The 114039-nt window shown below is 63.6% G+C and carries 99 protein-coding genes, 1 tRNA gene and 1 pseudogene (2 of these 101 running past the window's edge); 40 read left to right on the top strand and 61 right to left on the bottom strand.

What is annotated here, in order from left to right:
* The 5 genes from AC04SF_RS14250 to AC04SF_RS14230 all read right to left on the bottom strand — a co-directional run.
* A protein-coding gene (locus AC04SF_RS14250; RefSeq protein ID WP_488478318.1) for an aldehyde dehydrogenase family protein crosses the window boundary here: on the bottom strand, positions 1-1487 show its 5' portion. 886 nt of this gene lie to the left of the window's left edge; 1487 of the gene's 2373 nt are visible here — the first part of the coding sequence; the start codon lies at positions 1485-1487; the stop codon falls past the left edge of the window.
* A gap of 68 nt (positions 1488-1555) precedes the next feature.
* The gene (deoC, locus tag AC04SF_RS14245; RefSeq protein ID WP_488478317.1) at positions 1556-2611 is read right to left on the bottom strand and encodes a deoxyribose-phosphate aldolase; all 1056 of its coding nucleotides are present in this window, start codon (positions 2609-2611) and stop codon (positions 1556-1558) included.
* A gap of 98 nt (positions 2612-2709) precedes the next feature.
* Entirely contained in the window at positions 2710-5868 is a 3159-nt protein-coding gene (locus tag AC04SF_RS14240; protein ID WP_488478316.1) for an efflux RND transporter permease subunit, read from the bottom strand.
* Positions 5868-7016: an efflux RND transporter periplasmic adaptor subunit gene (locus AC04SF_RS14235; protein WP_488478315.1), complete on the bottom strand. Its 1149-nt coding sequence runs from the start codon at positions 7014-7016 to the stop codon at positions 5868-5870. Before AC04SF_RS14235 ends, AC04SF_RS14240 begins: the two co-directional genes overlap by 1 nt.
* 501 nt (positions 7017-7517) lie before the next feature.
* Entirely contained in the window at positions 7518-8345 is an 828-nt protein-coding gene (locus tag AC04SF_RS14230; RefSeq protein ID WP_488478314.1) for a ferredoxin--NADP reductase, read from the bottom strand.
* Between the two features lie 220 nt (positions 8346-8565).
* Between AC04SF_RS14230 and AC04SF_RS14225 the strand changes: the two genes are divergently transcribed.
* From AC04SF_RS14225 to AC04SF_RS14210, 4 genes are all read left to right on the top strand, one after another.
* The gene (locus AC04SF_RS14225; RefSeq protein WP_488478313.1) at positions 8566-10650 is read left to right on the top strand and encodes a hydantoinase/oxoprolinase family protein; all 2085 of its coding nucleotides are present in this window, start codon (positions 8566-8568) and stop codon (positions 10648-10650) included.
* Between the two features lie 16 nt (positions 10651-10666).
* On the top strand, positions 10667-12409 hold the full coding sequence (locus tag AC04SF_RS14220) for a hydantoinase B/oxoprolinase family protein (RefSeq protein ID WP_488478608.1): 1743 nt from the start codon (positions 10667-10669) through the stop codon (positions 12407-12409).
* Between the two features lie 124 nt (positions 12410-12533).
* The gene (locus AC04SF_RS14215; RefSeq protein WP_488478312.1) at positions 12534-13307 is read left to right on the top strand and encodes an ABC transporter substrate-binding protein; all 774 of its coding nucleotides are present in this window, start codon (positions 12534-12536) and stop codon (positions 13305-13307) included.
* 64 nt (positions 13308-13371) lie between these two features.
* Complete coding sequence (locus AC04SF_RS14210; protein ID WP_488478311.1) at positions 13372-14487, top strand: aminomethyl transferase family protein; 1116 nt, start codon at positions 13372-13374, stop codon at positions 14485-14487.
* A gap of 273 nt (positions 14488-14760) precedes the next feature.
* On the opposite strand, the gene AC04SF_RS14205 is transcribed toward AC04SF_RS14210, so the two are convergent.
* The 5 genes from AC04SF_RS14205 to AC04SF_RS14185 all read right to left on the bottom strand — a co-directional run bounded on the left by AC04SF_RS14205 (position 14761) and on the right by AC04SF_RS14185 (position 20697).
* On the bottom strand, positions 14761-15417 hold the full coding sequence (locus tag AC04SF_RS14205) for a methionine ABC transporter permease (protein ID WP_488478310.1): 657 nt from the start codon (positions 15415-15417) through the stop codon (positions 14761-14763).
* On the bottom strand, positions 15398-16486 hold the full coding sequence (locus tag AC04SF_RS14200) for a methionine ABC transporter ATP-binding protein (protein ID WP_488478309.1): 1089 nt from the start codon (positions 16484-16486) through the stop codon (positions 15398-15400). Before AC04SF_RS14200 ends, AC04SF_RS14205 begins: the two co-directional genes overlap by 20 nt.
* Before the next feature lie 86 nt (positions 16487-16572).
* Positions 16573-17427: a MetQ/NlpA family lipoprotein gene (locus AC04SF_RS14195; protein WP_488478308.1), complete on the bottom strand. Its 855-nt coding sequence runs from the start codon at positions 17425-17427 to the stop codon at positions 16573-16575.
* Between the two features lie 255 nt (positions 17428-17682).
* Complete coding sequence (locus tag AC04SF_RS14190) at positions 17683-19170, bottom strand: aldehyde dehydrogenase (protein WP_488478307.1); 1488 nt, start codon at positions 19168-19170, stop codon at positions 17683-17685.
* A 78-nt stretch (positions 19171-19248) separates the two neighbouring features.
* Complete coding sequence (locus AC04SF_RS14185) at positions 19249-20697, bottom strand: APC family permease (protein WP_488478306.1); 1449 nt, start codon at positions 20695-20697, stop codon at positions 19249-19251.
* Between the two features lie 176 nt (positions 20698-20873).
* On the opposite strand from AC04SF_RS14185, the gene AC04SF_RS14180 reads away from it, so the two are divergent.
* The 6 genes from AC04SF_RS14180 to AC04SF_RS14155 are packed head-to-tail and all read left to right on the top strand — an operon-like array spanning position 20874 to position 27324.
* Entirely contained in the window at positions 20874-21644 is a 771-nt protein-coding gene (locus AC04SF_RS14180) for an IclR family transcriptional regulator (RefSeq protein WP_488478305.1), read from the top strand.
* Positions 21644-22930, top strand: a complete 1287-nt coding sequence (locus AC04SF_RS14175) for a Tm-1-like ATP-binding domain-containing protein (RefSeq protein ID WP_488478304.1) — start codon at positions 21644-21646, stop codon at positions 22928-22930. Before AC04SF_RS14180 ends, AC04SF_RS14175 begins: the two co-directional genes overlap by 1 nt.
* Positions 22927-23592 (top strand): HAD-IA family hydrolase, encoded by a 666-nt coding sequence (locus AC04SF_RS14170; protein ID WP_488478303.1) that lies wholly within the window; start codon positions 22927-22929, stop codon positions 23590-23592. Before AC04SF_RS14175 ends, AC04SF_RS14170 begins: the two co-directional genes overlap by 4 nt.
* 21 nt (positions 23593-23613) lie before the next feature.
* Positions 23614-24963, top strand: a complete 1350-nt coding sequence (locus AC04SF_RS14165; protein WP_488478302.1) for an aminotransferase class III-fold pyridoxal phosphate-dependent enzyme — start codon at positions 23614-23616, stop codon at positions 24961-24963.
* Positions 24964-25000: 37 nt separating this feature from the next.
* Positions 25001-26308, top strand: coding sequence for an aminotransferase class III-fold pyridoxal phosphate-dependent enzyme (locus AC04SF_RS14160; RefSeq protein WP_488478301.1), 1308 nt, complete (start codon positions 25001-25003; stop codon positions 26306-26308).
* A complete protein-coding gene (locus tag AC04SF_RS14155) occupies positions 26305-27324 on the top strand; it encodes a phosphotransferase enzyme family protein (protein WP_488478300.1) in 1020 nt (339 codons plus the stop codon). The genes AC04SF_RS14160 and AC04SF_RS14155 overlap by 4 nt, the downstream gene beginning before the upstream one ends.
* Positions 27325-27336: 12 nt before the next feature.
* Here AC04SF_RS14155 and hpaH read toward each other — a convergent pair whose 3' ends face one another.
* The 5 genes from hpaH to AC04SF_RS14130 are packed head-to-tail and all read right to left on the bottom strand — an operon-like array spanning position 27337 to position 31927.
* On the bottom strand, positions 27337-28143 hold the full coding sequence (gene hpaH / locus AC04SF_RS14150; RefSeq protein ID WP_488478299.1) for a 2-oxo-hept-4-ene-1,7-dioate hydratase: 807 nt from the start codon (positions 28141-28143) through the stop codon (positions 27337-27339).
* Positions 28140-28973, bottom strand: coding sequence for a fumarylacetoacetate hydrolase family protein (locus AC04SF_RS14145; RefSeq protein WP_488478607.1), 834 nt, complete (start codon positions 28971-28973; stop codon positions 28140-28142). The genes hpaH and AC04SF_RS14145 overlap by 4 nt, the downstream gene beginning before the upstream one ends.
* Before the next feature lie 41 nt (positions 28974-29014).
* Positions 29015-29995: a 3,4-dihydroxyphenylacetate 2,3-dioxygenase gene (gene hpaD / locus AC04SF_RS14140; RefSeq protein ID WP_488478298.1), complete on the bottom strand. Its 981-nt coding sequence runs from the start codon at positions 29993-29995 to the stop codon at positions 29015-29017.
* A 15-nt stretch (positions 29996-30010) separates the two neighbouring features.
* Complete coding sequence (hpaE, locus tag AC04SF_RS14135) at positions 30011-31528, bottom strand: 5-carboxymethyl-2-hydroxymuconate semialdehyde dehydrogenase (RefSeq protein WP_488478297.1); 1518 nt, start codon at positions 31526-31528, stop codon at positions 30011-30013.
* A 12-nt stretch (positions 31529-31540) separates the two neighbouring features.
* On the bottom strand, positions 31541-31927 hold the full coding sequence (locus tag AC04SF_RS14130) for a 5-carboxymethyl-2-hydroxymuconate isomerase (protein WP_488478296.1): 387 nt from the start codon (positions 31925-31927) through the stop codon (positions 31541-31543).
* Positions 31928-32113: 186 nt separating this feature from the next.
* Here AC04SF_RS14130 and hpaR point away from each other — a divergent pair, with 186 nt between their 5' ends.
* Entirely contained in the window at positions 32114-32542 is a 429-nt protein-coding gene (gene hpaR / locus AC04SF_RS14125) for a homoprotocatechuate degradation operon regulator HpaR (RefSeq protein WP_488478295.1), read from the top strand.
* A gap of 3 nt (positions 32543-32545) precedes the next feature.
* Here the strand turns inward: hpaR and AC04SF_RS14120 are convergent, their stop codons facing one another.
* Positions 32546-33055: a flavin reductase gene (locus AC04SF_RS14120; RefSeq protein WP_027040919.1), complete on the bottom strand. Its 510-nt coding sequence runs from the start codon at positions 33053-33055 to the stop codon at positions 32546-32548.
* 6 nt (positions 33056-33061) lie between these two features.
* A complete protein-coding gene (locus tag AC04SF_RS14115; protein ID WP_488478294.1) occupies positions 33062-34606 on the bottom strand; it encodes a 4-hydroxyphenylacetate 3-hydroxylase N-terminal domain-containing protein in 1545 nt (514 codons plus the stop codon).
* A 93-nt stretch (positions 34607-34699) separates the two neighbouring features.
* Between AC04SF_RS14115 and AC04SF_RS14110 the strand changes: the two genes are divergently transcribed.
* Positions 34700-35569 carry a helix-turn-helix domain-containing protein gene (locus AC04SF_RS14110; protein ID WP_488478293.1) on the top strand — a complete coding sequence of 290 codons (870 nt, stop codon included), beginning with the start codon at positions 34700-34702 and terminating at the stop codon, positions 35567-35569.
* Between the two features lie 47 nt (positions 35570-35616).
* On the opposite strand, the gene AC04SF_RS14105 is transcribed toward AC04SF_RS14110, so the two are convergent.
* On the bottom strand, positions 35617-37020 hold the full coding sequence (locus tag AC04SF_RS14105; RefSeq protein WP_488478292.1) for an RtcB family protein: 1404 nt from the start codon (positions 37018-37020) through the stop codon (positions 35617-35619).
* Positions 37021-38228: 1208 nt separating this feature from the next.
* Positions 38229-39788 (bottom strand): vWA domain-containing protein, encoded by a 1560-nt coding sequence (locus AC04SF_RS14100; RefSeq protein WP_488478291.1) that lies wholly within the window; start codon positions 39786-39788, stop codon positions 38229-38231.
* A gap of 206 nt (positions 39789-39994) precedes the next feature.
* On the opposite strand from AC04SF_RS14100, the gene rtcR reads away from it, so the two are divergent.
* The 8 genes from rtcR (at position 39995) to AC04SF_RS14060 (ending at position 49699) form a co-directional block, all read left to right on the top strand.
* Positions 39995-41593 (top strand): RNA repair transcriptional activator RtcR, encoded by a 1599-nt coding sequence (rtcR, locus tag AC04SF_RS14095; RefSeq protein WP_488478290.1) that lies wholly within the window; start codon positions 39995-39997, stop codon positions 41591-41593.
* A gap of 172 nt (positions 41594-41765) precedes the next feature.
* Positions 41766-42860 (top strand): transporter substrate-binding protein, encoded by a 1095-nt coding sequence (locus AC04SF_RS14090; RefSeq protein ID WP_488478289.1) that lies wholly within the window; start codon positions 41766-41768, stop codon positions 42858-42860.
* A complete protein-coding gene (locus AC04SF_RS14085) occupies positions 42857-43468 on the top strand; it encodes an ANTAR domain-containing response regulator (protein WP_488478288.1) in 612 nt (203 codons plus the stop codon). The genes AC04SF_RS14090 and AC04SF_RS14085 overlap by 4 nt, the downstream gene beginning before the upstream one ends.
* Entirely contained in the window at positions 43446-44354 is a 909-nt protein-coding gene (locus AC04SF_RS14080) for an ABC transporter permease (protein WP_488478287.1), read from the top strand. The genes AC04SF_RS14085 and AC04SF_RS14080 overlap by 23 nt, the downstream gene beginning before the upstream one ends.
* On the top strand, positions 44351-45271 hold the full coding sequence (locus AC04SF_RS14075; protein WP_488478286.1) for an ABC transporter permease: 921 nt from the start codon (positions 44351-44353) through the stop codon (positions 45269-45271). Before AC04SF_RS14080 ends, AC04SF_RS14075 begins: the two co-directional genes overlap by 4 nt.
* 51 nt (positions 45272-45322) lie before the next feature.
* Positions 45323-46966, top strand: a complete 1644-nt coding sequence (locus AC04SF_RS14070; protein WP_488478285.1) for an ABC transporter substrate-binding protein — start codon at positions 45323-45325, stop codon at positions 46964-46966.
* Complete coding sequence (locus AC04SF_RS14065) at positions 46956-47900, top strand: acetamidase/formamidase family protein (RefSeq protein ID WP_488478284.1); 945 nt, start codon at positions 46956-46958, stop codon at positions 47898-47900. Before AC04SF_RS14070 ends, AC04SF_RS14065 begins: the two co-directional genes overlap by 11 nt.
* Positions 47897-49699, top strand: a complete 1803-nt coding sequence (locus AC04SF_RS14060; RefSeq protein ID WP_488478283.1) for an ABC transporter ATP-binding protein — start codon at positions 47897-47899, stop codon at positions 49697-49699. The genes AC04SF_RS14065 and AC04SF_RS14060 overlap by 4 nt, the downstream gene beginning before the upstream one ends.
* A 20-nt stretch (positions 49700-49719) precedes the next feature.
* Here the strand turns inward: AC04SF_RS14060 and AC04SF_RS14055 are convergent, their stop codons facing one another.
* From AC04SF_RS14055 to AC04SF_RS13995, 13 genes are all read right to left on the bottom strand, one after another.
* Entirely contained in the window at positions 49720-53268 is a 3549-nt protein-coding gene (locus AC04SF_RS14055; RefSeq protein ID WP_488478282.1) for a glycoside hydrolase family 99-like domain-containing protein, read from the bottom strand.
* A complete protein-coding gene (locus AC04SF_RS14050) occupies positions 53261-54589 on the bottom strand; it encodes a rhamnan synthesis F family protein (protein WP_488478281.1) in 1329 nt (442 codons plus the stop codon). Before AC04SF_RS14050 ends, AC04SF_RS14055 begins: the two co-directional genes overlap by 8 nt.
* Positions 54579-55454 carry a glycosyltransferase family 2 protein gene (locus AC04SF_RS14045; protein ID WP_096452348.1) on the bottom strand — a complete coding sequence of 292 codons (876 nt, stop codon included), beginning with the start codon at positions 55452-55454 and terminating at the stop codon, positions 54579-54581. The genes AC04SF_RS14050 and AC04SF_RS14045 overlap by 11 nt, the downstream gene beginning before the upstream one ends.
* Positions 55455-55657: 203 nt before the next feature.
* Entirely contained in the window at positions 55658-56038 is a 381-nt protein-coding gene (gene speD / locus AC04SF_RS14040; RefSeq protein ID WP_488478280.1) for an adenosylmethionine decarboxylase, read from the bottom strand.
* Complete coding sequence (locus AC04SF_RS14035; RefSeq protein ID WP_488478279.1) at positions 56038-57162, bottom strand: hypothetical protein; 1125 nt, start codon at positions 57160-57162, stop codon at positions 56038-56040. Before AC04SF_RS14035 ends, speD begins: the two co-directional genes overlap by 1 nt.
* On the bottom strand, positions 57162-58814 hold the full coding sequence (locus tag AC04SF_RS14030) for an FAD-dependent oxidoreductase (protein ID WP_488478278.1): 1653 nt from the start codon (positions 58812-58814) through the stop codon (positions 57162-57164). The genes AC04SF_RS14035 and AC04SF_RS14030 overlap by 1 nt, the downstream gene beginning before the upstream one ends.
* A gap of 27 nt (positions 58815-58841) precedes the next feature.
* Positions 58842-60353 carry a polyamine aminopropyltransferase gene (locus tag AC04SF_RS14025; protein ID WP_488478277.1) on the bottom strand — a complete coding sequence of 504 codons (1512 nt, stop codon included), beginning with the start codon at positions 60351-60353 and terminating at the stop codon, positions 58842-58844.
* A gap of 37 nt (positions 60354-60390) precedes the next feature.
* Complete coding sequence (locus AC04SF_RS14020; RefSeq protein ID WP_488478276.1) at positions 60391-60618, bottom strand: DUF350 domain-containing protein; 228 nt, start codon at positions 60616-60618, stop codon at positions 60391-60393.
* Positions 60619-60628: 10 nt separating this feature from the next.
* Entirely contained in the window at positions 60629-60766 is a 138-nt protein-coding gene (locus AC04SF_RS14015; RefSeq protein WP_202351983.1) for a hypothetical protein, read from the bottom strand.
* Between the two features lie 16 nt (positions 60767-60782).
* Positions 60783-62078, bottom strand: coding sequence for a DUF4178 domain-containing protein (locus AC04SF_RS14010; RefSeq protein WP_488478275.1), 1296 nt, complete (start codon positions 62076-62078; stop codon positions 60783-60785).
* Positions 62078-62752: a DUF4178 domain-containing protein gene (locus AC04SF_RS14005; protein WP_488478274.1), complete on the bottom strand. Its 675-nt coding sequence runs from the start codon at positions 62750-62752 to the stop codon at positions 62078-62080. The genes AC04SF_RS14010 and AC04SF_RS14005 overlap by 1 nt, the downstream gene beginning before the upstream one ends.
* A gap of 77 nt (positions 62753-62829) precedes the next feature.
* Complete coding sequence (locus AC04SF_RS14000; protein WP_488478273.1) at positions 62830-63843, bottom strand: SPFH domain-containing protein; 1014 nt, start codon at positions 63841-63843, stop codon at positions 62830-62832.
* A gap of 261 nt (positions 63844-64104) precedes the next feature.
* Entirely contained in the window at positions 64105-64497 is a 393-nt protein-coding gene (locus tag AC04SF_RS13995; protein ID WP_488478272.1) for a lysozyme inhibitor LprI family protein, read from the bottom strand.
* Positions 64498-64793: 296 nt separating this feature from the next.
* On the opposite strand from AC04SF_RS13995, the gene AC04SF_RS13990 reads away from it, so the two are divergent.
* The 3 genes from AC04SF_RS13990 (at position 64794) to AC04SF_RS13980 (ending at position 71588) form a co-directional block, all read left to right on the top strand.
* A complete protein-coding gene (locus tag AC04SF_RS13990) occupies positions 64794-66737 on the top strand; it encodes a putative bifunctional diguanylate cyclase/phosphodiesterase (protein WP_488478271.1) in 1944 nt (647 codons plus the stop codon).
* Positions 66738-67281: 544 nt separating this feature from the next.
* Entirely contained in the window at positions 67282-68388 is a 1107-nt protein-coding gene (locus AC04SF_RS13985) for an efflux RND transporter periplasmic adaptor subunit (RefSeq protein WP_202353631.1), read from the top strand.
* On the top strand, positions 68385-71588 hold the full coding sequence (locus tag AC04SF_RS13980; RefSeq protein WP_488478270.1) for an efflux RND transporter permease subunit: 3204 nt from the start codon (positions 68385-68387) through the stop codon (positions 71586-71588). The genes AC04SF_RS13985 and AC04SF_RS13980 overlap by 4 nt, the downstream gene beginning before the upstream one ends.
* Positions 71589-71775: 187 nt before the next feature.
* Here AC04SF_RS13980 and AC04SF_RS13975 read toward each other — a convergent pair whose 3' ends face one another.
* The 7 genes from AC04SF_RS13975 to AC04SF_RS13945 form a co-directional block, all read right to left on the bottom strand.
* Entirely contained in the window at positions 71776-72756 is a 981-nt protein-coding gene (locus AC04SF_RS13975) for a 2-dehydropantoate 2-reductase (RefSeq protein WP_488478269.1), read from the bottom strand.
* Positions 72757-72758: 2 nt separating this feature from the next.
* Positions 72759-74285, bottom strand: a complete 1527-nt coding sequence (locus AC04SF_RS13970) for an acyl--CoA ligase (protein WP_488478268.1) — start codon at positions 74283-74285, stop codon at positions 72759-72761.
* Positions 74286-74558: 273 nt separating this feature from the next.
* Positions 74559-76145, bottom strand: coding sequence for a gamma-glutamyltransferase (gene ggt, locus AC04SF_RS13965; RefSeq protein ID WP_488478267.1), 1587 nt, complete (start codon positions 76143-76145; stop codon positions 74559-74561).
* A 48-nt stretch (positions 76146-76193) separates the two neighbouring features.
* A complete protein-coding gene (locus AC04SF_RS13960) occupies positions 76194-76994 on the bottom strand; it encodes an ABC transporter permease (RefSeq protein WP_488478266.1) in 801 nt (266 codons plus the stop codon).
* Entirely contained in the window at positions 76991-77917 is a 927-nt protein-coding gene (locus AC04SF_RS13955; RefSeq protein ID WP_488478265.1) for an ABC transporter permease, read from the bottom strand. Before AC04SF_RS13955 ends, AC04SF_RS13960 begins: the two co-directional genes overlap by 4 nt.
* Entirely contained in the window at positions 77914-78999 is a 1086-nt protein-coding gene (locus AC04SF_RS13950; RefSeq protein WP_488478264.1) for an ABC transporter ATP-binding protein, read from the bottom strand. The genes AC04SF_RS13955 and AC04SF_RS13950 overlap by 4 nt, the downstream gene beginning before the upstream one ends.
* 182 nt (positions 79000-79181) lie before the next feature.
* Positions 79182-80222, bottom strand: coding sequence for an ABC transporter substrate-binding protein (locus AC04SF_RS13945; RefSeq protein WP_488478263.1), 1041 nt, complete (start codon positions 80220-80222; stop codon positions 79182-79184).
* Between the two features lie 216 nt (positions 80223-80438).
* On the opposite strand from AC04SF_RS13945, the gene AC04SF_RS13940 reads away from it, so the two are divergent.
* A complete protein-coding gene (locus AC04SF_RS13940) occupies positions 80439-81140 on the top strand; it encodes a GntR family transcriptional regulator (protein WP_488478262.1) in 702 nt (233 codons plus the stop codon).
* 199 nt (positions 81141-81339) lie between these two features.
* Here AC04SF_RS13940 and AC04SF_RS13935 read toward each other — a convergent pair whose 3' ends face one another.
* The 5 genes from AC04SF_RS13935 to AC04SF_RS13915 form a co-directional block, all read right to left on the bottom strand.
* Complete coding sequence (locus AC04SF_RS13935; protein ID WP_488478261.1) at positions 81340-81546, bottom strand: hypothetical protein; 207 nt, start codon at positions 81544-81546, stop codon at positions 81340-81342.
* A 98-nt stretch (positions 81547-81644) separates the two neighbouring features.
* Positions 81645-82403, bottom strand: a complete 759-nt coding sequence (locus AC04SF_RS13930; protein ID WP_488478260.1) for an SDR family oxidoreductase — start codon at positions 82401-82403, stop codon at positions 81645-81647.
* Positions 82404-82612: 209 nt separating this feature from the next.
* Positions 82613-83143 carry a dihydrofolate reductase family protein gene (locus AC04SF_RS13925; protein ID WP_488478259.1) on the bottom strand — a complete coding sequence of 177 codons (531 nt, stop codon included), beginning with the start codon at positions 83141-83143 and terminating at the stop codon, positions 82613-82615.
* Between the two features lie 244 nt (positions 83144-83387).
* Positions 83388-83464 (bottom strand) — tRNA-Arg (locus AC04SF_RS13920).
* Positions 83465-83739: 275 nt separating this feature from the next.
* Positions 83740-85227: an ATP-binding protein gene (locus tag AC04SF_RS13915; RefSeq protein WP_488478258.1), complete on the bottom strand. Its 1488-nt coding sequence runs from the start codon at positions 85225-85227 to the stop codon at positions 83740-83742.
* Between the two features lie 280 nt (positions 85228-85507).
* Between AC04SF_RS13915 and rpmH the strand changes: the two genes are divergently transcribed.
* From rpmH to AC04SF_RS13895, 4 genes are all read left to right on the top strand, one after another.
* Positions 85508-85642, top strand: coding sequence for a 50S ribosomal protein L34 (gene rpmH / locus AC04SF_RS13910; RefSeq protein ID WP_008833937.1), 135 nt, complete (start codon positions 85508-85510; stop codon positions 85640-85642).
* A 14-nt stretch (positions 85643-85656) separates the two neighbouring features.
* Positions 85657-86010 (top strand): ribonuclease P protein component, encoded by a 354-nt coding sequence (gene rnpA, locus AC04SF_RS13905; protein WP_027040889.1) that lies wholly within the window; start codon positions 85657-85659, stop codon positions 86008-86010.
* Positions 86011-86024: 14 nt separating this feature from the next.
* Positions 86025-87836 (top strand): membrane protein insertase YidC, encoded by a 1812-nt coding sequence (gene yidC, locus AC04SF_RS13900; protein WP_488478257.1) that lies wholly within the window; start codon positions 86025-86027, stop codon positions 87834-87836.
* Between the two features lie 166 nt (positions 87837-88002).
* The gene (locus AC04SF_RS13895) at positions 88003-88563 is read left to right on the top strand and encodes a fasciclin domain-containing protein (RefSeq protein ID WP_096452396.1); all 561 of its coding nucleotides are present in this window, start codon (positions 88003-88005) and stop codon (positions 88561-88563) included.
* A 202-nt stretch (positions 88564-88765) separates the two neighbouring features.
* Here AC04SF_RS13895 and AC04SF_RS13890 read toward each other — a convergent pair whose 3' ends face one another.
* The 3 genes from AC04SF_RS13890 to AC04SF_RS13880 are packed head-to-tail and all read right to left on the bottom strand — an operon-like array spanning position 88766 to position 91906.
* Positions 88766-90313 (bottom strand): DHA2 family efflux MFS transporter permease subunit, encoded by a 1548-nt coding sequence (locus AC04SF_RS13890; RefSeq protein ID WP_488478256.1) that lies wholly within the window; start codon positions 90311-90313, stop codon positions 88766-88768.
* Entirely contained in the window at positions 90310-91590 is a 1281-nt protein-coding gene (locus AC04SF_RS13885; protein ID WP_488478255.1) for an HlyD family secretion protein, read from the bottom strand. The genes AC04SF_RS13890 and AC04SF_RS13885 overlap by 4 nt, the downstream gene beginning before the upstream one ends.
* On the bottom strand, positions 91583-91906 hold the full coding sequence (locus AC04SF_RS13880) for a hypothetical protein (protein ID WP_488478254.1): 324 nt from the start codon (positions 91904-91906) through the stop codon (positions 91583-91585). The genes AC04SF_RS13885 and AC04SF_RS13880 overlap by 8 nt, the downstream gene beginning before the upstream one ends.
* Positions 91907-92084: 178 nt before the next feature.
* Here AC04SF_RS13880 and AC04SF_RS13875 point away from each other — a divergent pair, with 178 nt between their 5' ends.
* From AC04SF_RS13875 to yihA, 3 genes are all read left to right on the top strand, one after another.
* Complete coding sequence (locus AC04SF_RS13875; protein ID WP_488478253.1) at positions 92085-92399, top strand: hypothetical protein; 315 nt, start codon at positions 92085-92087, stop codon at positions 92397-92399.
* A 119-nt stretch (positions 92400-92518) separates the two neighbouring features.
* A complete protein-coding gene (locus tag AC04SF_RS13870; protein WP_488478252.1) occupies positions 92519-93157 on the top strand; it encodes a CatB-related O-acetyltransferase in 639 nt (212 codons plus the stop codon).
* The gene (gene yihA, locus AC04SF_RS13865; RefSeq protein ID WP_488478251.1) at positions 93154-93813 is read left to right on the top strand and encodes a ribosome biogenesis GTP-binding protein YihA/YsxC; all 660 of its coding nucleotides are present in this window, start codon (positions 93154-93156) and stop codon (positions 93811-93813) included. The genes AC04SF_RS13870 and yihA overlap by 4 nt, the downstream gene beginning before the upstream one ends.
* Here the strand turns inward: yihA and AC04SF_RS13860 are convergent.
* Positions 93810-94544: a TetR/AcrR family transcriptional regulator gene (locus AC04SF_RS13860; protein ID WP_202351974.1), complete on the bottom strand. Its 735-nt coding sequence runs from the start codon at positions 94542-94544 to the stop codon at positions 93810-93812. The genes yihA and AC04SF_RS13860 overlap by 4 nt on opposite strands.
* Positions 94545-94672: 128 nt before the next feature.
* On the opposite strand from AC04SF_RS13860, the gene AC04SF_RS13855 reads away from it, so the two are divergent.
* Together AC04SF_RS13855 and AC04SF_RS13850 are read left to right on the top strand one after the other, a co-directional pair.
* Entirely contained in the window at positions 94673-95860 is a 1188-nt protein-coding gene (locus AC04SF_RS13855; RefSeq protein ID WP_488478250.1) for an HlyD family secretion protein, read from the top strand.
* 74 nt (positions 95861-95934) lie between these two features.
* Positions 95935-97533 carry a DHA2 family efflux MFS transporter permease subunit gene (locus tag AC04SF_RS13850; RefSeq protein ID WP_488478249.1) on the top strand — a complete coding sequence of 533 codons (1599 nt, stop codon included), beginning with the start codon at positions 95935-95937 and terminating at the stop codon, positions 97531-97533.
* A gap of 123 nt (positions 97534-97656) precedes the next feature.
* On the opposite strand, the gene msrB is transcribed toward AC04SF_RS13850, so the two are convergent.
* The 4 genes from msrB to AC04SF_RS13830 all read right to left on the bottom strand — a co-directional run bounded on the left by msrB (position 97657) and on the right by AC04SF_RS13830 (position 100427).
* Positions 97657-98160 carry a peptide-methionine (R)-S-oxide reductase MsrB gene (msrB, locus tag AC04SF_RS13845; protein WP_096452414.1) on the bottom strand — a complete coding sequence of 168 codons (504 nt, stop codon included), beginning with the start codon at positions 98158-98160 and terminating at the stop codon, positions 97657-97659.
* A 225-nt stretch (positions 98161-98385) separates the two neighbouring features.
* Entirely contained in the window at positions 98386-98943 is a 558-nt protein-coding gene (locus tag AC04SF_RS13840; RefSeq protein ID WP_488478248.1) for a fasciclin domain-containing protein, read from the bottom strand.
* A gap of 225 nt (positions 98944-99168) precedes the next feature.
* Entirely contained in the window at positions 99169-99891 is a 723-nt protein-coding gene (locus AC04SF_RS13835) for an anti-sigma factor (protein WP_488478606.1), read from the bottom strand.
* Entirely contained in the window at positions 99888-100427 is a 540-nt protein-coding gene (locus AC04SF_RS13830; RefSeq protein WP_095203779.1) for a sigma-70 family RNA polymerase sigma factor, read from the bottom strand. Before AC04SF_RS13830 ends, AC04SF_RS13835 begins: the two co-directional genes overlap by 4 nt.
* Before the next feature lie 139 nt (positions 100428-100566).
* Here AC04SF_RS13830 and AC04SF_RS13825 point away from each other — a divergent pair, with 139 nt between their 5' ends.
* Both AC04SF_RS13825 and argB read left to right on the top strand, forming a co-directional pair.
* The gene (locus tag AC04SF_RS13825) at positions 100567-102066 is read left to right on the top strand and encodes an amidase (RefSeq protein WP_488478247.1); all 1500 of its coding nucleotides are present in this window, start codon (positions 100567-100569) and stop codon (positions 102064-102066) included.
* 159 nt (positions 102067-102225) lie between these two features.
* Positions 102226-103119 carry an acetylglutamate kinase gene (argB, locus tag AC04SF_RS13820; RefSeq protein WP_095203777.1) on the top strand — a complete coding sequence of 298 codons (894 nt, stop codon included), beginning with the start codon at positions 102226-102228 and terminating at the stop codon, positions 103117-103119.
* 31 nt (positions 103120-103150) lie between these two features.
* On the opposite strand, the gene AC04SF_RS13815 is transcribed toward argB, so the two are convergent.
* From AC04SF_RS13815 to AC04SF_RS13805, 3 genes are all read right to left on the bottom strand, one after another.
* A complete protein-coding gene (locus AC04SF_RS13815; RefSeq protein WP_488478246.1) occupies positions 103151-103549 on the bottom strand; it encodes a RidA family protein in 399 nt (132 codons plus the stop codon).
* Between the two features lie 165 nt (positions 103550-103714).
* Positions 103715-105262 carry a magnesium-protoporphyrin IX monomethyl ester anaerobic oxidative cyclase gene (gene bchE, locus AC04SF_RS13810; RefSeq protein ID WP_488478245.1) on the bottom strand — a complete coding sequence of 516 codons (1548 nt, stop codon included), beginning with the start codon at positions 105260-105262 and terminating at the stop codon, positions 103715-103717.
* Between the two features lie 113 nt (positions 105263-105375).
* Positions 105376-105852: an Lrp/AsnC family transcriptional regulator gene (locus AC04SF_RS13805; protein ID WP_488478244.1), complete on the bottom strand. Its 477-nt coding sequence runs from the start codon at positions 105850-105852 to the stop codon at positions 105376-105378.
* A 139-nt stretch (positions 105853-105991) separates the two neighbouring features.
* Between AC04SF_RS13805 and phhA the strand changes: the two are divergent.
* Positions 105992-106774: pseudogene (phhA, locus tag AC04SF_RS13800) on the top strand (phenylalanine 4-monooxygenase); the annotation flags it as partial.
* Positions 106775-106827: 53 nt separating this feature from the next.
* Here phhA and AC04SF_RS13795 read toward each other — a convergent pair.
* Positions 106828-107232, bottom strand: a complete 405-nt coding sequence (locus tag AC04SF_RS13795; protein WP_038651191.1) for a VOC family protein — start codon at positions 107230-107232, stop codon at positions 106828-106830.
* Between the two features lie 102 nt (positions 107233-107334).
* Between AC04SF_RS13795 and AC04SF_RS13790 the strand changes: the two genes are divergently transcribed.
* Positions 107335-107967, top strand: coding sequence for a TetR/AcrR family transcriptional regulator (locus tag AC04SF_RS13790; protein ID WP_488478243.1), 633 nt, complete (start codon positions 107335-107337; stop codon positions 107965-107967).
* A 52-nt stretch (positions 107968-108019) separates the two neighbouring features.
* Here AC04SF_RS13790 and AC04SF_RS13785 read toward each other — a convergent pair whose 3' ends face one another.
* The gene (locus AC04SF_RS13785) at positions 108020-108517 is read right to left on the bottom strand and encodes a MarR family winged helix-turn-helix transcriptional regulator (protein ID WP_488478242.1); all 498 of its coding nucleotides are present in this window, start codon (positions 108515-108517) and stop codon (positions 108020-108022) included.
* A 94-nt stretch (positions 108518-108611) separates the two neighbouring features.
* On the opposite strand from AC04SF_RS13785, the gene AC04SF_RS13780 reads away from it, so the two are divergent.
* Both AC04SF_RS13780 and AC04SF_RS13775 read left to right on the top strand, forming a co-directional pair.
* The gene (locus AC04SF_RS13780) at positions 108612-108779 is read left to right on the top strand and encodes a hypothetical protein (protein WP_488478241.1); all 168 of its coding nucleotides are present in this window, start codon (positions 108612-108614) and stop codon (positions 108777-108779) included.
* Positions 108780-108781: 2 nt separating this feature from the next.
* A complete protein-coding gene (locus AC04SF_RS13775) occupies positions 108782-109993 on the top strand; it encodes an FAD-dependent oxidoreductase (RefSeq protein WP_488478240.1) in 1212 nt (403 codons plus the stop codon).
* Between the two features lie 36 nt (positions 109994-110029).
* On the opposite strand, the gene AC04SF_RS13770 is transcribed toward AC04SF_RS13775, so the two are convergent.
* From AC04SF_RS13770 to AC04SF_RS13760, 3 genes are all read right to left on the bottom strand, one after another.
* Complete coding sequence (locus AC04SF_RS13770) at positions 110030-111469, bottom strand: GMC oxidoreductase (protein ID WP_488478239.1); 1440 nt, start codon at positions 111467-111469, stop codon at positions 110030-110032.
* Complete coding sequence (locus tag AC04SF_RS13765; RefSeq protein ID WP_488478238.1) at positions 111466-111681, bottom strand: hypothetical protein; 216 nt, start codon at positions 111679-111681, stop codon at positions 111466-111468. Before AC04SF_RS13765 ends, AC04SF_RS13770 begins: the two co-directional genes overlap by 4 nt.
* Before the next feature lie 185 nt (positions 111682-111866).
* A complete protein-coding gene (locus AC04SF_RS13760) occupies positions 111867-112628 on the bottom strand; it encodes a GGDEF domain-containing protein (RefSeq protein WP_095203769.1) in 762 nt (253 codons plus the stop codon).
* 162 nt (positions 112629-112790) lie between these two features.
* Between AC04SF_RS13760 and AC04SF_RS13755 the strand changes: the two genes are divergently transcribed.
* Entirely contained in the window at positions 112791-113510 is a 720-nt protein-coding gene (locus tag AC04SF_RS13755; RefSeq protein WP_488478237.1) for a pyrimidine 5'-nucleotidase, read from the top strand.
* A gap of 68 nt (positions 113511-113578) precedes the next feature.
* Here AC04SF_RS13755 and AC04SF_RS13750 read toward each other — a convergent pair whose 3' ends face one another.
* Positions 113579-114039: the 3' portion of an LOG family protein gene (locus tag AC04SF_RS13750; protein ID WP_488478236.1), read on the bottom strand. 385 nt of this gene lie beyond the right edge of the window; 461 of the gene's 846 nt are visible here — the last part of the coding sequence; the start codon falls outside the window, past its right edge — the gene reads right to left on this strand; its stop codon occupies positions 113579-113581.

Below are 114039 nucleotides of genomic sequence, written 5' to 3'. Positions count from 1 at the left end.
GGCTTGATGATTGGGCCGAGCGGCAGCTTTGCCGAGAGATACTCGAACATGCCTTCGCGCCCGCCCTCGCGGCCGAAGCCGCTCTCGCGATAACCGCCAAAACCGCAGGCGGCATCGAACATGTTGGTGCCGTTGACCCAGACGACGCCGGCCTTCAATTGCGGCGCGACATGCAGAGCGAGGTTGATATTCTCGCTCCACACGCTCGCCGCAAGGCCGTAGCGCGTGTTGTTTGCAAGCTCGATCGCTTCTTCGGTGTTGCGGAAGGTCATGGTCGCCAGAACCGGTCCGAACACCTCTTCCTGCGCCAGGATATTAGCCGGCGAAACGCCGGTGGCGAGCGTCGGCAGATGGTAGTAGCCGGAGGATGGCAGCGCCGCATCCGGCTGCCAGCAGACGGCGCCCTGTTTCGCACCTTCGGCGACCAGGCCCTTGACCCGGTCTAGCTGGGTCAGATCGACCAGCGGGCCGATGTCGGTGTTCTTGTCGAGCGGACTGCCAATGCGCAACCGGCTCATCCGCGTCTTGACCTTGGCGATCAGGGCTTCGGCAATGCCTTCCTGCACCAAGAGCCGCGAGCCGGCGCAGCAGACCTGGCCCTGGTTGAACCAGATGCCGTCGACCAGACCTTCGACGGCGCTGTCGAGATCGGCGTCCTCGAAGACGATGAAGGCCGACTTGCCGCCGAGCTCCAGCGACAGTTTCTTGCCCGATCCTGCGGTGGCTTTCCGGATGATCTTCCCGACTTCCGAAGAACCGGTGAAGGCGATCTTCTGGATGCCGGGATGGTTGACGATGGCCGCACCCGCTTCCGGGCCACCTTGGACGATGTTGACGACACCCTTCGGCACGCCGGCGCGCTCGCAGATTTCGGCAAAGAGGATAGCGGTCAGCGGCGTGAACTCGGCCGGCTTCAGCACCACCGTGCAGCCGGCGGCCAGCGCCGGCGCGATCTTCCAGGCCAGCATCAGCAGCGGGAAATTCCACGGGATGATCTGGCCGACGACGCCGACACCCTTGTGCCCGGGAAAATCCTTGTCCAGCGCCTGCGCCCAGCCGGCATGATGGATAAAATGCCGGATCGCCAGCGGCACGTCGATGTCGCGGCTTTCGCGGATCGGCTTGCCGTTGTCGATCGATTCCAGCACCGCGAACAGGCGCTGGTGGCGCTGCATGGCGCGGCCGATCGCGTAGAGCACTTTGGCGCGTTGGTAGCCCGAGGACGCCGCCCACTTCGGCAGCGCCTTGGTGGCGGCCGCAACCGCCGCGTCGATGTCGGCGGCACTGGCGTCCGAGACCTTGGCCAGCAGCATGCCCGAAGACGGTTCGCTGGTCTCGAAAGTCTTGCCACCGGTCGCGGCTTTCCAGCTGCCGTCGATGAACAGCGCCTTGCCGAAATCGCGCGCGGCAAGCCACGCATCGGCCTCGTTGCGGGCTTCCGGCGCCGGGCCGTATTCCATGGCGTGATAGCGGTCGAGAATATTCATAGGGGTGCCTCCTTCACCCTCTCCCTTCGCGGGGAGGGTCGATCGGCCAGGCCGATCCGGTTGGGTGCTCAAGCCAATGCGTGGCGGTGGTTGGCCGAATAGTGCCCGGTCAGATGGTGCTCGAGCTGCCGCTCGATGTCGGTCAGCAGGCTCGACGCGCCGAAGCGGAACAGCTCTGGCTCCAGCCACGGCCGGCCGAGCTCTTCCTTCATCAGCACCAGCCAGTCGAGCGAGGCTTTGGCCGTGGAGATGCCGCCGGCCGGCTTGAAGCCGATGAGATAGCCGGTTTCCTCGAAATAGGCCCTGATGGCGCGCACCATGGCCAGCCCAACGGGCAGCGTCGCATTGACGCTTTCCTTGCCGGTCGAGGTCTTGATGAAGTCGGCGCCTGCCATCATCGCCACCATCGAGGCCAGCATGACGTTGCGCAAAGTGGCGAGGTCGCCGGTGCCGAGAATGACCTTCAGATGCGCGTCGCCGCAGGCGGCGCGCATCGAGACGATCTCGTTGTAGAGCTCCCGCCATTTGGCGCCGAATACCAGGCCGCGCGGAATGACGACGTCGATCTCGTCGGCGCCGTCGCGCACCGAAGCCTCGATCTCCTGCAGGCGGGTCGACAGGGGCGCCAGGCCATGCGGAAAGGCGGTGGAGACGGCGGCGACATGGATGCCGGTGCCGCGCACGGCGTCCACGGCGGTGGCGACGAAGGGATGATAGACGCAGACCGCGGCGGGCCGGATGGTTTCGCCTGCAATGCCGAGGCCCTCGACAATGTCGCGGCGGAACGGATTGATCGCCTTGGCGCAGAGCCGGCGCACGCGCTCCTCGGTGTCGTTGGAATTCAGCGTCGTCAAATCCATGCAGGCGACGGCGCGCAGCAGCCAGGCCGCCTGGTTGTCGGCCTTGATCGAGCGCCGCTTGGTCAGGCTGGCAACGCGCCTTTCCAGCGCCGAACGGTTGACGCTGCGCACCGATTCCATGAAGCCGAGATCGAGCTTCATGCCGGGATTGCGGGCAATGCGATGGTCCTGCTGCACCGGAGTGTTGGCGGCGGCGCGGGCCGGCAGCGGCGTCACCTTGGACGCGCTGGTGCCAGGCTCGGCTTCGCGGATCGTGTTGCTCATTTCCTGCCCTTTCTCGTTTAGGGCGATACTTACACGATCGTTTCGGTCGAGGCCACAAGCCTGTCCTGTCTGATGCCGGCCTCAAGCGTTGAGGCAGCCTATTCGGCCGCCAACTTGCGCCCGGGCGGGCCGATTTCAGCCTCCATAAGTTCGGGTTCACTGTCACCCTGCTCACGCTTGCGCAATGAGGTGAGCCAATGGGAAAGGTCGTCGAGGTAGAGATAGATCACCGGCGTGGTGAAAAGCGTCAGCGCCTGGCTGATGAGCAGTCCGCCGAACATGGTGTAGCCGAGCGGCTGACGGATCTCCGCGCCTGTGCCGTTCTCCAGCATCAGCGGCAGCGCGCCGAGCATCGAGACCATGGTGGTCATCATGATCGGCCGGAAGCGCAGCAGGCAGGCCTGGCGGATCGAGTCCAGGGAACTGAGGTTCTGGTCCCTTTCCGCCGCGATGGCGAAGTCGACCATCATGATACCGTTCTTCTTGACGATGCCGATGAGCAGGATGACGCCGATCAGGCCGATCAGGTTGAACTCCATATGGAAGACGAGCAGCGTGCCCAGCGCGCCAAGCCCGGCGGAGGGTAGGGTGGAGAGAATGGTCAGCGGGTGGACGTAGCTTTCATAGAGAATGCCGAGGATCAGATAGACCACGACCAGGGCGCCGAGGATGAGCACCGGCACCGAAGACAGCGACTGCTGGAAGGCCTGCGCCGTCCCCGTGTAATTGGTCTGGATGGTCGCCGGCAGCCGCATCTCGGCGGCGGCCCTGTCGATCGCGGCGGTGGCCTGTCCGAGCGCCACGTTAGGCGCCAGGTTGAAGCTGATCGTCACCGACGGGAACTGGCCTTCGTGGTTGATGACCAGCGGCTGCACCGGCTTCGTCGTCCATTTGGCGATGGCCGAGAGCGGCACTTGCGAACCGTTCGATGTCGTCAGATAGATCTGGTCGAGCGCCTTGAGGTCGCCGCGCTGCGACGGCAGCACCTCCAGGATCACGTCATAGGTCGAAAGCTGCGTGAAATATTGCGCGATCTGGCGCTGCCCGAAGGCATCGTTGAGCGTGTTGTCGACATCGTTCGCCGTTAGCCCATAGCGGGCGGCCTGGTCGCGATCGACCTGCAGCGTCAGCGTCGTGCCGGAGCTCATCTGGTCGGTCGAGACGTCCCGCAATTCGGGCAGACGCTGCAAGGCCGTCAACAGCTTGGGCGCCCAGTCGTCGAGCGTATCGAGGTCGCTGCTCTCCAGCACGTACTGATATTGCGACGCCGACAGCCTGGCGCCGACACGCACGTCCTGCGAGGCCTGCATGAACAGGCGCGCGCCCTGGACGGCCGAGAGCTTCGGCTGCAATCGCCGGATGATCTGGTCGGCCGAAACGTCGCGCTCGTCACGAGGCTTCAATTGGATGAACATGCGGCCGGTGTTCTGCGTGTTGCCATTGCCGCCCGTCGATGCCGCGAAATGCGCCACCGCCGGATCCTTGGAGACGATCCCGGCAAATTGCGCCATGTAGGACTGCATCTGGTTGGTGGAGACATCCTGACCGGCGATCATCTGGCCGAAAATCAGGCCGGTGTCCTGCTGCGGGAAGAAGCCGCTTGGAACGAGCGTGAAGAAATAGCCGGTCAGCCCCACGCAGGTCAGGAACACCAGCAGCGTGATGAAACGATGTCCAAGCGCCCGGTCGAGGCCACGCTCATAGGCGCGCAGCATGCCGTCGAAGACGCTTTCGCTCCACCGGTAGAGCCTGCCGTGATGTTCCTCGTTGGCGGGCTTGATGAAACGCGACGCCAGCATCGGGGTCAGCGTCAGCGAAACGCACGCCGAAACCAGAATGGTCATGGCCAGCGTCACCGCGAACTCCTTGAACAGGCGGCCGATAATGCCGCTCATCAGGAGCAGCGGGATCAGAACCGCCACCAGCGAAATCGAGATCGACATGATGGTGAAGCCGATCTCGCTGGCGCCGCGGATCGCGGCATCCATCGGTTTCTCGCCGTGCTCGATGTAGCGGACGATGTTTTCCAGCATGACGATGGCGTCGTCGACGACAAAGCCGATGGAGATCGTCAACGCCATCAGCGACAGATTGTCGATGCTGTAGCCGGCGGACCACATCAGGGCGCAGGCGCCAAGCAGCGCCAGCGGCACGGTGAAGGCCGGGATTGCGGTTGCCCAGACATTGCGCAGGAACAGGAAGATCACCATCACCACCATCCCGATGGTGAGCATCAGCGTGAACTGCACGTCCGCCACCGAGGCGCGGATGGTCTGGGTCCGGTCGGAAAGCACCTGCAGCTTCAGCGAAGCCGGCATCGAGGCGGTCAGCATGGGCAGCTCGGCCTTGATCTTGTCGACCGTGTCGATGATGTTGGCGCCGGGCTCCTTGAAGATGACGAGGACGACGCCGCGCGTCGTGTCGGTCCAGCCGGCCTGGGTGTAGTCCTGCGCGTCGAGGACGGCCCGGCCGACATCCTTGACCCGCACCGGCGCGCCGTCGCGATAGGCGATGATGGCGTTGTTCCAGTCATCGGCCGCGGTCATCTGGTCGTTGGAGAAGATGGTGAAGGAGCGCACTTGGCCCTGGATGTTGCCCTTGGGCAGGTCCACGGTGCCGATCGAGAGCGGGGTGCGCACCGCTTCCAGCGACAGGCCCCTTGCCGCGAGCTTGGCCGGATCGAGCTGGACCCGGATCGACGGCGTCTGCTGGCCGCCGACCAGCACCTGGCCGACGCCGTCGACATGGCTGATCACCTGCGCCAGCTTGGTGTACACGTCGTCGCTCAACGTCGTCAGGGGCAAGTCGGTCGAGCTCGCGCCAATCAGCATGATCGGCGAATCCGTCGGGTTGACCTCCCTGTAGGTGGGCGGATTGGGAAGGTTCTTCGGCAACTGTCCGCCGGCGGCATTGATGGCCGACTGCACCAGCCCGGCGGCCGATGCGATGTCGACATCGAGGGCGAATTGCAAGGTGATCTGGCTGGAACCGGACAGGCTGCTCGACGTCATTTCGGCAATGCCGGGGATCTGCGCGAACTGCGTCTCGAGCGGCTGTGTCACCGACGATGCGATGGTGATCGGGTCGGCGCCCGGCAGGCTGGTCGATACCTGGATCGTCGGGAAGTCGACGTTTGGCATCGCCGCGACCGGCAGGTTGAGGTAGGCGACCACGCCGACGAACAGCACGCCGATCATCAGCAGCGACGTGGCGACGGGATAGCGGATGAAAGGCGTGGAAACACCGATGGCTGCCATCAGCTTGCACCTCCGGCAGCGCCGTTCTGCGCCTGTCCGGCGCCGGGAGCCGTCGTGGCGTCGACGCTTGCGCCGTCAACCACCCGGTATTGGCCGGCAACCACGACACGCTGTCCCGCACCGAGGCCGTCGGTGACGACCGTTTCGCCGCCGTCCGAAGGACCGGTCTTGACGGTCTGACGACGGACCTTGCCGTCATCGCCGACGACATAGGCGAAGAGCCCGTCAGGGCCATGCTGGACAGCCTCGTCCGGCACCACGATCGCGCCTGCCATGGTGCCGACATGTATGCGTGTGTTGACGGACAAGCCCGGCCATAGCGCATTGTCCTGGTTGGCGAACGTCGCCTTGAGCGAAATCGTGCCGGAAGCCTGGTCGACCGCGTTCTGGATCGCCTCCAGCCTGCCGCTCGCCAGCACGGTTTTCATATCCGCGCCCAGCGTATCGATCGCAACCGGGCCAGAAGCGAAAACCTTGTTGATGGTCGAAACCTCGTCCTGCGGTTGCGTGAACGACACATAGATGGGCTGCAGCTGTACGACCGTGAAAAGCCCGGGGCTCTGACCGGCCTGCACGATGTTGCCCGGATCGATGGTGCGGAAGCTCGTCTTGCCGGTCAGCGGCGCCGTGATCTTGGTGAAATCGAGGTAGAGCTGCGCCGCCTCGATGGCGGCCTTGTCGCCCTCGATCGTGGCGGCGGCAGTCGTGACCACCGCTTGCTGGTTGTCGACATCCTGCTGGGTTTCGAAGGTCTTTTTCAGGAGCGTGGACAGGCGATCGAGAACGACCTGCGCATTCTTCAGCGTCGCTTCGTCCTCGGCCTGCTTGGCTTTCGCCTGGTCGAGCACCGCCTGATACGGGCGAGGGTCGATCTCGGCGAGCAGGTCACCCTGCTTGACCATCTGTCCCTGCTCGACAGGAACCTGGTTGACGACACCGGCGACGCGGCTGGAGATGCTGACGCTGTTCAGCGGCGTCACCGTGCCGAGCCCGTAGAGGTAAAGCGGGAAATCGGTCTTTTGCACGGTGGCCACGGTGACCGGGACCTTGGGCGCGGATTGGGTCGATTGGGTGGCTGCGCTTGCCACGCCGCCGGCGTGGTTGCGCCAAATCCCGTAGCCGCCGCTCAGGAGGAGGATTGTGGTCAATAGGACGATACGCCGAGAACGCATGGGTCGGTTTCGCCTGACTTGCTGTGGTGTGGAAATGGTCATGATGCCGTCCACCTGCGGGCAAGAATATCAAGCCTTTTCAGGATGGTTGGGGGTTAGGACCGACCGTGTCGATCACCGGAAGAGTAGTCCCGATGACCCAGCCCTGTCAGGTTACAAGTCGGTCATGTTGCGCCGCAGCATTCAAGGATGCGTGAGGCCGCCTTGAATGCACCATCGCAATAAAGTGACTTCTATGGTCCCTCTGAGCGAGGGTTCGACCGGCCATGGCTATGCCGGCCCGGTCGACGCGGCAGACGTCGTCGGTGCCGTTCCGGGGCAAATCTTGCCTGGCCCGAAATCAGATATGGCTGGTACGCGACGGGAGGCGCGCGCTTGCCGCATTTGCGGTTGGGATGGAGTGGCCCGAGCTATTGCAGCAGCCTATCCAGACTTGAGTATTCGCCTGGAAAGGCAGCTTGTTCTGGGCAGCAGGCCTCAGCCGACGAAAGCGCGCTCGACGACGAAAGTCGCGGGATGGCTGAGCGAGCCTTCCTGGAAGCCGAGACTTTCGGCGAGTTCCTTGACATCCTTGAGCATATGCATCGAGCCGCAGATCATGATGCGGTCGGTCTCGGGATTGAGCTTCTCGATGCCGAGGTCGGAATAGAATTTGCCGGAGCCAATCAGCGCGGTGATGCGGCCCATGCGGGCCGACTCTTCGCGGGTGGTCGAATTGTAGAGCGTGACGCGCCCGGCAGTCAGCTCGCCGATCAGCGGGTCGCTTTCAAGTGCTGCCACCAATTCCTGGCCATAGGTCAGCTCGGCATTGTCGCGGCAGGTATGGGTCAGGATCAGCTGGTCGAATTTCTCATAGGTGTCGGGGTCGCGCAGCAGGCTGGCGAAGGGCGCGATGCCGGTGCCGGTCGAGATCATGAACAGCCGCTTGGCCGGCGTCAGCGCGTCGACCACCAGCGTGCCGGTCGACTTCTGGCGCATGATGACGGTGTCGCCGACCTGGATCTTCTGCAGTTCCGAGGTCAGCGGGCCGTCCGGTACCTTGATCGAGAAGAATTCCAGCTCTTCGTCCCAGGCCGGGCTCGCCACCGAATAGGCGCGGAACACCGGCTTCTCGGCATTGGGCAGGCCGATCATGACGAACTCGCCGGAGCGGAAGCGCAGCGACTGCGGACGGGTGATGCGGAACGAGAACAGCCGGTCGGTGTAGTGCTTCACCGAGACGACGGTCTCGGCATAGACATTCGCCGGAATTGGAAACTGCAGCGGGCGGGCGCCGGCGGTGTTGAGAGCGGATGTGGTGTTCATCAAATCCAACTTTCTGGCCCAACAAGGGACGCGGGCGCCAAACTTTCACCTGCGCGCCCGGACCGTTCAGATCCCGGCGTGCCGTTCGCACACTCCAAAGCGGTAAGCTCTTGTGTCCGGAATTTATTAGTATACAAACGATATTTGCGTCAAGATGCTACCTTAAAACAGCTTTCCAAACTGACGCATATCCGTAGTCCCAGCATTTCGGGTTTCGACGATGAAAGAGAATTTTCCGGCGCAAGCGCGCGATTCCCGGGGAAATGTCGTTGCCGGCATCGATGTCGGCGGAACCTTCACCGACCTGCTTCTGATCGACGGCAAGGACGGCGGCAAGGTGCATATCGCCAAGACGCCGACGACGGTCGACAACCAGGCCTTCGGCGTGGTTTCAGCGCTTGGCGCCACCGGATTTGCCATCGACGGCATCGACCTCATCGTGCATGGCACGACCACCACCACCAATGCGGTGTTGGAGCGCCGGCTGGCCAGGACCGGCATGATCACCACGCGCGGTTTTCGCGACGTGATCGAGCTCGGCCGGCGCACACGGCCGCAACCCTATGGCATGACCGGCAGTTTCGTCCCGATCATCCCGCGCAATCTCAGGCTCGAAGTGTCGGAGCGCGTCGAGGCCTCCGGCGCGGTGCGCACGCCGCTCGATGAGGCCGGGATGCGCGAGGCGGTGAAGGCGCTGATCGCGGCCGGCTGCGAATCCCTCGTCATCCATTTCCTGCATTCCTACGCCAACCCCTTGCATGAGCGGCGCGCCGCCGAAATCGCCGCCGAGCTCTGGCCGAACGGCTACATCACCACAGGACACGCTTTGCTGTCGGAAGCGCGCGAATTCGAGCGCGGCGTCACCGCCTCCGTGAACGCTTCGGTGCAGCCGATCCTCGAACGCTATGTCGAGCGGCTTCGCAAGGAGCTGGCGGCCAAAGGTTATGCCCGCGACTTCCTGATCATGAACGGCAATGGCGGCATGATCTCGGCCCGCTTCGTCACACGTGAATCGGCCAAGACCGTCATGTCCGGCCCTGCCTCGGGCGTCATCGCCGCCGCCTATACCGGCAAGCGCGCCGGCTTCGAAAACCTCGTCACCTACGACATGGGCGGCACCTCGACCGACGTCGCATTGATCCGCAACGCCGAACCGGCGGTCTCCAACGAGATCGAGATCGAATATGCCATGCCGATCCATGTGCCGATGGTGGCGGTGCACACGGTCGGCGCCGGCGGCGGCTCGATCGCGCGCGTCGATGCCGCCGGCCTGATCCAGATCGGCCCGGAAAGTGCCGGCGCAAATCCCGGCCCGATCTGCTATGGCCGCGGCGGCCTGGAGCCGACCATCACCGACGCCAATCTGGTGCTTGGCCGGCTCGCGCCGAAGAAGCTGCTGGCCGTCGACAACCCGGTCACATCGGAGCGCGTCACCGGCATTTTCGAGGACAGGATAGGCAAGGCGACCGGCCTGTCCGGCGTCGAGGCGGCGGGCGCGGTTTTGCGGCTCGGCAACATGAAGATGGCCGGCGCCATCCGCATGGTTTCGGTGTCGCGCGGCCATGATCCGCGCGATTTCGCGCTGTTCGCCTTCGGCGGCGCCGGGCCGCTGCATGCCACTGCGCTGGCGCGCGAACTCGGCCTGCCGCGGGTGCTGGTGCCGGCGCGGCCCGGCATCACCAACGCGCTCGGCTGTGTCGTCGCCGACCTGCGCCATGACTTCGTCAACACCATCAACCAGCCTGTGGCTGTGCTCGATGAAACTCAGCTCCATGCGGTATTGGAACGGCACCGAAACGAAGGCGAGGAGCTGATCGGCAAGGAAGCGGTCAAGCCGGAGACGATCCGCGTCACCCACTCCGCCGACATGCAATTCCTCGGCCAAACCCATATCATCAACGTGCCGCTGCCGTCCTCGACGGTGGGTCGCAACGAACTGCAAGCGCTGTTCGAAAAGGCCTATTTCGCCCGCTTCAAGGTCGAGTTGCCGGAGATCCGCGCCAACCTCGTCAACCTCAACACTTCTGTCACCGGCGTGCGCCCCGCGATCGACCTGTCGCGGCTGATCGACCCGGCCGGGCGCGCCAAGACGCTCGAAGAAGCACGGCGCGAGGTCAGGCCGGTCTGGTATGCGGGCCAGTGGCACGACACGCCGGTCTACGCACGCGAAAAACTGCCGCTCGACGCGGTCATCGAAGGCCCGGCGATTCTCGAACAGATGGACGCCACCACCGTCCTCGAACCCGGCGACCGCGCAAGATCGGATGCCGACGGCAACATCATCATCGACATTGGCGAGGCCTGAGATGCCTGACATTGATATGGCAAAGCTCGACGCCATCACGCTTTCGGTCCTCCAGGCGGCGCTGCAGCAGGTCTGCGACGAGATGGACTTGACCTTTTCCCGCGCTGCCTTCTCGCCTGTCATTGCGGAAGCCAATGACCGCTCCGACGGGATCTACTCGGCCGCCGACGGCTCGCTGATTGCGCAAGGCAGCCAGGGCCTGCCGGTGTTCGTCGGCGTCATGCAATATTCCACCAGGACGGTGATCGAGATGATCGCCGACGGCCGTTGCCTGCCGCCGGAGCCGGGCGACATCTACATCGTCAACGATCCCTATCTCGGCGGCACGCATCTGATGGATGTGCGCTTTGCCATGCCGGTCTACAGGGGCGGCAAGATTTTCTGCTGGCTGTCCAACACCGGCCACTGGCCCGATATTGGCGGTTCGGTGCCGGGTGGCTTTTCCGCCTCCGCCACCGCCGTCGAACAGGAAGGCCTGCGGCTGCCGCCGGTTAAACTGTTCAAGAAGGGCGTGCTCGATCCGGAGATCTATGCCATCATCTGTTCCAACATCCGCGTCGCTGACCAGCGCATCGGCGACATCAGGGCGCAGGCCGCCGCACTGCTGATCGGCCAGGACCGGCTCAACGGAATCCTGGATCGTTACGGTGACGAAACTGTCGTCAAGGCAATCGCCGAGCTGCGCCGCCGCGCCGCCGAACAGATGCGCGCCAACATCGGGGCCATTCCCGACGGCACGTACCGCTCCAAGGCCTTTGTCGATTCCGACGGGGTGGTCAACGAGCCGCTGACCATCGCGCTCGCCGTCGAGAAAAAGGGCGATACGCTGACCTTCGACTTTACCGGCTCGTCCAAACCTTGCGCCGGGCCGATGAACAGCGTGCTGGCGACGACCCTGTCCTCGGTCTATCTCGCCATGCGCCACATCTTTCCGGACGTGCCGATAAGCGCCGGCGCTTTCGAGCCGTTGATCGTCAAGCGGCCGGAAGGCACCTTCCTCGACGCGAAGTACCCACGGCCCGTGTCCGGCTGTGCGGCCGAAGTCTCGCAGCGCATTGCCGAGGCGGTGTTCGCGGCCATGGTGCAGGCATTGCCGGACAAGGTGACGGCCGCGCCCGCCGGCTCCAGCGGCAATTTCGCGCTTGGCGGCAACGACCCAGCACGCGGCCGCGACTACGTCATGTACCAGATCTCCGGCGGCGGCTATGGCGGCAATTCGGGCCATGACGGCCTGACCAATGGCTGCTCGACCATCGGCATTTCCAAATCGCCACCGGTCGAGATCATGGAGCAGGCCTTTCCCGTGCTCTACCGCCACTACGCCTTGCGCGAAGGCTCCGGCGGCGCCGGCAAGCATCGCGGCGGCTTCGGCCTCGCCTACGAGGTCGAGATCCTGCGCGGTGACGCGCGGGCCTCCTTCGTCATGGATCACGGCCGTTTCGGCCCGCAAGGCGCGCTTGGCGGCAGCGATGGCGCGGTCAACACCGTCACCGTGTTCCGCAATGGCGAGGAACATGTGCCGCCGCATCTCTCCAAGGAGCAGGACATCCCGTTGAAGGCCGGCGACCGCGTGCGCGTCGGCACGCCGGGTGGCGGCGGCTATGGCGATCCGCGCGAGCGCGACGCCGATCAGGTGCAGCGTGATGTGGCGCTGGGGTACTACACCTCAGAGGAAGCCAGCGAGAAATTCGGTGTGATCTTGTCGGCGGACGGTCTCACAATTGACCGCAAGGCAACGGACAGGCAGCGCGCCGGCTAAACACCGCCATTCGCCACGGCGCGGATCGTTCACCGCGCCGTGATCGCCGCAGCACATGTCGTTTCCGTCTCTGCCGCACGCATGGAAGCCCATAGACTTCTCGTCCTCAACGGGGATCTGGAACATGCGTCTTTTCGGTCGTTTCGTGCTTGCCGCTTCCGTCGCTCTCACGCTTGCCACCGGTGCCGCCAGCGCCCAGGACAAGCTCAGGATCGGCACCGAGGGCGCCTATCCCCCCTTCAACTACGCCAGTGCCGACGGCACGCTGGGCGGCTTCGACATCGATCTCGGCAAGGCGCTGTGTGCTGAGATGAAGGCCGAATGCGAATTCATCGTGCAGGATTTCGACGGCTCGATCCCGGCACTCCAGGCCGGCAAGTTCGATGCCATCATCAACATCACCATCACGCCGGAGCGGGCCGAGAAGGTCGAGTTCACCCACAAATACTACCAGACGCCGCCGGCCATCGCCGTGCCGAAGGATTCGAACATTGTGGGCACCTCGCCGGACGATTTGAAAGGCAAGGCGCTGGGCGTGCAGACCGCCACCATCCACCAGAAATTCGCCGAGCAGAAATATGCGGGCTCGACCGTCAAGGCCTATCCGACCGGCGATGACGCCCGCACCGACATGGCCAATGGCCGCCTCGATGCGATGATGGATGGCTCGATCATCCTGACCGAATGGCTGAAGAAGCCCGACGGCGCCTGCTGCAAGCTGCTCGGCACGCTGACCGCCGATCCGGCCATTCACGGCCCCGGCGTCGGCATCGCCCTGCAGAAGGGCAACAAGGAACTGGCGGACAAGTTCAATGCCGCCATCGACGCCTTGCGCGCCAGCGGAAAATACAAGGAAATCAACGACAAATATTTTGCCTTCGACGTCTACGGCAACTGAGGACAACAAACGCCTTCGGCGGTGTCGGTCGGCGCCGCCGTTTTTCGTGATCATGGAGACCTTCTTGGCTGAGCGGCGTTCCCCTTTTTACAGCAGCATTGTCGGGCTCGGCGCGACCATGGGTCGGGTCGGCGGCGATTTCATCTCGGCCAAATACTATTCCGGCATTGCCGACGAGCACCTGAACACCCGCAAGAATATCGGCGTGCAGGATCTCAGCACCATGGGCAAGATGGACATTAAGGGGCCGGAAGCGGAAGCGCTGGTCAACCATGTCATCGTCAATGATGCCGTAGCGATGAAACCGGGCCAGGTCCGCTATTCCACGGTCTGCCGCGAGGATGGCGGCATCATGGACGACCTCACCGTTTTCCGCCTGGCGCCTGAGCATTTCATGCTGGTGACCGGCTCGGTCAACCGCCTGAAGATGCTGCCCTGGCTGCAGCACCATGCCCAGGGGCGCAAGGCCTATGTCACCGATATCACCGCGGCGATTGCCTTCCCGACCATCCAGGGCCCGCGCTCGCGCGAACTGCTGAAGGCGATGATCGGCGATGCCGATCTCGACGGGTTGAAGCGCTGGGCGTTCACCTCCGGGCGCGTCGGCGAGACAAAGGTGCTGATCTCCCGCACCGGCGTGACAGGTGAACTCGGCTTCGAATTGTTTGTCCCCGCAGACGAGGCGGCCTCGGTCTGGGATGTCCTGATGCGGACTGGCCGGGGCTTCGGCCTGAAACCCTATGGCGTGCTGGCGATGTTCACGCTCGGCCTGGAAAAGGCCTATCCGGCGCATGGCATCGACATGGACGAGAGCCGCACGCCATTCCATGTCGGCCTCGACCGCTGGATCAAATTCGACAAGGGCGATTTCGTCGGCCGAGAAGCGCTGCTCAAAATCCGCGACAAGGGTCTCGACGAGCGCTGGACCGGCCTGATCCTCGACGGCGACAGGCCGGCCGCAACCGATGCAAGGGTACTGGCCGAACGCGAGGACGCCGGCGTCGTCACCTACAGCGACCACGGCTATTCGCTCGGCAAGGTGCTGGCGACCGCGCATCTGCGGCTGCCGTTCACCCGTGTTGGCACCGAACTCAGCATCGACATCGATGGCAAGTCGACGCGCGCCGTGGTGGCGCCGATGCCGTTCTTCGATCCGGAGGGGGTAAGGTTGCGGGCTTAGCCTGTGCCGCGAGTCCCACAGCGTTATAGCGACCAGCCGTTCGCGCCGCCCCTCACCTGCCTGCCGGCATCCTCTCCACGTATAGTGACGGGGAGAGGGGCGCTCCGTCGCCGACTTCGCCAATCGTCAGCGTTGCAAGGATGCCGGCGTCGCGGCCAGCCTCTCTCTCCCCGTTCTACGGGGAGAGATGTCCGGCAGGACAGTGAGGGGCGGCGCCAATGGTAAGATCGTTCAGTGAGAAGGTTCGGTCGATCCGAATATTCAGCCGGCTCATCACCCCCGCCGATCCAACTTCGCCACCAGTCGGTCCCCCACCCACTGGATGCCGCACACCAGAACAATCAGCACAATCACCACGGCGATCATCACCGACGTCTCGAACCGCTGATAGCCGTACCGTATGGCGAGATCGCCCAAACCGCCGGCGCCGATGGCGCCGGCCATGGCCGAGGCGCCGATCAGCGTCACCAGCGTCACCGTGAAGCCGGCGACGATACCGGGCAGGGCCTCGGGCACCAGCACTTCGCGGATGATCGTCCAGCGGTTGCCGCCCATGGCGCGGGCCGCCTCGATCAGGCCGTGGTCGACCTCGCGCAGCGACACTTCGGCGATGCGCGCATAATAGGGCGTGGCGGCGATCGACAGCGGCACGATGGCCGCCCAGGTGCCGATCGAAGTGCCGACGATCAGCCGCGTCAGCGGGATCAGCGCCACCAGCAGGATGATGAACGGCACCGAGCGGAAGCCGTTGATGATTGCGCCGAGCACGCGGTTGACCCACAGGTTCTCGGCAATGCCGCCGCGCTCGGTAGCGATCAGAGCGAGCCCGAGCGGCAGGCCGAAGACCAGCGAGATCAGGCCGGAGGCGGTCGTCATCAGCACCGTCTCCCAGATCGACCGCAGCAGAAGCTCAAACAGGATTGGCGACATGGCCAAGCACCTCCACCCGCGCCTGGCGGGCCTTCAGGAATGTAATCACTTCGGCGAGATGGCTTGCATCGCTGCCGGGAACGGACAGAAACAGCGTGCCGACAGGCTGCTGCTGGATATGGTCGATGCCGCCATGGACGAGGCGGAAGGCGGCCGGAACAAAAGTGGCAAGGTCGGACAGCAGCGGGCCGCTTGCCGCTTCACCCGCCACGTCCACGCGCAGGATCGTCTCGGCGCCGGAAGCCGGCAGCAAGCGCGCCGCCAGTTCGGCCGGGAGCTGCGGCCGGATGGCGCCGAGCAGGCTTTTGGTGATGTCCGATTGCGGATCGGCAAACACCGACCAGACCGGCCCTTGCTCGACGATGCGCCCGGCATCGATCACCGCCACGCGGTCGGCGATCGAGCGGATCACCTCCATCTCATGCGTGATTAAAAGGATGGTCAGGCCAAGCTGCCGGTTGATGTCTTTCAGCAGCGCCAGAATCGAGCGCGTCGTCTCAGGATCGAGCGCCGAGGTCGCTTCGTCCGACAGAAGCAGCGCCGGCCGTGCGGCGAGCGCCCGGGCGATGCCGACGCGCTGCTTCTGGCCGCCGGACAGCGATGCCGGATAGGCCTTGGCTTTCTCCGACAGGCCGACCAGCTCGAGCAGCTCTGCCGCCCGCGCCAGACGCTCGGCCTTCGGGCGGCCCTCGATCTTCAGCGGCAGCGCCACATTGTCCTCGACCGTCTTGGCCGACAGCAGGTTGAAATGCTGGAAGATCATGCCGATGCGCCGCCGCAGCGGCTGCAGGTCGCGCTCGCCGAGCCGGCTGATCTCACGGCCCTCGATGAACACTTCGCCGGAATCCGGCCGCTCCAGCCCATTCAGGCAGCGGATCAGCGTCGATTTGCCGGCACCACTGCGGCCAATAATGCCGAGGATCTCGCCCTTGCGCACCGTCAACGAAATGCCGTCGATGGCCGGAGTGGCGCCAAAGCGGCGCTTCAGGTCGACGAGGCGCACCACGTCCTGTGGTGATGCGCCGGCCTTGTCGGCGGCCTCGGCGGTTACGGTGAAATGCTGGTTCATACGCGGATCCCTAAATACGATTGCGGCCCGCGCATTGCGCGGACCGCCTTCCCGATCAAAGCAGGCATATCAATGCCCGGATGGTCTCAATAAGCGCTGAGCCCGGTGCCCTTGTAGACCTTGTCGAACTCGGCCTTCACCGCGTCGTTCTGGTACGAAGCCACCAGCGTCTTCACCCAGGCTTCGTTCTCATTGCCGACTTTCACCGCGATGAAGTTGCGGTAAGGATTGTCTGCGATCGGCTCCTGCGCGATGCGGTTGTCCGGCGTCAGGCCGCTTTTCAGCGCCCAGTCGGTGTTGACCACCGCGGCGTCGAGATCCTCGACCGAGCGGCCGACGATGCCGGCGTCGAGTTCCTTGATCTCGACCTTTTTCGGATTTTCCGCAATGTCGGCGGTGGTGGCGAGAATGCCGGTGCCGTCCTTCAGCTTGATCACGCCTTCGTTCTGCAGCACGCGCAGCGCCCGGCCTTCATTGGAAGGGTCGTTCGGTACGCCGATCACCGCACCTTCCGGCAGGTCGGCGACCTTCGTGTACTTCTTGGAGTAGAGGCCGATCGGCCAGACGCCGGTATAGCCGACACGCACGATATGATAGCCTTGAGTCTTGATCTGGTTGTCGAGATAGGGCTGGTGCTGGAAGGCGTTGGCGTCGATCTCGCCGCGCTCGAGCGCCTCGTTGGGCTGGGTGTAGTCGTTGAACACCACGGTCTCGATGGTCAGGCCCTTTTCGACAGCCTGGGAGACCACGACGCGCCAGACATCCTCGTCCTCGCCGCTGATGATGCCGACTTTGATCGCCTTCTTGTCCTCGGCGAAGGACGCATGCGGCGCCATCAGGCTGCCGACCGCGACCGCCGATGCGAACAGCAGAGCAAGGCCGCTGCGCCGGTTGATGGTTGACCAAAGGGAAGAGGGCAAAGTGTTGTTGACGTCGGACATGTCTGAATCTCTGCGGTTGTGAAGTCATGGCAGCAAGGCGGATTGCCTAGGCTTGGACACATCGTCAGAAATTCTATCGATTTTATCAAAGAACGTGTTTCGCCTTTGTCCTCGATGCCGGGAATATTCTCTCAAAAATTCCAAGACATGGAGCACAAGACCGCACCGGACCGACCGCAGCGGCGCCGCGCTGCGATCCGGTACGCCTTGGACGGGAAGATCAGATTCGGCTGGAGCCCGACACTGCTGCCGGTCTCAAAGCGCGATCCAGGCGGTCTTCAATTCGAGATATTTCTCCAGCGCGTGCAGCGACTTGTCGCGGCCGAAGCCGGACTGCTTGACGCCGCCGAGCGGCACGGTGATGTCGGCGCCGCCATAGGTGTTGACGTGGACGACGCCGGCATGGATGGCGCGCACCATGCGGTGCGCCGTGGACAGGTTTGATGTCCACACCGCCGAGGCCAGACCGTAGACGGTCGAATTGGCAAGCCGCACGGCCTCTTCCTCGGTGTCGAAGCGCATGACGCCAAGCACCGGCCCGAACACCTCCTCGCGCGCAAGCTGCATATCCTGCGTCACATTCTCGAAGATCGTCGGCGCCATGTAGCTGCCGCCGGTCTCGGCCAGGATCCGCTCGCCGCCGGTGACCAGCCTTGCGCCTTCTTCCCTTGCTTTGGTGACGAAGCCAAGATTCTTGTCGAGCTGCTCGGCGCTCGACACCGCGCCGATATCGCTTGAGAGATCGAGCGGATCGCCAACCCTGAGCCGCGTCGTTGCCGAAAGCAGTTCCTCCATGAAGCGGTCATAGACCGGCGATTGCACAAGCAGGCGCGAGCCGGCGACGCAGACCTGGCCGGAATTGCGGAAAATGCCATTGGCCGAGACGACCGCGGCCTGCTTCAAATCAGGCGCATCGGCAAAGACGATGTTGGGCGACTTGCCGCCGAGTTCGAGGAAGACGCGCTTCGAATTGGAACGGGCGGAATAGTCGAGCAGCCGCCGGCCGACCGGCCCCGAACCGGTGAAGGCAATGGCGTCGACATCCATATGCAGGCCAAGCGCTTCGCCAGTGACCGCGCCACGGCCGGTCACGACATTGAGCACGCCGGCGGGCAGGCCGGCCTCGGCAGCCATCTCCGCCAGCCGCAGCAGCGTCAGCGAGGCGATCTCCGGCGGCTTGACCACCACACAATTGCCGGCGGCAAGGGCGGGCGCGATCTTCCAGGCGCCGATCATCAGCGGGAAATTCCACGGCACGATGACGCCGACGACGCCAAGCGGCTCCTTGTGGATCAGCCCCAGCACGTTCTCGGCCGTCGGCGCGATCTCGCCATAGACCTTGTCGATCGCCTCGGCGTAGTAGCGGATGGTGCCGGCGGCCGACAGCGGCTCGGCCTTATAGGCCATGCCGATCTCGGTGCCGTTGTCGCGGACGCCAAGCACCGCCAACTCGTCGACATGCTTCTCGATCAGCTCGGCGAGCTTTGTCAGCACCTTCTTGCGGAAGGCAGGGGCGGCGCGCGACCACGAACCCTTCTCGAATGCTCTGCGCGCCGATTTCACCGCGCGCTCGATATCGGCGGCATTGCCGTCGGGGATGCTGGCGAAGACGCGGCCATCGATCGGCGAAATGACAGGCAATGTCGCGCCGCTCGTTCCCTGGGATTGTGCGCCATCGATGAACTGGCCGCGCGCCCCGATTTCTATGTTGCGCAGGGTGTTGATGGCATTCTGGCTGATCATAATTGTCTCGCTTGAGGTAAATGGATTGCAGGGCAGCGTGTTGCGCCGCCCTGCATCGGTCTCGATACGATGTTTCGCTCAATCCTTCAGCGGCAGGCCGAGGCTCTCGAAGGCGACCGGGTCGCGGCCCCGCAAGGCGCCGGCCAGCAGCAGGCCGACTACCGCGGCGATCAGCACCAGCCCCGGCAGGAAAACACCGAGGAAGCCGCCGGCTCCCGACAGGCTGCCGAAATTGATGACGATCAGATAGATGATGACGACGAAGGCGACGAAGGTCAGCCCAGGCAGGATGGTGGTCTTCACCGCATTTTCCTGCGCCGACGGGTTGGCGCGGAAATACATCACCACGGCGAGCGAGGCGACGGCCATCATGACGATGACGCCGAGCGTCGCGACATTGGTCAGCCAGGAAAACAGCGCCAGCACCGGATCGAGGCCGAGCACGGCGAACAGCCCGACGACGACAGCCGCCAGCACGCTCTGGATCACCGAGGCGACATGCGGGCTTTGATGCGCCGAATGCGTCACGCCGATCGACTGCGGCAACAGCTTCTCGCGGCCCGACACATAGATGTAGCGGGCAACCGCATTGTGGAAGGCCAGCACGCCGGCAAACAGGCTCGACACGAACAGGATGCTCATGGCGTGGGTCAGCAGCGTTCCGGCGTAGCGGTCGGAGAGGCCGAACAGGAAGGTCGTCGGATCCTGCAGGCCCTGCAGCGCCGGCAGCAATTTGTCGACGCCGGCGCCGACCGCCATCAGCCAGGCGGTGACCATGTAGAAGACGCCGATCAAAAGCACGGAGAAATAGGTGGCGCGCGGAATTGTGACTTTGGGGTCGCGGGCTTCCTCGGCATAGATCGTCGTCGCCTCGAAGCCGATGAAGGCGGCAAAGCAGAACAGGATGGCGATGGCCGGCGCACCTGATGTGATCTGGCTCCAACTGAACGGCGCGGCCGACAGGCCGCTGTCGCCGCCGGTCCGAAGGATCGTCAGATCGAGGATCAGCACCACGGCATATTCGCAGAGAACCAGCACCGTCAGGATCTTGGCCGACAGGTCGACCTGGCGGTAGCCGAGCACGGCGACAATGGCGATGGCGATGAAGCTCCACACCCACCAGGGCAGGTTGATGCCCCAGCCGGCGAACAGCCCCGATGTGGCCGCACCCAGCAGACCCATGACGCCGATCTGCATGGCATTGTAGGACAGGATGGCGATCAGCGCCGTGGCGCCGCCCGCGAGACCGCCGAGGCCGCGCGCGGCGTAGGCATAGAAGGCGCCGGCATTGCCGACATGGCGCGACATGGCGACATAGCCGACCGCGAACAAAAGCAGCAGCACCGTCACGATCAGATATGTGCCGGCAAAGCCGGCGCCATTGCCCATCAGCATGCCGAGCGGCGTGCCGCCTGCGACCGCCGTAAGGGGTGCCGCCGCCGAGATCACCATGAAGGTGATGGCGCCGACACCTAGACTGTTCTTGCGCAGCCTGTTGGCCGGCGCCTGTTCCGAAACTGCTGACATTGGTCCCTCCTGTTTGCAAACCGGGAGTCGGTCCGCCGGCCGCTTGGCCTGTCCCATACGCTCTGGATGTCGGTTCATTATTTGAACCCTTATTTTGAATATAGACTTGCAAACAAGGCGGCTTCCTGTCAAGTTAATTCACACGTTAATTGATTGGCCCGTGCTTGGAGGCAAATGTGGGTACGGTCGGCAAGGCGATTTCACTTCTGGAGCTTTTCACCGTGGCTGAGCCCGAACTCGGGCTGACCGATCTGGCGCGCCGGTCGGGCTTCGACAAGGCGACGACGCGGCGGCTGCTGGTGGCCCTGACCGGCCATGGCTTCGTCGAGCAGGACGCCGGCACGCGGCATTATCGGCTTGGCGCCGGCCTATCGCGGCTGGCGCGCATCCGCGAGGCCCGCTTCCCCTTCCTGCAGACCGCGGTGCCGCTGGTGCGGGATCTGGCTGGCGCAACGGCCGAGACCGTGCATCTGTCGGAATTCGGCACCGACAGGCTGGTCACCGTCCATGTCGAGCATCCCAGCTGGGCAAACCGGGTCAACATCGACATCGGCCAACTTCTGCCCCTGCATTCGACTGCGTCGGGCATCGCCTATCTGGCTTTCGCCCGGGATGAGGCCGTCAAGACATGCCTGGCGGGGCCGCTCGAAGCCTTCACGGCGCATACGCTGATCGATCCCGCCGCCATCTCGCGCTCCATGGCCGAGGCGCGCGAGCGCGGCTATTCGGTCTGCGATCAGGGCCTGGAAGAGGGCGTCATCTCCGTCGCGGCGGCAATCCTGGCGGCAGACGGTTTCGCGCTCGGCACCATCGCGGTGGCGGCGCCGAAGGCGAGAACGACGACGGCCGACATCGCGCAACGAGGGCTTGCGGTCATGCAAGCGGCACGGGAGATTTCGATGCGCCTCAATGGCGACAACCTGCAAACCCTGAGGAGGCAGGCCTGATGTCTGCACAGACCGCGACGGCGCCCCGCATCCTGGTCATCGGTACCGGTGATACCAAGGCCGACGAGCTGCTGTTCATGAAAGCCTGCATCGAGGCGTCGGGCGGCAGCGCCGTGATGATGGATGTCAGCGTTCTCGGCAATCCGCCCTACAGCCCCGATCACGACAAGCATGCCGTCGCGCGGGCCGTCGACGTGACCATCGAGGAGATTGTCGCCAGCGGCGACGAGAACACCGCCATGACATTGATGGCCGGCGGCGCCGTGCAACTCGTGCGCCAGCTGCATCAAAACGGCGAGATCGACGCCTTCATCGCCATAGGCGGCTCGATGGGCACCGATCTGGCGCTCGACGTGGCGCTTTCCCTGCCGCTCGGCGTGCCGAAATTCGTCGTCTCTACCATCGCCTATTCGCACCTGATCCCGCCCGAGCGCGTCGCGCCGGATTTGATGATGATCCTCTGGGCCGGCGGGCTCTACGGCCTCAACTCGATCTGCAAGCTGGTCCTGTCGCAGGCTTGCGGCGCCGTGGTCGGCGCCGCGAAAATCGTGCTCGAGAGCCGCGCCTCTGCCCTGGCAATCGGCCCGACCATCGGCATGACCTCGCTCGGCAGCTCCTGCCTGCGCTACATGAAGACGCTGAAGCCGGCGCTGGAACGGCGCGGCTATGATGTCGCCGTCTTCCACACCACCGGGATGGGCGGCCGCGCCTTCGAATCGATCGCCGGCCAGAACCATTTCTGCGCGGTCTTCGACTTCAGCCTGCAGGAAATCACCAATCATCTGGCCGGTTCCGTCGTCTCCTCCGGCAACGACCGGCTGGAAAATGCCGGCGCCTGCGGCATTCCGCAGATCGCCGCCCCCGGCGCGGTCGACATGGTCGACCTGCCGACCTGGCAGGATTTGCCGGCTAAATTCTTAGAGCGCCCATTTCATGCCCATAACAGGCTGATCGCCTCGATCACCGTCGATGCCGATGATCGCCGCGAGGTCGCCAGGACCATCGCCGCCAAGCTCGGCGCCTCGAAAGGCCGCTCCGCCTTCATCCTGCCTTCCCAGGGCATCCAGGAATGGGACACGGAGGGTGAGCCGCTCTACGAGCCTGAAGCGCTCGCCGCCTTTGTCGATGAGATGCGCAAGGCTATTCCCGCCGGAGTCGAGTTCCACGAGATCGATGCCCACATCAACAGCGACGGTTTCGTCGCCAAGGCGCTGGAAATCTTCGACCGCTGGGTCGAGGAGGGCATCGTTCCGCGCGGCCTGCCGGCCAAGGGAGTGGCAGCGTGAGCGCTGTTCGTGCCCAGGCGCTTGTCCTCGATTTCGGTGGTGTCGTCACCCGCACCCTATTCGAGACCCATGCCTTGACCGAACAGGCGCTCGGCTTGAAGCCCGGAACGCTGCAATGGCGGGGACCGTTCGATCCGGACAGCGACCCGCTGTGGCGCGCCATGCAGGCCGACGAGATCAGCGAGCGCGACTATTGGCGCACCCGCACCAGCGAGGTCGGCCGGCTCGTCGGCGAGGATTGGCAGGCGATGGAAACCTTTGTCCAGCGCGCGCGCGGCGCCGAGCCGGAAAAGGTAGTGCGGCCTGAGGCCGACCATGCCATCCGCGCCGTCCATGCCGCCGGGTTTCGCCTGGCGATCCTGTCCAACGAACTCGACCTGTTCTACGGCGCGGATTTCCGCCGGCGGCTGCCGCTGCTCGTGTTCGAAACCATCATCGACGCCACCTACACCGGCATCCTCAAGCCCGACCCGCGCGCTTATGGCTTCGTCACCGAGGCGCTCGGCCTGCCCGCCGAAGCTTGCGTCTTCGTCGACGACCAGCAGCGTAATGTCGATGGCGGCCGTGCCGCCGGCATGCGCACGGTGCATTTCGACGTTGCGCGGCCAGCACTCTCCTATGCCGAAGCCCTTGCCCATTTCGACCTCGTCCCAGCTACCTGAGACCATTTGCGGAGCCTTGTGATGCGCGACATCAATTTCCTCACCGAGACCAATGCCAAGCCGATCTGGCACCCGATGGCGCATCCGGCCGAGATGCGGGCCAATCCGCCCAAGGTGATCATGAAGGGCGAGGGCGTCACCGTCACCGACATCGACGGCAAGAGCGTGCTCGACGCCGTCGGCGGCCTGTGGAACGTCAATCTCGGCTACAGCTGCGACCCGATCAAGAAGGCGATTGCCGACCAGCTCGGCGCTCTCCCATACTATTCCGGCTTTCGCGGCACCTCGACCGGACCGTCGATCGAGCTCGCCTACGAGCTTTCCGAATGGTTTGCGCCGGAAGGCATGGTGCGAACCTTCTTCACCTCGGGCGGCTCGGACTCGGTCGAAACAGCGCTTCGGCTGGCGAGACAATATTGGAAGATCCGCGGCCAGGGCGACCGGACAAAGTTCCTGGCGCTGAAGAAGGGCTATCACGGCACGCATTTCGGCGGTGCGTCGGTCAATGGCAATGCCAATTTCCGCCGCAACTACGAGCCGCTATTGCCCGGCGTCTTCCACATTCCGGCGCCCTGGACCTTCCGCAACCCCTTCGACGAGACCGATCCGGCGCGGCTGGCCAAGCTCTGCGCCAAGGCGCTGGAGGACGAGATCGCCTTCCAGGGCGGCGACACCATCGCCGCCTTCATCATGGAGCCGGTGCTCGGCGCCGGCGGCGTCATCGTTCCGCACGAAAGCTTCATGCCGCTGGTGCGCGAAATCTGCGACCGCCACGAGATCCTGCTGATCGCCGACGAGGTGGTGACAGGCTTCGGCCGCACCGGCGCCTGGTCGGGCTCGCGGCTGACAGGTGTGAAACCGGATTTCATGACCATCGCCAAGGCTATCACCTCGGGCTATTTCCCGCTCGGCGCGACACTGATCGGCGCCAAGGTCGCCGACGTGTTCGAGACCGACAAGACAAGTTTTGGCGCGATCGGCCATGGCTACACCTATTCCGGCCATCCGGTCGGCTGCGCTGCGGGACTGGCGGCCCTTGCCGAAACCAAACGGCTTCGCCTGAACGAGAACGCCGCGGCACGTGGCGTCGAACTGGCGGCCGTGCTGGAGGGGCTCAAGGCCAAGCACGCCATCGTTGGCGATGTCCGGTACAAGGGCCTGATGGCCGCGCTGGAGCTGGTCTCGGATCGCGCGACTAAAAAACCTGCCGACAAGAAGACCATGGCCCTGGTTTCGGAGGCGGCCTTCGAAGCCGGCGTCATGCTGCGTGTGTCCGGCAACAACATCATCCTGTCACCACCGCTGATCATCAGCGCCGCTGATGTCGCCAAGATCGGTGAGGCGATCGGCGCAGGCCTGTCGAAGGTCTGATGAGCCGGCAGATACAACGAGGTTCAGGTACCTACAGATGACACAATCGCAGAAGAAAATGACCGAGGAGACGCTCGTTAGCCGGCGCGGTCGCCTGCTCGGTGCGAAATCGCAATTGTTCTATGACGAGCCTGTGCATCTGGTGCGCGGCGAAGGTGTCTGGCTCTACGATGCCGATGGCCGCAAATATCTCGACGCCTACAACAATGTCGCCCATGTCGGCCATTGCCATCCGCATGTGGTCGAGGCGCTGTGCCGGCAGGCAAGCCTGCTCAACACCCACACGCGCTATCTGCACACCGCCATCCTCGACTATGTCGAGCGGCTGACGGCGAGTTTCGACGCCAGTCTCTCCACCGCCATCCTCACCTGCACCGGCAGCGAGGCCAATGACATCGCGCTGCGCATGGCGCAGGCGACGTCAGGCCGGATGGGCATCATTGCCACCGACGCCACCTATCACGGCAACACATCCGCGGTTTCGCAGCTCAGCACGCGCATGCCTCCGGTCGGTGGCCGCGCTCCCCATGTCAGGCTGGTGCGGGCGCCCGACAGTTTTCGCCACCCCGACACGATGGCCAACGGCAAGGCGTTCGGCGACGCCGTACGCGAGGCGATCGCGTCGCTGGCAAAGGACGGCATCGGCCTGTCCGGCATGATCCTGTGCCCGCTGCTCGCCAATGAGGGCTTTCCGACGCTGCCCAGCGGCTTTTTTGACGACGCCGTGGCGGCGGTGCGCGACGCCGGCGGTCTGGTCATCGCCGATGAGGTGCAACCCGGCTTCGGCCGCACTGGCAGCCGCTTCTGGGGTCATCAGCGCGCCGGCTTCGTTCCCGACATCGTGACCATGGGCAAGCCGATGGGCAATGGCCACCCGGTCGCCGCCGTGGTGACCACGAAGGCGGTTTTGGCCACTTTTCGCAACGCCTTCCGCTACTTCAACACCTTTGGCGGCAATCCGGTCTCCTGCGCCGTGGCCAACGCCGTCCTCGATGTTTTGGAACAGGAGAAGCTTGTCGCCAACGCACGCGATGTCGGCGCCTATGCGCTCGATTTGCTGCAGCCGCTGGCAGATCGGCATGACTGCATCGGCGAAGTCAGGGGCGCTGGCCTGTTCTTCGGCGCCGAACTGGTCCGCGACCGCCAGACGCGCGAGCCCGCGCCCGACATAGCCGGGCGCGTCATCAACGCCATGCGTGACCGTGGCGTGCTGATGGGCAAGACCGGCATCCACGGCAATGTGCTCAAGATCCGCCCGCCCATGCCGTTTTCCCGCGCCAATGCCGACCTTTTGATCGGCACGCTCGACGAAGTGCTCGGTGAAGTCGGTGGAGTGGCGGCGTGAACGCGGTTTCCGCGCGATCCGAGCCTGAGACGGCGGCTGATGTCACAGCGCTTGCCAGGCACGCGCTCGCCCATTGGGGTGTCCACGGCGGCGAGCCGGAGCTGCTGAAATACCGCGAGAATGCGGTTTTTCGCGTGCGCCTGGCCGACGGCCGGCCGGCCGCCTTGCGCATTCATCGGCTTGGCTACCACTCCGACGCCGCGCTGCGCTCGGAACTGCAATGGATGGCCTTCCTGCAATCCGCCGGTGTCGCCACGCCATCCCCGGTGCCGACGTTAGCCGGCGACCTGTTCGTGCCGGTCGGCCTCGGCACTTCCACGCCGCGCCAGGTCGATTGCCTGAGCTGGCTTGAGGGCTGCGCCGTTGGCGCGCGCGGCGTGCCGCTCGGCTACACACCGCTACGCGCGCGAGACGTCTTCACCGCCATAGGGCGAACAATCGCGCGCATGCACAATGCCGCCGCCGGCTGGGCGCCGCCGCCCGGCTTTGCCCGCCATGCCTGGGATTTCGACGGTTTCTTCGGCGCAAACCCGACCTGGGGCCGCTTCGAGACCTGCCCGTTTCTCGACGATGCCAATCGCGAACTGGTCCACCGTGCACACCACAAGGCTGTCGAGGCACTCTCGCGGCATGAGCGCAGCGCGCGCAATTTCGGCCTGATCCATGCCGACCTGGTGCGCGAGAACGTGCTGCTCGACGGCGACAGCATCCAGATTATCGACTTCGACGATTGCGGCCATGGCTGGCACGCCTACGATCTTGCTGTCGCGCTCTACCAGAACCGCGAGGAGGCGCTCTATCCGCTGATCGAGGCTTCGCTGCTCGACGGCTACCGGCAGGAGCGCGACCTGACGCGAGAGGACGTCGCGGCCTTGCCGCTGTTTTCAGCGCTTCGGGCCTTTGCCTTCCTTGGCTGGGTGCAGAGCCGCGTCGAAGGCGACATTACCAGGGAAGCCGGCATGCGCATCTCGACCATCGCCGCCGGCGTCGTGGCGGCCTATCTGCACGGCGCGTGAGCTGCCGAACGGTCAGCTCTTGGCGAAATGGATGCTGACCGTGCCGGAAGTGCCGAAATCGGCAACGATCGTGTCACCGGGTCGCGCCTCGACCGGGCGCACGAACGATCCCGACAACACAACCTCGCCGGCTGCGATCGATAGGCCGTAGCGGGCGAGCCGGTCGGCCAGCCAGGCGATGCCCATGGCCGGATGGTTGAGCACGCCGGCGCCGAGGCCCGTCTCCTCGACCTCGGCATTGCGCGAGACGATGGCGCCGATCCAGCGCATATCGGCTTCATCGGGCCGCTGCGGCCGGCCGCCGATGACGATGCCGGCATTGGCGGCATTGTCGGAGATCGTGTCGAAGAAGCTGCGCGCCTTCTTCGTCTCGGCATTGACGCGCTCGATGCGCGTGTCGAGGATTTCCAGCGCTGGCGTGATGTAGTCGGTGGCGTTAAGCACGTCGAAGATGGTGACGCCTGGCCCTTTGAGCGGCGCTTTCATGACGAAGGCGATCTCGGCCTCGACGCGCGGCTGGATGAAACGGCCGGCAGGAATGGTCGCGCCGTCGTTGAAGAACATGTCGTCGAACAGCACGCCCGAATCCGGCGTGTCGATGGCAAGCGCATATTGCATCGCCTTGGAGGTCAGGCCGATCTTCCAGCCCTTCGGCTTCAGTCCGGCATCGGTCTTGCGTTTCACCAGAGCCGCCTGGACGCGGTACGCGTCCTCCATGGTCGCTTGCGGATAATCCAGGCTGAGCAGCCGGATCTGCTGGCGCGAACGTTCGGCTTCGAACAGCCGGTTGGCGGCGTCTTCCACTTGCTCCGGGGTCATGAAGCTGCCTCGTCGACGACGCTGTTCCTGAGCACGCCGATGCCGTCGGCCTCGACCTCGATCACATCGCCCGGCTTCAGCCAGATTGGCGGGTCGAAGCGGGCGCCGGCGCCGGTCGGCGTGCCGGTGACGATCATATCGCCCGGCACCAGCGTGGTGAAGGTTGAGACGTAGTTAATGATCTTGCGGAAGGAGAAGATCATCCGGCTGGTGCGATCCTGCTGGCGCAGCTCGCCATTGACCCGGGTGGAGAGCGAAATGTCGGCGATCTGCGCCTCGTCCGTGAACGGTACCAGCCACGGCCCGATCGAGCCGGTGCGGTCGAAATTCTTTCCTTGCGTGACGTTGAACTTGGCATGCCGCACCCAGTCGCGGATGGTGCCTTCATTGCACAGCGACAGTGCCGCGATGTGGCCGAGTGCATCGGCCTCGGCGATGCGCCGGCCACCCTTGCCGATGACGATGACGATTTCGCCTTCATAGTCGAGCTGCGGCGACTCCGGCGGCCGCACCAGCGGCGTGTCATGGCCGACGAAGGAACGGGGGAAGCGGATGAACAGCGACGGGTTAGAAGGGGCCGCCTGGCCGTCCTTGTACTCCTCGTTGCGGTCCGGATAGTTGACGCCGACGCAGATGATCTTTTCCGGCGACGGGACAGGGATGTCGTAGGCGATGGCATCGAGCGGGAAATCGGCGGCAAAGTCCTCGGCCTCTTCCGCCAGCCGCCGCAAGGCGCCGGCCTCGATCACTTCGCGCAATGTCGGCCACTGGCTGTGGCGAGCCGACAGGTCGATGACACCCTTGTCGGTGACCGCGCCATAGCGGGTCATGCCGTTGATGGTGAAGGTGGCGAGCCGGTTCATGGTGCTGCTCACGGCGCAATGATCGGCGATGCCGTCAGATCCGGCTGGCGTGCGGTGGCACCCGCAAAGGTGCTGCCTTCCTCGAACCAGCTTTTCGGCGCCGGCGCGCCCCACAGCGTCTGCCGCTGCGGGTCCTTGAGATCCCACTTGATCGGCTCGAGGTCCGGATCGACCGTCTGGTAGTCCGAGCAGTAGATCTCGATGCGATGGTTGTCCGGGTCTCTGATATAGAGGAAGAAGGCGTTGGAGATGCCGTGCCGGCCGGGGCCGCGTTCGATGTTCGGCAGCCAGCCGGTCGTTGCCATCAAATCGAGCAGATCGATGATGTTGAGCGGCGTCGGCACCCAGAAGGCGACGTGGTGCAGGCGCGGCCCGACGCCATTGGTGAAGGCGATGTCATGCACGCCGCCCTTGCGGTGCGTCCAGGCCGCCCACAGCTTTCCGCTCGAGGCATCCTCGGTGTATTCGGTCACGCGGAAGCCAAGCTCGTTGTAGAAGGCGACGGACTCGTCGACATTGGGCGAGAAGCAGTTGAAGTGGTCGATGCGCAGCGGCTTCACGCCCTTGTAGAGCGCGTATTTCTGATGGATCGGCGGCAGCCTTTCCATCTGCGCATAGAATTCCAATGGAATGCCGTGCGGATCCCGGGTGCGGAAAGTGCGCGACTGGTAGGGCCGCTCGACCCATTCCACCGGCAGGCCCTTGGCCTTGAAGAAATGCTCGGCCTTGTCGAGATCCTCGTCTGAAAAAACCTTGAAGCCGAGGTCGCGCGCTTCCGGCGTCGTCGCCTTGCGCAGCACGATGCAGTGATGGCCACGCTCCTCCATGGCTCTGAGGTAGATGGCGCCCGATGTCTCGTCGGTGACCTGCAGGCCGAGCGTGTCGACATAGAAGGCGCGCGACTTGGCAAGGTCGGTCACCGCCAGTTCGACATGGCTGAGGCGCACGATGTTGAAGGCGGGATAGAGGTTGGGTTTGGGCAAAGGCATTCTGATCTCCTCCGGTCAGCCGCCGAGTTTCTGGATCGCGTGCGCCGTGGTCGCGAAGGCGACGTTCTTCGTCTCCATGTAGAAGTCGAAGGAATGGTCGCCGCCATCGCGGCCGATGCCGGAATTCTTGACGCCGCCGAACGGCGTCGGCAGATGCCGCACATTTTCCGAATTGACCCAGATCATGCCGGCCTCGAGCGCATCGGTGAAGCGGAAGGCGCGGGTCACATCGGAGGTCCAGAGATAGCCGGTCAGGCCGTATTGCGTGTCGTTGGCGAGCGCCAGCGCCTCAGCCTCGTCCTTGAAGGCAATCGCGGTCAGCACCGGCCCGAAAATCTCCTCCTGGGCGATGCGCATCCTGTTGGTGGCGCCGGTGAACAGCGTCGGGCTGACATAGCAGCCGCCACCCGGGCCCGCGAACTTGCCGCCGCCGGCGGCAACCACCGCGCCCTCCGATCTGCCGATCTCGATATAGGACAGCACTTTTTCCTCATGCAACGGATGGATCAGCGGCCCGACCACGGTTTTCGGGTCGAGCGGATGGCCTATTGTGATGCGCTTTGCCTTCTCCGCCACCAGATCGGTGAACTGGTCGTAGACCGAGGCTTCAACGAGAAGCCGTGACGACGACGTGCAGCGTTCGCCATTCAGCGAGTAGATCATGAACACCGCCGCATCCGCGGCGCGTTCGAGGTCGGCATCGGCGAAGACGATCACCGGGTTCTTGCCGCCGAGCTCGAAATGCACGCGCTTCAGCGTGTCGGCGCCCTGTTTCATGATCATCGAGCCGGTGCGGCTCTCGCCGACAAAGCCGATCGCCTTGATGTCGGGGTGCTCGGTCAGCGCCTTGCCGGCATGCTCGCCGAGGCCGTTGACCAGGTTCCAGACACCTTTCGGCAGGCCGGCATCCTCGGCGATCTCGACCAGCAAGCGGGCGCTCAGCGGCGAAAATTCAGCCGGCTTATGGACGATGGTGCAGCCGGCGGCCAGCGCCGGGGCGATCTTCCAGGTCGACAGCATGAACGGCGTGTTCCACGGCGTGATAATGCCGACCGGGCCGATCGGCACCCGCGTGGTCAGGTTGATCTGCCCCGTGGTTCGCAGCGTCTCGCCATCGCGCGCTTCCGGTGCTCGGTCGGCGAAGAAGCGGAAATTTTCCGCACCGCGCAACGCCGCCTTGGCCATGAATTTCAGTGCCTGGCCGGTGTCCATACATTCGACGAAGGCGATCTCCTCGGCACGCGCCTCGATCGCGTCTGCTATTTTGTGCAGCAGCTTCTTGCGCGCTTCGCCCGGCATGGCGGCCCAGGCCGGGAATGCCGCCTTCGCCGCCTTGGCGGCACGGTCGATGTCGGTTGCGTTGCCGCGTGCGACCTTGGCCAGCGGCTTCAGATCGACCGGCGACAGCGTCTCGAAAGTCGAGCCGTCGGCGGCCGGCACCGCCTCGCCACCGATCTGGTTCAGTACGCCGTCTTTCTTGAAGCGGGCGAGATACTCCTCGGCCATTTTCAGATTGCCTTCGAGATCGGACATGTCAGTCTTCCGTCACTTGCCGCGCAGCCGCGGGTGGATTGCATTCTTCTTCCAGCTCAGCACCGGGTCGATTTCCCGGATCTCCAGCGACAAAGCGAAATGCGGGGTCTCGAACAGCGTGGCCAGATATTGGCTCACCGCCGCAAACACGGCCTCGCCGGTCCGCTTCTTGTCCTCGGCGCTGCGGCCGGTGCCGATGCGAAACGACATGTCGAGAAAGGCGTTTTCCGGCAGATTGTCGGCAATGGCGTAGGCCTCGGCGCGAAAGGCCCGCACCCGCACCGCGCCTGTCTCGAACAGCCCGGTGTCCAGCACGGTGCGCAACACCAGCGCGCACAATTCGCCCATGTCGACGTTGGCATCGAGATTGGCCGAATACTCGATGGAGAAATGCGGCACCGCGTTTCGTTCCCTGGTCGCTTGTATTGTTGTAGTTAACGCGTTAATTACATGCGGTGTCATCGAAGTCAAGCCTTGCATCCGACCTGTGGCGACGATACGGGATGACCGTGACGGGCTTTGGCGGCCAGCGATGCTGGGCAAAGCCTGCCGCCGATCGCAAGCCAGCGCTGGAGAGAATTTCACTTGCTGCCCGAGAACACCCGCCGCTCCTTGCCGATGGCGCTGCTTCACGCCCGTGAAGTGGTGATGGCGCGGTTTCGCCCGATGCTCGCCGCGCATGACGTGACGGAACAGCAATGGCGCGTGCTGCGCGTGCTGAGCGAAGCCGGCTCGGTCGAGGCGACGGAACTGGCCGATCGCGCCTCGGTGCTGCCACCCAGCCTGACGCGCATCATCAAGGCGCTCGAGGGTCGGAAATTCATCACCCGAAACAAGGCGGAAGGCGACGGCCGCCGCGTCATCCTGACCATCGCGCCGGCCGGTTCCGCCTTGATCGACGCCCTGTCACCCGAACGCCGCGTCATCTACGACGACATCGAGCGCCGCTTCGGCCATGAGCGGCTGGAGCAGCTGCTCGACCTGCTGGAGACGCTGATCGACGGCGAGAGCTGAGGCTCACCCGCCAAAGCTCCCCAGCCGCGTCGGCTGCGTATAATTCCGATCGACGTAGAGCAGGGCCGAACCGCCGCTGCCGTGCCTGACATCGATGACGCGGCCGATCATGACATTGTGCGTGCCGACGATATGCACGTCCTCGATCTCGCAATCGAAATTGACGATCGCATCCGACAGCGCCGGCGTGCCCGACGTCAGCGTCTGCCAGCGCGCCGCCGAATAGCGGGCTTCCATGTCCCGCGTCGCGCCGGCAAACTTTCCCGCAAGATGCATGTGGTCATGCGTCAGCACGTTGACGCAGAAGCGCCGGTTGGCGAGGAACATGGCGGCCTGTGTCGAACGCCCGTTCATGCACACCAGCAGCGTCGGCGGTTCGTCCGAAACGCTGCACATGGCGGTGGCGGTGAAGCCGCCGCGCCCGGCCGGGCCATCCGTCGTGACGATGTTGACCGGCGCGCAGACCCTTGCCATGGCGTCGCGGAAATCGGTCTTCGAAATCTGCGTGGCCATCTGCGTTCACCCCGCCGGCGAAGCAAGTGGATTGAGCCAGGTGTCGCCCGTCCAGCCGTTCTCGTCATAGTCGGCCATGCAGGTGTCGACCAGTTCCTCCATCGCCTTCAGCCGCCCGCCGCGTTCGGCGCCCTTCAGCACCTGCAGCCGCACCTCTTCCGGCGCGCCGGCATAGTTGAGTTCGTAAAGCGCGTGGCGGCCGCCGAACTCGGTGCCGGTCGCGTCCCACAGCAGCTTCATGATCTTGATGCGCTCGATATGGCCCATGTCGTTGGAGCCGCGCACATATTGCGCCAGATATTTGTCGATCTCGGGATTGTCGAAATCGCGCACAGACGAAGGCAGGTAGATCAGACCCGACGCGATCACGCGGCGCACGGTGTCGATGACGCGCGGATAGGCTTCCGACATGAAGGTGCGGTAGGCGAGCGCGGCGTCGAGATTGGGCAGCACCGCGCCGTTCGCCCACGGGATCGGGTTATAGGCCATGGCATTGGAAAAGCTCCAGAACATGTGCCTGAGCGCGATGACCTCCCCAAGTGCGGCCTGGTTGCCGCGGAAGGCATCGCCGCCGGTGGCGCGCAGCGCCTTGGCCAGCAGGCCGGCGAGGAAGTCGAGCTTGACGGCAAAGCGCGTGCAGCCCTGGAAGCAGTAGCCGTGCATGAAGCCGGACGCCGGATGGAACGACAGGATTTTTTGCGCGTCGCGCAGCACCAGCACGTCCTCCCAGGGGATGAAGACATTGTCGAGCACCAGGATGGCGTCGTTCTCGTCGAAACGCGACGACAAGGGATAGTCGAAGGGCGCCGCCACCGTGTTGGCCGTCTGCTCGTAGGAGACGCGGCAGAACATCTTTATCCCCGGCGCATTCATCGGCACGATGAACATCACTGACAGCGACGGATCCTCTGTGACCGTCGCCGAGCCCTGCGCCAGGAAATTGTAGTGCGTCAGCGCCGACGACGTCGCCACCACCTTGGCGCCGGAAACATAAATCCCGGCATCCGTCTCCTTGGTGATGTGGACGAAGACATCCTTTACCTGTTCGGCCGGCTTGTGGCGATCGATCGGCGGGTTGACGATGGCATGGTTCATGAACAGCACGGCTTCCTGGGCTCTGCTGTGCCAGGCAAGCGCATTGTCCTTGAACGGCCCGTACCAGTCGGCATTGGCGCCGAGCGTGTTCATCAGCGCCGCCTTGTAGTCGGGCGTGCGCCCCATCCAGCCATAGGACATGCGCGACCACTCGGCGATCGCCGTCTGCTGGGCGGCGAGTTCGCCGGAGGATTTGGCGACGCGGAAATATTTATGCGTGTAGCCGCCCGAACCGGTGTCGGTGGCCGAGGTCAGCATGTCGCGCCGCTTCGGATCATGCAGCGCATCGTAGAGCCGTGCCAGCGATCGCACGGAATTGCGCATCGCCGGGTGCGTGGTGACGTCGGCGACGCGCTCGCCGTTGATATAGACCTCGCGGCCGTCGCGCAGGCTCTCCAGATACTCGGCGCCGGTGAACGGGCGCGCTTTGTCCGCACGAAAATCTTCTGACCGCATGTTGTTCCTCCACTTGATATAGCGATCCTAGCGTCAGGCCTGAGGATCGGTTATGGACGGAACGGCAAAACCGATTGGACTTTTTCCGGCGCCATGAGCCAGAGCTCCATTCCCGATTTCTTCGTCTATGGCGAGCCGGTGCGGCCGCTCGATATCGGCTTCCTGCATGTCGAGACAGTGCTTGCGCGTGGCAGCATCCATCACGGCCAGGTCGCGGCGCACAAGCATCCGCAGATGGGCCAGATCACCTACTGGACCAGCGGCTCCGGCACCTACCGTATCGAGGACCGATCCTGGGACTTTTCGGCGCCGGCCGTCAGCTTCTTGCCGAGCAATGTCGTGCATGGCTTCTCGATCGGCCTCGGCACCGACGCCATCGTCGTCTCGGTCGCCGACGATGCGCTGGCCGCGATCGCCGGACAGAGCCTGCTGCCGCTGGACCGGCCGGTCTTCACCGACGGCCTTCCGGACCGGGCCGCGTGGAAGCGGTTGGCGACGGTGCTGGACATGATCGCCGCCGAATACGTCGAGGCGCGGGCCGGCAACGACAAGATGCTGCTGTCGCTGATCGCTGTCGCGCTCTCCCACATCGCACGTCTCGCGCCGGCGACTGTCGCCGCGGCGCCGTCTTCCGATGCGTCGCTGGCGACAGGCTTGCGCCGCCTCGTCGATGCGCATTTCCGCGACAACTGGCCGGTCGACCGTTACGTCGAAGCGCTCGCCACCACACCGCATCTCCTCGACAAGGCCGCGCGGGCGGTGCTGGGCAGCGGCGTCAAGCGCATCGTCAGCGAGCGCCGGCTGCTGGAGGCCAAGCGGCTGCTGCTGTTCACGGTGCGCACGGTCGAGGACATCGCCTACGAAATCGGCTTCGACGACCCCGCCTATTTCTCACGCTTCTTTCGCGAACGAATAGGCGAGGCACCCGCCGCCTGGCGGAGGAAGCAACTGCAAGGCCACTGATCACACGGCGGTGGATGCGGACCTTGCGGCCCGCATCCTGTTTCCGGTTAGCGCCCCTGCTGCTGGCGCGCTTCCCGCTTCTTGCGCCACGGCACGTTGGCTTCCCAATCGCCGGCCATGATGCAGCCATAGGGCAGCACCTCGTCGACGACCTCCGCCAGACCAAAGTGCTCGATCTGGCGGCGCATCGAGGCCGCGTTCTTGTAGGCGCTCGGCAACTCCGAGATATCCGTCACGCCGGAGAAGAAGCGGGCGTCGATGCCTTTCGTCTCCTCCGCGAAGATATCCGCGTCGCCGCGCCCCGCCTGCATCCGCCGGTGCTGGGTGCGCGAGAAATTGCGCCCGGCACCATGCGGCGAGAAGCCAAGCCCGTGCGCCGCGTTCTTGCCGCGCACGATCAGCACCGGTTCCGCCATATTGAGCGGGATCAGCGTCAGATCGGTCGCGTCATCGGCCCAGTTGTCGAAGGCCGGCGTGGCGCCCTTGCCGTGGTAGAACAGCCCGTCCGAACGGCGGAAGACGAAGTTGTGCTCGTTCCAGAACCGGTCCGACACCTTCGCCGACAGCTTTTCGGCCGCCAGATCATGGATGAGCATGTGGTTGCCCTTGGTCCATTCGCGGATCGTCTGCAGGGCCTCCCAATAGTCATCGCCTTCCCCCGTGTCGGCCGGAATCCAGGCGTTCTGCGGCAAGGTCTCCGGCGACAGCGTCTTGCGGACACCCTCGGCGATCTTCATGCCCTTGGCATAGAGCCGCGCACCCGGCGAGCGCGAGCCATGGTGCGTGACCAGCGCCGTCTCGCCGCTCGACTTCAGCGTGCCGACATAGGCGAAATGGTTGCCGTCGCCCTGCGTGCCGAAATGTTCGATCGCGGCACTGGTCTGGTCGCGCAGCAAGGGGTTGGCCTCGAAACGCTCGAAGACCTCCTTGGCCGGACGGATCTGCTGGCCACGCGGACGCCCGCCCGGTCCGAAATGGGTGACCCCATGCACGGCATCGAGAAGCGCCGCCGGCGCCACGCCCGGAAAGACCGAGATTGCCATGGAGCAGCAGATGTCGGCCGAATGCATGCCGGGGTGGATCGCCTCCGACACCGCAACGCCGCCGACCGGAATCGTGCCCGACGGACCGGCCGGGCAGGCGTCCGGCATGATGGCACCGGCGCGGATCACCGGCGTGCGCATCAGCTCGACCATGCTGCGGGTGACCGCCTCGACATTGGCAGCCTCGTCAGGCGTTTCGGCCTCGATGTTGAGATGCAGCGGCATGGCGGCAGCCGCGTGCAGCGGCAGCGCAGGCGGCGGCGCGAAAGCACGCGCGGCCTCCAGCGCATCGCCCTGCGATCCACCGCTTTCCAGCACCGCATTGGCGGCGACGAGCGCCTTGCCGAACCACTTGCCCTGCGGCAAGCCGGCGTCGATCAAATCCTGTCCACTCAAAATCTCAGTCATGTCTTTCACTCTCGGTCCATATCAGCACTGCGTATTGCGGGTGGACGACAAGGCAATGCGAGACATCTTTTCCGCCACTTCGCGAGGATGCGAAGGAGGGACACGAACCCTCACGCCTTTCGGCACCCGCTTGCCTGAAGCGAGCCGCGTCTACCTGTAGTCTCGCAGGCATTCGTCCTATTCATTCGGTCTGGCGACAAGGGTCGGCAAGACAATTACTGAGCTACCGTTCAACCCTGAGGGATGAACGAGGATGAATCAAACACCCGACCTTCCGCCGCTTTCGTGGCGGATGCTCTATCCGGTAGTCCTGCCTGCATTCGCCATTCATGTTCCTCTCCAGGTGGGCGACAAGTCGATGCGAGAAACCGATCGGTCAACCGACCGACGGGCGGATTCGAACCGCCAAATGCCAATGTATTCCCGCAGGCATTCGCCCTGTTCAGTCGGCTGGCGACAAGGATCGGCAAGACGGTGAGTGACTGCGCCACCCCGCTCAGTAGAGCGAGAGAGTGATTTGAACACCCGACCTCCCGCCTTTCGGCGGGCGCGCTACCTGTAGTCCTGCCTGCATTCGCCATTTCCTGAGCATGATCTTTTATCCGAAAACCGGATTCCACTTTTCGGGATCATGCTTAGTCAGTCGCCGCGGCGACAAGGGATGATGAAACACCGGGAGTCCCGCTCGTGCCAGAGAGCGCCTGCAAGGTGAGGAGTCGAACCTCACGGAGCATCCCGTTCATGTTGCTGTAGTTCCATCCGGCATTCGCCGCGGCTGTTGATTCGGGGTGACGACAAGTCTGTTGTGAAACTGCCTTTCTGCTCTACCGACTGAGCTACGGAGCCGATTGGCAGCTCCGGCAGGAATCGAACCCGCGACCCGAAAGTTGGATGTAGTTCCACAGGCATTCGTCACGCCTTGTGTTCAGTTCCTTTCTTCCTCAGTTGCGACCGAAACCGCGCAAAAGTCGTCGGGCATGACGACAAGGTTTGACGAAACGTCCTGCTCTATCCGCTGAGCTACGGGTCCATAGTGGCGGGCCCGACGGGATTCGAACCCGCGACCTGGAGGTGAACAGCCTGTAGTTCCATCGGCATTCGTCATGCCCTGAATTTGTTCCGTTGGTCCCGGCAGACGCACTGCCGGGACTTCTTTATTTGATGCAATTCCGGACCGGAAAACCGCTTAACACTTTTCCTGGAATTGCTCAGAGTTCCACCGCCTCGATCGTGCGCACCCAATGGTCCGGGTCGCCGCTCGTGGACAGCATCGTGCCCACCACGTCGAAGACGCGGTCGGAGAAACCACCGACATTTAATATGTCGGCCTGCGGCTTGGCCTGCGTCGTCGCGTAGGGCTGGATGTCGACGCAGACCAGCTTGGCCCCCGGGTTCAACCCCTTGAGCTTCTGCCATTCCTGCATCGTCGCCGTGCCCTGATGCGCATGCGCCGACGCATCCACCCAGGACTGGTTGTCCGACACGAACACCACCAGGTCGACATCGGCCTTCTCACGCACCAGCCGTGCCAGCGGAGCCGAACAGTTGGTTCCACCACCTCCGATGGCGGCAAGCTTGGCGGCGTTGGTCATCACCGTATCGCGAGCGTTGAGGCGGATATCCACCACATCGTTCTCGAACGGCAAGACCCTCGCCGTCGGGTTGCGTCGCAGCATCGCGGCGGCCACCAGGGCAGCCACGTCAATGCAACGCACGGCCGACGTCGCGCCCTTGCGGTACCCGGTCGCCGGCGAGCTCATCGAGCCCGAAACATCCGGACACACGACCACCTTGCCCTTGATCCGGGGCACGTTGCCGAGCGCGATTTCCATCGCATCCTGCAGCGCATCCCTGACCACGCCAGGCACTTCCGCACCGGCCATGGTGAACGCCACCATCAGCTGATACGGGAACACCCGAGCACGCCGGACCTCTTCCGGGTCACGCAACCGCGCCGCCAGCTTCTCGCCGAACCCGTCCACTTCGAACACGCCGTTGCGGGCGAACGTGTTCAGGTTCTGGCGCAGCATCTGCCATCCGGCCGTCGCCGCGATCTGCACCCAATGCTCGCGCGAAAGCGGCATCGAGGTCAGCATCTGGAACGGCACTTCCGGCACGGGCAGCGACGGATCGCGCTTGAACGCCTCGAATGCCTTCACCACGTCCGGCAGCGTGGCCACATCATGCGGCTTGCCGATCAGGTAGCCATAAAGCGCCTCACGCGAGGCCGACTTCGGCTTCGGGTGAACCATCTTGATGACATCGGCCAGCGACGGATCATTGCCGACCGCGGCCCGCATGATCTCGAAGTCGGCCGCCTGCTCGAGCCAAGCCTGGACAAGGCGCTTCGGCCGTGTGCCGAGCGACTTGCGCCCGGTGGCGCCCGAACGCATGACCTGCACGAAGTTGCGCAGCATCTTGCCGTTCCTGACGATGCGCCCGAACGCACGGTTGAACTCGTCGCCCTGCATCGAGGACAGAACGGCCAGCAGCAACGCCGGCATATCCTTCATGTAGCCCTGCTCGAAAGCGTGGACGGCGGTGCGCGCCAGGAAACCCGGCTCGACCTGCCAGACGAGCTTCAGCACCTCGTCCAGCTGCTCGCGCGGCTCGGCATAGAAGGTCGCGTTGAACGTGCCCGTCGCCGCCAGCTGCGCCAGAGCCTGGTGCGGCGACAGGCGGTAAGTCCGGGCGCCTTCATGGTTCCTGGCGTCAGCCGGCGGGAGCAGCTTTCCTGCACTCGTCGCAAACACGGATTTGTTCGCCATTGTTCTCATCCTTCATTTCACACCAGCATCAGAGCAGGCGGCGTGCCAGTTTGAAGGATGAGCGCATATCGGTTGGCTCAAATTCGGCTAGCTATTTGATTTAATAAGGAAATAAAAACAAGCCAACGGCTATACCCCCCTGGCCTTGTCCGAGGAAGAACCTGTATAGTGATCCAAAAATCTCGGAACTTATACCATAGGATAATATGAAGAGACGCGTTGCGATTGGCATTCTTGGCACAACGCTTGATGCGGGCCGCACCGAAGACCGTTGGCGGAAGTGGCGGCCAACGGTTGCGCTGTGCCAGCAGCCGGGATTGTTCATCGATCGGCTGGAGCTCATCCACGGCACTCAGTCGCGACAGCTGGCCACGCAGATTATTGCCGACATCGAGCAAGTCTCGCCTGCCACCGAGGTCAGGCCGCATCTCATCAGCATGCGCGATCCCTGGGATTTCAGCGAGGTTTATACAGGTCTGCGTGACTTCGCCCGCGCCTACACATTCGATCCCGAGAAGGAAGACTATCTCGTCAACATCACCACCGGCACCCATGTCGCGCAGATCTGCTGGTTCCTGCTCACCGAAGCACATTTCATCCCGGCGCGGCTGCTGCAGCTTTCGCCGCGCAAGGAGGGACGTGACGAGGACGTCTCCGGCAGCCATTCGATCATCGATCTCGATCTGTCTCGTTACGACGCCATCGCCACGCGCTTTACCGCCGAGCGCGACGAGGCCACGTCCTTCCTGAAATCGGGTATCGCCACCCGCAATCCGGCCTTCAACCAGATGATCGACCAGATCGAGAAGGTCACGATCCGCTCGCGGGCGCCGGTGCTGCTCACCGGACCGACCGGGGCCGGCAAGTCGCAACTGGCCAAGCGTATCTACGAGCTCAAGAAAGCACAACGTCAGGTTTCCGGCGCCTTCATCGAGGTCAATTGCGCGACGTTGCGCGGCGACCAGGCAATGTCGACGCTGTTCGGCCACGTCAAGGGCGCCTTCACCGGCGCCCAGAACGAGCGCGCCGGGCTGATGAAGTCGGCCAACAAGGGGGTGCTGTTCCTCGACGAGATCGGCGAACTCGGCCCCGACGAACAGGCCATGTGCCTGCGCGCCATCGAGGAAAAGCGCTTTCTGCCGGTCGGCGCCGACCAGGACGTGATGTCGGATTTCCAGCTTCTCGCCGGCACCAATCGCGATCTGTCGATTGGCGTCAAGGAAGGCAAGTTCCGTGAGGATCTTTTTGCACGGCTAAACCTGTGGACCTTCCAGCTGCCGGCGCTGCGCGACCGGAAGGAAGACATCGAGCCGAACCTCGACTTCGAGCTGCGCCGCTTCAGCGAGCGTGAAGGACAGAACGCCACCTTCAACAAGGAGGCGCGCGACCTCTATCTGAAATTCGCCGTGGCGCCGGAGGCGATGTGGCGGGCCAATTTCCGCGATCTCTCGGCCTCCGTCACCCGCATGGCGACATTGGCGCCGCTCGGCCGCATCAATGAGGAAACGGTGCGCGACGAGATCGAACGTCTGGCCGCGCTCTGGCGCGCCGGTGAGGCAGACGACCGGGAGGCCATTTTGGCGGAGGTTCTCGGCCCCGAGCGCCAGAGTCAGATCGACGTCTTCGATCGCGCGCAGCTGGCAACCGTGCTGGCCATTTGCCGCGACAGCAATTCGATCAGTGCCGCCGGCCGGAAACTGTTTGCCGTCTCGCGGCTGCAAAAGACCAGCGGCAACGATGCCGACCGGCTGCGCAAATACCTCAGGCGCTTCGACCTCAGCTTCGAGGACATCATTCGAAAATGAGCGGGGTCACCCGGATCCCGCCGTCAGGCGCCACACTTTCCCGCTTGACTGACCAGCCGGACCGAATACCCTAAGGCCAAATACCGGCTCTGATCGCCGGGCGGCAAGTATGCCTCGTATGCCTCGCCCTTGTGGCGCTGGCTGCGGGGCATTTTCATTTCTGGGGTCCTGTTTGAAACGGCGCATCGAGATCGGCATCCTCTATTCCCGCTCGGGTAGCTATCAGCTCGTCTCCGACGCGTGCCGAATGGGCGCCATGCGCGCCATTGCCGACATCAATGCCGACCGCGGCTCAGGCATCGAGCTGGTGCCGGTCGAGCGCGATCCGCAAAGCAATGCCGATCGCTACGCGACGCTGTGCGAGGACATCTTCAAGACCAGCAGTGCCCGCCATGTCGTCGGCTGCGTCACCTCCTGGAGCCGCAAGGAGACCATCCCTGTACTGGAGAAGGCGGGCGGCATGCTCTGGTATGCCTGCCCCTATGAGGGGTTCGAGGCCAACGAGCATGTCGTCTACATGCACGCCTGTCCCAACCAGCACCTGGTGCCGCTGATGGCCCATGTCGTGCCGCGCTTCGGCGCCAACGGGTTCCTGCTCGGCTCGAACTATATCTGGGGCTGGGAGATGAACCGGGTGGCGCGCGACCTGATCGCCGACGCCGGCGGCAAAGTGCTGGGCGAGCGCTATCTGCGCATCGGGGAGACCGACGTGTCGCGCCTGATCGGGGAAATCCGCGCGACGCGGCCGAGCTTCATCCTCAACAACCTGATCGGCACCTCGTCCTATGCCTTCCTCGCCGCCTATCGCGATCTGGGCGAAGAGGATACTGCCTTCCGTCCGCAATCCTGCCCGGTCATCTCCTGCAACCTCACCGAGGGTGAACTGCCGGCGATCGGCGAAACGGGCAAGGGCCATCTGTCGGTCGGGCCGTATTTTGCGCCGCGGCCGGCTGCCTTCGCCTCGTCCTTCGAAGCCTCCGCCTATGCGTCGGTGCAGGTGATGGCTGACGTGCTTGCGCGCGATCCGGAGGCTGGTCCGGTGGAATTCTCGAAGATTTTCGCCGAACGGCGCTTTTCCACCCGGCTCGGACCGATCGCCATTGACGCTCATACCCAGCATGCGACGCTGCCGGTGATCATCGGCCGGATCGCCGACGGCTTCTTCGAAGTGGTGAGCCGCGAGGATGAGGTCGCTCCGGATCCCTATCTGTCGCGCTACGACCCCGCAAAAACATTTGGCCGTCCGCGCCTGCGGGTGGTGTCGTGACCAGAACGCCACGCATCCCCAATCTCGGCGGCGCCAGGGCTTTTATCCTGCATCGCCCGCATCCGACGGTGCAGGCGATCACAAGGCAATTGTCGGCGATCGCCCTGGTCACGTTGGATTGCTGGCCGGAACTGCCGCCCGAGGCGCTGGCTGCCGATTTCGTCTTCTTCGATGCCGATCTCGGCTTCGACGAGCAATTTCCGTGGAAGCCTGGCGAAGCGCCGATGCCGCTGGTGGCGCTGATCGGCTCCGAGGCGCCCGGCCGCATCGAATGGGCGCTGTCGCACAAGGCCGACGCCCAGCTTTTGAAGCCGGTCGGCACTGCCGGCGTCTACAGCGCGCTGCTGATCGCAAGGCAGAGTTTCGAGGCGCGAAAACACTTAGCCGGCGAGATTGCCTCGCTGCGCCAGCGTGTCGCCGAGCGCCAGACCATCGTGCGCGCGGTGACGGCCTTGTCGAAAGGCACGGATGACGAGCGCGCCTATGCGCAGCTGCGCTCGCTGGCGATGAGCTGGCAGATCAGCGTCGAGGATGCCGCGCGCCGCATCGTGGCGATGACAAGCGAAGACGCAACGGAAGGCGGCGATGACCAGTCCCATCGCGCCTGATCTCGCCGCGCCCGCGCGCATGCCGGCCAAGCCGCGCGCAGGCGTCTGGCGCCGGCTGCTCAGGCGCCGTCTCGCAATGCTTGGACTGGTGATCGTTGCCATCGTTGTCGCCGGCGCCGTGCTGGCTCCCTGGCTGACCGGCTACGATCCCAATGAGCAGATGTTCGACGGCCTGACCATAGAGGGTTCGCCGCTGCCGCCGGATGCCAAATTCTGGCTCGGCACCGACCTGCTCGGCCGCGACCTTCTGACCCGCATCCTCTATGGCGCCCGCACCTCGCTGATCATCGGCATCGTCGCCAATGGCGTGGCGCTGTTCATCGGCACCCTGGTCGGCGTCACCGCCGGCTACTTTCGTGGCTGGATCGGCAGCGCGCTGATGCGTTTCACCGATCTGATGATGGCGTTTCCGGCGCTGCTGCTGGCCATCTGCCTGGCGGCGGTGTTCCAGCCGAGCCTGTGGATCGTCGCCATGGTCATCGCGCTGGTCAACTGGGTGCAGACCGCGCGCGTCATCTACACCGAGACCTCTTCGCTCGCCGAGCGCGAGTTCATCGATGCCGAGCGCACCATAGGGGCGAGCGCGCCGCGCATCCTGTTTCTCCACATCCTGCCGCATCTGCTGCCGACCATCATCGTCTGGGGTACGCTCGGCATCTCGACGACGGTGCTGCTCGAAGCGACGCTCTCCTTCCTCGGCATCGGCGTGCAGCCGCCGACCGCCTCCTGGGGCAACATCATCTTCGAGAACCAGACCTATTTCCAGGCAGCACCCTGGCTGGTGTTCTTCCCCGGTGCGGCGATCCTGGCGCTGGCGCTGGCCTTCAACCTGATCGGCGACGCGCTGCGCGACATTCTCGATCCGACGCAAAGGGGCCGGGCATGATCGCCTATCTCGGCCGCCGCCTCATCCAGTCGCTGCTCATCCTGCTCGGCGTCTCGCTGATCACCTTCGCGCTGCTCTATCTCCTGCCGGCCGATCCGGTGCGCCAGATCGCCGGCCGCAGCGCCACGCCGCAGACGGTGGAGAACATCCGCCAGCAGCTCGGCCTCGACCAGCCCTTCGTCGTCCAGTACTGGCGCTACCTGACGAAGCTCATCAGCGGCGATCTCGGCCGCTCCTACATCCAGCGCTCCGAGGTCACCGAGCTCATCGTCTCGCGGCTGCCGGCCAGTCTGCTGCTGATGGTCGGCGCCATCCTGTGCGAGCTGCTGATCGGCCTCTCCATGGGCCTGATCGCCGCCGTCAAGCGCGGCACGGCGACCGACCAGACCTTGATGGTCGCCTCCTTCGTCGGCGTCTCGGCGCCGCAATTCGTCGTCGGGCTTTTGCTGCTCTACGTCTTTGCGGTGCGGCTGAGCTGGTTCCCGATTGGCGGCTACGGCACCTGGCGCCATCTCGTGCTGCCCTCATTGACCATGGGCATCCTCGGCGCCGGCTGGTACGCGCGCATGATGCGCTCGTCGATGATCGATGTGCTGCGCCAGGATTATGTCCGCACCGCGCGCGCCAAGGGCCTGGCACGCAGCGCCATCATCTTCCGCCATGCTCTGCCCAACGCCATCCTGCCGGTCATCGCCATGATCGGCATCGACATCGGCATCTTCATGGGCGGCATCGTCGTCGTCGAAAGCGTGTTCGGCTGGCCCGGCATTGGCCAGCTTGCCTGGCAGGCCATCCAGCGGGTCGACATCCCGATCATCATGGGCGTCACGCTGGTCTCGGCCTTCGCCATCGTGCTCGGCAATCTGCTCGCCGACATCATCGCGCCCTTCATCGACCCCCGTATCAAACTCAGATGAGCATCAAGCTCAGATGAAACCAAGAAAACAAACAGAGAAAGGGAACACGACATGAAAAAATTTCTCGCCTCCACAGTGGCGGCGTCGGCCTTGGCGCTGATGCTTGGCATGACGAGCGCCCGGGCCGAGGACACCATCGATCCCAACGCCAAGCAGGGCGGAGAGATCATCGCCACCTATAAGGACGACGTCACCACGCTCGACCCTGCCATCGGCTATGACTGGCAGAACTGGTCGATGATCAAGAGCCTGTTCGACGGGTTGATGGATTACGAGCCGGGCACGACCAAGTTGAAGCCCGACCTTGCCGAAAGCTACGAGATTTCGCCCGACGGCAAGACCTTCACCTTCAAGCTGCGCCACGGCGTCAAATTCCACAATGGCCGCGAGATGACGGCCGACGACGTGAAATATTCGCTCGACCGTGTCACCAACCCGAAGACGCAGAGCCCGGGTGCCGGCTTCTTCGGCTCGATCAAGGGCTATGACGATGTCGCGGCCGGCAAGGCGGACAGCCTCTCTGGCGTCACCGTCGTCGACCCCTACACCGTCAAGTTCGAACTAAGCCGACCCGACGCCACCTTCCTGCATGTTATGGCCATCAACTTCTCGCATGTCGTGCCGAAGGAAGAGGTCGAGAAGTATGGCGCCGATTTCGGCAAGCACCCCGTCGGCACCGGCGCCTTCAAGCTCGCCGAATGGACGCTCGGCCAGCGCATCGTCTTCGTGCGCAATCCGGACTATTGGCACAAGGGCCTGCCGCACTTGGACAAGATCACCTTCGAGGTCGGCCAGGAGCCGATCGTGGCGCTGCTGCGCCTGCAGAAGGGCGAGATCGACCTGCCCCTCGACGGCATTCCGCCGGCAAAATTCCAGGAGGTGATGTCAGACCCCGAACAAAAGGCGCGCGTCGTCGAGGGCGGCCAGCTGCATACCGGCTACATCACCATGAACACCACCATGGCGCCCTTCGACAATGTGAAGGTGCGCCAGGCCGTCAACATGGCGATCAACAAGGCGCGCATCATCCAGATCATCAATGGCCGTGCCGTGCCCGCCAACCAGCCGCTGCCGCCGTCGATGCCGGCCTACGACAAGGAATACAAGGGCTATCCCTATGACGTCGCCAAGGCCAAGGCGCTGCTTGCCGAGGCCGGCCATCCCGATGGCTTCGACACGCAATTGTTCGCCATGAACACCGATCCCAACCCGCGCATTGCCCAGGCGATCCAGCAGGATCTGGCGGCGATCGGCATCAAGGCCAGCATCCAGGCGCTGGCACAGGCCAACGTCATCGCCGCCGGCGGCGACAAGACCGGCGCACCGATGATCTGGTCCGGCGGCATGGGCTGGATCGCGGATTTCCCTGATCCCTCGAACTTCTACGGCCCGATCCTTGGCTGCGCCGGCGCGGTGCCGGGCGGCTGGAACTGGTCGTGGTATTGTAACAAGGATCTCGATGCCAAGGCCGCCGAAGCCGACTCGATCGTTGATCCGGCGAAGTCCGCTGAGCGCTATAAAATGTGGAGCGATATCTACGCCAAGATCATGGCGGACGCGCCCTGGGCACCGGTCTTCAACGAGCAGCGCTTCACCATGAAATCCGCGCGCATGGGCGGCGCCGACAATCTCTATGTCGACCCGGTCCACGTTCCGATCAACTATGACAATGTGTACGTAAAAGATGTGCAATAGCTGCGACTACACCATCCACGGGCGCCATCACCATTTCGGCTGGGACAATTCGTTTGTCCCGGCCGAGCGGGTGGCGCCCGGTTCGACCATCGAGTTCCAGTGCCTGGATTCCTCCGGCGGTCAGCTGAAGTCCGACAGCACGGTCGCCGATATCGCCAAGCTCGACTTCGCCGGGATCAATCCGGTGACCGGGCCGATCTTCGTCGAGGGCGCCGAGCCCGGCGACGCGCTGAAGGTGACGATCGAGCTGTTCAAGCCGTCCGGCTTCGGCTGGACGGGGAACATCCCGGGGTTCGGCCTGCTCGCCGACGACTTCAAGGAGCCGGCGCTCAACATCTGGAAATACGATGCCGTTTCGCTGGAACCGGCGCTGTTCGGCAAAAACGCGCGTGTGCCGCTGAAACCGTTCGCCGGCACCATCGGCAATGCGCCGGCTGAGATGGGTCTTCACTCGGTCGTGCCGCCGCGGCGCGTCGGCGGCAATCTCGACATCCGCGATCTATCTGCCGGCACCACGCTGTATCTGCCGGTGGAAGTTGCGGGCGCGCTGTTTTCTGTCGGCGACACCCACGCCGCGCAAGGCGACGGCGAGGTATGCGGCACGGCGATCGAAAGCCCGATGGATGTCGTGCTCAAGCTCGACCTGGTCAAGGATGCCAGGCTGAAGACGCCACGCTTCACCACGCCGGGCCCGGTGACGCGCCATCTCGACGCCAAGGGCTATGAGGTGACAACCGGTATCGGGCCGGACCTGATGACGGGTGCCAAGGAAGCGGTTGCCCAGATGGTCGACCTGCTCGCCGGACGCTACCAGATAGACCCGGTCGAGGCCTATATGCTCGCCTCGGTCTGCGGTGATCTCAGGATCAGCGAGATCGTGGACATGCCGAACTGGGTGGTGTCGTTCTACTTCCCGCGCTGCGTGTTTGAATGAACGCAAGCGTCGACAAAAACTGGTCCGGGGCAACCGCCCCGGTGGCGGCCGGAGCGGTGCTCGACATCGCCAACCTCTCCGTCAGCGTGCGCGGCGACGAGGGCGAGCGCGAGGTCGTCTCCAACCTCTCGCTGACCCTTTCCCGCGGCGAGACGCTCTGCATTGCCGGCGAGTCCGGTTCCGGCAAATCGATGACGGCGCTGGCGATCATGCAGCTCCTGCCGCAACCTGCCGCGCGCACATCGTCAGGCACCATACGGCTTGGGCACACCGATCTGGCTGATCTCGACGAGCGCCGGATGCGCCGCATTCGCGGCGACCGCATCGCCATGATCTTCCAGGAGCCGATGACTTCGCTCAACCCGGTGCTGTCGATCGGCCGCCAGCTCACCGAATCCATCGAGGCGCATACCAGCCTGTCGCAAGCCGAGGCGCGCCAGCGTGCCATCGAGGCGCTGAAGGCGGTGCGTATTTCCGAAGCCGAAAGCCGGCTAAAGCAGTTTCCGCATGAATTGTCCGGCGGCATGCGCCAGCGGGTGATGATCGCCATGGCGCTGGCGCTCGAGCCCGACGTGCTGATCGCCGACGAGCCGACGACGGCGCTCGACGTCACCGTCCAGGGCGAGGTGCTGGAGCTGTTGCGCGACCTGCAGCGCCAGCACGGCACCAGCGTCATCCTCATCACCCACGACATGGGCGTGGTCGCAGAAATGGCCGATCGCGTTATCATCATGCGGCACGGCCGCATGGTCGAGGAAGGCAAAACATCGGACATTTTTGCGCGGCCGCGGGCGGATTATACACGCGAACTGCTGGCCGCCGTGCCACGCATCGGCAGTGGTGCCGGCCGGCAGAAATCCAGGGACGTCGAGACGGCGGCGCCGGTTCATGTCGCCGACGTCAAAGACCTGCATGTTCGCTTCGACCTGCGCGGGGGCGTTTTCGGCCGGGTCAACCGTCATGTCCATGCGGTCGAAGGCGTCAGCTTCTCGATCGCCCCCAACGAGACGCTGGCGCTGGTCGGCGAATCCGGTTGCGGCAAGTCGACCACCGCCAAGGCGCTGGCAGGGCTGGTGCCCTACAGCGGCGACATCGTCGTTGGCGGGCGCAATCTGTCGGGTCTCGGCCGCGACGAACGCAAGGCGGTGCGCCGCGACGTGCAGATGATTTTCCAGGACCCGTTCGCCTCGCTCGACCCGCGCATGCGCGTCGGCGACCTGGTCGCCGAGCCGCTGGTCATCCACGGCATTGCCTCGAGGGAAGAGCGCAGGGAGCGCGTGGCGGCGCTGTTCGAGCGCGTCGGCCTGTCGGCCGACCAGATGGAGCTCTATCCGCACGAATTCTCCGGTGGCCAGCGCCAGCGCGTCTGCATCGCCCGTGCGCTCGCCTTGCGGCCGAAGCTGATCATCGCCGACGAAAGCGTGTCGGCGCTCGACGTCTCGGTGCAGGCGCGCGTGCTTGACCTGTTGAAGGAATTGCAGCGCGAATTCGGCGTCGCCTATCTCTTCATCTCGCATGACATGGCGGTGGTGGAGAATATCTCCGACCGCGTTGCCGTCATGTATCTCGGCCAGATCGTCGAGATGGGCACGCGCGACCAGGTGTTTTCCAACCCGCGCCATCCCTACACCAGGCGGCTGATCGAAGCCGTGCCGGTGCCGGACCCGGCGCAGCGCAGAAGCCGCTTCGCCCGCCTCGACCAGGAAATCCCGAGCGCCACCCGCAGGATCGGCGAGGCACCGCTGAAGCTGGCCCTTCAGGATGTCGGCAACGGCCACCTCGTCGCGGCCGGCAGGTGAGCGCGGAGCACCTCGCCAGCTCACACCGCCGGGGAACGGGTCTCCGGCGGCCTCGCAGGGAATTCGCCCAATTTGCTGAGCGAGTACAGGCTCTCCATCTCTTCGGCCGGGCGGCCGGGAAAGAGCTGGTCCCAGAGCTGTACGATATGTTCGGCCATTCTCAGCTTGATCGCCGAATCCGTTGCATATGTATCCAACACATGCTGATGGATCATCTGCCGTGTGCGCAGCAGCGCCTCTGAATGGGAGGTCGTGATGACTCTGGTCACGCTGTCCTCGTGCCGGCGGTGATGATTGAGCAATGCGGCCTCATAGGCGACGGAGCCGTTACGGATAGCCTCGAGGATAAAGTACCAGTCGCCGCCGGCCGGCAGCGACAAGACGCGCTCGACGAAATCCGGCGTGATGTCGAATTTCCGGAAGACCGCCGCACTCATGTTGATGACCGTGTTCTTGACGCCCAGCCCTTCGTTAACCTCCTGTTCGGCCGAAACCTGATAGCTGCGCTTCCATTTGAAACTGGAGAGATCGGCGAGGTACGGGCTGGACAGATAGTCGCCGACGGCCTCGCTTCGATCATTGATGATCTTCGAGGCGCAAAAGGCAAACTTCACGCTTGGGTCGCGAAACAAGGGCACGAGGGTTTCGAGGAAACCCGGGTCGGATATGTCGTCGGCTTCGGCGATCCAGATCAAATCGGCCCTTGCGAGCTCTATGCCCTTGAACCATTGGGGATAGGGCGCCCCGGAATTGCTTTCATTGACGATGACGCGGGTGCCATGGACGCCGGCGTAATAATCCAGGATCGATTGGCTATCGTCTGTCGAGGCGTCATCCAGGATGATGAGCTCGAAATCCTGGAAGGACTGCCCCAGGATACTGTCCATACGCTCGTGCAGAAAGCGGGCATAATTGTAGTTCGGCACGATGATCGAGACCGCGGGCGGCTTGCCTGCGACCTTCCGCATGGTCGACAGCAGCCGCGGAAAGACCCGATCGGTGGAAAAATGCCGCCGTGCCTTGGCGCTCGCTTGCCTGCCGAGCTTCGCCCGCAACGGTTGGTCCCGGATCAGTTTCAGCGTGGCATCGGCCATAGCGACGGGATCAGCCCATTCGACGACGATGCCGGCATCGTCTTCGACGAAAGCCGGTGCCCCGCCGCTCCCTGCGAAGCAGATCACCGGCAACTCGGCGAATGCCGCCTCCAGCATGACACGGCCGAACGGCTCTTCGCGGGATGTCAGAAGAAATAGATCGGCACCGCGCAGATGACCGCGCACATCCTCGACATCGCCCAGAAATGTGACCTTTTCGTTCAATCCGTCCGCCCGCAACCTGGCGAGTTGCTGCGACCACGTACCAAGAGCCTCATCCCGTTCCTGCTCCGGAAACGAGCCGAGCCAGTAGAAATGATAGTCTTCGACCCCGCGGGCTCGAAGAAGTCGGGCCACCTCGATAAAAAGGTCGGCGCCCTTGCGGAAGGGCATTCCGAGGCCGGATCCTAGGATAATAGTCTTGTCCGTCGGCCAGCCGGCCGGCCGGTGACGTTCAGGGCGCTGGATTTCCGTCCGACCGTGATCGGCGGGTTGCGGAACCGCGCTTGGAATGACGTCTATGGCGTTCGCTTCCACATTGTGGTCGGTCACCAGATAGTCCCGGACACTTGGGGAACACGCTATGAATCTCTGCGTGTGGGAAACGACATCCCCCATGTCGTCCTTGGCGTATCGGGCGACGCTCGTTGCCAATTCCCTGGCATGCGTCAGGATAGGACTGCCCAGTTCACCAAGCAGCGCGTGCACGCGGCCGGTGGCCAGACTGTTGCAATAGATGAGGTCCGGCCTGCCGCCGAACCAGGCGGTTATGTGTGCCAGCCTTGCGGCGGTGGGCCCGGTCCTCGAAACCAGATCATCCAGAAGGACGGTATCGGCGATGCGTCGAAACTCTTCGAGCCGTTCACCGCCCGCCAGGCACAGCACCTTGATCTCCAGGTCTGTGTGCGCCTGGAGCCATTTGACGATGTCGAGCAACGACGCCTGCGCGCCACCGAGAACCGCATCATGCGACACGAACAAGACGCTCCAGGACGGGTCCCTGGGCAGTTTGCCGGCCGCTGCCGGAGCCGACAGGACGTGCCGCGTCTCCTGCAGATAGGCATAGCCGTAGCGGGCATCGGGCTCGAGATAGGCTCCCTCCGCCCACTCGTTCCAGGCATTGACGAAGATCAGCCGGCTGTCGAAATCGGCAAAACGATTGCATGTATCGACGACCGCGTTGGTGAGCCATTCTTTGTAGCGGGACGGCGATGCGTTCACCAGAATGTAGGCTGCCTCCATTCTCCGTGCGGTGTTGTCCCAGGAGGGGCAAAGTCCGCGAAACAGCGTGTATGGAACCCGCGGGTAGGCGCGGCTGCGATTGAGGAGCTCTGCCCAGTCGTAGATCTTTCCCCTGAAGTCGCTCTTGAGCGTTGGGATGCTGTCGTTGACCTCGGGGAATCGTCCAAGATTCGGTGGAAACTCGACGGCCGCGTCGAATCCGAATTCGGCGGGATCGCTCGTGTCGAACGACTGCGGATAGGCAAGAAAAATCTCACCGATGCCGGCTTCCCGGCAATAAGCTCTCCAGCGCTGCGCCGTTTCCGTCGCTGACGGAAACAATCCGGGCCGGTAAATCATGAGGAGTGGCTTGCCGCCGACACGGATGTAGCGCCGGTCACGGAAATAGCCGGATACATGTTCGATGAAGGCCAGGTCGTCCTCAGGCGAGTGCGATTGCGCGATCAGCACCTCCTGGTCGCGCCCATCCCAACGGCGGCTCCAAGGCTCGTTTGCCCAATTGATACAGAAGCCCATCTCGTGCGCATCGTTTTCGACAAACTGGGCGATCGGCATCTCAAGGACGCGCTTGCCGTTGAACCAGTAGAAGTGGAAACAGAACCCCGAAACGCCATATTGCATGGCGATCTCGATCTGCTCCTTCTGGATGTCCTTCACCCGCAGGTCATAAAAGCCGAGGTCTCCCGGCAGCCGGGGCTGATAATGACCATCGAACTGTGGCACCGCACGTGTCACATTTGCCCACTCCGTGAAGCCCTTGCCCCAAAAAGCATCATTTTCGGGGATCGGGTGGAACTGCGGCAGATAGAATGCAATCAGGCGCGCCTTCAAAACGGCCGGCCGCTCCTCGCTGGATCGCGGCACATAGGTGGCGGGTCTCTCGATGCCGCCGGCATTTGTGCCTGGAGCACGTCGGGTGCTGCGCCCTTCAATCTTGCCGAAACGAATGTAGTGATCCAACGGATTCATCGACGCGACAGCCACGTCGGGATATTTCGCCAGGTAGTATTCGTTGTCGAAGTTCGGACTTGGATTCCGGGACTCGGCGACACCGTGCCTGATGTAGTGCAGGATCGGGTCTTTCCCGCTCCTGACTACATCCGGATTTTGAACCAGATACCACGACACATCGAACAGCCCGCTGGCTCGAATTCGTTGCCGGAGCCGAAATCTCTTCCATCGCCTTCTGCTGGTCAACGATCCTACGAAGATCAAAAATTCGGATCTATCCAATCGGGTCTGCCTCGCGGGAATCCGGCGTCGTGTCATCATCCCAGGCAACGCCGGAGATCTCTGTGCAGATCATTCCAAGCACACGCTCGAGGGCATGTTGCAATGTGCCGTCCTGTTGGCTTGCCTCTTCGGGGAAGACTGCCAAAGGCAGATCAAGCCGCATGAGGGGCTCCAGCGCGCTGCGGCGAACCCAGAACATCGTCCCGGCAAAGAAGTCGAGACGAGAACTGGAGGGTTTACCCATTGTCTCCAGCAAATTGAGGACCATCGCCCTGTTCTCGCCCCACGCAGCCTTCTCCCCCTTCCATTCATTGGGCAACCGAAAGCGTCTGGATCCAATCATCTGGGTGTCGGGCGAACGCTCGAACTCGGCGATGATGCGGTCAACCACGTCACGGGATCCGATCAGGTCGAAGGCACTCGCCTGGCGCCAGATCTCACCGAGGACCATACGCGGCCCGCTCGGCCCAGACTTCTTGCCATGCAGCTTGCAGATGAGATCGAAGGGATCGAGCCTACCTTCGCGGAACAGTTGGATGAACGGACCGACGTCGCGACCGCGATTGTCATAGACAACGATCTCGGCATCCTGAAATTTCGCCTGAACGCGTTCCGCGAGTGCCGCGTCAGGCCGGGTCAGCGTGAGGACGAGGTGGAACGGACGATTGATCGCTTCCAGCAGCGCCTCGAATTCGGGCCAGAGATCTGCGTAGTGCAGGTGAAGCGCGACGACGATCTTCGGCTCGGCGGTGGGCCGGCGTTCGGGAGCCTCGGCTGGTGGACCGTCGAAGTGCCGCGACAGGGACTTCTGCAGATTGTCGCTCGCGGGGCCAAAGCCCCAACCGTGAAGGCTCCCGAGAGCGCGAGCCAATTCGCGCCCTTCCGTTCCTGCAATGTGCAAGAGGGGCTGCAAGACGACACCTCGGCCAAGCGGGAGTTGAAATCGCTTGTGACGATGGCGTCGAGTCAACAGCGCGCCAATATCCCTGATTCTTAACGGTCGAACGCTCGCCGCAAGAATGTCACTTCTTTCAAATTGCAACACCAGACCGCCTTCGGTGCTTTCAAGAAGGTATGGAGTCCGTTGGATAGCCGGCACAAAGACGACCTTGTCCGGATGTCGTGCGAGCCGAACATTGAGCCGAAGAAACGGCATGCGCCTGTCCGTTGGCGAAAGCTCCACGATATAGCGCCCCGGCGCGTGGATGTGGATTTCGCTCCAGGCACTGCTTCGGTCGACGCCGCATGCCTCGCCTTTTCGCGGCTCGCGGGGCAGGAAATCAGGCAGGGCAACTCGCGTGTCGGCAGCGTCAGGCGACATAGCCGCCGTTCCGATTCGCGCGCGATCGGTCAAGGATGCTGTCAAATATACCTATCAGTCGGCCCAAGGAATTGATCAGTCTGTTTCGATTAAGCGTCAGGCAATAGAAGCCTATTTTCGTCGAATAGCGGAGTATGTCCACGGATGGGCTATAGGCGATGCCGTACTTTTTGCGCAAGTGGATCTCCGATCGCATCTTCGACCGATACCGGAAGATTCGCGACCGGGTTGATTGCGCAACCGAAGTGCCAATGTCGTGGACGGCATGCGCGCCACTGACAAGGATCATCGGCTCGTCACGCTGCAGCAGACGGTGTGAGAGGTCGTCATCTTCGAAATACAGAAAGATATCCTCATCAAACCCGCCCGTATCCAGGAAGAGCGTCCGTTTGATCATGAACACGCCGCCATTGACGAAGCGGACGCAACAATCTCCCCAGACCTGCCGGATGCGTGTGGGCAGCGACACACCGGAAAGGCGATCGATTTCGCTCTGCTCGCGAAACCACAACCGCCCATCCACCGTGTTGGTGCGCGGCACGAAGACGCCGCAATTTGGGTAGCGTTCAGCCGCCTGCATAAGCGCATCGACGGCGTCTGTCTCAAGTCGCACGTCGGGGTTGATGAACAGCAGATATTCCCCCGATGCCGCCGCCGCCCCAATGTTGCAGGCGTGCCCAAAGCCGAGATTTACAGCATTATCAATACGATGAACGGCAAAGCCGGATAGCGCGGCGGAAAGATCGTCGGTGCTTGCATTATCGACGCATACGATCTCCACCCCTGCGGGCAGGCGAGCAAGCGCACCACGCACGGTATGCGCGCTGTTATGCGTTACAGTAATAGCGGTTATCGACGTATTCATTGCCTAAGCCATCCTGATATCTCAGTTGGCTTCCCCGTGGAAGGCTAGCGGTCCATACGCAATCTAAGCGGTGCCACTCAGACGGTCGAGTCCATACTGTTGACTAATATAGGGGCAAACGGACACGGCGGCACAATAAGCCACTGATCGGCTCCAAACCGACCGGACGCGGTTGAGCGTTCCGCGCAGGCGGGGGACCGACCTCATCCCCGCTGGTGCTCCGTCACCCGCGTGCTGCCCGGCGAAAACCACGCCTCCAGCACGGGCAAGGCTCCTCGAGGGTCGCAGCGGCCGCACATGAAGAGGTCGAGGGCTGCGTAGCCGGTCTCGGGCCAGGTGTGGATGCTGATGTGCGATTCGGCGAGCAAGGCGACGCCGGTAATGCCGCCGCTCTCGCCGAAATTGTGCAGCATGACGCTCAGCACCGTGGCGCCGCAGGCCGCCGCCGCCTCGCGCAGCACGCGCTCGATCCCCTCGGCATCCCGCAGCCCGCGGCACTCCCAGAAATCGACGAGCAGATGCAGGCCGGGGGCAAAGGGCTGGGCCTGCTCGGTTTGGGCCTGATCGGTCACGCGGGTATCCATCAGGACCGCCCCGTCTCTTGCGCGAACAGCACCCGCTTCCAATTGGTGTCCTTGGTCTGCATGCGCCAGATGAAGGCATCGAGGATGTAGTGAGTGGCCTGGGGCAAGGCGAGCAGCGGCGCCAGCCAGATCAATGCGTCGGAAGAGCTGAGCGACGGCAGGGTCCCGAAGGCGCCGAAGAGGCTGCCATGCTCGCGCCAGACGAAGCCATCCCACAACCCCTCCTCCAGATAGGCGAGGCCGAAGAGGGCGGCCATGTAGACAGGCACGGCCCGCCAGGTGAACAGATGGGCGATCCATGGCGCCAGGAAGGAACTGCGCCCGCCCTGCAGCCGCGCCTGGTTGCGGCCATAGCCCCAGATCAGCGCGATATAGGGGATGCCGTGGGCGATGATGTTGGTGCCCGTGAAGACGAGGTCGTTGTCAAACAGCACGATGCCGATGAACCAGGACGTCGCGGTGCCGACGAGCAGCAGATTGCGCGGCAGGTTGAAGCCGATGCCGCGGCGAAGCAGGGCGAACTCCTTGACGATGTAGGCGGCCAGGATGGCGCCATAGAAGAGGCCGGCGATGGTGGCGAGCAGCGGCAGGTCGAGGCGGATGAAATCGCCTTCGACGAACCACGAGAATTGCCGCTGGTGGCAATGCCAGTAGATCAGCGGATAGAGCGTGGCGCCGTAGATCGCCGCCTTGTCGATGCGGCGGAAAAGCGACGGCAAGCCGCGCTCCCGGCGGGCATAGATCATCATGAACCCGTATTGCTGGCGCACGAAGTGGAACACGGCGGCATAGGCAAGCACGCGCCAGAACACCAGGCTGCCGCACCAATAGAGCAGGCAGCCGCCCAGCCAGGCCAGCAGCGGCGTCAAGCCATAGAGCCAAGGGCGCGCGCGAAGCTCGGCGCGGTCGAGATAGGTGCGGAACAGGGTCGAATAGACATGCGCCACGTCGACCCCGACCACGAGCACCAGCCAGACCAAGGGCGACATATCGCTTGCCACGCCGCCGAACTGGGACCAGGCCAGGGCGGCCAGCGTCACCGCCAGCGCCGGCGCCAGGATGAAGCCGAGGTCGAAGCGGGCGGAGAATATCCAGGGTTGGGTCTTGAGGAGGGAATGCGCCATCACAGCACCGTCTCGAAGGGATGGCTGAGATAGGCCATGGCATTCTCGGCCGCACGCACCCCATGCGTATAGGCCTCCTCGAAGATGGAGACGCCGCTCATGTCCGAATGGGCGGTGAAGACAGGCGGTTTCTGCGCGAGACTGGCGCGCCGCTGCGCGCCCCAGATGAAGCCCGGCACCGGCCGGATCATCGCATGGCCCCAAACCCAGACATCGACCCGCCGGACATGGCCTTCGAGCTCGGGGTGGACTGCGAGAAGCTCCTTGAGGAAGATGTCTTGCCAGGTTTGCAGGGGCCGCGCCAGGGCCTCCCCGCGGGCCTCCTCGGGCGGCAGGTGACTGAGCGGCCAGTAATAGGTCAGCACCGTCTTGGTGGGGCGCATCTGCGTGATCTGGTGGGTGGCCACGACATAGCCGAGCAGGGGGCTGTCGAAGACGACATTGTCCCAACTCAGGCCGGCGCCCGTGCCGCCCGGCAGGCTGTCGAGCGTGATGTTGGCCACCGCCCAGGGCGCATAGGAAAAGCCGGCGGCAAGGGCCGCATCCTTGATCAGCCGCGCCGTGACGAAATGCGGCGTCGCCAGCACCACGGCCTTCGCCTCGACGCGGAAGGTCTTGTCCTGCGCCGCGTCCCAGACATCGACCGCCACGCCCGTGCCTCCTGTTTCGACGGCAAAGGCCAGCGCCCTTGGCCGCACGCGCGGGCCGAGAACCGCGGCGAGGCGGCGCGCGAGATAGCCGTTGCCTTCGGGCCAGGTGACCAGCCCCTGCTCGTCGACATCGGCCGCCCTGCCGTTTCGGGAGGCGAAATAGTGGATGCCGGCCCAGGCCGAGACATCCCTCGACCGCGTGCCGTAGTCGTCGCGGCAGCAATAGTCGACATACCAGGCGAGCCCCGGCGAGCGATAGTTTTCGCGCTCCATCCACGCCGTCATGGCGATGGCGTCGAGTGCCATCAGGTCGGCGTCCTGCGAACTGAGGTCGAGCGGAATGGCAAAGGCGCGCTTGCCATCGCTGCCGACGCGCCGGCGAAAGTGGCGCATCGTGGCGAAGAAGCGGCTGGTCTCTGTCTCCTCTTGCGCGGTGAGGCCTATCGCCGGCACCAGGCCATCCTGCCAGCGCCCGTAGCGGTAGAGGCGTTCGGAAGGGTCGGCGCACAGCGCATATTCGTCGTAGACCGGCGCGCCGGTGGGGCCGTAGCCGGTGATGATGCCGAAATCCTCGAACAGTGCCCGCACCGCCTTGGCTTCCTGGGTCAGCAACGGCACGTAATGGGCGCCCCAGGGAAAGGCTGAGACGTCGTTCTTCCCGCTGGCGGCATTGCCGCCGGGAGCGGCTTCGAGATCGAGCAGCAGGAAATCATCATAACCGGCTCTGGCGAGACGATAGCCGGCGCCCAGGCCCGCGATGCCGCCGCCGACGATGACGACATCGGTCCGCAGGATCTGGCCCGGCGCGGCAAAGGTGCCGCCTCGCAGCCTGTGGCCGATGGCGGAGGAGGCGCCGACGAGTTCACCGGGCACCGCACCGCCCTCAACGCCGCTGGACAGCATACTTCCGGCCAGCAGCTCTCTGCCGGCCAACCCTGAACCGGCGAGGCCGAGCGAGGCGGCTCCAAGCGCCAGGAACTGCTTGCGGGTGATCCGGCTCATGGCGAGGCCACCCCCGCGCTCCGGCTTTCAATAGATGAGGTAATCGCCCCACTCCTCGTCGAAATAGCGCACCAGCGGCTGGTCATCGAGCCGCTGGATGGCGGTGGCGACGTGCGCCATGTCGGGCGGAAACTGGAACATCGCCTTCATGGTCGGCAGGTCGAGGAAGCGCAGCCCCTCGGGCAGGTGCTCCGGCACCCGATAGGGCGAGAAGGAGCCGATGATGAAGCCCCATTCGCCGAAGGACGGCACGAAGAGATGATAGGCGGCGGTCTGGTAACCGGCCGCGGCAAGCGTGTTGTCGACGCACCAGAAGGATTTGCGCGCGATGAGCGGCGAGGTGCTCTGGATGACCACGATGCCGGCATCGTTCAGCGCCGATTTCAGCTGGCGGTAGAAGGTCAGCGAGTACAGCTTGCCGATCGAGAAATTGGAAGGGTCGGGCAGATCGATGATCACCGCATCGAAGCGCTGATCGGCCGGCTTCCGTTCCCGCAGCCAGAGAAAGGCGTCGGCATTGATCAGTGTCAATTTGGGCGAGGACAGGGCGCCGCCATTCAGCGCCGTCATTAACTCGTTGCTGGAGAACAGGCGCGTCATGGCGGGGTCAAGATCGACCATGGTCACGGCCTCGACTGCCGGATATTTCAACACCTCCCGCAGCGCCAGGCCGTCGCCGCCGCCGATGATCAGCACCTTGCGTGGCGCCTTCAGCGCGCTCATCGCCGGATGCACCAGCGCCTCATGGTAGCGATATTCGTCCAGCGACGAGAATTGCAGGTTCGAATTGAGGAAGAGGCGGATGTCGCGCTGCTGGCGGGTGACCACAATGCGCTGGTACGGCGTGGATTGGGCGAAGATCACCGTGCCCGGATAGATGCTCGCCTCCGAGATCGACTGGATGCGTTCCGACCAGACGAAGCCGGCGATGAGCAGCGCCAGCACGGTGAAGGCCGCGGTCTTGTGCGCCCCTCGCCTGGGTATGATAGCGGCCTTGATGGCATAGAGCATCCAGATCGCCACCATGGTGTTGAGGATGCCGAACAGGAAGGCCGAGCGGATCAGGCCGAGATGCGGCACCAGCACCAGCGGGAAGAGCAGCGAGGCGAAGAGCGCGCCGATATAGTCGAAGGTAAAGACCTTGGAGACCAGGTCCTTGAAGGCGAGCCGCCCCTCCAGGATGCGCAGCAGCAGGGGAATTTCGACGCCGACCAGGATCCCGATCACGCCGACCAGGACATAGAGCCAGAGGCGAAAGGAGGCGACCTGGTCGAACAGGATGAACAGCGCCGCAGCCGAGGAACCGCCTATCGCTCCGATCAAGAGCTCGATGCGGACGAAATAGGCGAGCAGGTTTCGGTCGATATAGCGCGAGAGCCAAGACCCAACGCCCATGGCGAAGAGATAGGCGCCAATGATGGTGGAGAACTGCGTGACGGAATCGCCGAGCAGGTAGCTCGCCAGCGTGCCGGCGATCAATTCGTAGACCAGCCCGCAGGTCGCGATGACGAAGGCCGAAAAGAGCAGCAGGATTTCCACGAAAGCGCCTTACGCCAACTCGCCCAGGGATCGCCCGTCAGCCATGAATCGCAGAGGCGATGATGAGGGCAATGCCGATCGCCACCGACCCCAGGAAAATCGCCAGCGCCATGTTCTGCTTCTCGCAGATTTCTTTCCAGACGTGCACCTTCGGTGTCAGCAGGTCAAGCAGCACGAAGGCGATGACGAAGACGACGAGGCCCAGGCTCGAATAGACCAAAGAGGCAACGACGAGTTTCAAATCGATCAGGCCGGTCATATCCATTGAAAGCCCCCTATTTGTGATATTCGTTGACGCCGCGGTTGGCGGCCTGCTTGCCGTTGAACATCGCGGTCACGGCATAGCCGTTGAAGTTGGCCGCCGACATGCCGAGCACGACCAGCATGGCATAGATCATCTGCAGCTTGCTCATCTCTTCCTCTCTCACATCAATCGGCAACGCCGCCCTTTTCCCAGCGCGACTTCTCGAACATCGACCGCTTGACGAGGCCGAACGCCGGCACGACCAGTAGCAGCACCATGGCGATCAGGTAGTTCGACCAGACCGGCACGCCGTGCCGGACTGATATGACGACACGCTGCGCCGGTGACGGCGCCCTGGAGAACACGCCGGCATCGGGCTCGACCAGCAATTGATAGGTGCCCGGCGGAACCGGCGGCAGCAGCGAAGTCGTGTCATAGCCGCCCTCCTCCCAGCTGCCGTCGGAATCTTGTCCGCTGTAATGCTCCAGTGCCTGGAACACCGGATAGCCCTGGTTGGTGTCGGTGTTGACCAGCGCCATGTTGAGCTCAAGCCAGTCGTTGCTGAGGTACGAGGTGGTCTCGATCTCGACATTACCCCCCTTTTCCAATCGGAACGGCCTGGAGGACAGGGTCTTGCCCTTGTCGGCGGCGCTCAGATCGTAGGTTTGGAAACTGACGATCGCGTTTTCCGACATTGCCAGCGAGACGACTTGCAGCAGCGTGGCACCAACCACCGCCGCCATGATGACGTTGAAGGAAGCCTTGTAGGGATTGACCTGACTGACGCCCGCCGAGAAGGACGAGGGCACGCGCAGCGGCAGCTTGAAGGCGGCCGCGACGAGGCTTGCGTCGAGATATTCGCCCTCGGAGACGATGATCTCCTCGTCGTTTTTCTCCACCATCAGCCTGTAGGGCGGCGCGATATAGTCGGTTACGGCGGTGACGTCCGAGGTCGATGCCCGCCAGAAGAATTCGCCGGCAACGTAGGTTGTGCGGGCAAAGCCCTTGCCGAAGAACTGGTAGCTGCGCCCATTCGCATCGATCCAGCCCTGGTCGCCCGCGCCGGGGACGTCGCGGTTCAGCATCTTCACCAGGGTCCAGTGGTCGTATTCCTCGGCGAGGAATCGATAGCCGTGATAGGGGTTGAACAGCAGGTATTCGGTCCACCGGAAGTCGCCGGGCCCATCGCTGCGCCGCATATAGCCGACGACTTCCCATTCTATATCCCCAAGCCGGGCACGCGCGCCGATCGGGATCTCGGCGTCCTGCATCGCCGATTGCGCCGTCTCGATGATGTCCAGATTTTCGTCGGCGACATCGATCACGGACGAACACTGGCTGCAGGTGGCTGATATCGACTGGCCGGCCGCGCGGAGCGTGACCGATCCGCCGCAATTCGGGCAGGCGAAGGTGCGCGGCTTGCCCGGCGCGCGCGGCGGCGGCGCCGGCGCGGCGGACGGCAGGATCGAAGGCTCGCCCATCACCACCCCTCCAGTGGTCGCAGATTGGTGAAGCGAAAGTCATCCCATTCCACATAACGGCCGACATAGGCATGGGCCTCGCGGCCATCATGATCGAGCGTCGCGAACTCGCCCTTCCTGCCGATGCAGTCGATCGCGACCGTCCGGCGGCCCTTGGGCGCGGCGAAGGGCAGTTCGCCCTCCGATCCCAGGCAGGTCGCCAGCTTGATGTCGACCGCGCGCAGCGTGACGCCGCCGAGCTCGACCACAAAGCCGGGTCTTGCCTCGGCGGCCTTGCCGCTTGTCAGCAGCGCCCGACAGTGGGCGAGGGTCGCCTTGACGTCGCGGGGCAGGGCGCCGTCCAGTTCGAAGCTGATGGAGAAGGACCCTTGCGCCTCACCGATCCAGCCGCGCCGGCCGTCCGCCATCAGAAGGTGCCATTCGTTCCACAGCCCGTCGCGCCAGCCGATCTTCAGCCGCCCGATCAGCGTGAAGGACTGCTCCTCGAAATAGCCGCCGCTGCCCAGCTGCAACGGGCTCATGTCGTCCGGCAGGGCGGCCATCACGCCGATCGACTTCACGTCGACATCCGTGCGCACCACCATGGACTGGCAATAGGCGCAAACGGCATAGACCGACTGCGCCGATTGGAAAGTGACGTCCGCGCCGCAGGACGGACAGGCGAACTTGCGCATGAAAACCCTGAGTTGGCGGTTGGCTGCGCCGGCCCCCCGGCACCGCAAGGTTTGGAAAGCTGGGCTCGCTTCGGAGCCTATTTGATTCGCGACAGGAGTTCGGCCTTCTTGGCGTCGAATTCCTGCTGCGTCAGGATTCCCTTGGCGAGCAGGCCGCCGAGCTTTTCGAGCAGCTGGATCGGATCTTCGGCCGGTTGGGACGGCGCCGCCTGGGCCGGCGCTGCCGGAGCGGCGGCGTGGCCGAAACCCTGCGCCATGGTCTGGCCGATCGCCAGCCCTGCCCCGAGACCGGCTCCCGCCCCCGCCAAGCCGCCCGGATTCTCGGCGGCGATCGGGATCGATTCCGCGGTCTGGAACTGGACGTAGCGATTGAGATCGCCCAGCATGTTCATCGAGCTCACGTTGTCGAGGACGCGTTGCAGCTCGTCGGGCAGCGACAGGCTCTGCACGTAGAAGCTCTTGACGTCGATGCCGTAGGCTCGCAGCGCCGGACCGATCGCCTCCGCCAGCTTCTGCGAGAATGCTTCCTGATTGGCCGCCATGTCGATGAAGGCGACGCTGCTCTGGCCAAGCGTGGTGGCGATGGCCATGAGGATGACACCGCGCAGCTGCCCTTCGATCATCTCGGAGGTGGAGCGCTCGGTCGTGCCGACCAGGCGCGACCAGAACATCTCGACATCGCCGATGGCATAGGAATAGTTGCCGAAGGCGCGCAGGCGGATCGGGCCATATTCCTTGTCGCGGACTGTCAGCGGCTGTGTGGTGCCCCATTTGCGGTCGATCTGGTCCTTGGTGTCGAAGAAATACACGTCCGACTTGAAGGGGGACTCGAAGAACTTGTCCCAGTTCTTCAGATAGGTCAGCACAGGCAGCGTCTGGGTATTGAGCGTGTAGGTGCCTGGCCCGAAGACGTCGGCGATCTTGCCTTCATTGAAGAAGGCCGCCTTCTGCGTCTCGCGCACCACGAGCTGGGCGCCGTTCTGAATTTCCATGCCAGACATTGGGAAACGAGAGGCCAGCACGCCCGGATCGTCGGCAGTCCACTGGATGACGTCGATAAATTGTTTGGAAATAAAGTCCAGAATGCCCATGCCCGTTTGCTCCATTTCAACGGATCGAAACCCTGAGACAACCTCATCCAGCCCAGCACGGCTGGCAAACGGGGAAGACTAACTCAGGATCTCGAAGTGCCGCGACATCGGCCCTTTAGTAACCGGTCGCCCGGGTCGAACACAACCACTTTGTGAGATCGGCCCGTCCCGTGTCTGTTCAAGTCAAGCGGCCGATTTGGAGGCTTGAGGCGCAAACGCGAGGAGCAATCCACGATTGCGCCGATGATCCCGGTTGAGTGACTACGGATTCTGCTGGACACGCTTTTCGAGTTCGGCGGTGCGTGCGTTCAAATCGTCCAGTTCAAACCCTTGAGATGAAAGGAAGGCCGCCGATCCGTTGTCGGGATCGGCGGCAAGACGGTGCGTTTCCCGCAGATGATGTTTCAGCCAGGCGCGCTGCTCGCGCTGCAGCCGGGTGCGTTCGGCGCCATGCTCGCGATGCATCAGGGTGTTGTAAGCCGCGTTCAACCTGGCATCGAACTTGTCAATCTCGGCCTTCCCGCAATCCAGCATTTCCGAGGTGGCGCCGCCGGACCGGTCGATGCACGCTTTCATTTCGGCATCGCTCTGCGCCATCGCGGGATGAGCCGCTGTCATGGCTGAAATTCCGAGAAGGCAGGCATATCGGAGCATGGAAGGTTCCTCGATGAATGCGAATTAGGACATGTCGGTTTCGCCACGCCTTCTCGGATTGGGAGTGAGGGCGGGCCTACGATATGTTGGGCAGGGCGTGAGCGCGTCAAGGCTCAGGCCGGCCGCGCTCCAGCGAGTGCAAGAACCGGGCGGCACCGGCCGGCAATCGAGCGATTGCACTGTAAGGTGCTGAAATCCTTAACGCGATTTTCACCCGACTAGCCTAGCTACTTGCCCCTATGACGCACTCCATGCAGCCTGTTCAAGGGTCCGCCCCTCAGGGGCAGGGCGAATCCGTGGACGCTGGGATTCTCCGGGATCAGTTCGCCGATCTGCGGGCTTGTGTCTTCATTTCGATGCCTATCGGCACGGTGCTTTCGGCCCTGATCCTGGCCGTGCAGCTGCTTGTGGGCGGCGGGTTTGCGGCGGTGCTGTGGTTTGCGGCGGTCGCCACGATAAATGGCGCACGCATAGCGCTCGCTCTCTCCCAATCGGGCACAGAAGGCAACTGGCTGAAGCCGATCGGCGCGCGGCTTTCTTCCTATGGCATGCTGGCCCTGGCGTCGGGCGTCGCCTGGTCTTTCCTGGCGGTGCTGACCGACGGCTACACCACCCCCCAGGCGCCGATCTACCTGATCGTTCTGGCAGGCGCGACGGCCGGTTCCGTCACCTACGGCACATCATACGCCCCGGCCTCGATCAACTTCATGACGCTGCCGCTTTTGATCGCCATCGGCTGCCTCTTGGCGAAAGGCGGTATCGAAAATTACATCCTGGCTTTCACGGTCCTGCTGTTTCTCGTAGGCATGATCAGAAGCGCACTTCTTGGACAGGCCCGCTTCCGCGAAACAAGCCGCCTCAAATACGAGGCGAAAGACTTCGCCACCCAGATGGAGCGAAACTCCAGGCGGGACCCGCTAACGAATTTGCTCAACAGGTACGGGCTCGAGCAGGCCATCCGCGAGCTCGGACTTGCCGACGGTCCGTTCGTGGCCATGCTGATCGACCTGGACGGCTTCAAATCCGTCAACGACACCTATGGTCACAATATCGGTGACAGCCTGCTGGTCAGGGTTGCGCGCAGAATAGAGGACCATGCGCCGCCAGGGGCGACCATTTCGCGCATCGGCGGCGACGAGTTCGTGCTGCTCTTTCCCGCCGGCAAATCCGTGCTTTCGACCGACCAACTGGCCTCCTCGATCATCGCGGCAATCGCAAATCCGGATCCGGCGTTGAATTCGGTGCGCGTCGGCGCTTCGATCGGCATCTATGTGTCGGACAGACCGCAATTGACGCAGATGCTGCTGCGTGCGGACTTCGCGCTTTACGCGGCCAAGCGCAGTGGCAGGAATGAATACCGCCTCTTCGATGCCGGGCTCGACCGCGGGCTCGAACGCAAGCACTGCATCGAGCGCGATCTCCGCGGGGCGATCGAAACCGGCACGCTTTGCTCATGGTTCCAGCCTCTGGTGCGGCTGGACACCAATGCCGTCGTCGGCTTCGAGGCTCTGCTGCGCTGGCGACATCCGGTTCATGGCGCCATCTCCCCGCCCGAAATCGTCACCGCGGCGCGTGAAACCGGGCTGCTTTCCCTGCTGACGGAAACGGTGTTTCTCAACTGTTGCGCCATGATCGAAGAGCTGATGAAAAACGGCCGTCAGCATGTCCGAGTCGCGATGAACCTGTCGCCGCGCGAGCTCGAGGCGGGCAATGTCGATGAAATGATCCTCGACAGCCTCAAGACGAAGAATGTCCCGGTGGCGATGCTCGAGATCGAGATCACCGAAGAAGCGCCCGTCGATCGCGACCGGATTGACGAAAAGCTGGAGCGCCTGGCGGATGCCGGCATATCCATTGTGCTGGATGATTTTGGCACCGGCTTTTCGACGCTGGTTTCGCTGAAGGACAGCCGGATCCGCAAGATCAAGATCGATAAGGACTTCGTTCGCGATCTCGCCAGCTCCGTGGAAGACCAGGCCCTGGTCAAGGCCGTCATCGATCTCGGACGAACGCTGGGAATAGAGGTGGTCGCCGAGGGCGTCGAAACCGACGCGGACCGCATGATCCTGCGGTCGCTCGACTGCATGATCGCGCAAGGCTTTCTCTTCTCGCCAGCCCTTCCTATGCAGGACGCACTGGCCTTCGACGCAGCCCGCGTCAACAGCCCCGCCGCCGCCAAGGCCTTGTTCGATCCGGCGACGGGCTTGCTGCGCAAATCTCAGACCGGCAACGCCGCTTAGCGAAGGCGGCGCCGGCCGGCTGCGGTCGACGTCTCCATCCAGGCACAGATTCTCAACCTGTTGAAGGACCGGCAGCAGGCGACATGCTGTTCATCGGCCACGATCTGCCGGTGGTAGGCCGCGACCGCATCGCCGTCATGAGGCAAGGCGAAATCTGCGCCGATGTGCAGACGTCTTGAGGTGGGCCGGAAGAAGCGGACGGTCCGGTTCTGGGACGAACCAGCCAGAAAAGGTGCCATTCCGCCGGCGCCCCACCTTGGCCGCTAAATCGCGACTGCTCTAGCCAAGTGGCGAGGCAGCCACAGGGTGGACATTTCAGCCCACATGGAAAATGATCATGTTGCCATGCACAACACTGCAGTGCTCTGATCTCGACGAAAAGCCTGAGCGTAAAAGCGGATCAACCGACCTCCGGGTCCAGCGAGCGGGGACGCAAATGGACACCCCAGAGAATAGGCAATTGCATCGCGACGCGGGCGGTCGACCCCGTCGATCGGCCGGCTGGCTTGCCCGCGCCGCCGTGTCGGGGGCATTCCTGCTCGGCATGGCTTTCAGCAGCACTGCGTTTGCGCAGGACCAGCAGCTGCCCGTGGTGACGGCGGCCAAGCCGGTGGTCCGTGAAATCGTCGAAGACGACGAGTTCGTCGGGCGCTTCGAAGCGGTCGACCAGGTCGCCATCCGTTCGCGCGTCAGCGGCTATTTGGACAAGGTCAGCTTCCAGGACGGCGCACTGGTCAACAAGGGCGACCTGCTCTTCACCATCGACCAGCGTCCGTACCAGGCGGCTTTTGATGCCGCCAAATCGCAAGTGGACGTTGCCAAGAGTCTGCTCGAATTCTCCAAGATGCAGCTGGATCGCGCCGACGAACTCGCCAAGACCGGCAATATCTCAACCGCCACGGTCGACGACCGCCGGCGGGAATACCTTTCGGCGCAGGCGCAGATGCAGGGCGCGACGGCTGCGCTGACGGCAGCGAGCCTCAATCTGGAATTCACCGAGATCAAGGCACCCTTGTCCGGCCGCATCGACCGCCGGCTGGTGTCGGTCGGCAACCTCGTGCAGCCGGATTCCACCTTGCTGACGACCATCGTTACGCGCGACCCGATCGACTTCTATTTCGACGTCGATGAGCGCCTGTATTTCAGCTACGCCCGCGACGCGAAGGCGCGTGGGGGCACCATGCAGGAAGGCGCCGGCGGGCTCGATGTGGAGGTTCGTGTCGCCGACCGCGCGGAGGCGGTATTCAAGGGCAAGCTCGATTTTGCCGAGAACCGGATCGACAACGCGACCGGCACCATGCGGGTGCGTGCGAGGTTTCCCAACGCCGACGGCATTCTCCAGCCAGGCATGTTCGGGCGCATCAACGTGCCGGGGTCGCTGCCGCATAGCGGCGTGCTGGTGCCCGACGAGGCGATCGGCGCCGATCAGGATCGCCGCATCGTGTTCCTGGTGGATGAGGCGGGGATGGTGTCGGCGAAGCCCGTGCGCACCGGCCCGCTTCTCGACGGCTACCGGGTGATCCGCTCGGGCCTGACCGGCGGCGAGACGATCATCGTCAACGGGCTGATGCACGCCAGGCCCGGCACCAAGGTGAAGGTCGAGATGGTGGCGTTGCCGCCCAAGGTCGAGACCGCCGGGTTGCAGCAATGAGGTTCGCACATTTCTTCGTCGACCGCCCAATCTTCGCATCGGTCGTTTCGATCGTCCTGCTGATCCTTGGCGGGATTGCCTATACCCAGCTGCCGGTCGCGCAATATCCCGAGATTGCGCCGCCGACCATCGTCGTTCGCGCGCAGTATCCGGGCGCCGACGCCGAGACGGTCGCAGCGACGGTGGCGACGCCGATCGAGCAGGAGATCAACGGCGTCGAGGGTATGCTCTACATGTCGTCCTATTCGTCGGGCGACGGGGCGATGGCGCTGACCATCAGCTTCAAGCTGGGCACCGATCTCGACAAGGCGCAGGTGCTGGTGCAGAACCGCGTGTCGGTCGCCGAGCCGCGCCTGCCGGAAGAAGTCCGCCGCCTGGGCATCACCACGACCAAGAGCTCGCCCGACCTGATGATGGTCGTGCACATGCTGTCGCTCGACAATACCTACGACCAGCTCTACGTCTCGAACTACGCCCGCTCGCGGGTGCGCGACATACTGCTCAGACTTGACGGCGTCGGCGACCTCATCATCTTCGGCGAGCGCGAATATTCGCTGCGCATCTGGCTCGATCCGGAAAAACTGTCCGCTCTGGGGATGACCTCGGGCGATGTGGTGCAGGCGCTGCGCGACCAGAACGTCCAGGTGTCGGGCGGCTCGATCGGCGCGCCGCCGACCAATACTGGCACGGCGTTCCAGTACACGGTCACCACGCAAGGCCGCTTCAACGACGCACGCGACTTCCGATACGTGATCGTCAAATCGACTGACGACGGCCGCCTGATCTCGCTGCAGGACGTGGCGCGCATCGAGCTCGGCGCCAAGGATTACGTCACCAACTCCTATCTCAACGGCAAACCGGCAGTGGCGCTCGCCATCTTCCAGCGGCCGGGCACCAATGCGCTCGCCGCAGCCGCGGAGATCCAGGACAAGATGAAGGAGCTTTCCCGCGACTTCCCGAAGGGGTTGAGCTACGACATCGTCTACAATCCGACCGAGTTCGTCGCCGAGTCGATCCAGGAGGTCTACAAGACGATCCTCGAGGCGATGTTGCTGGTCATCATCGTCATCATCGTCTTCCTGCAATCGTGGCGCATGGCGATCGTGCCGATCGTGGCGATCCCCGTGTCGCTGATTGGCACGCTGGCGGTGCTGTACGCCGCCGGCTTCTCGCTCAACATGCTGACGCTGTTCGGCCTCGTTCTGGCGATCGGCATCGTCGTCGACGATGCGATCGTCGTGGTCGAGAACGTCGAGCGCAATATCGCTAGTGGGCTGGCGCCCAATCCGGCGTCGCACCTGACTATGAACGAAGTCGGAACGGCCATCATCGCGATCTCGCTGGTGCTGATAGCCGTGTTCGTACCGACAGCCTTCATCCCCGGCATTTCTGGGCAGTTCTATCTTCAGTTTGCGATCACCATCGCGGTGTCGACGGCGATCTCGGCATTCAATTCGCTGACGCTTTCGCCGGCGCTAGCCGCACTGCTGTTCAAGCCGCACCACTCCGCGGCGGCGGCGCCGCGCTTTTTCCTGGCGCGGTTCGGACGGGCGCTCGCCGACGGCTTCAATCGCGGCTTCGACAGGGTCGCGCATTGGTATTCGAGCATCATCCGCGTGCTGGTCGGCTCGCGGATAGCGATCACCGCCATGCTGGCCGTTTTCGCAGCCCTCATCTACGCCACGGTCTACATGGTGCAGACGGTGCCGCGCGGTTTCATTCCGTCGCTCGACCAGGGATATGCGATCGTCGTCGTCCAGTTGCCGGACGGCGCCTCGCTGTCGAGGACCGATGCGGTCATCCAGCAGGCGTCGCAGATCATCCAGAAAACGCCTGGCGTCGACTACGCAGTCGCCTTCGCCGGCTTCTCCGGCGCGACCTTCACCAACGCCAGCAACGCCGGCGTGATCTTCGCCAGGTTCAAGCCGTTTGACGAGCGGCTGAAGGCCGGCCAGTCGGCAACCAAGGTCATCGGCAATCTGTTCGGCAGCCTGCAAAGCATCAAGGAAGCCTTCATTATCGCACTGCCGCCGCCGCCGGTCCGTGGCGTCGGCAATGCCGGCGGTTTCAAACTGCAGATCCAGGAGCGCAACAGCGCCGACATGCGGCAGATCCTGGCGCTTGCCTATGAAATCGCCGGCAAGGCCAACAAGACGCCGGGGCTGACGGGCGTGTTCACCACGTTCTCCGCGTCGAGCCCGCAATTCTTCCTGGCGATCGATCGCGACAAGGCGCGCATCCTAAACGTGCCGATCCCCAACATCTTCGAGACGCTGTCGATCAATTTGGGCACCGCCTACGTCAACGACTTCAATGCTTTCGGGCGCGTCTACCAGGTGCGGGCGCAGGCCGACCAGGCGTTCCGCCTCGATCGCGCCGACATCTTGAAGCTGAAGGTGCGCTCGGCGACCGGCGCGCTGGTTCCGCTCGGCACGTTGATCGAGATCCGCGACGTCACTGGCCCGGCGCTGGTCCAGCGCTACAACATGTACGTCTCGGTGCCGCTGCAGGGCAACGCCGCGCCCGGCGTTTCCACGGGTGATGCGCTGGCGAAGATGGAAGCGATCACGTCACAGACGCTGCCGGCCGGTACCTCCTATGAATGGACCGAGCTCGCCTACCAGGAGCGCAACACCGGCAATGCCGCTGTCTATATCTTCGGACTATCGGTGCTGTTCGTGTTCCTGGCGCTGGCGGCACAATATGAAAGCTGGGTGCTGCCGTTCGCCATTGTGCTGGTGGTACCGCTCGGCGTGCTCGCGGCGTTGCTCGGCGTGTCTTTCCGAGGGCTGGACAACAACATCCTCGTGCAGATCGGCCTCATCGTCCTGATCGGGCTTGCCGCCAAGAACGCGATCCTGATCGTCGAATTCGCGCGACAGGCGCAGGAACGCGGCCTGTCGGCCGCCGAGGCTGCCGTCGAAGCCTGCCGGCTGAGGCTGCGGCCGATCCTGATGACCGCCTTCGCGTTCATCCTCGGCGTCGTGCCGCTGATGATCGCAACCGGCCCGGGCGCAGAAATGCGCCAGTCGCTCGGCACCGCGGTGTTCTCAGGCATGCTCGGCGTCACCTTCGTCGGCCTGTTCCTAACGCCGGTGTTCTACGTCACGCTGAGGTCGCTGTTTTCGCGGCGCAAGCCCCGTGCCGAGGCCGAGCCTTCGGGGCCGGCAGAAGCGCCATCCGAGACGGCCGCCGAGTAGGGTTGCGGATTCGCCACGTCGGGCGCGGCCGGGCGGCGAGGCCAATACGATCTTCTATCTGGTCGACAAGGCGGGGCTTGAGGGCGGCTGAACGCGTCGTTCCAGGGATTGTTTCGAGGAGTTCGAGCACTGCCTGCCGGTCAATGATCTTGTGCAGGCAGCCCCCCACATGGCTCAGTCTGTCCCCTCACCCATAACACCCGCGCTCCACCGCCAGCCGCCTTACCAGCGCCAGCACGGCATCGATCGTTGGCGTCGGCTTGTCCGTTAGCCGGCCAAGTTCCTGCACGGCGCTCACCAGCGCGTCGATCTCCATAGGCCGGCCGCGCTCCAGATCCTGCAGCATCGAGGTCTTGTGTTCGCCGACATCGCCGGCGCCCCTGATGCGGCGGTCGACCCCAATGGGAAAACGCACGCCGAGGCTTTCGCCGATCGCTTGCGCCTCCAGCATCATGGTGCGGGCAAGCGTGCGGGTGCCTTCGTCGGCGACGATTCCCGCAAGCGTGCTGCCGGTCAGTGCCGAGATCGGGTTGAAGGAGAGGTTGCCCCACAGTTTCACCCAGATTTCGCTGCGGATGTCCTCGCGTACCGGCGCCTGCAGGCCGGCCTTGACCATTTCCTCGGCCAGTCGCGTCACCCGTTCGCTGCGTTCGCCACGGGGTTCGCCGAGCGAGAAGCGCTTGCCTTCGACATGGCGGATAAGGCCGGGGGCGTCGACCTCGACGGCGGGATAGACGACCGAGCCGATGACGCGCTGCGGCCCGATCCGCTGCCAGATCGCGCCGCCAGGATCGACCGCGTTCAGCCTGGTGCCTTCGAGCGGCCCGCCGACGCCATGGAAATACCACCACGGCACGCCGTTCTGCATGGTGACGACGGATGTGTGATCCCCGAGCAATGGCGCGATCTGGTCCAGCGCCGGGGTCAGCGAATGGGCTTTCAGCGCCAGCACGACGGCGTCCTGCACGCCGAGCTCCTCGGCCTTCGCGGCGGATCTCACCGGCGCCCTCGATTCCTCGCCGTCCTCGATCAGGCGCAGGCCGTTGGCCTGGATCGCTTCCAGATGCGCGCCGCGCGCCACGATCGACAGATCGGTGCGGCCGGCGATCGCCAGCTTGGCGGCGAGATAGCCGCCGATCGCGCCGGCGCCGAAAATCGTGATCTTCATCGTCAAAGCCCAAGTTTGGCGGCAAGGCCGATGCGCTGCAGCTTGCCTGTCGCGCCCTTGGGGATCTCGTCCAGGATCAGCACCTTGCGCGGCACCTTGAAATCGGCGAGCCGCGTCGCGGCGTGAGCGCGGATATCGCTTTCGCTGGCGCTCATGCCTTCGCGCAGTACGACCGCCGCCGCCACCTCCTCGCCGAGCTTGTCATGCGGCATGGCGAAGGTCACGACCTGCGCTACCGCCGGATGATCCATCAGCACGTCGTCAACCTCGAGCGGCGAGATCTTTTCGCCGCCACGGTTGATGATCTCCTTGAGCCGGCCGGTGACGCGGAGATAGCCGTCCTCGTCGAGCACGCCCTGGTCGCCGGTGTGGAACCAGCCATGCGCGAAGGCCGTGGCATTGACATCCGGGTTCTTCTCATAGCCTGCCGTGACATTGGGTCCGCGAATGACGATCTCGCCGGTCTCGCCGGCTTCCATCAGCCGCCCGTCGGGCGCCATCACCGCGACCTCGGGGCCGGCGCCGGCGCCGACGCTGCCCGGCTTGCGCAGGCCCGGCGGCAGCCGGTTCGACGCCATCTGGTGGGCGGCCTCGGTCATCCCGTAGGATTCGATCACCGGGCAGCCGAAGGTCGCTTCGAGTTCCGCCATCACTTGCGCCGGCAGCGACGCCGAGGACGAGCGGATGAAGCGCAGGCGTGCTGCCCCCAGCGCCTCTTCATTGCGCGCTGCGCGCGGCAGGATCGCCTGATGCATGGTCGGCACCGCCGTGTACCAGCTTGGCCTGGCATCGCTCAGCCACTGGAAAAAGCGCAGCGCGTTGAAACCCGGCGTGCAGTAGATGCTGCCGCCGGCTGCGAGCGAAGACAGCACCGCCGCGATCAGCCCATGGATGTGGAACAGCGGCATGATGTTGAGGCAGCGGTCGTCGGCGTTCAGGCCGAGCGTTGCGCCGATATGGGTGGCCGAAGCCGCGATGTTGGCATGGCTGAGCGGCACCAGTTTTGGTCGCGATGTCGTGCCCGATGTGTGCAGCAAAAGCGCAATGTCGCCATCCCCCGCCATGTCGGGCGCCGCCTGTGGGCCGATCGCGGTGCCTTCGACGGTGAAGCTGCCGGCAGGGGTATCGGGCTGCACGACAAGCCGCAGTACGCCGATGCCGAGACGTTCTGCGACGGCCACCGCCGGGCCGGTCTCGTTCTCCGCGACAAGGATCGCCTTGGCGCCGATGTCGGTGAGGTAGAAATCGAGTTCGTCGGCCCGATAGGCGGGATTGAGCGGCGCCGTCGAGGCGGCGGCCGCCACCGCGACGAATGCGGTGGCCATCTCCGGCCCGTTCGGCAGCACGATCGCCACCCGGTCGGCCCGGCCGATGCCGAGTGCGTGCAGCCGCTCGGCCGTGGCCTTAATCAGGCCGCGCAGCCCGCCATGGGTCAGCGTCGCCCTGTCGGGCGCCAGGATCGCCGGCGCGTCATCGGCGCCGGCGGCGAGACGGCGGGAAAGGTTGGGGTAGGTTTCAGCTTGGGTCATGGTCACCGGCTATGTTCAAACGACTGCTTTTAGAAGTCCAGCGGACGATCCTGGACAATTGTCGACATTGGCGCCGCCCCTCATCCGCCCTTCAGGCACCTTCTCCCCGCGAACGGGGAAAAGGAAAGATGGACGTGTCGCCGGCACCTCTTTTCCAACGCTGGGACTTTGGCGGACCGGTCGGCGTCAGCTTCTTTCGCCCCGTTTACGGGGAGAAATGCCCGGCGGGCAATGAGGGGCGGCGCCGACGTTCGGGAATTTCTCCCGACCGCCTCAATACCCAAGCGCCATCCCATCCTTGCGTGGATCGGAGGCGCCGGTGAGCGTGCCTTTCTCCCAATCGATCAGCACCGCCTGTCCGCCGCCAAGCGGATGCTGCGGTTCGGCGATGCGATGGCCGCGCTTGCGCAAGCCTTCGATCGCCTCGGCGGGAACGCCGCGTTCGGCCTCCACAGTGTCGTCATTGTAGAACACACGCGGCGCATCGAGCGCCTGTTGCGGGTCCATGCCGAAGTCGATCATGTTGGTCAGAAGATGCACGTGGCCGAAAGGCTGATAGCCGCCGCCCATGACGCCGAACGGCATCACCACGCGGCCGTTCTTCGTCGCCATGCCGGGCATGATCGTGTGCATCGGCCGCTTGCCGGGCGCGATCGCGTTCGGATGCGCCGGGTCGAGGCGGAAGCTCGAGCCACGGTTTTGCAGCACGACACCGGTCTTCGGACCGACGACGCCGCTGCCGAAGGAATAATAGGTCGAGTTGATGAAGGAGACCGCATTGCGGTCGCGGTCGACGATCGAAATGTAGACCGTGTCGCTGCCCGGCAGATCCAGGCGCGGCAGGTGCGTCATGGCGCGGTCGCGGTGGATTTCGGCGCGCAGCCGGTCGGCATAGGCGCCGGACAGAAGTTGCTGCACCGGCACATGAACCTGGTCCTGGTCGCCGACGAAGCGGTCGCGGTCCTGATAGGCCAGCCGCCCCGCTTCGATTTCCAGATGCAGGCGTTCGGCGCCGTTGGGGTCGAGTTCGCCGAGCTTGAAGCCCGACAGCACGTTCAGCATGAGCAGCGCCGTCAGCCCCTGATTGTTCGGCGGCATCTGGTGGATGCCGTAGCCGCCATAGGTGGTGCTGACAGGCGCCACATAGTCGCCTTTGGTCGCGGCGAAATCCTCGTGCGAATGGAGCCCGCCCAATTCGTTGAGCCGGCGCACCATGTCGTCGGCAACGGCGCCTTCGTAGAAGCCGGCGCGGCCCTGTTTGGCGATTGTCCGCAAGGTGGCGGCGAGTTCTGGCTGGCGGTGGATGTCGCCGGCCCTCGGCGCCTGGCCGCCCGGCAGGAAGATGCGCGCGGCATGCTCGTCGGCCGACAGGTCGGTCTCCGGTTCGGCCCAGTCGAAGGCGACGCGGTCATGCACGACATAGCCGTTCTCGGCATAGTGGATGGCAGGCGCCAGCACCTCGGCCAGGCTCTTGCGGCCATGGTCTTCCAGGAGCCGGCTCCAGGCATCGACGGCGCCCGGCACGGTCACCGCATGCGGTCCCTGTTTCGGAAGCTCGTTGAAACCCTTGTCCAGGTACCAGTTGACATCAGCCTTGGCGGGCGCGCGGCCCGAGCCGTTGAAGGCCAGCACGTCGCCCTGCCCCTTCGGGCAGTAGAGGACGAAGCAATCGCCGCCTATGCCGGTCGATTGCGGTTCGACGACGCCCTGCACTGCGGCGGCGCAGACGGCGGCGTCCATGGCATTGCCGCCGGCGCGTAGCATGTCGATCGCGGCAAGGGTCGCAAGCGGGTGCGAGGTCGCGGCAACCGCTTGCGTGGCACGAACCGGCGAGCGGCCTGGAAACTGGAAATCACGCATTCTGTCTGGATATCCCATGGGTCACTTCTGCGAATTGGTCTGGTGAAATCAATGCCGCCGCCCGAAGATCTGCGCAACCGATAGCAGCAGAACCGACAGCACGATAAGGCAGGTCGAGATGGCGGCGATGGTCGGGTCGATCTGGTCGCGCAGCGCGTTGAACATGCGCCGCGTCAGCGTGGTGGTCTCGCCGCCCGAGATGAACAGGGAAACCACTACCTCGTCGAAGGATGTGATGAAGGCGAACAGCCCGCCCGAGACGATGGAGAAGCGGATCTGCGGCATCGTCACCTGCCAGAAGGCGGCGATGCGCCCGGCACCCAGGCTGCGCGCCACGCGCTCCTGGTTCATGTCGTAGGAGCGCAGGCCCGACAGCACGGTCAGCACCACCAGCGGCAGCGCCTGCACCGTATGCGCGATGACCAGGCCGGTCAGCGTGTTGTTGAGGCCGATGCGGGCATAGAGGAAGAAGGTGCCGATGCCGATCAGGATCACCGGGATGATCAGCGACGCCGTCAGCAGACCGTTGATGGTGCCGTTGAAGCGCAGCGTGCCCCGGTTGATCGCATAGGCAGCAGCGGTGCCGAGCGGCGTCGCCACCAGCACGGTCATGACGGCCACTTTGACCGAGACGATGGTGGCGTCGCGCCATTCCAGCGAGCCGAAATAGGTTTCGTACCAGCGCAGCGACCATTGCTGTGGCGGGAACTGCAGCAGCGTCGAATCCGAAAACGACATGATGACGATGATGACCGACGGCGCGATCAGGAACAACAGCACCAGGCCGCCCAGCGCGTAAAGCCACAGACGTTGCCGGTGTGAGATAGGCAGGCCGACATCCCCGCTCATCGCGAACTCCACACACCGGTGGCGCGCGCGCCAAGCAGCCATTGGAAGAGACCGAGAAGCGCCAGCGTGACCACCAGCAGCACCACGCCGAGCGCCGCACCCGCGCCCCAGTTGGAATAGAGGCTGGTGGTCTGCTCCATGCGCATCGCCCACATGATCACCTTGCCGCCGCCCATCAGTGCCGGCGTGACGAAGAAGCCGAGGCACAGCACGAAGACGATGACCACGCCCGACGCAAGGCCAGGCAGCGACAGCGGAAAGAAGATCTGCCGGAAAGTGGCGGCCGGACCTGCGCCAAGGTTCATGCCGGCGCGCAGGCAATCGGTGTCGATGGTCTTCATCGAGGCATAGAGCGGCAGCACCAGGAACGGCAAAAGTATGTGCGTCATGCCGATGACGACGCCGGACAGATTGTTGGCGAGCGACAGCGGCTGGCTGATCACGCCGAGGTCGATCAGCCAGCTGTTGATAAGGCCCTTGCGCTGCAGGATCACCAGCCAGGCATAGGTGCGCACCAGCACCGACGTCCAGAACGGCAGGATGACGAAGATCAGGCAGATCGACGCCGACCGGCGCGGCAGCTGCGACAGCATGTAGGCGAGGGGATAACCCAGCAGCACGCACGCGCCGGTGACGATGAAGGCGACCTTGAAGGTGGTGACGAAGGTCTTGATGTAGGAGGCTTGCTCGAAGAAGCGCGCATAGTTGGAGGCGCTCAAGGCCCCGTTCTCGTCGTACAGCGACAGCCAGAACAGCCAGCCGATCGGCACGATGATGATGGCAAAGACCAGGAACAAGCTGGGCGACAAAAGCGCCAGCAGCCGCAGCGATTCACGCCGCGCGTCGGCGCGCAGCGCCTGCGCGTTCAGGTCCCGGCCCGCGCCGCCGGTCGTTTCGTTCAGAAGGGCGGATGGCGCGCTCATCCTTCGGCCGCCACCAGGATTGTGTCCTGCGCATCGAGGCCGAGGCTGATCGGCTGGCCGGGCGCCGGCAGCCTGGCCAGCACATCGCTGCGGCAATAGTCGCGCAATGTCAGCTGGCGGCCGTCGCGCAGCACCGCGTAGCAGACGAAACTGTCGCCCTGGTAGATGATGTCGCCGACCGTGGCGTCGAGCACATTGATGCCGTTCGATCGTTCGGCCGCCGTCACCAGCCGCAGCTTTTCCGGCCGCACCACCATGAGGTGCTGGCCCGGCGCCGGCGGCGCCCCGGCGGTCTGGATCCGCCTGTCCTCATACCAGACCGAACCGTTGCGGCACTCGACCGGAATGAAATTCGATTCGCCGATGAAGCCGGCGACAAATTGCGTCTTCGGCGCGGCGTAGAGCGTTTCGGGCTTGTCGAGCTGCTCGATGCGGCCGGCATTCATGACGGCTATGCGGTCCGACATTGTGATGGCTTCGCGCTGGTCGTGGGTGACATAGACCGTCGTCATGCCAAGCCGCCGGTGCAAGGCGCGCAGCTCGATCTGCATATGCTCGCGCAGGCCCTTGTCGAGCGCCGACAGCGGCTCGTCCATCAGCACGATGCGCGGCTCGAAGACGATGGCGCGCGCCAGCGCCACGCGCTGGCGCTGGCCGCCGGAAATCTGATCGACACGCCGTTCGCCCAGGCCCTTGAGCTTCACCAGCTCCAGCGCCTTCTGGACACGCTCGGCGGTCTCTGTCGCCGCCACGCCGCGCTGCTTCAACGGAAAGGCGATGTTGTGAAAAACGTTCATATGCGGAAACAGCGCATAGTTCTGGAACACCATGCCGATGTTGCGCCTGTGCGGCGGCGTGGTGATGATCTCGTCGTCGCCGACCCTGATGGACCCGCCATTGGCCCGCACGAACCCGGCCAGGATCATCAGCAGCGTCGTCTTTCCGGAGCCGGAAGGGCCGAGCAGCGTCAGGAACTCGCCGGCCTCGACATCGAGGTTCAGGTCGCGCAGCACCGGCACGCTGCCAAATCGTTTCTCGATCCGGCGCATGCTGATCGGCAGCGCGGATGGCGCAATGGACAAGATTCTTTTCTCCTTAGAGCAATTCCAGGAAAAGTGTGAAGCGGTTTTCCGTTCGGAATTGCGCGAAAACAAAGAGACAGAGTGGTTCGACGTTTCGGAGAAACGGTGAACTGCTCTGGTCGGCGAAGAGGAGGCGGGGCGAACGGCCTACGCCGCCCCGCCGTGAAGTGTCTGCTGTCCAGTTATTGCTGGATCAGATTGTTGAACTTCTCCGTCGCCTCGACCAGGGTGTCGCGCCAGAACTCGGCATCCTGCAGCACCTGCTTCTTGACGTTTTCGGGCGCCGAGTTGATGTCCTTGATCCGCTCCGGCGGGATCTTGCCGGTCTCGAAAGCCTTTTCGTTGACCGGGCCGTTGTCGACATAGAGCGGCAGGTTGGCCTGCAATTGCGGGCTGACGAACATCGCCAGCGCCTTCATCGCCGCTTCCTTGTTCTTGGCGCCCTTCGGGATGACCATGCAATCGGCGGTGAGCACGCCCTGGTCGAAGGAGAAGCTGACCGGAGCGCCTTCCTTCTTCAGCGTGCCGGCGCGGCCGTTCCAGATGCTCGCCATGTCGACTTCGCCGTCCTTGACCATCTGCATGGCCTGGGCGCCGGAGGTCCACCAGGCATCGACATGGCCACGGATCTTGTCGACCGATTTCAAGGCGCTGTCGATATCGACCGGATAGACCTTGTCGATCGGCAGACCGGAGGCGAGAGCGGCGACGCTGAGCGTCTCGGTCGCCTGGCTGCTGGAGAGCGCGCGCCGCCCCGGAAACTTTTCCACGTTCCAGAAATCGGCCCAGGTTTTCGGCCCTTTGTCGCCGAACACATCGGTCCGGTAGATCAGCACGACCGAGGTGTAGGAAATGCCGACCCAGTCGTCATGGACCAGCTTCGGGTTGATGCCGCTCTTGTCGATGATGCCGTAGTCGAGCTTCTCGAACAGCCCTTCCTTCGAGCCGCGCGCGCATTCGTCGGCGCCAAGTTCGGTAATGTCCCACTTCACAGCATTGCCGGTCACCTGCAGGCGCACATCGTCGAGGCCGTTGGTGGTGTCCTGCTTGATGGTGATGCCGAGCGCTTTGGCGGTCGGATCGAAGAACGCCTTGGTCTGCGCCTCCTGATAGGTGCCGCCCCACGAGGCGACGGTGATCGTATCGGCGGCAAAGGCGGGCGCCGCTGCCGATGCCATGAGACCCGCGACCGCGGCAATCCCAAGGCTATTGATGGTTTTCATGTCGGTTCTCCAGTCGGTGTTCCCATTTGTTTTGATTTGGCATGCGATTTTGTATACAATTTTGAGTGTAACCTAGGGTTCGGCGATGTCAACACCGTCCGAATCTGGCTGACAGGCACGATGCAGGCTGGCGTGGGCAGCGCCGCCAGGGCGTGGCAAATCGCGCCGACTGCGAATAGAGATAGGCAAATGTCGATTGCCGGTGGGGACGGATCTTTGAACAAGAAAACCAAAAACACGCTGCGCGACTCGGTCTACACTTCGCTGAAGGCGATGATCGTGACGGGCCAGATTCCGCCGGGTTCGCGCGTCACCGAGAGCGATATCGCCGCAAAACTCAGTGTCAGCCGCACGCCGGTGCGCGAGGCCTTCAACCGCCTCGAGCGTGACGGCCTGGTCACCGGCCGCCCGCGCCAGGGCTATGTCGTCACCGAGTTCGACATCAACATGTTCCGCGAGGCCTTCGACATCCGCGAACTGCTCGACGGCCACGCGACCGAACTGGCGGCGGCCGCGGCGACCGAGAAGGACAAGGCAAGGCTGCGCGCCATGCTGGCCGAATGCGAGCGGCTGGCCGCCATTCCCGACCGCACGACAAAGGAAAAATTCCAGGAGCTCGAGGTCGGCATCGACCTGCACCGCGTCATCGCCGAGATCAGCGGCAACGCCATGCTGCACGGCATGCTGTGCGGCATCCTCGACAAGTGCCAGCACTATGTCTGGACCGAACTGTTGTGGCTCGACGAATGGAAGATCGCCCGCGAAGAGCATGCCGAGATCGTCGAAGCGATTTGCGCCGGCGACGCCGCCCGCGCCGGCACCCTGGCCCGCGCCCATGTGCGCGGCTCACGCGAAAACGTGCTGAGGCTGTTGCAGGCGAAGTCGGACTACCAGAGTTTTCTGGCGAAGGCGTCGTGAGGACACCTGATGCTACTAATGCGGGCCGCGGGCCCGAGCATTTGCCTCAGCCAACACCGCGAGCGCCTGTTCGACATTCCGCGCCTGAGCATCGGTGCGCTCGATATGCTTCACCATCAGCTTTCGCAGCACAGCGAGCTTTGCGGCGCGATATGCCGCACTCTTTTCGGGAGATGCGAAGGACATAGCCATGGCACGATCAGTGTGTTGTGGGATCGATGTGGCGGAGGCGAGCGCGCGCGTCAGCCACACGTCTTTGCTCGGATCTGATCCGGCAGCACAAGGCAATGCTGATGCCGACGCCCCGCTCCTCGTCCAGCATTTCATTCGCTCGCGTGAGAAAGAGTTCCGCACGCTTGACGCGCAGCCTGGCTCTCGCCAGTTCCAATTCCAGATGGTCGTACATTGTTCCGCACCTTTGAGGTCTGCGTCCCTTCAAGAGGAAAACCGCCGCCGGGCGGTTTGGTTCCCATTGATTGGCCCAGGCACCAGGCCGACAGAGCCTCAGCCCTTGAGCTCCTGGAGGCTGTTGCCGCCATCGACCACCAGAAGAGCGCCGTTGACATAGCTGGCGCCTGCCGAGGCGAGGAACACCACCACTGCGGCCACTTCATCCGGCCGGCCGGCCCGCCCCGGTGGCGTATGCAGGGCCGCTTTCAGCTCCATCTCGCTCGACGAGCCCGTTTCGATCCAGCCGGGCGCCACGGCATTGACAGTCACGCCGCTCCTGGCCACTTCGAGCGCCAGCGTACGCGTCAGGCCGACCATGCCGGCCTTGGCGGCGGAATAGGCTGATGTGCCGACGAAAGACACCAGCGGACCGGTGACCGACGCCACATTGACGATGCGCCCATAGCCCGCTTCGATCATTGCCGGCAGGAACGCGTGGGTAGCCAGAAACGCCGTCTTCAGGCTGACGTCTATGCCTTGATCCCAATCGGCTTCGGTCATGGCGACAAACGCCTTGTCGGCCGAGGGTGATGCCAACGAGCCCATGCCGGCATTGTTGACCAATATGTCGACGGCGCCGATCTCAGCCCGCAGCCGCGCGACATCGGCGGCCTTGGTGAGATCGGCGACCACGGCCCTGGCATCGATGACTTCGGCACGAAGCTCGCCGGCGCGGTCAAGTACGCGTGCACTGGCGCCGGTGAGGAACACGGCATGGCCGGCTTGGCCAAGCTGGCGGGCAATGGCGAAGCCGATGCCGTCGGCGGCTCCGGCGCCGGTGATCAGGGCACGTTTGATGCCGGGAAGGGTCATGGTCGGATCTACTCCAAGGCTGTGCCTGCCGCACGCAAACGGACAGTATCGGCTGTATCAGCAGAACCATACAATCCATCAGGAGGTTGGCGCCGTACCGCGTGATGAACGCTACCGCTTGCACGTGCTGCTTGTGCGGGCCCTCGCCCGGCTGCGAGGCTTATTCTTCCTTGTCGACGCGGTGGAACGGCACGGGCCACATCGCACGATCAGGCAGGAACATAGGTCAGCCGGATCACGTCCTCGCCAATCCGATCGTGAGTCACGAGGCGGAGCCGCGGCCGGGGTCCGGCGAAATATGGCTTGCCGTGACCAAGCACGACGGGGTGAAGGTAGATTCGATATTCATCGATCAGGCCAAGCTCCGTAAGGCTTTGCGCCAAGGTCGGACCAGCAACCTCGATCTCCCCGTCGCTCCCGGCCTTCAGATTGCGGATCGCGCTTTCGAGACTATCCTCGATCAGCCTGGCGTTCGGGCCGACCGACTTCAGCGAGCGCGAGACGACCCATTTCGGCTGGTTCCGCCACGCCGCCGCGTAGGTCTGCCGATCCGCATCCCACTCAGGACGATCGTCGTCCCAGTAACGCATGATTTCATACATTTGGCGACCGTACACGCTGCCCCCCTGCTGCTGAGCCTCCTCGATGAAGTGGCGGAAGAGTGTAGGGGTTGGCGCAAATCCCATATGGTCGACGTAGCCGTCCAGGGACTGGTTCATTCCGAACACGAGCTTGGCCATACTTCCCCCGTTTCTCACACGGCACATCCGAGCGCTTCTGATTGCGTTATGCAATCAGTTTAGATCGGCTGGCTCTATCTCGCAATTGGTTTTTGCAGTGCGCACGCGTCTCACGATCAAGCTCTTGGCCGATCTGGCTCTCCCGGCGATGGGAATCGCTGGGCCGCATTGTCCGACGGAAACGTCCCAAACGCCGCGGCCACGGACGTTTTGACGATCGAATAAGATGAGCGGTTTCAAGAAATGGCGCGCCCGAAGAGATTCGAACTCCTGACCCCCAGATTCGTAGTCTGGTGCTCTATCCAGCTGAGCTACGGGCGCGCATCAGGCCATGTTTTCAACGGCCCCGCGATCCGATCCCAAGGACCGGCCGCGAATGTGTGCAGTTCCCTAACGACTGAATTTGCGAAAAGCAAGTCGATCCGGCAAAAGTTTTGTCGTGAGTGTGCCATCCGGTGATGACGGCCCCGATCCAAGGCTTTGAAGCTGCCGGAGAGCTGGTCTGATTTCAGCGGACAGGGGAAAAGTCTCGGGGAAGATCATTGAAGCGTCGGGTCTGAACGGCAAAAGCCCTCAGGAAAACAGCGCCGAGACCGTCACGCGGGCCGGCGCAGGCTGCCACGGGCCTGGTCGAGCCGCACCGGCTGGTCGGGGATGGTGACGGCGAAAGTGGTGCGCCCGCCAATCGACTCGACCAGTTCCACCGAGCCGCCATGCGCACGGATCAGCTCATGTGCGATCGCCAGGCCGAGGCCGGTGCCGCCGCTGCGGGCCGAGCCGCGGAATGCCGCGAACAGGTTTTCGCGGGCCTTCGGCGGCAGGCCGGGTCCGGTGTCGGTGACGGCGATGCGGCTAACGCTGCCCATGCGCTCGGCCGAGACCGCCAGCCGCCGCACCACGGCGCTTTCGGTGTCGGCGGCCATTGCCTGCACCGAGTTGCGGCAAAGATTGGTGAGCACCCGGAACAATTGGTCGGAATCGGCGTCCACCTCGAAAGCCGCCTCGACGGCGTTGATGAACTCGATGCCCTCCTCGATGTCGAGCAGGCCGTGCACGTCCTCGACTAGCTGGCGCAGCCGCACCCGGCGGCGCGAAGGCGGCGGCTCCTGCGTGCGGCCATAGTGAAGCACCCCTTCGGAATAGGACACCGCACGATCGAGCGCGCGCAAAAGCTTCGGCGCGAAAGCCTGCACGGTCGGATCCCTGACCTGGCGCAGGCGGTCCGACATCAGCTGCGCTGAGGCCAGGATGTTGCGCATGTCGTGGTTGATCTTCGAGACCGCCAGGCCGAGATCGGCAAGGTGCTTCTGCTCGGAGAGCATCTTTTGCAGCCGCTCCTGCATCTGCGACAGCTCGCGTTCGGCAACGCCGATCTCGTCGGAGCGGGCGGCGGGATGGATGATGCGCCCGGGGTCGTCGGGGGCTTCGGAGAAGGACAGCATCGATCGCGTCATGGTGCGGATCGGGCCGATCATGATCAGGTCGATCGCGGCATAGACCAGCATGGCGGTGAACAGCGAGATCAGCAGCGAGACGAAGGCGACGTTGCGCGAATAGATGAGCATCGCCTTGCGCAGCGAGTAATCCGGCATGATCAGCTCGAATTCCTTGTCGCTGTCGCCGACCGGTCCGAAAACGCGCAGCATCCGGTCGCCGCCGAAGAACAGCGTGTCGAGCGCGCCGGTCATGCCCTTGATCATGCCGACGCTGGCGAGGTCGATATGCTCGTCGACCTGCGGCGGCATGTCCGCCACCACCAGAAGCCGCGAGACGCCGCCATCGCGCACCGCAATCGCCTTGGCGCCGATCGCCATCAGCACGTCATTCTGGGCCGTGCGCGACAGCGAGGTCGACTCGCCCTGCACCAGCACGATCGACACGGCCGCGGCCGTGCTCAGCCGCTCCTTGAGCCAGCTCAGCCGGTAGCTGGCGATCCAGGGCAGGAAGATGAGCACTTCCGCCAACAGCACGAAAACAATGGTGAGCAGCAGCAATTTCGTCGACAGGCCGCGCGACAAGGGTACGCTGCGGACGGTGGCAGGCGCCGTGCCGATCCCTTCCCCCGCTTGGCTGGCTTCGCTCATGCGACTCTGTCTTCACAATCACTTGATCAGCCAAGATTAGGCGATTGCGGCATTTTTGCCAATTTTATCCTTTGGTCGGAACATTAAATTACCGTCATGAAGCCTGCGTCCGCGGCGCGACGACCCCGGATTGACTTCCAAAACCCTTCTTTCTATAAGCCCGCTCACGCTCGGGCCATTCGTCCCGGCGCGGTTTCGATCGCGCCAAAGCCGGCCCGGCAAAGCTCCTGTTACAAAGTGACAGAATCAAGAAGGGCCGCACCCCGCGGTATTAAAACAAATGAAGCGTACCTACCAACCGTCCAAACTCGTCCGCAAACGCCGACACGGTTTCCGTGCCCGCATGGCCACCAAGGGTGGTCGTGGCGTCGTCGCAGCTCGCCGCAACCGCGGCCGCAAGCGGCTCAGCGCCTAAGCGAGACGAGATCGTTGCCCGCAACCGGCAAGCCAGTGGGGCAAAATCCCAAGCGGCTTCTGAAACGCGCGGAATTCCTGGCCGTCCGTCGTGGTGAAAAGCGACGCGGACGGTTTTTCCTCGTCGAGGTCCTTGACCGCGGCGATGGCGGCGTGCCGCGCGTCGGCTACACCGTCACCAAGAAGGTCGGCAACGCTGTTGTGCGCAACCGCGTCAGGCGGCGGCTTAAAGAAGCCGTCCGCGTCCATGCCGCAGATGACATGGTGCCCGGCAATGACTATGTCATCGTCGGGCGCGATGATGCGCTGCGCGCCCCGTTCGGCCAGTTGAAGGCCGAACTCTCCCGCCGACTTCGCGGAACACGATAGGCCAAGGGCTCTCGATGGAAAACAACCGGAATTTCTTCATCACCATCGCGCTGTCGGTGCTGATCCTGACCTTGTGGCAGGTTTTCTACATGAACCCGCGCGTCGAGCAGCAGCGCGAGGCGGCCAAGATCGAGCAGCAGCGTGTCGAAGAGCAGAAGAAGGCGGCCGAGGCGGCCAATCCGGGTGCTGGAACACCGGCCCCGGCGCCGGGCACCATCCCCAACGCGCCTGGCGGCGACACCGTCACCGCGGCCGGCCGCGACCAGGCGCTGGCGGCTTCGAAGCGCGTCAAGATCGACACGCCGAGCCTCGAGGGCTCGATCAACCTGACCGGCGCGCGTCTCGACGACCTCAAGCTCAAGCACTACACCGAGACCGTCGACAAGAATTCGCCCGAGATCGAACTGCTCAACCCGCAGGCCCTGCCGACCGGCTATTTCGCCGAGATCGGCTTCGTCGGCAACGACAAGACCGGCACGGTGCCGGGCGCCGAAACGCAGTGGAGCGTCGACGGCAATCCGACGCTGACCCCGTCGACGCCGGTGACGCTCACCTACACCAATGACAAGGGCCTGACCTTCAAACGCATCTTCTCCGTCGACGCCAACTACATGTTCACGGTCACGGATACGGTGCAGAATTCCGGCTCGAGCGCGGTTTCGCTGTTCAATTACGGCCGCGTCACGCGCTACGACAAGCCGGCCGTCGCCAGCACCTATGTGCTGCATGAGGGCCTGATCGGCGTCACCGGAACCGAGGGCTTGGCCGAATACAAATACGCCAAGATCGAATCTGAAAAGCAGGTCACGCCGGGCAAGTCGACCGATGGCTGGCTCGGCATCACCGACAAATACTGGGCCGTCACGCTGGTGCCGACCGAGAAGCAGCCTTTCCAGCCGCGCTACGCCTTTTTCGAGGACGGTCGCCATCGCTACCAGTCCGACTTCCTGACCGATGCGATCAATGTCGAGGCCGGCCAGTCCGCGACGGTCGAGACGGAGATCTTCGCCGGCGCCAAGGAAGTCGCCAAGATCAACGCCTACGAGGCGGACCGTCATATTCGCCAGTTCAATCTGGTGATCGACTGGGGCTGGTTCTATTTCATCACCAAGCCGATGTTCTGGCTGATCGACACGCTCTACAAATTCTTCGGCAATTTCGGCCTGGCGATCCTCGCCACCACCGTCATCGTCAAGGCCCTCTTCTTCCCGCTCGCCAACAAGTCCTATGCGTCGATGGCGAACATGAAGAAGGTGCAGCCCAAGATGCTCGAAATCCGCGAGAAATACGCGGACGACAAGATGAAGCAGCAGCAGGCGATGATGGAGCTGTACAAGACCGAGAAGATCAATCCGCTTGCCGGCTGCTGGCCGGTGGCGCTGCAGATCCCGGTCTTCTTCTCGCTCTACAAGGTGCTCTACATCACCATCGAGATGCGGCACGCGCCGTTCTTCGGCTGGGTCCAGGATCTGGCCGCGCCCGATCCGACCTCGATCTTCAACCTTTTCGGCCTGATCCCGTTGACGCTGCCGCACATGCTGATGATTGGCGTATGGCCGCTGATCATGGGTGTCACCATGTTCCTGCAGATGCGCATGAACCCGACGCCGCCGGATCCGACGCAGGCCGCGATCTTCACCTGGATGCCGATCATCTTCACCTTCATGATGGCGGGTTTCCCGGCCGGCCTCGTCATCTACTGGGCCTGGAACAACACGCTGTCGATCCTGCAGCAGGGCGTGATCATGAAGCGCCAGGGCGCGAAGATCGAGCTGTGGGACAATCTGGTCGCGCTGTTCCGAAAGAAACCGTCGCCGGCGGAGTAAAGACCTCTCTTCTCGAAAAAGCCCGGTTCGCCCGGGCTTTTCCTTTGGGCGGATATCCGTTCACGTTCCCGTGATCGGCGAAACTGCAAGCGGTCGCGGGGCGTGACTGCGTGTGCATTTCCAAAGGCTATCAATTCCGATCAGCCCTCACCCGGAGGAAGACCACATGCGCTTGCCGTCATTCAGGATCATCGCCATTTCCGCCCTTGTCGCCGGCGTGGCGATTGCCGCTCCCGCCTACGCCAAGAACCCGAATGTCGGCGGCGCGCCGATGTACACCACCAAGAACATCGTCGAGAACGCCGTCAACTCGAAGGATCACACGACGCTGGTTGCCGCGGTCAAGGCCGCCGGCCTGGTCGATACGTTGCAGGGCGCCGGCCCGTTCACCGTCTTCGCGCCGACCAACGAGGCCTTTGCGGCACTTCCGGCCGGCACGGTCGACACGCTGCTGAAGCCCGAGAATAAGGACAAGCTCACCAAGGTGCTGACCGCGCATGTCGTGGCCGGCAAGGTTTCCGGCGCCGAGATGATGAAGAAGGCCAAGGCGATGGGCGGCAAATACGAGATGAAGACCGTCTCGGGCGACACGCTCACCGCCGAGGTCAAGAAGGGCAAGCTCTACATCATGGACGAATCCGGCGGCGAAGCGAAGGTGACGATCGCCGACGTCAACCAGTCGAACGGCGTCATCCATGTCGTCAACAAGGTGCTGTTGCCGAAGTAACGGCTTCCGGCGAAAGGGGGCAGTGGCAGGTCGTTGGGGCTTTGGTCTGCCATCCCCGCCTCATGACGAGGTCCATATTTCCTAGGAAAGCCGTTACCGGTGAGGCTGGGGTCCTGTAGTCCCTCACAGGACCCCGGTTTCTTTTTGCGTCCTGCGAAGACCGGTGGGCTTCAGCGATCGAACGTCGACCGCTTCCAGCGCTTCACTCCATCACCGCGCTGTGGTCGACCTTGGCCGGCGTGCCTGGCTTGCGCAGCAGAAGCACCAGCGGGATGGCGGCGAGCGACAGGATCATCATCAGCTTGAAGTCGTCCATGTAGCTGATAACAGTCGCCTGCAGCGTCACCACACCGTCAAGTGCTGCACGGCCGGCGGCGGTGTAGGGGCTCATCGCCTGCGCGATCGCCGGATTGCCGAACGCCTGGTTGAACGGCGTCACATAGGTGGCGATGTTGGCATGATTGATCTGCACATTCTGCGTCAAGAGCGCGGTGACGACCGAGATGCCGACGCTGGAGCCGATGTTGCGCGACAGATTGTAGAGGCCGGTGCCTTCCGCACGCCGCTCCGGCGCCAGAGTGGCGAAGGTGATGGTGGTCAGCGGCACGAACAGGAAGCCGAGCCCCGCGCCCTGGATGAAGCCGGTGCTGACGATGGTCCATTGCGAGACGTCAGGGGTCCAGCCGGTCATGTCGTACATCGCCCAGGCGGTGATCGCGAGGCCGATGAACAGCAGCCATCGTGTATCCACCTTGCCGATCAGCCTGCCGACCAGGAACATGCACGCCATCGTGCCGAGGCCACGCGGGCCCATGACGATGCCGGCCGTCACCACCGGATAGCCCATCAGCGTCTGCAGATAGGGTGTCATCAGCGCCAGCGAGGCGAGATAGGTGATGCCGATGATGAAGATGAAGATCATGCCGACAGCGAAATTCCTGTCCAGGAAGAGCCGCGGATTCACGAAGGTGTTCTTGGCGGTGAAGGTGTGGACGAGGAAGATGTAGAAGGCCGACGCGCAGATCAGCGCCTCGACGATGATCTCGGAGGACGAGAACCAGTTGAGCTGCTCGCCGCGGTCGAGAAACATCTGCAGTGCCGCGATGGTGATGCTGAGCATGCCGAAACCCAGCCAGTCCAGCCTTGCCTTGATGTCCAGCTTGGTTTCCAGGACGAACAGGGACACGCCGGCGAAAGCCAGGGCGCCGATCGGCACGTTGATGTAGAACACCCAGCGCCAGCTGACATTCTCGGTCAGCCAGCCGCCGATGACCGGGCCGAGCACCGGGCCGACCATCACCGAAACGCCGAACAGCGCCATCGCGGAGCCGCGCTCTTCGACGCTGTAGATGTCGAGCAGGATGCTCTGCGACAGCGGCACCAGCGCCGCGCCGAACAGGCCTTGCAGCAGGCGGAAGCCGACGATCTGCGGCAGCGACTGCGCGAAGCCGCACAGCACCGAGGCGACCACGAAACCAGTGATCGAGGTCAACAGGATGCGTTTGCGGCCAAAACGGTTGGCAAGATAGCCCGAAGGCGGCGTCATCACCGCCGCCGCGACGATGTAGGAAGTCAGCACCCAGTTGATCTGGTCGGCACTGGCCGAAACACTGCCCTGGATGTAGGGCAGCGCCACATTGGCGATGGTCGTGTCCAGCGCCTGCATGATGACGGCCAGGATCACGCAGGCCGTGATGGCGCCGCGATTGGCGACCACCGGTGTGGCACCTGCCGCGGTCGCGCTGCTCATGATTTCTGTCCGAACCGGTTCAGGAGGTTGGTGACGAAGTCCGGCAGGCCGCGCGCATGGCCGGTCTCGACGTCGACCACCACGCTCATGCCGCCGCGCAGCGGCGGTTTGCCCTTGATATCATCGACCGTCACGCGCATGGGGATGCGCTGCACGACCTTGACCCAGTTGCCGGTGGTGTTCTGCGCCGGCAGCAGCGAGAAGCTCGAGGACGAGGCCGGGCTGATCGAGGCAACCGTGCCGTGCCAGACGGCGCCCGGATAGGTGTCGACGCTGATTGTCGCCGTCTGTCCCGGGCGCACATAGGTCAGTTCGGTTTCCTTCGGCTCGGCCTCGATCCACAGATCGGTCGACGACACCAGGCTGAAGGCCGGCTGCGAAGCCGGCAGATACTTGCCCACCTGAAGCGCGTCGACATTGGTGACGACGCCGTCGAACGGCGCCTTGACGACGGAATCGCCGAGGTTGCGCTGGGCATCGTCGACGCCCGACTGAGCCTGCAGATAGAAGGGGTTCTTCTCCACCGGCTGCTCGGCGTTGCCGCCCAGCTGGGCAAGCGTGGCCTGCGCCTGCGACTTGGCGACGGCCACTTTCTGGCGCGCCGCGATGAGGTCGTGCTGGGCGCTGTCGAAAGACGCCTTGGAGGCGGTGGAGGTCTTGAGCAGGTCCTGCTGCCGCTGGAAGGCGGCCTCGTAATAGGGAATGTCGGCCTCAGCCTGTTCGATCTGCGCCAGCGACTGCTGGTAGCTCGCCTGCAGCGTCAGCACCTGATTGCGCACGGTCCCGAGCTGGGCCTGGGCGGCGGCAAGCGCGGTTTCGAAAGAGTCCGGCCGCAGGCGGAAGAGCACGTCGCCCTTCTTCACCGCCTGGTTCTCGTGCACGTCGATCTCCTGCACGGTGCCGGAGACGTCGGTGGACACGCCGAGCGACTGCGCCTGGATATAGGCATTGTCCGATGTCATCACCTGGCCGCCGGTGACGTAATAATAGCCGCCGACGACCAGCGCGACGGGAAGCAGGGCGAAGAGCACCGGCCGCGTCAGGCTGCGCTTCGGCTTGGCCGGGGCAGGAGGGGCAACGGTGACAGGGGCCGGCTGTGCACGCGGCTCCTTGGCCGGAGCTTCGAGCGCCGCCGGGGCTTCCAGTCCGTCATTGTCGATGACGACATTGCCACGCCGCTGTTCGCGTTCGCTGTCCAGCCGGATGACCTGGTCGCCGGTGCGACCCGTTGAAGGGTCGTCTTCGGCAGGCTTCTTGGGGGATGTTGATTCAGCCATGGACTTTCTCCCGGTCGACGGCCGGCTGGATGCAAGCCGCGAGCAGATTGGTTTTGATCAAGCTTAGGGTTTGCAGCAGATGCTGCTGTGTTTCAGGTGAGAGACCGGCAAAGGCCCCGTCTCGTGTTTTCCGGCCGTTGCCGCGCATGATCTCGAGCAGCGATCGGGCCTGCGGGGTCAGGTAAAGCAGCCAGGCCCTGCGATCGGCGGGCTGGGGTCGGCGCAGCCCTGATGGCAGCGAACGCTGCTCAAATCTCATTCGAAGCAGGCGCGCGACGTCGTGCAGCATGAAGCTGATATTGGGCGAGGAGGACATGGCAGGAGATCAGGATCTAGGGAACAAACTTTCGTGAGCATGCTTATTATCATCATGCACATAATCCTGCTGGACGGCGCGTGCAAGACGGATTAAGCCGCCTCGAACAAAAATCGCATGGGCCACGGCGCGGAAAAGCCGCCGTGGTGGCGAGCGTTTTCCGGCAAGGATTTCGACGATGAACTGGATCAGGATCGCAGCCGTGACGGCTCTCGTCGGATGCCCGGGCGCGGCGGTTGCAAAGGAGGCAGTCAGCTGCGGCGGTGCCGCCATGCTGGGTGGCGCGCAGCTGAACTGCAGCCACGTCGAACCCGCGGCACCGGCGCAATTCTGCACGTTTAGCTGGGCTCTGCACACGATGGCGGGCGATCAGAAAATTGTCGAAGGCACCTTCCTGCTGCCGCCCGGAGCCTCGAATGTCACGATCTACCAGGGCAGCGGTTTCGACAGCGCTCTGTCCAATCCGATCGTGATCTGCCGCGGCAACAAATGAGCTTGTCCGCCAAGGAAGGCTCGCTCCTCAGCCGATTGGTGCTATAGGGCGGATCACGTTATTTTGACCAGGCGCTCCGGTTGCGGATGCGCCCGCTTGCCAATCCCGGACGAACCGACATGGACGGACCCAACCCCGATATCAAGCACCCGATCCCGATGCACACCCGCGTCGGCTTCCTGAGGCCGCTGGTGACGGAGCCGAACATCGAGATCGGCGACTTCACCTATTATGACGACCCGGAAGGGCCGGACAAATTCGCTGAAAAATGCGTTCTGCACCACTATCCCTTCATCGGCGACAAGCTCATCATCGGCAAGTTCTGCGCCATCGCCGAAGGCGCGCGCTTCATCATGAACGGCGCCAACCACGCAATGTCCGGCTTTTCGACCTATCCGTTCAACATTTTCGGCCATGGCTGGGAAAAGGGCTTTGACCCTGCGACATGGTCGAAGGAGGTGCGCGGCGACACGGTGGTCGGCAGCGATGTCTGGATCGGCATGGAGGCGGTGATCCTGCCCGGTGTGGAAATCGGCCATGGCGCCATCATCGCCGCCAAATCGGTGGTGACGCATGATGTGCCGCCCTATGCCATTGTCGCCGGCAACGCGGCCAAGGTGGTGAAGATGCGTTTCGACGACAGGACGATCAGGCGGCTGCTGGCATTGGCATGGTGGCATTGGCCGGTGGACAAGATCGGCCGCAATCTCGACGCCATCAGGGGCGCCAATATCTCTCTTCTGGAGGCAGCAGCTTGAACGCTCTGAACAGTACTGTGATCAGCACCGACCTGTTCACGCGCGGGTGGATCTTCATCCGCGGCGTGCCGGCGATGAAATTCCTGCCGCCGGAAGGGCCGCCGGAAATCGCCTTTGCCGGCCGCTCCAATGTCGGCAAGTCGTCGCTGATCAACGCTCTGGTCAACCAGAAGGGGCTGGCGCGCACCTCCAACACGCCGGGGCGCACACAGGAACTCAACTATTTCGTGCCGGACGGTTTTTCGGGCGAGGGCGCCGACCTGCCGCCCATGGCGCTGGTCGACATGCCGGGCTACGGCTACGCCACCGCGCCCAAGGAGAAGGTCGACGAGTGGACCAAGCTGGTCTTCGACTATCTCAAGGGCCGGGTGACGCTGAAGCGGGTCTATGTGCTGATCGACGCCCGCCACGGCATCAAGGCCAAGGACGACGAGGTGCTGTCGCTGCTCGACAAGGCGGCGGTGTCCTACCAGATCGTGCTGACCAAGACCGACAAGATCAAGGTCGCCGGCGTGCCGCGGCTGATCGAGGAGACACTGGCCAAGATCAATAAGCGCCCGGCGGCGTTTCCGTTCGTCCTGGCGACATCGTCGGAAAAGGGCGAGGGCATGGAGGAATTGCAGGCAGCGATCGTGCTTGCTGCCAATGGAGGCTAGGCCTTTGCCTCCAGGGCAATCATCTGGTGGCTTTCATCCTCGGCAAGCCTTTCGGTGCCGTAGTTTTTCAGGAACATGCCGACGCCCGATCTGACGATGTGATCGATTTCTTCCTGGCTCGGAGCCTTGGTGCGGTAGGCGAAGATGCACTGGCGGAAAAGGCCGGCCAGGCACAGTTCGGTGAATTGATAGGCGGCAAGATCGACATCGTCGATCTTGAGCAGGCCGCGTTCGATGGCGGCATTGAGGAATTCCACCATCTTGTCATGGCCGCGTTTGGGGCCGCGTTCGTAAAACCGCGCACCCATGTCGGGGATCCTGTCGGAGGCGCCGATCACCGTGCGCTGCGCCTGGATGACCCTGGCCGAGGTGATCTTCATCGACAGCACCTTGCCGAACTTCACCAGCGTCTGGCGCAGATCGTCGGCGCGGTCGAGCATGTCGTACATGTTCTTGAAGATGGTGCCGCGCTCTTCCTCGATCAGCGCTTCGAACAGCTCTTCCTTGTTGGCGAAATAGACATAGATCGTGCCCTTCGACACGCCGGCCTCACGCGTGATGTCGTTCATCGAGGCGGCTTCAAAGCCCTTCTCGATGAAGACACGACGGGCGCCATCGATGATCTGGCTGCGCTTGACCGGATCCTGTCCGGCCGCCGGGCGTCCGCGCCGCAAACTGTCTAGCAAGTCATTGCATTTATCGGTTTCGACGTCAGGCGTTGTCTCGGCCATAAAAGTCACACCTCGAAAATAATTCGAACCAATCGGTTCGATTGCCCCTTGATATGGTCCTCTTTTCACGCTATGTCAACGGCCAGATCGAACCGAACGGTTCAGTATTATTACTTTAGAGAGATGTCATGTCCTCGAACGCACCCAACACCGCCGAAGTCCGCCCCTTCCCCAACGCCAAAGTCGCTCCGGCGACGGAAGTGCCAGAAATTCCCGTCCTGCCGGTCGCACCGCCGCCGGCAGCCGAAGCTCCGGCCAAGAAGAAGCGCTCGGTGCGCTCTTTTCTGCTGCCGATCATCGGCCTTGCCCTGCTGAGCGGCGGCGCCTGGTACGGCTACGACTACTGGACCACCGGTCGTTTCATGATCTCGACCGACGACGCCTATGTCCAGGCCGACATGGCGTTCGTCTCGCCCAAGATCTCCGGCTATGTCGACCAGGTCAAGGTCAGCGAGAACCAGCTGGTCAAGGCCGGCGACCCGCTGCTGACGATCGATGACGGCGACTACAAGATCGCCGTCGCCCAGGCCGAGGCGCAGATGGCTACGCTGGCCAAGACGCTCGATCGCATCGACGCGCAGACCAAGGCCGCGCAGGCCTCCCTGCAGCAGGCCCAGGCACAAAAGGTTGCCGACCAGGCCGCGGCCGACAATGCCGGCCGTGCCCAGCAGCGCGCCGCGCAACTGCTCAAGACGCATGTCGGCACGCAGGCGCAGTTGGACGACGCCCAGACCGCGCTCGACCAGGCCAATGCCGCGTTGGTCGGCGCCGACGCCCAAATCGCCGCCGCGCGGGCCAATATCGGTGTGTTCGAGGCGCAGCGCGCCGAGTCGGCGAGCACGCTGGCCTCCTTGCAACTGAGCCGCGACAAGGCCGCGCGCGACCTGTCCTTCACCGTGCTGAAGGCGCCTTATGACGGCGTCGTCGGCAACCGTTCGGTCGAACAGGGCGACCTCGTCAGCCCCGGCCAGAAGCTCGCCGTCGTCGTGCCGATGGACAAGCTCTATATCGTCGCCAACTTCAAGGAGACCCAGCTTGCCCGGCTGGTTCCCGGCGAAAAGGTCAACATCTCGGTCGACGCCATTGACGGCCATCCCATCCAGGGCACCGTCTCGTCGCTTGCTCCGGCCTCAGGCGCGGTCTTCTCGCTGTTGCCGCCGGAGAATGCCACCGGCAACTTCACCAAGGTGGTGCAGCGCGTCCCGGTCCGCATCGACGTCCCGGCCGATGCCCTGAAGACCGGCAAGCTGCGCGCTGGCTTGAGCGTTGTCGTCAATGTTGACAGCCGCACCGCGCCTGCCGCCACGACCAACTAAGCGCTTTTCGGAGGGCGGCTCGGTGGCTGATTAAAGCACCAGGCCGCCCGGCCTGCCTCAAGGAGGCCCATGCAATGGCAACCGCAACCATCACCGCAGGAGCGCCGCCGGCAAGACCGGCAGTTCCCGACACCATTTCCACACGCCGCGTCATCGCCTTTCTGGCGATGGTCTTCGGCATGTTCATGGCGATCCTGGACATCCAGATCGTCTCGGCCTCGCTGGCCGAGATCCAGGCGGGCCTCAGCGCCAGCTCCGATGAAATTCCGTGGGTGCAGACAGCCTATCTGATCGCCGAAGTGGTGATGATCCCGCTGTCGGGCTTCCTCAGCCGCATGCTGTCGACGCGCGTGCTGTTCACCATTGCCGCCGCCGGCTTCACCGCCGCCAGCGCGCTCGCCGCGACCGCCACCAACATCGACCAGATGATCGTCTACCGCGCCGTGCAAGGCTTCATCGGCGGCGGCATGATCCCGAGCGTCTTTGCCGCGGCCTTCACCATCTTCCCACCCTCGAAGCGCGCCATCGTCTCGCCGATGATCGGCCTGGTGGCGACGCTGGCGCCGACCATCGGCCCGACCGTCGGCGGCTATATCAGTCACGCCTTCTCATGGCATTGGCTGTTCCTGGTCAATGTCGTGCCCGGCATACTGGTGGCGACGGCGGCCTGGTCGCTGATCGATTTCGACAAGCCCAACCTCAAGCTGTTCAACAAGTTCGACTGGTGGGGCCTCGCCGGCATGGCGGCCTTCCTCGGCTGCATGGAATATGTGCTGGAGGAAGGTCCGAACAATGACTGGCTGCAGGACCAGGGGGTGTTCATCTGCGCCATCGTCATGACCATCGGCGCGGTGATCTTCTTCTGGCGCGTCTTCACCGCCGAAGAGCCGATCGTCGACCTGCGGGCCTTCAGCAACATCAATTTCGCCTTCGGCTCGCTGTTTTCCTTCGTCATCGGCATCGGCCTCTACGGGCTCACCTATCTCTATCCGGTCTTCCTCGGCCGTATCCGTGGCTACGATTCGATGATGATCGGCGAGGCACTGTTCGTCAGCGGCCTGGCGATGTTCGTCACCGCGCCGATCTCCGGCATCCTGTCGAGCAAGATCGATTTGCGGCTGATGATGATGATCGGCTTCTTCGGCTTCGCCACCGGCACCTGGTGGATGACGCATCTGACCGCCGACTGGGATTTCTATGAGCTGCTGATCCCGCAGATCCTGCGCGGCTGTTCGATGATGCTGTGCATGGTGCCGATCAACAACATCGCGCTCGGCACCTTGCCGCCAGATCGGTTGAAGAATGCGTCCGGCCTGTTCAACCTTACCCGCAACCTCGGCGGCGCCGTCGGCCTTGCGCTCATCAACACCGTGCTGATCGACCGCAACGCCTTCCACTATGCGAGGCTCGCCGAGCATGTGCAGTGGGGCAGTGCCGCCGCGCAGACCAAGCTGCAGAACATGACGCTCAACTTCGAGCAGACGACGGGCCTCGACGCGGCCAGTGCGGCAATCTCCAAGCTGTCGGGCATGGTCCAGCAGCAGGCGGCGCTGCTGTCCTTCATGGACGTGTTCTATATGCTGACGGTGCTGTTCGCGACACTCGGCCTGTTCACCATGCTGATCAACAAGCCGGCCGCGCCTGGTGGCGGCGGAGGCGGCGGCGGACACTGACAGAAGAACCATACGCGGCAGCGGTATCGGGAAGCTCCTCCAGTCCACGCCCGAAAAGCTCTGACCGCGCAAAAAACTCCGGGCCGCAAGACCCGGAGTTTTTCGTTGTGCGCAGTAAAGCCGTCAGGCCGTGGCGGGCTTGAAGGTCAGCGCCACGCCGTTGATGCAGTGGCGCAGGCCGGTCGGCGCCGGACCGTCGTCGAAGACATGGCCGAGATGGCCGCCGCAGCGGCGGCAATGCACTTCGGTGCGCGTCATGCCGAGCGACCTGTCCTCGGTCTTGCCGATGCCGTTGGCGATCTCCTGCCAGAAGCTCGGCCAGCCGGTGCCGGAATCGAACTTCGTCTCCGAAGGATAGACCGGCAGGTCGCAGCCGGCGCAGGCGAAAATGCCCTTGCGGTGCTCGTTGAGCAGCGGGCTGGTGCCGGGATACTCCGTGCCTTGCTTGCGCAGCACGTCGAAGGCGGCGGGCGACAGGATGGCTTTCCATTCGTCGTCCGTCTTGGTGATCTCGAATTTCTCGGCGGCCTGAGCCGCCTGCGGACTACCCATGCGCAGCATGGTTGCCGCGGCACCGACGACGCCGATGGCAGCGGCACCGCTCAAAAGAAAGTCGCGACGGTTCATGACCAGTTCCTCCGGTTGTTCTTTTTGCCAAACTATACCGCCACGCAGACGTCAAAAGCCAGTGACGGTGGCCCTCAACGACACTCCGCGCCGGTCCACGCTTGACCGTGGGCGGCGCGGAGCACGCGTGTCGTCTGCAGGTCGCGGGAGCGAGATCATGCAACCGACGGAGGGCTCTTGCTGCAGGTTCGTCGCGGCAAGCCCTTTGTTACATTCCAGGGCCGATCACATCTTCGGGAGCAAAACCTTGTCGATGACGTGGATGACGCCGTTGGACTGCTCGACATCGGCGATCGTCACATTGGCGACGTTGCCGTTCTCGTCGGTGACGGTGACCTTGCCGCCTTCGGCCTTCAGCGACAACTCGCAGCCGCCGACCGTCTTGACCTTATGCGTGCCGCCGTCAGCCTTGGCCATCGAGGCGACATCTGCCGCCATCGCCTTGGCGCCGATGACATGGCACGCCAGGATCTTGGTGAGCTTGTCCTTGTTCTCGGGTTTCAGCAGCGTGTCGACCGTGCCGGCCGGCAGTGCGGCGAAGGCCTCGTTGGTCGGCGCGAACACGGTGAACGGTCCGGCGCCCTGCAGTGTCTCGACCAGGCCGGCCGCCTTGACGGCGGCGACCAGCGTCGTGTGGTCCTTCGAATTGACGGCGTTCTCGACGATGTTCTTCTGGGCATACATGGCGGCGCCGCCGACCATCGGGTTTTCGGCATAGGCAGCGGTGGCGAGTGCGGAAACGGCGATCGGACCGGCAAGCAAAAGGGCGACGTATCTACGCATGATGTTCAAACTCCTCGGGTTTCTCTTCCCATCTTTGGGAACGTGAGGAGATACGGAACACAAACGTGGGAGTTTCAGACTATTTTTGAATTTTTATTTTATTCGTTCGGGCGAAGAGATTTATCCGGCGTAACGGTTTGCCGGCTGACGTGGTTATTTAGACATGCGTGCCACAAGATAGATTTGGATTATTCTGGCGACGGCTTCGCGGTGAGGAGAATCCGGTCAGATGCCCTTCAGATCGCCCGCGGCAACCACCGGCCCGGTCGGCTGTCCGGTCGGCGAACCGCCTGAAGGCTCCAGGCTGACAGCCAGCACCGCACCCTGCGCCAGCTTCTGCTGCGTGGCGGGCGAGACCCCGATATGCGCGGTCACGCCGGCCGGGATGACGCCCATCGAGACCGGGGCGTTCTTGCCCTCGATCATCCAAAGTTCAAAATCCTTGCCGGATGCGAGCGTGCCGGAAACATGCGAAAGGCTGACCTCATGCCGCTCGGAATCATAGACGGCGAGATATTTGACATCGCTGCCGTCGGCGGCCAGCGAGGCGACAAGCCGCTCATGCGGCTGTTCAGCCGGCCGATTGACATAGGGCACGGCGACATAGAGAGCCAGAGCGGCAACAGCAGCGACGGCAAGGCCGCGCCAGAAGGCAAGGCTGGACCAAATTCCGGCGCTTGGTGCGGCAGAGGTTTGAGCGGTGCTCGAGAACAGGCGGCGGTCGATCGCCGGCTTCACCGAAGGCGGCGGCTCGATTTCCGCATAGGCAACGGCCAGCGGCGAGAAGTGCACTTCCCAGCCGTCAACGAGCCGCGCGAAATCGGCCTCGGTGTCGATGCGCCTGGATGCGATCTGCCGCTCTTCCACCGGCAGAACGCCGAGAACGTATTCGGCGGCGAGCAGGTCGTCGCCTCCACGTTCCGGTCCATTGTCCTCTGCCAGTGTCATCTTTCCAGACATTCTCTAAGTTTCATCAGGCTGCGGCGCAGCCAGGTACGCATCGTGTTCAGCGGCACGCCGTGGCGTTCCGCCAGTTCGGCATAACTTTCGCCCTTGAGATAAGCGCCCCGGACGGCCGCCGCCCGGTCCTTCTCCAGCTCTTCGAGACAATGATGGATGCGCTCGGATTCGTCGCCCGCCACCACCATCGCTTCAGGTCCCGGTGCCGGATCGGCCACGTCGAGCGCGGCATCGATATCGGCGGCAGGCTTACGCCGTGCCCTGACGCGATCGATCGCGTGGTTGCGTGCGATTGCCACCAGCCAGGAGATCGGGCTCAGATCGGAGACAGCAAAACGATCCGCCTTCGTCCATATCTTGACGAAGACTTCCTGCAGCGCTTCTTCAGCATCTCCCCGGTCGTTCAATACACGAAGGCATACGCCGAAAAGTTTCGCGCTGGTCTGCCGGTAGAGCAGATCGAACGCTGCCCGATCCTTCATCGAAGTCCGGACGATCAGCTTGGTGATGTCCTGCGGCGTCATGCGGGTCAAATTAGGCGATTACGTTGTATTTGCAACGCCGGAAATATTCTGTGCACCTAAAGTCCCGGTGTCCAGGCGCAGGCTTGGATTGCCAAGGGAATCGCCGCTGGCTAGCTTGGCTGGAGTGGGGGAGCGCGCCATGTCGGTCGAACGGATCCTGTGGGAAGAAGACGCAACCGGCCTCGCCGGTCTGGTGCGCAAGGGCGAGGTCTCACCGGTCGAATTGATCGAAGCGGCGATCGCGCGCGCCGAGGCTACGCGGCCTGAAATCAATGCTACGGCCGAGCCGCTCTATGAAAGTGCGCGGGCGAGGGCCAAGACGATCGACCGCGCGCTGCCGCTGGCCGGCGTGCCCTTTGCCACCAAGGACCTCGGCATCGCCATCAAGGGTGTTCCGTCGCATGGCGGCAGCCGCATTCCGGCCTCGGTGCCCGACGTCAATTCGGTGATGACCGACCGCTACCTCGCCGCCGGACTGATCCCGATCGTCACCTCGACATCGCCGGAACACGGGCTGCGGCTGATGACCGAATCCAAGGCATTCGGCATCACCCGCAATCCCTGGAACACCGGCCACACCAGCGGCGGCTCGTCGGGTGGTGCGGCGGCCCTGGTCGCTGCCGGCGTCGTGCCGGTGGCGCATGCCTCCGATGGCGGCGGCTCGATCCGCGTGCCTTCCGCCTGCACGGGCCTGGTCGGCCTCAAGACCTCGCGCGGCCGCATCCCGCTGACGCCGCTGGTCAGCGAAAGCTGGTACGGCATGGTGGTCGACCATGCCGTCACCCGCTCGGTGCGCGATAGCGCGCTGCTGCTCGACCTCACCCACGGTCCCGATCCTCTGTCGCCCTATGCGGCACTTCAGCCGAAGGGCACATTCGCCGCCGCCGCGGCGCGCGATCCCGGCAAGCTAAGGCTCGCCGTCTACCGCGACTCGCCGCTCGACCTGCCGATCTCGGCCGAGACGATGAAGGCGCTGGACACCGCGGTGGCGCTGGCGCGCGAGGGCGGCCATACGGTCGAGGAGATCGACCTGCCCTTCATCGGCCGCGATTTCCTGGCCGATTTCTGCAGGACGGTTGCTTCGGCCGTCGCCGGCGTGCTGCGGGCCGAAGCGCTGCGCGTCGGCCGTTCCGTTACCGGCGATGTCGAGCGCGCCACCCGGGTGCTGTGCCGGTTGGGCGAAATGGTCTCGGCGGGCGAGATCTATGCCGGCCTGCAGCGGCTGCATGCCGCCTCGCGGCGAATGATCGAGGAAACCGCGCGCTATGACGCCGTGCTGATGCCTGTCATCGCGCACCCGCCGCTCGCCTGCGGCGCCATGGATCCGAAAGGCGCCGACGAACTGATCGAAAACCTGCTCGACAAGCTTCACCTCACGCCCTTGCTCAAGCTGAAACCCTTGTTCGGCCAGCTGATGGACAAGAGCCTTTTGTTCACCCACTGGCCGGCGATCCACAATGTCAGCGGCCAGCCGTCGATCGCGCTGCCCGTCCACGTCACCGAAGCCGGCCTGCCGCTTGGCATCCAGGCTGCCGGCCGCCCCGGCGACGAGGAGACGCTTTTGTCCTTCGCCGCGCAGATGGAGAAGCTTTCGGGCTGGCTTGGCCGGAGGGCGCCCTTGATGGTTCCTTCGCGATGACGACGTCGTGAGAGGTTCGAATATGACAGCAATGCCATTTGCCCCTCGCGCCAATTCCCGCTAAGACGCCGCCGTCTTTACCTGATGCATGTCGCCCAAAAGTGCCCAGCGGTTTTGGGGCAACGACATGCATAAACTAAAAAGCCAGGGAACCGCCAGATGACGGACATCGCCGCCACCGCCGAAATGCAGGCCGCCCTGCTGTCACGCGCATTGCCCTACATGCAGCGCTACGAACACAAGACCGTCGTGGTGAAATATGGCGGCCATGCCATGGGCGACATCGAGCTCGGCAAGGCTTTCGCCCGCGACATCGCGCTGTTGAAACAATCCGGCGTCAACCCGATCGTCGTCCATGGCGGCGGGCCGCAGATCGGCGCCATGCTGGCCAAGATGGGTATCGAATCCAAATTCGAGGGTGGGCTGCGCGTCACCGACCAGAAGACGGTCGAGATCGTCGAGATGGTGCTCGCCGGTTCGATCAACAAGGAGATCGTCGCGCTGATCAACGCCGAAGGCGAATGGGCGATCGGCCTGTGCGGCAAGGACGGCAACATGGTCTTCGCCGAAAAGGCGCGCAAGACGATGATCGATCCCGATTCCAACATCGAGCGCGTGCTCGATCTCGGCTTCGTCGGCGAGCCGGTCGAGGTCGACCGCACGCTGCTCGACCTCCTGGCGCGCTCCGAGATGATCCCGGTGCTGGCGCCGGTGGCGCCCGGCCGCGACGGCCACACCTACAACATCAACGCCGACACGTTTGCAGGTGCCATTGCCGGCGCCTGCAAGGCCTCGCGCCTTTTGTTCCTGACCGACGTGCCGGGCGTGCTCGACAAGAACAAGAAGCTGATCGACGAGCTGACCGTCGCCGAGGCCAGGGCGCTGATCAAGGACGGTACGGTCTCGGGCGGCATGATCCCCAAGGTCGAGACCTGCATCGAGGCGATCGAGCGCGGCGTCGAAGGCGTCGTCATCCTCAATGGCAAGACGCCGCATGCGGTGCTGCTCGAGCTCTTCACCGAACACGGCGCCGGCACGCTGATCGTGCCCTGAGGCGACGCGTGCGTCGCCCGCGGCTGGCCGATCAGGCGGACTGTGGGATGCGCGCGATGACCTTTATCTCGAAGTCGAAGCCGGCCAGCCAGTTGACGCCCATCGCGGTCCAGTTCGTATAGGGCGGTTCGCCGAATACCTTCAGCCGGACGGCGTCGATCGCCTGCCACTGCGCGGCGGGATCGGTGTGGAATGTGGTGACGTCGACAATGTCGTCGAACGTGCAGCCGGCGGCCTTCAGCACGGCCGCGAGATTGTCGAAGGCAAGCTGGACCTGCTTTTCGAAGACAGGCTCGGGTGAGCCGTCCTCGCGGCTGCCGACCTGGCCGGAGACGAACAGAAGATCCCCCGAGCGGATCGCCGCCGAATAGCGGTTGGTGTCATAGAGAGCCTGCCGGCCGGCGGGGAAGATCGCGTCGCGTTTGGTCATTTTCACTCCGTTCAAACAAAGCCAGGCCCGATCTCCCGACGATCGTGGCCTGCGCTCCACTGTCGGGGCAATTTACATACGCCCCGTATGTCGGATGTGGGTACATACGTTGCGTATGTCAATATACATACGCCGCGTATTTTTGTGAGAGTGCCGCGAGCCCAGTCAGGCGTTCGACGAGATCGCGACAACGGTTTCGGCCGGCTTGCGCGGCGGCCGTGCGACGGTCATCGATTCCTCTTCGGCATCCTGCGGCGCGCCCCAGAATTCGGCGAGCGTCGGGCCGTCCTTCACCGGGCCGTCTTGCACCAGAAAGCCCCAGACTTCGCGGAACCAAACGCGGCGGCCCATCTTCGTGTACCAGCGCATCGAATGCCGCTGTTCGGGGTCGGGGTGGAACAGGATGCGCGCCAGCGCCTTTGGCCGCGACTGCACGGCGACTTCAATCAGCTTGACGCTGAAGAACAGCATCCACGGCTTCAGCCGCGTCATGTGCAATACCTGGTGCTTGTAGTCCCACAGCCGGGCATCCTTCTGGATGACCTTGCGGTCGCGCGCGATGCGGAAGAACGGCGTCCAGCGATGCGGCGTCACGTAAAGCGCCTGGATCTGGTCGGGATCATAGGCGATCAGCTGGCGAAAGCTGCGCCACAGGTCGCGAAACCCTTCATCCTCGAAGCCGGCCACCCAGGTCGCCATCGACAATATGCCGTGTTTTCGCAACAGCCTGATCGCCTCGCGGTCGGATGAGGTGCTGCCGCCCTTGCGGATCAATTGCAGCGTCTGCTCATCAGTGTTTTCCATGCCGAGCAGCCAGCGGATGACGCCGGCCTTGCGGTAGAGATGCAGGATGTCGGCATCGCGCACGATGTCGTCGGCACGGGTCGAACCGACGATCAGCACCGGCACGTTCTCGGCGATCAGGGCGTCGAGAAAGGCGCGCCACGCCTTCTTCGAAACCGTCGGGTTCTCGTCGGCGAGGTTGATCAGCTCGACGCCATGTTCGCGGTGCAGCCAGGCGATCTCCCGCGCGAATTTCTTGGGATCGCGATGCCGCCACCGGGTCCAGAAACCGCGCTGGCCGCAATAATTGCACAGATGCGGGCAGCCGCGCGAAAACTGCATCACCACGGCGCGCTTGCCGCCCCAATAGCTGTAACGGCTGTGGTCAATCAGCTCCCAGCCGACGCGGTAGGCGTCGAGCTCGGCAATGGTCATGGCCGCCTGCGTGGCGAAAGGTCGCCGCAAATCGTTGCGAAAGGCGATGCCGGCGACGCTCGCCGGCGGCTGGTGCATTTCAAGCGCCTCGATCAACGCCACCACGGTCGCCTCGCCCTCGCCGCGCACGATGAAATCGAAGACATCGGTCGCCGCCAATATGTCGCGCCAGTGATAGGTTGGAAAAACGCCGCCATAGATGATGATGGTCGCCGGCTCGCGCTCCTTGATCATTCCGGCGATCAGCAAGGCGGTCGGGTGCGCCGAGGTCGAGCCGGAATGGCCGATCAGGACGAAGTCCGGAAAGCCATCCAGGGCGTCGCGCACCACGCTGTCGAGCGGCATCGGCCCGAACTCTGCATCGACGAGCCGTACCTCATGACCGGCATCGATCAGCGGACCGCCGATCGCCAGCAGGCCAAGCGGCGGCAGGTGATCGTCCGGCACCCGGCTGCCGATGGCGGTGTGCGGCGGATTGATCAGGACGATTTTCATGGCGGACCTCTTAGGCAGTTGGTCCGCGCATGCTGGTCGGCGATGTGGACGCCCGATTGGCCCGTTTCAGCAGTTTGCGTGCAGCTTTTCCGCAGGAATGAGGAAGGCTGGTCTCATCGCCTGAGATGCGCGAGCGGCACGTGGCCGGGGCCCTTGATGTTCTGCAGCACGAGCTGCGTGTGGACGTCGCGCACGCCGTCGAGCCGCATCAGCCGGTGCATGACGAAGGCATTGAGCTCGTCGACCGACGGCACCATGACATGCAGCAGGAAGTCGTGGTCGCCGGTCATGGTCCAGCACGACGACACCTCGTCCATGCGCTGCACCGCGGCAATGAAGCTTTCCGGCGAGCCGTCGCTGTGGCTGACCAGGCGCACCTGGATGAACACCTCGACCATCAGCCCGACCGCGCGACGGCTGATCACCGCGGCAAAGCCCTTGATGATGCCGGCATCCTGCAGCGCTTCGAAGCGTCGCGCGCATGGGGTCGTTGACAGGCCGATCTCTTGCGCCAGCTCGGAGACGGGCTTGCGGCCGTCGCGTTGCAGGACATCGAGCATCCTGATTTCGAAATCGTCGAATTGAGGCATTTTCACTCCTCTAGTGCGGATTGTGAGTGAATATTATCCCGAATATCGCTGATGAACCATCATCAAAACCGAATTGCCTCGGCAAATCCGGTTACCCTCCGGGCATGTCTGCCAGTTCTGATTTGCGAGGAGAAAGACCATGACGACGATGAGTGTTGCCGAATATGCCCGCGACTGTGCGGCGCAAGGGTTGCGCGGCGACTACTCGGTCTGCCGCGCCGACTTCACCGTGGCGCAGGGCTATGACTACAGCGCCGAGGAACAGGCCGTGTGGCGCACTTTGTGCGACCGTCAGACCAAGCTGACGCGCAAGCTCGCCCATCATTCCTATCTCGATGGTGTCGAAAAACTCGGCCTCATCGACTGCATTCCCGACTTCGACGAGGTCAGCGCCAAGCTGCGCAAGCTGACCGGTTGGGAGATCGTCGCCGTGCCCGGCCTCATTCCCGCCGCCCCCTTTTTCGACCATCTCGCCAACCGGCGCTTCCCGGTCACCAACTGGCTGCGCACCAGGCAGGAACTCGACTACATCGTCGAGCCGGACATGTTCCATGATTTCTTCGGCCATGTGCCGGTGCTGTCGCAGCCGGTCTTCGCCGACTTCATGCAGATGTATGGCAAGAAGGCGGGCGACATCATCGCACTGGGTGGCGACGAGATGATCACCCGGCTCTATTGGTACACGGCCGAATATGGCCTGATGCAGGAGGCCGGCCAGCCGTTGAAGGCCTTTGGCGCTGGCCTGATGTCGTCCTTCACCGAACTGCAGTTCGCCGTCGAGGGCAAGGACGCCCACCATGTGCCCTTCGACCTCGAAACGGTGATGCGCACGGGATACGAGATCGACAAGTTCCAGCGCGCCTATTTCGTGCTGCCGTCCTTCGACGCCTTGCGCGACGCCTTCCAACAAACACAAAGCGCGCCGCGTCCCCCCGTGGCGCCCCGACGCGCTTTGGACGCTTTGATCCCGCCGGGCTATTGCATGGCGGCTGGGTTCATCCACAGGAACTCCCAGACGTTGCCGTCGGGATCCTCGATGTGGCGGTTGAACATGAAGCCGAGGTCCTGCGCCGGGTTGGGATCGGCGCGGCCGCCGGCCGCCACGCCCTTCTCGATTGTGGCATTGACCTCGTCCTTGCTGCCGGCGGTGAGTGCGATCAGCATCTGGCTGTCGCGCCTGGCGTCGCCGATCTGGCGCGTTGTGAACTGGCCGTAATGCTGGTGCGTCAGCAACATCACCCCGATCGAGTCGGAGAACATGATCGAGCTGGCCTGGTCGTTCGAGAACTGCGGATTGAGCGTGCCTCCGATCGCGAGATAGAAGTTGGTCGCAGCCTGCAGATCACGCACCGGCAGATTTATGAAGATCATCTTGGTCATCGGTCTAAGCCTTGCCTTCGTTGACAGGTACTAGTCAGTCCAGTACCGTTCCATGGCTACCATGTGGGAACGGTACCGTCTAGTACTGGCTGGGAAGGCATCATGAAAATCGACGGTGAGACCAGATCGGCACGCAAGGATCGAGAGATCATCCAGGCGGCCACGGCGGCGTTCATCAGCAAGGGTTATGATGGAACCAGCATGGAGGAAATCGCCACCAAAGCGGGGGCGTCCAAGCAGACCGTCTACAAACATTTCACCGACAAGGAAACGCTGTTCGGCGAAGTCGTTCTGTCAACCGCTGGCCAGGTCAACGACATCATCGAGTCCGTGACGACGCTGCTTTCCGAGGCGAAATTCATGGAAGGCGGCCTGCAGCAGCTTGCCCGCCGTCTGATAGCGGTTCTCATGGATGAAGAGTTGTTGAAGCTACGGCGCTTGATCATCGCCAACGCGGATCGAATGCCGCAGCTTGGCCGCGGTTGGTACGAAAAGGGTTTTGAGCGCATGCTTGCCTCGACCGCATCCTGCTTTCAAAAACTCACCAGTCGGGGACTGATACAAACCAGCGATCCCTATCTGGCAGCCAGCCATCTTTTTGGAATGCTTCTCTGGATCCCCATGAACGAGGCCATGTTCACGGGAAGCAACCGGCGCTCCAAGGCCGAACTGGAACGGCACGCGGATGCCTCGGTGGAGGCGTTTCTTGTCGTCTATGGGGTCCGGCCGAAATAGTCCCTGTCCCCGCCGACATTTGCGGGGTGACGCCGCGAACACAACGGCGCCTCTATCGCACAGGGCTGTCCGCCCCCTCTGCCTTCAGCCGCGCAAGCTGGGCGCGCTGCAGGTCGAGCGCGGCGTTGACGAAGCGCGATATGGTCGCGAGCTCGGCGTCGCTGAAGGTGGCGATGACCTTTTCGCCCTCCTGCGCGATGGCGCCGTAATATCGCGCCGACAGCTCCCGCGTCGCCTCGGTCGCCTCGATCACCACCTTGCGCCTGTCCTCAAGACTGCGCGTGCGCGTCAGCAGGCCGCGCGCTTCCAGCCGGTCGATCAGCGCCGTCACCGCGGCCGGCGTCAGCCCGGTCGCGATCGCGATCGCGCCAGCCGATTGCGGGTCGCCATGGAGCAGCCCGATGCAATGGCGCTCGGCCATGTTCAGCCCGAGCCTCATCCCCACCGCCTCGTCATAGGCCTGCGTCGCGTCCTGCCACTGCATGATGGCAAGGCCGATCGCCCTCGTCATGTCCTCACGATTCTCGCTTGACGAATTTATTTCGACCATCTAATTATCAATCTGTCTAACATTTAGATCATTACAGCAATATGCGGCCGCAGCCTGGACAAGGCAAGGGCCGATCGCCGACATGGAGTGAAAAATGAGTTTGATTCAACAACGTACCCCTCTCTCGCATGAGGATGAATTCAAATACGCCAAGCTGGCGATGGAATGGTATGGCTGGGGCTCTCCCATTGGCCTCGGCATCCTGCTGGTGGCGCTTTCCGCCGCGGCCGTGCTGGTGCGCATCGCCATCTACGGCTTTTAACGATGGCCGTCTCCACCCCCTCGCCATTGCCGGTTGCCATCATTGGCGCCGGCGTCGCCGGGTTGGCCCTTGCCGTCATGCTGCGCCGGCAAAGGATCGGCGTCTGCCTGTTCGAGGCACGATCGCGCGAGGCGTTGAGCGAAGGCGCGTTCCTCACCTTGGCGCCCAACGGCATCAATGCCTTGCGCGCGCTTGGACTTTCCGAGCGTGTAAGCGCACTGGGCATTCGCACACTTGGCTTCGAGATCATGAACGCCGCCGGGCGCCGGCTCATCCATCTCGACGAGCGGCAATCGATGTGCGAAGCGGGCGCCGAAAGCGTCACGCTGCGGCGCTCGGACCTGCTCGGCGCGCTGCTGGATGAAGCGCTGGCACTTGGCGCCGACATCCGTTTTGGCCATGCGCTTGCCGACATCGAAGAACAGGCTGATTGTGTACGCCTTGCCTTCGGCAACGGTGCCACGGTCGATGCCGCATGGCTGGCCGGTTGCGATGGTGTCTGGTCGCGCGTCCGCCGCGTCTGTTTCCCGGCCTCCCCGGATCCTGTCTATACCGGACTGACCGGCGTCGGCGGTGTGGCGGAACTGCCCTTTGTCGCGCCGACCGACGGCCTGATGCATATGGTGTTCGGCAAGAAAGCCTTCTTCGGTTACATGAAGCCGGATGACGGGCCGGTTTTGTGGTTCTCGTCCTTCCCACTGGACGAGGATGCCGCCCTGGCGAGACCCGATCCCCTCCATCTGGCGGCAACCGTTCGCCAGCTGCATGCCGGCGACCCCAGAACGATCCGCCAGATCGTCGACACCGTCACGCAAATTCCGCGCGCCTATCCCGTGTTCGACATGCTGCATCTGCCGCAATGGCACACCGGCCGAGTGATTCTACTGGGCGATGCCGCGCACGCCGTCTCGCCGCATTCCGGGCAGGGCGCGTCGATGGCCATCGAGGATGCCGTGGTGCTCACCGCGTGCCTGGATACGACACCGCTGCCGACGCAGGCCTTCGCCGCCTTTCAGGCGCTGCGCCAGGACCGCGTCGAGCACATCGTCAAGGTCAGCCGGCGCATCGGTTCGCAAAAACAGGTAAAAGGCCGCATCGCCCTGTTCCTGCGCGACCTGATGCTGCCCTTCTTCATCCGCTTCGGCTCGCGCACGACCCGCGCTATGACGCGTTACCGTGCCGACCTGGCGCCGCTCGAAAAACCATCGATCTGACCGGCAACCGCGCCCGTCGCGGATATTCCCGGCCGCTCAGACGGAGACCACTTTGCTCAGATGCTCTCCCAGCCGGCAGGCCAGCGCGGTGATCGTCGTTGTCGGGTTGGCTTGACCGGATGTGCAGAACACCGAGGAGCCGCCGACATAGAGATTATCCATGCCGTGCACCTTGCAGTTGGCGTCCACCACGCTCCTGGTGACGTCGGTGCCCATGCGCGTACCGCCCATGTGATGGTGGCCGGCGGTCTCCTCGTCGGTCGGATAATCCTCGCCATTGGCGATCCAATCCATCAGACGAACCCGGCCGAGATCCTTCTCGATCAGTGTCTTGCCGAACAGTTTTAGACCTTCGACAAGCGTGCGGCGTTCGAGTTCCGATTTCTTCCAGTGCAGCTCGATGCGCGGGACGCCGGCATGGTCGACATCGGTCTTCGACAGTTCGATCTGGTTGGACGCCAGCGGCGCCTGTTCCCAGGCGACGTAGAGCTGGGCCGCGCAGCGCAGGTTCTGGCTGAGCTGATAGGCGACCCATTCGGCCATGTCGGGCGCCGTGCAGGCGAGGTCCGCAATCACATGCTTGACGCCGGCATAGGGCGTCTCGATCAGCCTGATGCCGAAATTCATGATCTGCAGCCGCTCCATCGCGGCAAGCGTCGGCGAGAAGAAAGCCTCGTTGACGGCATCGACCTCGAACTCGCCGTAATCGGCCAGGATGGCATTGCCGCCCTCGAAGGTCGGGTGCTCCATCCAGTAGCGGCCGAGTGCCATGGCGTTCGGAACGACGCCGCCGTTGGAGCGCTGGTTCGACCACAGAAGCAGCCGCGAATTCTCCAGCCCGCCGGTGCAGACGATGAAATAGTCGGCGCTGAACGAGCCGGCGTCCTGGCCGTTGGACCAAAGTTTGGCGCCGGTCACCCGTTTGCCGTCGCCGGCAAGCTCGGTCGCATAGGTGTTGAGCACGACGGCGATGTTCCGGCTCTTGTCGAGTTCGTCGGCGAATTTCTCGGCGAAGCGCACCGCCGGGCTCTTGATCAGCTGCACCCAGCGTATGTCGTCCGAGATCGGCACGTCGGGCCGGAAATCGGGAAGCTCCAGGATATCGTGCACCTCATGCAGATAGGGCTCGATGTCGGCGCGGCGGATCGGCCAACCAGTGTCGGGTGCCCAGGCCTTCGGCTCGAAATCCTGTTTGTCGAGCACGCGGCACCAGCCGGCCCAGTGGTTGGAGCTGCCGCCCATATAGCGCAGCCGGGTGATGTCGAGATCGAAATAGAAATCGCCGACCGTGGTGCCACGGTAGAAATCCTGCGACTCGTCGCTGAAGTCCCGCGAGCCGGCCTCGAGCACCACGACCGGGATGCCGGCGGCACCCAGCTTGCGGGCAATGGTGGTGCCGGCCGGGCCGGAACCGAGGACGCATACCCTGGGTTTGAAGTTGGCGGCGCGATACGCCTCATAGCTGTCGAAGATCATGCCAGGTCGCTCCGCTTCAGGATCCAGCCATTGATCTCGACGATCTCATTCGGGTCGCCATGGGATCGATCGCCCCGGGAGGAACCGGCCCGTGATGGACCGGTATGGGTCGCATCGGCCTCAGGCAGCTTGCGGAACACGGACAGGGCAGGCAGGGCGATCAGCGCCTGCACGAGCGTGCGACGCGACATTTTTTTTATGAAGAAACTCATGACAGGTCTCTCGGGCAGGGGCTTCGATGCGCGCGTGACATTCCCCGAACGGCACACGCATCGTCACAGAGGCCAGTATCGTGCCAAGCCCGGTCTCAAGGCGGTGTAAAGCCGGCCAGGCGGCACAACCGAATGCAAACAGGGTTAGAAATTCCTTAACAGGCCGGGTGTATCGGACTGGCGGCTCACGCGGCCGCGGAAATGTCCGTATCGAGGATCGTCAGGTTGCGACCGCGATGCTTTGCCTGGTAGAGGCGCCGGTCCGCGGCGCGCATCAGTTCCGAGACGTTGACGTCCTCGCCGCACACGGTGCCGCCGATGCTGACGGTCAGCGGAATGGTCCGTTCATCGACCGGCCGGAAGCGGATCAGCTCGACCTCGCGGCGAATGCGCTCGGCGACACGCTTGGCTTCCTGCTCGGTGGCCCCGACCAGGAACGCGCCGAACTCCTCGCCACCGATGCGGCCAAGCACGTCGCCGCTGCGCACGCCGCGCTCGATGGCGCTGGCGATCAACAGCAGCGCATCGTCGCCGGTCAGGTGGCCGAAACTGTCATTGATCTTCTTGAAATGATCGGCGTCGATGATCAGCAGCGCGCCGCGGTCGGACTTGCGCCGCGAGCCGTCCAGCGCGGCAAAGAAACTTTCCCGGTTGAGCATGCCGGTCATGTCGTCGCGGCTCGCCTTCTCCGACAGGCGGCGGTGCGCCGCTGCAAGCTGGGCGTGCGCCCGGGCCAGTTCGCGGTGGGCGTTTTTCAACCTGTCGCTCTGCCAGAAGGTGCTGGCGCAGGCCACCCATGCAAGCACCAGCGGACAGAGGGTGGAGGTCAGCCAGATCGTTCGGTTGATCGGGAATCCCAGGGCCGGAACGATGATCAGCGTCAGGAGAAGAGAGGCGGCGACGGAGGCGAAAGCGATAGCGGCGGATTTCAGAATGATGCTGTTCATCGCGGGCTCCCCACAGGACTGTCTCTGTGCCAGCAAGCCCTGAAGGCCACCTTTCCCGGTTGCTTAAAATTTGAATCGTGCCGCCATTTCCGCCACTCAAAGCGCGCGAAAGTTGTGGATAAAGTCTCTTTCAGATTCCCCGTTTCATGCCATAAGGAGCGCATGACCACGCTGCCTGATCCCGCCCGCTTCGCCCATGTCACCGACTGGGTGTTCGACCTCGACAACACGCTCTATCCGCATCATTCGAATCTGTTCTCGCAGATCGACGTCAAGATGACCGCCTATGTCGGGGAACTGCTGTCGCTGCCGCGCGAGGAGGCGCGCAAGCTGCAGAAGGAGCTCTATCTCGAATACGGCACGACGCTGAATGGGCTGATGACGCGCCACGGCATCGATCCCGATGATTTCCTCGAGAAGGTGCATGACATCGACTATTCATGGCTGGTGCCCGACCCTGTCCTCGGCACCGCCATCCGCCAGCTTCCCGGTCGCAAGTTCATCTTCACCAATGGCGATCGCCGACACGCCGAGCGCACCGCGCGCCAGCTCGGCATCCTCGATCATTTCGACGATATCTTCGATATTGTCGCGGCCGGCCTCAACCCCAAGCCCGCGCGCCAGACCTACGAGAAATTCGCCGCGCTGCACGCCGTTACCGGCCACAATGCGGTGATGTTCGAGGACCTCGCCCGCAACCTGGAGGTGCCGAAGGCGCTGGGCATGACCACCGTGCTGGTGGTGCCACGCAACTTCGAGCCGACCTTCGCCGAGATCTGGGAACGCGACCCCGCGCAGGAGGACGATGTCGACTTCGTCACTGACGATCTGGCGGGGTTCTTGACGGCGATTGTGGAGGGGGTAGAGGAATTGAAGAATTGAGGAATTGAAGAACTGGAGATCGGAGGAACGATCCGGCCCTCAATTCTTCAATTCCCCAGTTCTCCGCCCTACTCCCCTAATTTGTAGAACCGGCTGATGATCCCCCACGCCTCGTCGGCCGTGTCGACGAAATCGATGATGTCCTGGTCGCCGGGGCTGATCGTGCCTTGCTCGGCGAGGAAATCGAGATTGATCGCCCGTTTCCAGAACGACTTGCCGAACAGGATCACCGGCACGCGCTCCATGCGTCCGGTCTGGATCAGCGTCAGCGTCTCGAAGAACTCGTCCATCGTGCCGAAGCCGCCGGGAAACACCGCCACCGCCTTGGCGCGCATGACGAAATGCATCTTGCGGATGGCGAAATAGTGGAAGTTGAAACACAGCTCCGGCGTCACATAGGCGTTCGGCGCCTGTTCGTGCGGCAGCACGATGTTGAGCCCGATCGACGGCGCGCCGACATCGTCGGCGCCGCGGTTTCCCGCTTCCATCACGCCAGGGCCGCCGCCGGTCACCACGACATATTCGCGGT

Source organism: Mesorhizobium sp. CNPSo 4671 (assembly GCF_057784245.1).
This window is presented reverse-complemented; position numbering and strand designations above follow the sequence as displayed.

What these genes read in the sequence shown, in the direction of transcription:
- AC04SF_RS14145 (WP_488478607.1), bottom strand. Translation starts at nt 28,973, where the DNA reads ATGACCCGCTATGGCGCGGTCACCGACAAGGGTGTCATCGACCTGTCG.
- AC04SF_RS14100 (WP_488478291.1), bottom strand. Translation starts at nt 39,788, where the DNA reads ATGGCGAACAAATCCGTGTTTGCGACGAGTGCAGGAAAGCTGCTCCCG.
- AC04SF_RS13830 (WP_095203779.1), bottom strand. Translation starts at nt 100,427, where the DNA reads ATGACGCCGCAGGACATCACCAAGCTGATCGTCCGGACTTCGATGAAG.
- AC04SF_RS13765 (WP_488478238.1), bottom strand. Translation starts at nt 111,681, where the DNA reads ATGAGTTTCTTCATAAAAAAAATGTCGCGTCGCACGCTCGTGCAGGCG.
- AC04SF_RS14080 (WP_488478287.1), top strand. Translation starts at nt 43,446, where the DNA reads ATGACCAGTCCCATCGCGCCTGATCTCGCCGCGCCCGCGCGCATGCCG.
- AC04SF_RS14215 (WP_488478312.1), top strand. Translation starts at nt 12,534, where the DNA reads ATGCGTCTTTTCGGTCGTTTCGTGCTTGCCGCTTCCGTCGCTCTCACG.
- AC04SF_RS13995 (WP_488478272.1), bottom strand. Translation starts at nt 64,497, where the DNA reads ATGCTCCGATATGCCTGCCTTCTCGGAATTTCAGCCATGACAGCGGCT.
- AC04SF_RS13895 (WP_096452396.1), top strand. Translation starts at nt 88,003, where the DNA reads ATGCGCTTGCCGTCATTCAGGATCATCGCCATTTCCGCCCTTGTCGCC.
- AC04SF_RS13780 (WP_488478241.1), top strand. Translation starts at nt 108,612, where the DNA reads ATGAGTTTGATTCAACAACGTACCCCTCTCTCGCATGAGGATGAATTC.
- AC04SF_RS14030 (WP_488478278.1), bottom strand. Translation starts at nt 58,814, where the DNA reads ATGAGCCGGATCACCCGCAAGCAGTTCCTGGCGCTTGGAGCCGCCTCG.
- AC04SF_RS13980 (WP_488478270.1), top strand. Translation starts at nt 68,385, where the DNA reads ATGAGGTTCGCACATTTCTTCGTCGACCGCCCAATCTTCGCATCGGTC.
- AC04SF_RS13960 (WP_488478266.1), bottom strand. Translation starts at nt 76,994, where the DNA reads ATGAGCGGGGATGTCGGCCTGCCTATCTCACACCGGCAACGTCTGTGG.
- AC04SF_RS14230 (WP_488478314.1), bottom strand. Translation starts at nt 8,345, where the DNA reads ATGAACACCACATCCGCTCTCAACACCGCCGGCGCCCGCCCGCTGCAG.
- msrB (WP_096452414.1), bottom strand. Translation starts at nt 98,160, where the DNA reads ATGAACCGTCGCGACTTTCTTTTGAGCGGTGCCGCTGCCATCGGCGTC.
- AC04SF_RS14185 (WP_488478306.1), bottom strand. Translation starts at nt 20,697, where the DNA reads ATGTCAGCAGTTTCGGAACAGGCGCCGGCCAACAGGCTGCGCAAGAAC.
- hpaD (WP_488478298.1), bottom strand. Translation starts at nt 29,995, where the DNA reads ATGCCTTTGCCCAAACCCAACCTCTATCCCGCCTTCAACATCGTGCGC.
- rtcR (WP_488478290.1), top strand. Translation starts at nt 39,995, where the DNA reads ATGAAGAGACGCGTTGCGATTGGCATTCTTGGCACAACGCTTGATGCG.
- AC04SF_RS13935 (WP_488478261.1), bottom strand. Translation starts at nt 81,546, where the DNA reads ATGTACGACCATCTGGAATTGGAACTGGCGAGAGCCAGGCTGCGCGTC.
- AC04SF_RS13955 (WP_488478265.1), bottom strand. Translation starts at nt 77,917, where the DNA reads ATGAGCGCGCCATCCGCCCTTCTGAACGAAACGACCGGCGGCGCGGGC.
- AC04SF_RS14200 (WP_488478309.1), bottom strand. Translation starts at nt 16,486, where the DNA reads ATGAACCAGCATTTCACCGTAACCGCCGAGGCCGCCGACAAGGCCGGC.
- AC04SF_RS13975 (WP_488478269.1), bottom strand. Translation starts at nt 72,756, where the DNA reads ATGAAGATCACGATTTTCGGCGCCGGCGCGATCGGCGGCTATCTCGCC.
- AC04SF_RS14105 (WP_488478292.1), bottom strand. Translation starts at nt 37,020, where the DNA reads ATGACTGAGATTTTGAGTGGACAGGATTTGATCGACGCCGGCTTGCCG.
- AC04SF_RS14195 (WP_488478308.1), bottom strand. Translation starts at nt 17,427, where the DNA reads ATGTCCGACGTCAACAACACTTTGCCCTCTTCCCTTTGGTCAACCATC.
- AC04SF_RS14240 (WP_488478316.1), bottom strand. Translation starts at nt 5,868, where the DNA reads ATGGCAGCCATCGGTGTTTCCACGCCTTTCATCCGCTATCCCGTCGCC.
- AC04SF_RS14045 (WP_096452348.1), bottom strand. Translation starts at nt 55,454, where the DNA reads ATGAATACGTCGATAACCGCTATTACTGTAACGCATAACAGCGCGCAT.
- ggt (WP_488478267.1), bottom strand. Translation starts at nt 76,145, where the DNA reads ATGCGTGATTTCCAGTTTCCAGGCCGCTCGCCGGTTCGTGCCACGCAA.
- AC04SF_RS13790 (WP_488478243.1), top strand. Translation starts at nt 107,335, where the DNA reads ATGAAAATCGACGGTGAGACCAGATCGGCACGCAAGGATCGAGAGATC.
- AC04SF_RS14165 (WP_488478302.1), top strand. Translation starts at nt 23,614, where the DNA reads ATGCGCGACATCAATTTCCTCACCGAGACCAATGCCAAGCCGATCTGG.
- hpaE (WP_488478297.1), bottom strand. Translation starts at nt 31,528, where the DNA reads ATGTCCGATCTCGAAGGCAATCTGAAAATGGCCGAGGAGTATCTCGCC.
- AC04SF_RS13875 (WP_488478253.1), top strand. Translation starts at nt 92,085, where the DNA reads ATGAACTGGATCAGGATCGCAGCCGTGACGGCTCTCGTCGGATGCCCG.
- AC04SF_RS13785 (WP_488478242.1), bottom strand. Translation starts at nt 108,517, where the DNA reads ATGGTCGAAATAAATTCGTCAAGCGAGAATCGTGAGGACATGACGAGG.
- AC04SF_RS13825 (WP_488478247.1), top strand. Translation starts at nt 100,567, where the DNA reads ATGTCGGTCGAACGGATCCTGTGGGAAGAAGACGCAACCGGCCTCGCC.
- AC04SF_RS14000 (WP_488478273.1), bottom strand. Translation starts at nt 63,843, where the DNA reads ATGGGCATTCTGGACTTTATTTCCAAACAATTTATCGACGTCATCCAG.
- AC04SF_RS13945 (WP_488478263.1), bottom strand. Translation starts at nt 80,222, where the DNA reads ATGAAAACCATCAATAGCCTTGGGATTGCCGCGGTCGCGGGTCTCATG.
- AC04SF_RS13985 (WP_202353631.1), top strand. Translation starts at nt 67,282, where the DNA reads ATGGCTTTCAGCAGCACTGCGTTTGCGCAGGACCAGCAGCTGCCCGTG.
- AC04SF_RS14175 (WP_488478304.1), top strand. Translation starts at nt 21,644, where the DNA reads ATGTCTGCACAGACCGCGACGGCGCCCCGCATCCTGGTCATCGGTACC.
- AC04SF_RS13795 (WP_038651191.1), bottom strand. Translation starts at nt 107,232, where the DNA reads ATGACCAAGATGATCTTCATAAATCTGCCGGTGCGTGATCTGCAGGCT.
- AC04SF_RS14035 (WP_488478279.1), bottom strand. Translation starts at nt 57,162, where the DNA reads ATGGCGCATTCCCTCCTCAAGACCCAACCCTGGATATTCTCCGCCCGC.
- AC04SF_RS13885 (WP_488478255.1), bottom strand. Translation starts at nt 91,590, where the DNA reads ATGGCTGAATCAACATCCCCCAAGAAGCCTGCCGAAGACGACCCTTCA.
- AC04SF_RS14160 (WP_488478301.1), top strand. Translation starts at nt 25,001, where the DNA reads ATGACACAATCGCAGAAGAAAATGACCGAGGAGACGCTCGTTAGCCGG.
- AC04SF_RS14065 (WP_488478284.1), top strand. Translation starts at nt 46,956, where the DNA reads ATGTGCAATAGCTGCGACTACACCATCCACGGGCGCCATCACCATTTC.
- AC04SF_RS14020 (WP_488478276.1), bottom strand. Translation starts at nt 60,618, where the DNA reads ATGGATATGACCGGCCTGATCGATTTGAAACTCGTCGTTGCCTCTTTG.
- argB (WP_095203777.1), top strand. Translation starts at nt 102,226, where the DNA reads ATGACGGACATCGCCGCCACCGCCGAAATGCAGGCCGCCCTGCTGTCA.
- AC04SF_RS13840 (WP_488478248.1), bottom strand. Translation starts at nt 98,943, where the DNA reads ATGCGTAGATACGTCGCCCTTTTGCTTGCCGGTCCGATCGCCGTTTCC.
- AC04SF_RS13870 (WP_488478252.1), top strand. Translation starts at nt 92,519, where the DNA reads ATGGACGGACCCAACCCCGATATCAAGCACCCGATCCCGATGCACACC.
- AC04SF_RS14005 (WP_488478274.1), bottom strand. Translation starts at nt 62,752, where the DNA reads ATGCGCAAGTTCGCCTGTCCGTCCTGCGGCGCGGACGTCACTTTCCAA.
- deoC (WP_488478317.1), bottom strand. Translation starts at nt 2,611, where the DNA reads ATGAGCAACACGATCCGCGAAGCCGAGCCTGGCACCAGCGCGTCCAAG.
- AC04SF_RS14075 (WP_488478286.1), top strand. Translation starts at nt 44,351, where the DNA reads ATGATCGCCTATCTCGGCCGCCGCCTCATCCAGTCGCTGCTCATCCTG.
- AC04SF_RS13755 (WP_488478237.1), top strand. Translation starts at nt 112,791, where the DNA reads ATGACCACGCTGCCTGATCCCGCCCGCTTCGCCCATGTCACCGACTGG.
- AC04SF_RS14110 (WP_488478293.1), top strand. Translation starts at nt 34,700, where the DNA reads ATGAGCCAGAGCTCCATTCCCGATTTCTTCGTCTATGGCGAGCCGGTG.
- AC04SF_RS13890 (WP_488478256.1), bottom strand. Translation starts at nt 90,313, where the DNA reads ATGAGCAGCGCGACCGCGGCAGGTGCCACACCGGTGGTCGCCAATCGC.
- AC04SF_RS13860 (WP_202351974.1), bottom strand. Translation starts at nt 94,544, where the DNA reads ATGGCCGAGACAACGCCTGACGTCGAAACCGATAAATGCAATGACTTG.
- bchE (WP_488478245.1), bottom strand. Translation starts at nt 105,262, where the DNA reads ATGAAAATCGTCCTGATCAATCCGCCGCACACCGCCATCGGCAGCCGG.
- AC04SF_RS13850 (WP_488478249.1), top strand. Translation starts at nt 95,935, where the DNA reads ATGGCAACCGCAACCATCACCGCAGGAGCGCCGCCGGCAAGACCGGCA.
- AC04SF_RS14015 (WP_202351983.1), bottom strand. Translation starts at nt 60,766, where the DNA reads ATGAGCAAGCTGCAGATGATCTATGCCATGCTGGTCGTGCTCGGCATG.
- AC04SF_RS14115 (WP_488478294.1), bottom strand. Translation starts at nt 34,606, where the DNA reads ATGCGGTCAGAAGATTTTCGTGCGGACAAAGCGCGCCCGTTCACCGGC.
- AC04SF_RS14220 (WP_488478608.1), top strand. Translation starts at nt 10,667, where the DNA reads ATGGCAAAGCTCGACGCCATCACGCTTTCGGTCCTCCAGGCGGCGCTG.
- AC04SF_RS13815 (WP_488478246.1), bottom strand. Translation starts at nt 103,549, where the DNA reads ATGACCAAACGCGACGCGATCTTCCCCGCCGGCCGGCAGGCTCTCTAT.
- AC04SF_RS14060 (WP_488478283.1), top strand. Translation starts at nt 47,897, where the DNA reads ATGAACGCAAGCGTCGACAAAAACTGGTCCGGGGCAACCGCCCCGGTG.
- AC04SF_RS13915 (WP_488478258.1), bottom strand. Translation starts at nt 85,227, where the DNA reads ATGAGCGAAGCCAGCCAAGCGGGGGAAGGGATCGGCACGGCGCCTGCC.
- AC04SF_RS13930 (WP_488478260.1), bottom strand. Translation starts at nt 82,403, where the DNA reads ATGACCCTTCCCGGCATCAAACGTGCCCTGATCACCGGCGCCGGAGCC.
- AC04SF_RS13880 (WP_488478254.1), bottom strand. Translation starts at nt 91,906, where the DNA reads ATGTCCTCCTCGCCCAATATCAGCTTCATGCTGCACGACGTCGCGCGC.
- AC04SF_RS14010 (WP_488478275.1), bottom strand. Translation starts at nt 62,078, where the DNA reads ATGGGCGAGCCTTCGATCCTGCCGTCCGCCGCGCCGGCGCCGCCGCCG.
- AC04SF_RS14070 (WP_488478285.1), top strand. Translation starts at nt 45,323, where the DNA reads ATGAAAAAATTTCTCGCCTCCACAGTGGCGGCGTCGGCCTTGGCGCTG.
- AC04SF_RS14225 (WP_488478313.1), top strand. Translation starts at nt 8,566, where the DNA reads ATGAAAGAGAATTTTCCGGCGCAAGCGCGCGATTCCCGGGGAAATGTC.
- rpmH (WP_008833937.1), top strand. Translation starts at nt 85,508, where the DNA reads ATGAAGCGTACCTACCAACCGTCCAAACTCGTCCGCAAACGCCGACAC.
- AC04SF_RS13855 (WP_488478250.1), top strand. Translation starts at nt 94,673, where the DNA reads ATGTCCTCGAACGCACCCAACACCGCCGAAGTCCGCCCCTTCCCCAAC.
- AC04SF_RS14190 (WP_488478307.1), bottom strand. Translation starts at nt 19,170, where the DNA reads ATGATCAGCCAGAATGCCATCAACACCCTGCGCAACATAGAAATCGGG.
- yidC (WP_488478257.1), top strand. Translation starts at nt 86,025, where the DNA reads ATGGAAAACAACCGGAATTTCTTCATCACCATCGCGCTGTCGGTGCTG.
- AC04SF_RS14120 (WP_027040919.1), bottom strand. Translation starts at nt 33,055, where the DNA reads ATGGCCACGCAGATTTCGAAGACCGATTTCCGCGACGCCATGGCAAGG.
- hpaH (WP_488478299.1), bottom strand. Translation starts at nt 28,143, where the DNA reads ATGACCCCGGAGCAAGTGGAAGACGCCGCCAACCGGCTGTTCGAAGCC.
- speD (WP_488478280.1), bottom strand. Translation starts at nt 56,038, where the DNA reads ATGGATACCCGCGTGACCGATCAGGCCCAAACCGAGCAGGCCCAGCCC.
- AC04SF_RS14205 (WP_488478310.1), bottom strand. Translation starts at nt 15,417, where the DNA reads ATGTCGCCAATCCTGTTTGAGCTTCTGCTGCGGTCGATCTGGGAGACG.
- AC04SF_RS13770 (WP_488478239.1), bottom strand. Translation starts at nt 111,469, where the DNA reads ATGATCTTCGACAGCTATGAGGCGTATCGCGCCGCCAACTTCAAACCC.
- AC04SF_RS13775 (WP_488478240.1), top strand. Translation starts at nt 108,782, where the DNA reads ATGGCCGTCTCCACCCCCTCGCCATTGCCGGTTGCCATCATTGGCGCC.
- AC04SF_RS13835 (WP_488478606.1), bottom strand. Translation starts at nt 99,891, where the DNA reads ATGACACTGGCAGAGGACAATGGACCGGAACGTGGAGGCGACGACCTG.
- AC04SF_RS13805 (WP_488478244.1), bottom strand. Translation starts at nt 105,852, where the DNA reads ATGCCTCAATTCGACGATTTCGAAATCAGGATGCTCGATGTCCTGCAA.
- AC04SF_RS13925 (WP_488478259.1), bottom strand. Translation starts at nt 83,143, where the DNA reads ATGGCCAAGCTCGTGTTCGGAATGAACCAGTCCCTGGACGGCTACGTC.
- AC04SF_RS13970 (WP_488478268.1), bottom strand. Translation starts at nt 74,285, where the DNA reads ATGACCCAAGCTGAAACCTACCCCAACCTTTCCCGCCGTCTCGCCGCC.
- AC04SF_RS14050 (WP_488478281.1), bottom strand. Translation starts at nt 54,589, where the DNA reads ATGTCGCCTGACGCTGCCGACACGCGAGTTGCCCTGCCTGATTTCCTG.
- AC04SF_RS13760 (WP_095203769.1), bottom strand. Translation starts at nt 112,628, where the DNA reads ATGAACAGCATCATTCTGAAATCCGCCGCTATCGCTTTCGCCTCCGTC.